This window comes from Acidaminococcus sp., from assembly GCA_022482815.1.
Taxonomy (GTDB): Bacteria; Bacillota; Negativicutes; order Acidaminococcales; family Acidaminococcaceae; genus Acidaminococcus.
Genome location: JAKVOM010000001.1, coordinates 1787816 through 1903158 on the forward strand (window position 1 = coordinate 1787816; position 115343 = coordinate 1903158).

A 115343-nucleotide genomic window follows, 5' to 3' on the forward strand; every position below is an offset into this window, starting at 1 on the left:
AAAAGCTACGATTTTTGTACAGTCCCTGGTGCCGGCACTTTTTGAATTGACGGCTTATTATATGGATCTTGTCACGGTAGCCCGCGTGCAGCGCAACCCGACCGTCAAGGCCGAAATCAAACAGAAGAACTTTGATACCAGCGTACCTCTGGGCTTCTTCTGCTATCCTGTCAGCCAGGCTGCCGATATTACGGCTTTCCATGCGACGAGCGTGCCGGTTGGCGAAGACCAGGAACCGATGCTGGAACAGTGCCGCGAAATCGTGCATAAATTCAACTCCGTCTATGGCGAAACGCTGACAGAACCGAACATTTATCTGCCTCCTAACAAGGCCTGCTACCGTCTGCCCGGCCTCGACGGCAAGGCGAAGATGAGCAAGTCTCTGGGCAACTGCATTTATCTGTCCGATGATGCGGAAACGGTTCGGAAAAAGGTCATGTCCATGTATACGGACCCGACCCACATTCAGGTCTCCGATCCGGGTCATATCGAAGGCAACACCGTATTTACCTATCTGGATGCCTTCTGCAAGCCGGAACACTTTGCGCAGTTCCTTCCTGACTACGCTAACCTCGATGAATTGAAAGATCATTATCGCCGCGGCGGTCTGGGCGACGTAAAGATCAAAAAGTTCCTTTATAATGTCATGGAAACGTTCCTGGATCCGATCCGTACCCGCCGTGCGCAGTGGGAAGCTCGTAAGGATGATGTTTATGACATTCTGCAGGAAGGAACGAAGCGTGCTGCCGCCAAAGCAGACGAAACGCTGCAGGAAGTTCGCCGCGCTATGCGCATCAACTATTTCGAAGACAGAAATTTATTGAAGTAAGTTGTTAAGTTTGAATTTCAAAGCAGGGGGAAGAGAAGGCTCTTCGGGGGCTTCCCTAAAACCCTGCTTTCTTTTATGTAATAAGAACGCAGATCGCTTATTGCTACGGAAACAAAAATAGAAGCACCAGCCCTCTTGTTCGCGCTGCTGCGCGAATAAGAGGGGAGGACCGCTTGCGGTGGGTATTCAGTCAGACAACAGGGATTGGTCCAATGGCAACGCTGTAAAATCCAAACCAACACCCCAATTGGAGCGGTGAGTGATGACCCTTTCTGCCGAAGGCTATTCTAACTGCCCATTCTTATTTACATCAAAAATCCGCCAATGAATCTGCCCGTACTGCGGTACTATCCACTATCCACTCACCCCTAACCACTTTGTTTAAGGCAGGGCTAAATGCTAAAGATGCTTTTAGCCAACTGCAGCTATCTGCCATCTGCTATCTGCCAACTGCTATTTTTTAAAGGAGGAAACGAATCGTGAGTCAGACACGGACCATGGATATGACTTCCGGGAATATCTGGAAGATCCTTTTCTGGTTTTCGATTCCTTTGCTGCTCGGCAATTTATTTCAACAATTATATAGTACAGTAGACAGCCTTGTTGTCGGCAACTTTGTCGGGGCGGATGCCCTCGGTGCCGTGACCAGTATGATGCCCTGCATCAATACCCTGATTGGTTTCTTCATCGGCCTTAGTACCGGTGCCAGCGTCATTATTTCTCAGTATTTCGGCGCTCACGACACGAAGATGCTGCGCAGGGCCGTACACACGTCGCTTGTCGCTACGCTGCTGCTCAGCTTTGTTTTCATGGCGGTCGGGTATTTCGGGGCCCCTTATATGGTAAGCTTCATGCGGACGGCTCCTTCGATTTACCCGCTTGCGGTCACGTACCTCAGAATCCTTTTCGGCGGTGTGACGAGTACCATGATGTACAACATGGGTTCCGCCATCCTGCGGGCTGTCGGGGATTCAAAGCGGCCGCTCTATTTCCTGATTTTTACTTCTGCCCTTAACGTCATTCTTGACCTGCTCTTTGTCGTCGGTTTCCATATGAGTGTGGCCGGAGCCGCCTGGGCCACGGTGATTTCCCAGTTTATTTCGGCATTCCTGATCCTTTTTGTGCTTTACAAAAGTAAGGATGTATATTCGATTACCCTTTCGGAGATGCACATTGATTTCAAAGTGCTCAAAAAGATTGTCGGTGTCGGTATGCCGGCAGGACTGCAGATGGCCGTGACTGCTTTTTCAAATGTTTTTGTCCAGGCCTATATTAATTATTTTGGGGCCGCAAGTACGACAGGGTGGGGCGTCTATTTCCGCATCGACTCGTTCATCCTCATGCCGATGATGACGGTGGCTCTCGCCATTACGACCTTTACGGGACAAAACGCCGGAGCGCACAATGTCAAGCGCGTGAAAGAAGGTCTCCGTGTGGCCATGAGAATAGCGGAAATGGGAACTTTGATGCTGGCCATTCCTTCTCTTATTTTTGCGCCGCAGTTGATTCGCTGGTTCAATACGGATCCCGATGTTGTAGCTTACGGAACGCTCTTTATCCGTACGAACTGCTGGTTTGCCGTCTTTGCTTGCCTGAACCAGGTGTATGCCGGGGCGCTGCGCGGTATTGGCGATGCCAGGGCACCGATGTACATTATGCTGTTCTCTTTTGTGGTGTTCCGCCAGATTTACCTCTTCATCATGTCCCAGGTGTATAACGTCCCGCGCACTATTTCCTTCGGATATCCGCTGGGGTGGATGATGTGCAGTCTTCTTGAATTTACTTACTTTCACTTCAGTCATTGGGAGAGAAAGTTATAGGAAAGGCACCCGCAGCCGCCAGGTGCTCGGCTGGCCTCGCACGCTGTCGACTGTGGAGCTTTTTCTAAGGAAACTTTTTCTGCCCGGCGCAGAAATATGAACCCATCTGCTGTGTCAGACGGGTGCGTGACCCATCGAGGTACTATCTGTGTACATCTTCTGGGCCCCGCACCCGTCTTCCTTGCATCTGGGCCCATCTTCTGTGCCGTTCATAAAAAGAAAATAAAAAAGAGGTTTGAAATCAGGGCTTACGTTTCGAGAGAGATGTATGCCCTGATTTTTAAAAAGTAAAAGAAAATTAGCTGCACCAGCCCTCTTGTTCGCGCTGCTGCGCGAATAAGAGGAGGGGACCGCTTGCGGTGGGTATTCAGTATGATAACAGGAATTGGTCCAATAGAAACGCTGTAAAATCCACACCTAAAACCCAATTGCGTCGGTAGAGACCCTCTTCGACGTCGCTCCGCGACATTGAAGAGGGGCGGACCGCAGGGAGGGCCTGACGTCGTCAGGTCCTCCCGTCTGCGGTGGGTGATGACCCTTAATATTTATTTTTCAAACCTTTTGTATCATTTACCTATAACAAAAATGTAGTATTGCTATGGTTAATCTTTGTAGCTCTTTTATTATTATCCAGGCAATGCGAAGCATTGGCTACGGAGAACCGCTTGCGGTGGAGGGATAACTTCTTTTCCTTCGACGTCCCTTTCTGCCGAAGGCCAACTGACTGCCCATTTTTTTTCTACATCAAAAATCAGCCAAAGTAGCAGCCCGCACTGCGGTGCTACCCACTAACCACTTTGCCGCTGACTCAGCCAAATGCCAAATGCGCTTTTCTGCTAACGGCCTGTCAAAATCCGCCAATGAATCTGCCCGCACTGCGGTACTAGCCACTAACCACCATCCACTAGCCACTTTTTTCACCACTACTTCGAACAATTATGTAACATATATTATAAAAGTTCGAATTGCGATTGACATCGTTTCGGCGTATTGATAGAATGGTATGAGCAAGCGTTGTCTATTGTTTTAGTTGGCTCGAGAGAAAGGACATGACAGATTTTCATGAAAGACTCTTGAGCTTTTTTATTTGGAGGTGCAACGATGAAAGTAGCAATGATTATGGGAAGCAATTCGGACTGGCCGAAACTGGAAAGTGCTGAAAAAGTACTGAAGGATTTTGGTGTGGAACTGGAAGTTACGGTAGCAAGTGCCCACAGAACGCCTGAACTCGTGAAGGAATTTGCAGAAGGCGCCAGAGACCGCGGAGTGGATGTCATCATTTCCGCAGCCGGTGCGGCAGCTCACCTGGGCGGCTTTGTAGCAGCCTATACGACGCTTCCTGTCATCGGTGTACCTATCAACGCCACGGCGCTGAACGGCATGGATTCCCTGCTGTCCACGGTACAAATGCCGTCCGGCATTCCTGTCGCTACGATGGCTATCGACGGTGCCAAGAACGCTGCTATTTTCGCAGTGGAAATCATGGCCCTGAAGTATCCGGAACTGGTTCAGAAACTGGCTGATTACAGACAAAATATGAAGGCGGAAGTCCGTGCCAAGGGTGAAGCCCTGGCCGCTGTCCGCGAAACTTCTGAAAAATTCGACGCTACCAGCAAGAAGATCGGTGACGCCGTTCGGAATTTCATGAAATAAAGAGGAACAAAAGGAGGGATTATGCACGTGATGGAGTTTCAGGAAGATAAGCTGCACGAGGAGTGCGGTGTCTTCGGCATGTTTTCCCACAAGGATGATGTAGCGCTCAATACATACTGGGGGCTTTTTGCGCTGCAGCACCGCGGCCAGGAAAGTGCCGGCATTGCGGTGACCGACGGGAAAAATATGCACATCAAAAAAGGCATGGGCCTTGCCACGAGTGTATTCCATGACGGCCTCGCCGGCCTTGACGGATATATCGGAATCGGCCATGTCCGCTATTCTACGACGGGTTCCAGCATGTCGTACAATGTGCAGCCGATGAAGGTCTTTTATGACGGCGGCAACCTTGCCATGGCCCACAACGGCAATCTGACGAATGCTGCCGCTCTGCGCAAAGAGCTGCAGAAGGAAGGCTATCTGTTTTCGTCTACGGTCGACAGTGAAGTCGTCCTGAACCTCATTGCCAAGTCCCGTAAGAAGACGCTGCCGGAACGCGTGGCGGAAGCAGCCAATGCCATCAAAGGGGCGTTTGCCATCCTCATCATGGATGACCATCAGCTGATTGCTTTCCGCGATCCTTACGGCTTCCGTCCGCTGTGCCTCGGCAAAGTGGATGACGGCTGGGTTGTGGCCAGTGAAACCTGCGCACTCGATCTGGTCGGTGCCCATTTCGTCCGCGATATCAAACCGGGCGAACTCATTGTCATCGACGCGGAAGAAAAAGAGCCGCGCAGCATCATGTACTGCGAGCATATGCCGGCTCACTGTGCACACTGCATTTTCGAATATGTATACTTTGCCCGTCCGGACAGCATCATGGACGGTGAAAGCATCTATAAAGCCCGCGTCAACATGGGCCGCATCCTTGCCCGTGAAACGAAGGACATCAAGGCGGATATCGTCATTTCCGTTCCTGACTCCGGGACGCCGGCTGCTATCGGCTACGGCCTCGAAAAGGGCATTCCTTTCCTGGAAGGCCTGACGAAGAATAAGTACGTAGGCCGTACGTTCATCCAGCCGACGCAGAAACAGCGCCTCAACGCGGTGCGTCTGAAACTCAATGCCAACCGCAGCCTGGTAGAAGGCAAGTCCGTCGTGATGGTGGATGACTCCATTGTCCGCGGCACGACGAGCGGCATGATTGTGCAGCTCCTGCGCGATGCCGGTGCGACGGCGGTCCATGTCTGCATCAGCTCGCCTCCTGTCATGAATTCCTGCTATTACGGAATCGACACGTCCGAGCGCAAGGAACTGATTGCTGCCAGCAAGACGGAAAAAGAAATCTGTGAATACATCAAGGCTGACAGTCTGCATTATATTACGATGGAAGGCCTCCGGGCTTCGCTGTCCGTCCTTGACCCGGACGACATGTGCTATGCCTGCTTCAACGCCCTTTATCCCGACGGTGCGGATAAGGAGATGAAGAAGGGGTCCAAGTATCAATTTGAAATGGGTTGCTGATGAGGAGGAAACAGCGTGACTGAGAAAAAGAGCATTACATACGCAGATGCAGGTGTAAATATCGATGCCGGCAATAAAGCCGTAGAACTGATGAAGGACAGCGTCCGCGCGACCTATCGTCCGGAAGTCATCGGTGATCTGGGCGGCTTTGGCGGCCTCTTTGCCCTGTCTCCCAAATATAAGGAACCGGTCCTGGTATCCGGTACGGACGGCGTCGGCACGAAGCTGAAGATTGCTTTCATGATGGACCGTCATGACACCATCGGCCAGGATGCTGTCGCTATGTGCGTCAACGACGTACTGGTGCAGGGCGCGGAACCTCTGTTTTTCCTGGATTATATCGCAACCGCCAAGGTAGAATCCCAGAAGATTGCCGATATTGTAGCCGGCGTGGCCCGGGCCTGCAAGGAATCCGGCTGTGCCCTCATCGGCGGCGAAACGGCTGAAATGGCGGGCTTTTATGCCAAGGATGAATACGATATTGCCGGCTTTACCGTCGGCGTTGTCGAAAAGAGCAAGATGATTACCGGCGACAAGGTGAAGGCCGGCGACGTGCTGCTGGGCTTGCCTTCCACGGGTATCCATTCCAACGGCTATACCCTGGTGCGCAAGATTTGCTTTGACGTCATGGGCTATACTGTCGATAAGTACATTCCTGACTTCGGCAAGACCCTGGGCGAGGAACTCCTGACCCCGACCCGCCTCTATCCGAAGACCTGCCTGCCGCTGATTCAGAAATTTGATCTCCACGGCATGGTACATATCACGGGCGGCGGCTTCTACGACAATATTCCGCGCGTGCTTCCGAAGGACTGCGATGCCGAAGTGCACGCCGATGCCTGGGAAGTCCCTGTTGTCTTCAAGAAGCTGCAGGAATGGGGCAACGTGCCCTGGAAGGAAATGTACCGTACGTTCAACATGGGCGTCGGTATGGTACTCGTTGTCGGCGCGGACGAAGCCGATGCCGTACGGGCTCACCTCAAGGCGAACAACGAAAAATTCTATGAACTGGGTCATGTCGTACCCGGCACGAAGAAGACTGTCATGAAGGGCGGCGTTTTCGGTGAATAAACGTAAGATTGGTGTACTCGTAAGCGGCCGCGGGAGCAACCTCCAGGCAATCATGGATAAGATTTTCCTGGAGAAACTGCCGATTGAGGTCGCGATCGTAATCAGCGACAGTGCGGAAGCCTATGCGCTGGAACGTGCCGAAAAGGCGGGAGTCCCGCATGTGGCTATTGTCCGCCATGATTTCAAGGACAAAGCTTCCTTTGAAAAAGCGATTGACGATAAACTGCGCGAGGCCGGCGTGGAACTGGTCGTACTGGCTGGTTTTATGCGGATCCTGAGCGGCGATTTCGTCAGCAAGTGGCCTCAGGCTATCATCAACATTCATCCGGCCCTGCTGCCGGCTTTCAAAGGCCTCGACGCACAGGGACAGGCACTGAAATACGGTGTCAAAGTAGCCGGCTGCACGGTTCACTTTGTCGATGCAGGCATGGATTCCGGTCCTATCATCATGCAGCGCGCCGTACCGGTGTATGACGAAGATACGCATGATACGCTGGCAGCACGCATTCTGGTCCAGGAACATACGATTCTTCCCGAGGCCGTACAACTGTGGTGTGAGGGCCGTCTGGAAGTCAAGGGCCGCAGAGTCAAGATCAGAAAGGAGTAATTGCAATGGCGATTAAAAGAGCATTGGTAAGCGTTTCCGATAAGACGGGTGTCGTGGAACTGGCTGCTTTTCTGCACAAGAAGGGCATCGAAATCATTTCCACCGGCGGCACGATGAAAGCTATCAAGGAAGCCGGCATTCCTGTAACCTATGTCAGCGATGTTACGGGTACTCCTGAAATGATGGACGGCCGCGTCAAGACGCTGAATCCGAAGATTCACGGCGGCATTCTTGCTATCCGCAGCAACCCGAAGCATGTGGAAGACATGAAGAAGAACGGAATCAAACCGATCGATCTCGTTGTCTGCAACCTCTATCCGTTTGAAAAGACCATTGCCAAACCGAACGTGACGGAAGCGGAAGCTATCGAAAATATCGACATCGGCGGCCCGGCCATGGTGCGCGCTGCTGCCAAGAACTTCCATGATGTCGTTGTGATTACGAACCCCAATCGCTATGGCATGCTGATGAAGATGCTCGACGAGAAAGGCGATATCGACCTTGAAACGAGAAAAATGCTGGCTCAGGAAGCTTTTGCCCACACGGCAGCTTATGATACGGCAATCAGCCAATATCTGGCTAAACAACTCAAGAAATAAGGCAGGAGGTTCGTATAAAGATGCAGGTACTTGTCATTGGCGGCGGCGGGCGTGAGCATACGATTGTCTGGAAGCTGGCGCAAAGCCCGAAAGTAGAAAAACTGTACTGCATTCCCGGCGGCCCCGGTATGAAGGGCCTGGCCGAATGCGTCGATATGGATACGACTGACCTCGAAGGACTGGCTAAGTGGGCAGAAGCTCACAAGATTGACCTCACCGTAGTGGGGCCGGAAGCTCCGCTCGTAGCCGGAATCGTAGATGTCTTTAAGGCTCACAATCTTACGATTTTCGGGCCGACCGCAAAGGCAGCCGAAATCGAAGGCTCCAAGATTTTCTCCAAGGAACTCATGGAGAAGTATCACATTCCGACGGCTTTCTTCAAAGTCTGCGATACGGAAGATGAAGCCAAGGCCTATGTCCGTGAAAAAGGCGCCCCCATTGTCATCAAAGCCGACGGCCTCGCTGCCGGCAAAGGCGTTGTTGTTGCCATGACGGAACAGGAAGCACTCGATGCCATTGACGATATGATGGGCCATCATAAATTCGGTGCTGCGGGCAGTAAGCTCGTCATCGAAGAATTCATGGACGGCGAAGAATGCTCCCTCCTGTGCTTTACGGACGGCAAGACCATTGTGCCGATGCTGCCTGCCCAGGACCATAAGCGCGTAAACGATGGCGACAAGGGCCCGAATACGGGCGGTATGGGTGCCTATGCCCCGGCTCCTGTCATGACCGATGCTCTGAAGGAAAAGACGATGGAGACCATTGTCCGTCCTGTCGTAGCGGCGCTTGCCAAAGAAGGCCGTCCTTATTCCGGCTGCCTCTATGCAGGCCTCATGATTAAGGGCGATTCCATTAAAGTTGTTGAATTCAATGCTCGTTTCGGTGATCCGGAAACGCAGGCCGTGCTGCCGCTCCTTGATGGGGACCTGGCAGAAATCATGTATGCCTGCGCTACGGGTACGCTCCGGGAAGACATGGTCAAGTGGAGCCCCAAGGCGGCCGTCTGCGTCGTCATGGCTTCCGGCGGATATCCTGTTTCCTATCCGAAAGGCATTCCTATCACGGGTCTCGAAGAAGCTTCCAAGCTGCCGGATGTGGTGGTTTTCCACGCCGGTACGAAGGAAAAAGATGGCCAGATCGTCACAAATGGCGGGCGTGTGCTCGGCGTTACGGCCATTGACAAGGATATTGCCCATGCCAAGGAAAGAGCATATGCAGCTGTAGACCGCATCCATTTTGAAGGGGCTCACTTCCGCAAGGATATTGCGTGGAGAGCTCTGAAGCGTTTAGGAAAATAATGTCAGTAGCCGCTGGCCAGAAAAGACCGGCGGCTACTAAATTATAAAAAAGTGTTGCATTTGTGACATCCCGGTGATAGAATAGGGAAAATAATTTCAAGGGGGAACGAGAATGGCTTTTATTTATGATGAACCTGCCCATACCTTTAGTGAGTATCTGTTAGTTCCAGGCTACTCTTCGAGCGAATGCATTCCTGCAAACGTCAGCTTGAAGACGCCGCTTGTAAAATTTAAAAAGGGCGAAAAGCCCGCAATGACCCTTAACATCCCCTTGGTTTCCGCAATCATGCAGTCTGTGTCCGACGACAAGATGGCCATTGCCCTGTCCCGCGAAGGCGGCCTGTCCTTCATCTACGGCTCTCAGAGCGTAGAAAGTGAAGCAGCTATGGTTGCCCGCGTAAAGAGCTACAAAGCCGGCTTTGTTGTCAGTGACTCCAACCTGCGTCCTGACTGCACCCTGGCGGATGTTCTGGAACTCAAGAAGAAAACCGGTCACTCCACGATGGCTGTAACGAGCGATGGCTCCGTCCATGGTCATCTGGAAGGCATTGTAACGAGCCGTGACTATCGTGTCAGCCGCATGCAGATGACGGACCGCGTCAGCACCTTTATGACGCCGGTTTCCGAAATGGTTGTCGGCACGGATGACATCACGCTGAAACAAGCTAACGACATTATCTGGGATCATAAATTGAATACGCTGCCGATCATTGATAAGAACGGCAACCTGATGTATATGGTCTTCCGTAAGGACTATTCCACGCATAAGCAGTATCCGCTGGAACTCCTGGACAGCCAGAAGCGTCACGTCGTAGGCGCCGGCATCAATACCCGCGACTACGAAGAACGTGTACCTGCCCTCGTCAAGGCCGGTGCAGACGTACTCTGCATTGACTCTTCCGAAGGGTTCAGTGAATGGCAGTCCCGCACGCTGAAATGGATCCGTGACAAATACGGTGATTCCGTAAAGGTCGGTGCCGGCAACGTAGTTGACGCTGATGGCTTCCGCTTCCTTGCCGAAGCAGGCGCTGACTTTGTCAAGATCGGTATCGGCGGCGGTTCCATCTGCATTACCCGTGAACAAAAGGGTATCGGCCGCGGCCAGGCAACGGCTGTTATCGAAGTTGCCAAGGCTCGTGACGAATACTATAAGGAAACGGGTATCTATGTACCTATCTGCTCCGACGGTGGTATCGTCTATGATTACCATATGACGCTGGCACTTGCCATGGGCGCTGATTTCCTGATGCTGGGCCGTTATTTCGCCCGCTTCGACGAATCTCCGACCCGCAGAGTCAACATCAATGGTACCTACATGAAAGAGTACTGGGGCGAAGGTTCTTCCCGTGCCCGCAACTGGCAGCGCTACGATCAGGGCGGCGAAAAGAAACTGGCCTTCGAAGAAGGCGTTGACTCCTACGTACCGTATGCAGGTTCACTGAAGGAAAACGTCAACCTGACGTGCTCCAAGATCATTGCTACCATGTGCAACTGCGGCGCTCTGACGATTCCGGAACTGCAGAAGAAAGCCAAACTGACGCTTGTCTCTGCAACCTCCCTCGTCGAAGGCGGTGCCCACGACGTCGTCCTCAAGGACAGCGTCAGCAACGACTATCCGAAATGATTGAATGACTAAAAAAACTGTGAAGGCATTTGCCTTCACAGTTTTTTTGTTAAATTCATACCCAACCGCAGTGTAGCACACCCGGACCTCCTTTCAAGCCGCTCTGCGGCTTCGAAAGGAGACTAACTATCATATGTCAAGTGCAAAATCCTGTGAATCGGAGCCAGTATTTATCTGCCTTTGAAGCATTAATTGAGCAGGTGTTTTGTATGGGATTCCTCTCGTTTGAAGTGCATAGATTAGACGTACTAACTTTTTAACTACGTGAGAGATTGCTATATAGAAATGTTTTCCTTCGCTTAATTTCTTTGCCAAATATTCTTTGTAAGCTGGTTCATTTTGGCAGACGAATCTTGCCGCATTGAAGAGAGCATGACGTAGATATCGTGATCCTCTTTTCTCCATATGGGCACTCGGTCCTATTCCACTCCGCCGGCCTGACTGGTTCTTAGAGGGCGCAAATCCGGCATAGGCCAGTATCTTGTCGGGGGAGGAAAATCTGGAGAAATCCCCAATTTCTCCTAAAATTGCGGACCCTGTAGCAATACTAATCCCAGGGATTGTAAGTAACGGTTCTTTACGTTCCTCTAACAGTTTTTTAATTCTGGACTCAACTTTTTGAATTTGTTCGTTTTTTACCTCAATATCGTGTATTGTTTCCACTACATTAATTTCAGTAGATATATCGCTTTTGCCCAGACCTACGGAATGCCTTGCAGCGTTACGAATCTGCTCAGCCAGATCCATACTTAACCTGCCTTTGGATGTTTTGTAGATAATTTCTTTCATGTGTTTCAAATTTGCGTTCGCCATTTTCTCGGGAGTGGGATACTCCTTAAGGAGAGCGTGAGCGGTAGCAGAATCCAGGTTTATGTACTGTGGAAGTTCAGAAAAGCTAGTATCAATTATACGGGTAAGGGTTTGCTTTTTTAGAGACCGTTCATGAACCCATCCAAAGCGAGTCCTGGTTAGTGACTTCAAGACTTTATTGTGGTATTCTTGGGGTACGTAGGGCTTGAGGTCTAAATCGGACATAAGTATGCAAGCAATGAAGTGTGCGTCAATGCGATCGGTTTTAGTTTTGCGAAGGCTATGACTCTTTCTGTATTGATCCGTCAGCAGAGGATTGAGAACGCAGGTTGCTAGGCCATTGTTCAACAGGAATCTGGTGATGTTCACACTATACTCTCCGGTGGCCTCCAGCCCTGCTTTTATATTTTTTACCGATTGATTGTAGGAAAAAATTCGCTTTAGCAGGTGGTCATAACCATTCCGGGTATTGGGGATCGTGAATTCCTCGTAGTCGTCCTTATGCTCAGAATCAAGGATGCAGCAGTCGTGTTTGCTCTTAGATACATCAATTCCAACGTAGATCATAAAAAGACCTCCTCAAAGATAAAGATATGATGCTGAGTCCACAAACTCTTTGCCATGTATCCTTGTTCTATATAAACCGTCTGGCGGTATCTAACTTATTAACATCGCTGCAAAGAGCTGTGGTCGGAATCTCCATAAAACCGTTTATCGGTAGGAGGACATTAACCAATCCACAGCATCTTTTACAGTGTAGCACTTTATCCCCAAAAGGAGGTAAAGTCCTTATTCATATGATACAAGGAGAACCGCAGTCAGCGCTGACGGTAGGAAGCGCTGACGAATGCGGTGGAGGATAGCTTCTTTCCCGTCCTTTAGGAACGAGGGTGGACCACGAAGTGGGGGAGGAAAGTAAGTTAAGGGGGGACCGCTTGCGGTGGGTATTCAGTCAGACAACAGGAATTGGTCCTATAGAAACGCTGTAAAATCCAAACTAACACCCCAATTGCGGCAGTAGAGACCCTCTCTGCCGAAGGCTAATACCCTCTGTCTGCTCGAACAACTAAAATTAGCAGTACCAGTCCTCAGCCCTCTTATTCGCGTGTTTTTCGCGAATAAGAGACCGCTTGCGGTGGGTATTCAGTCAGACAACAGAATTGGTCCTATAGAAACGCTGTAAAATTCAAACTAACACCCCAATTGGGGCAGTAGTGACCCTCTTCGACGTCGCTGCGCGACATTGAAGAGGGGGAACCGCAGGAAGGCCCGATATAATCGGGACTTCCGGAAAGCGGTGGGTGATGTGCGCCAGTTCGGCGTGAATAGTATAGTTCGGTGAAAGTCCGAATCCAGTAAAGTCTAGCAAGCAGCTGGTACCGAGTCTTGCATGCAGAGCCGTGAGGTGAGCATGAAGCGTAGACAGGGAGTGTGAGAGCCGTAATGCCAAATGCGATGAGCAAGGCGTAAAGCAGAATCAGCCTCGTTAACCGTAATATGGAAGCCGATACCTTATCACCGGTCGCAGGCAGAAGCGTACAGTTCGTTAGCAGGAAACTGCGGCGAGAACTGCACAGAGTTCCATCGGGGTCCAAGTGCACGGCGAGTACACAAACACTATTCATGTACCTGGGAGAACTGACTCAGTCCAAGGGACAGTGGTATGCTGACTTAAATACTTAACTGTACGGAGGTTGGCAAAAGCTGAGTCAGTAGTCGGATTGCCTCATAGTAGTGATGAAACCTATGAAAGTAGGCGGAGCGAAGGGGGCAAAGAATAATCGATTTCTGTCTCAAAACAGAAGGTAACACAAAGAGGTTACCATAATGGAAATTGCGACACAGAAATTAAGGCACCGAGTGCAAGAGTGCAGATATGGTGCTGAAAGATTATTCTAAGAGCCGTATGCGGGAAAACCGCACGTACGGTTCTGTGAGGGGCGGGCGAGGCAACTCGACCCGTCTACTCGACGTCCCTTAATATTCTTCAAACCTTCTCTATCTTTTTGCAAAAACAAAAATACAAAACATCTGCAGTAAATATCATCTGCTCTTTTAATATTTTTCAGGCAATGCGAAGCATTGGCTACGAACAACCTCCTTCCAAGCCGCTTTGCGGCTTCGGAAGGAGGAGAATCGCTTGCGATGGAGGGATAGCTTCTTTTGGTTTTATAGCTTCTTTTCTTCACAGCTTTCCCTTTGCGCGTAAGCGCCACAGCTTTCCTCCTCAAAAATCCCTTTCTTTCCTCAGATATAAGCAAAACCTTATAACATAACCAAATTATTTCATATTTTTCTATCCTCCTTTGTCCGCATAAACAGAAGGATTTCTCTCAAAAAATCTTGATTTAGTGGGCAAAAGCGTACGTTTTTGCCAAAAAGAGGAACGCCATGGAAAAATGTGTAAAATTGTGAGAATATTTACAATTCTTTTGATATATAAGCATGTTTTGACTTGCATACCCCCAAAATCGGTGTTACAATAAAACGGTATGGATTGTATATTATAGTTTTAGGAGGTCGCTTTGTAATGAACATCATTGTATGTGTTAAACAGGTTCCGGATACAGCCGAAATGAGAATCGATCCGGTAACCAACAACCTCGTCAGAGACGGTGTCACGAATATTATGAACCCGTATGACCAGTATGCTCTGGAAACCGCTCTGGAACTGAAAGATTCCCTGGGCGCTCATGTAACTGTTCTGACCATGGGACCACCTCAGGCAGAAGTTGTTTCCAAGGACTGCCTGGCTGTCGGCGCTGATGAAGCAAAACTGATCACCGACAGAGCTTTCGGCGGTGCTGATACCCTGGCTACGAGTGCTGCTCTGGCTAACTCCATTAAAGCCCTGGGCATTCCTGACCTGATCCTCTGCGGCCGTCAGGCAATTGATGGTGATACGGCTCAGGTTGGTCCTGAAATCGCTGAACACCTTGACCTTCCGCAGGTTACCGGTGCTCTGAAAGTTCAGGTTAAAGGCGACGAAGTCATTGTTGACAGAGATAACGAAAATACTTCTCAAACCCTGTCCATGAAGATGCCTTGCGTAGTAACCGTTATGCGTAGCCCTGACCTTCGTTTTGCCAGCATCAGAGGCAAACTGAAGGCTAGAAAGACCGAAGTTCCTCATCTGTCCGCTGATGATCTCCATATCGATCATGATATCATCGGTAAGGCAGGATCCCCGACTCAGGTAATGCGCAGCTTTACTCCGAAAGTCGTTCAAGTTCATGGTGAAATCTTCACCGATGAAGATCCTCAGGTTGCAGTTGACAAGCTCGTTGCTAAACTGATTGAGGATAAGATTATTACGAAGTGAGGTAGGGATACAAATGGCTAATACGAAGGGTCTGAAGACCGGTAACGAAAAAGATTTGTGGGTTTATGTTGAACATTATCAAGGTAAACCTGTTCATGTAGTATATGAACTGCTTGGCGAATGCAGAAAGCTGGCTGACAAGAGCCATCAGCGTCTGTGCGCCGTTCTGATTACGGATGACAGAAGAGACGTTCCTGCTGACCTGTTCCATCATGGCGCAGACGTCGTTTATGTTTGCGAAGATCCTAAGTTCGCTAACTATTCCACCGACCTGTACACCAACGCTTTCGTGGAAATGATCCATGAATTCCAGCCTTCCGCTGTATTCGTTGGCGCTACCAACGATGGTCGTGACTTTGGTCCGCGTGTTGCTGCAAGAGTTAACACTGGTCTGTGCGCAGACTGCACCATCCTGGACATTGAAGAAAACGGCCTGATGCATTGGACTCGTCCTGCTGCAGGTGGTAACATCATGGCTACCATTCTCTGCAAGGAACATCGTCCTCAGATGGGTACCTGCCGTCCTAAGACTTTCAAGGCTCTGCCTCCTGATATGTCTCGTACCGGCGAAATCATTGAATACAAAGTTAAAAATCAGGTTGAAGACCGCGTTAAGGTTCTTAGAAGAGATCCTGTTGTTACTGAAGGTGAAATGGCTATTGATGATGCTCCGTACGTCTGCTCTGGCGGCCGCGGCATGAAAGCCAAGGAAAACTTCAAGCTCCTGCAAGACCTGGCTCACGTAATCGGCGGTGCTGTAGGCGGCAGCCGTGCAGCAGTCGATGAAGGCTTCATTGGCCACCCGCGTCAAGTTGGTCAGTCCGGTAAGACCGTTACCCCGAAGATTTACTTCGCTTGCGGTATTTCCGGTTCTGTACAGCACAAGGCTGGCATGAGCAAGTCCGATACCATTGTTTGCATCAACAAGGATCCGGACGCTCCGATGTTCGAAATTTCCCGTTATGGTATTGTCGGCGATGCACTGAAGATTCTGCCGCTGCTGACTGCCAAGATCAAGGAATTTAAAGAATCCTGATTAAAACTATAATTTCACATTAAAACTAAAGCCCGGGCATTTCCAGCCTGGGCTTTTTGTAAAAGAGGGGTGAAGTCTTATGAAAAAGACTAAAATCATTTGTACGCTGGGCCCTGCTACAGATAAAAAAGAAATCCTTGTAGATTTGATCAACAAGGGCATGGACCTGGCACGTTTCAACTTTTCCCATGGTACTCACGAAGAATGTGCCAAACGGATTAGTCTCTTGAGAGAAGCTGCTAAGGAAACGGGCCGCATCATCGGTCTTATTGGTGATACCAAAGGGCCGGAAATGCGTCTTGGCGTTTTTAAAGACGATAAGGTTACGCTCGTACCGGGACAGAAATTTACGCTGACAACGGAAGAAATTGAAGGCACTGCCGAAAAATCCTATGTCAACTACAAAGAGCTGCCAAAGGATATCCATGAGGGAGATATGATTCTCCTCAATGACGGCAAGCAGACGCTCCACGTCGATAAACTGACGGATACGGAAATCTATACGACCGTTGTAAGCGGCGGTGAAATTTCTTCCCGCAAGCGCGTTGCCGTGCCGGGTGCTATCCTGAAGCTGCCGTTTATGTCCGAAGCGGATATCAGCGACATTACCTTTGCTGCAGAGCAGGGTATGGATTACATTGCTGCTTCCTTTGTACGCAATGCAGACGATGTCATGCAGATCAAACGCCTGCTGGAAGATCTGCATTCTTCCATCGGCATCATTGCCAAGATTGAAAACCAGGAAGGCGTGGACAACATCGATTCCATCATCAATGTAGCTGACGGCATCATGATCGCCCGCGGTGACCTCGGCGTGGAAATCCCGATGGAAGACGTTCCTGTTGTACAGAAGGAAATCATTGCAAAATGCAATGCTGCCGGCAAACCGGTCGTCACGGCTACGCAGATGCTTGAAAGCATGATTACCAACTATCGTGCTACGCGCGCTGAAGCTAACGACGTCGCCAACTCCATTTACGATGGTACCGATGTCATTATGCTGAGCGGCGAGACAGCTTCCGGTGCTTATCCGCGCGAAGCTGTAGAGACTATGGCACGCATTGCCGTAAGAACCGAACAGGCACTGGATTACATCAACCTGTTCGAGCATAAAGGCCTCACGGAACGCATCCAGACGACGGATGCCATCAGCCATGCTACGGTACAGATTGCTACCGAACTGGACGCCGACGTCATTCTTTCCCTTACGGAATCCGGCTATACCGCCCGTATGGTTGCCAAGTACCGTCCGCATGCCAAAGTTGTCGCCGTTTCGTCTATTCCCGAAACGCTGCGCCGTGTGACCCTTTATTGGGGCGTAACCCCGCTTTACGGGCCTGCTAAATCTACCTCGGACAAGACGATTGAAGCCTCTCTGGAGGCGGCTGAGTCTGCCGGACTTGTTAAGAAAGGCGATTCTGTAGTTGTTACCGCCGGCAAGAATGTCGGCAAGGTAGGCAGTACGAATTTGATTCAGGTGATTAATGTGGCACAAAAAGTTGTTTCCGGTCTTGGTATCGGTAAAAAGTCCATCAGTGGTCCTGTCTGCAAGATTCGGACCAAAGAAGACCTCAAGAAGCTGAAACCCGGCATGATCATTGTCGTGAGCGCTCTTGAAAATGAAATGGGTGCCGTAGCCTCCCAGGCTTCCGGCATCATCGCTGAAGAAGGCGGATTCACTTCCGCCGCCGCCATCGTAGGCATCAACTGCGGCATCCCTGTCGTCGTCGGTGCTGCCGGCGCCATGGATAAACTCAATGAGGGGGATGTAGTGACGCTGGATGTAGAAGCCGGCTGCGTTTACGCTGGTAAAATAAACATTAAGTGATTTTAGAGGCACCTGCCTCTCCCTGGTGCTCGGCTGGCCTCGCACGCATTTCGAGGCAGAGCTTTTTTAAGGAAGTTTCCGCTGTCCTCTGCAGAATCCAGCGGCATGGACTTTGTCGAACCGGGCTGCGACCATTCGACGTACGTTTTTGTGTACGACTTCATGGCCTCAGCCCGGTTCTTCGCGTCCCTGCGGCTGTCTTGCAGCAGAGTCCATCAGAAACAACGAAGGCCGCTTTCAGCGGCCATGCGAAAGAAATACTTTTGGTGCAGCGTGTTTTTGATTATTTCTTTTCCTGAATGGATTGGTTTTTTAACACCGGATAGCGAAGATGCTGTCAAGGCGGACGCTCCGCGCCCCCGCTCAGCGGTCTTGGCCTTGACAGGGCTGAGCTATCCGGTATGCTTTTTTATATCCATTCATTGCAAAAGGAAATGATGTGCGCCTTCTTGAATTTTTCTTTTTAATCCTTTAGATGGTTTTACTTTCGGATAGCAATAAGATTCTGCAGAATCACCACGTACCAGTACGCCTCCTGGGTGCGTCACCTTTTTCCTTGTTCTTGACACTGTCTTGCAGCACTTTACTCACTAAACAATTAAAGCTGACGTGACCTGCAGATACATCTGTTTCTAAGACATTTTGGTGCAGCGTATTTTTGATTATTTCTTTTCCATGAATGGATTGGTTTTCAAACACCGGATAGCGAAGGTGCTGTCAAGGCGGGCGCTTTGCGCCCCCGCACAGCGGTCTTGGCCTTGACAGGGCTGAGCCATCCGGTATGCTTTTTTATATCCATTCATTGCAAAAGGAAATTATATGCGCCTTCTTGAATTTTTCATTTCCATCCTGTAGATGATTTTAATTTTGAATAGCAAAAAGTACCTGTCAGAACCACCGTCACGCGGGGGGACGCCTGGCGGCAGTTCTGACAGGTATAGGTGAAGAGTAGGGAAGTTTAGGTAATTGTCGTTTTATAATAATAAGGTGTTTTGCTGTTTTCACAGCTTTTTCAGCACGTCTTCAAAATGCAGCGTTTCCGTGCCGTCTTCCATTTTGATGTAGGGCATCATGATGTCACCGGTCCTGCGGTATGCCTCGAATACAGGGCTCGTTTCACGCACGTGGATATATTCCCGCAGAGCAGGGAAGCTGGCGGCGATGTCCTGAAAGTCGATGGTGACGTTATGCTCTTTCAGTTTGATCAGGGCATACAGGGTATTTTGGCACAGGTGGCTGCCAATCATTGTAACTTTCATGGGTGATTCCTCCTTTCCTTTACCTTAACGGATTTTCTGCTTCCAGACAAGAACGCAAAAATTTATAAGTTACTATGGTTTTACATACCTTTGTCCGTTTTGATATACTTGGAATATACGGAAACAAGCGGTATAGCGGGGGAGTGTGAAGGCAAGATGGAAGAGGTCAATTACTCACAAAAAATCGGGGAACAGATCCGGAAGTACAGAAAACAAAGAGGCCTGTCACTGCAGAACCTTTCGCAGAGGATTCATAAGGGGCATGCGACGCTTTCCAAATACGAGAGCGGGCAGATCATCATGGATGTGAACACCCTTTATGATATTGCCCATGCGCTGCATGTCAGAGTGGAGCAGCTCATCTACGCTGAACCCGTTGCCGGTTCGCTTGACAACAATATGGGAATTCCTAAGTTTTTTCAGGGCGTCCGGCAGTTTTATATGTACTATTATGATGGCAGGATCAACGCTATTAACCGCAGTGTGGTCGATATTCTTGAACGGTCAGGGGACAATACGTTCCGCATCATGATGTATATGAACATTTCCGACTATGCTTCCTATCTTGATTGTGAGCATACCTTTTCCGGTGTCATGCAGCATTTTGATTCCCTGACAAATATGCATCTTGTGAACCGCGACACGCCGATGGATGAACTCAATCTGTGCATTTTGGCGACGTACCTGGATGAACCGAAAAAATGGGGCATGGTAAGCGGGGTTTCTTCCCGTCCTTTGATGCCAACCGCGGCTCGCGTGCTCGTCACCAAAGTAAAATGCAAAGAGAATAAAGAGCTCATCGATTCCCTTAAGATTTCCAAGGATGATATCAAAAAGTTAAAACTATATAATATGCTCGTCGTGACCTGAGCATGGCCTCGTGAGAGCTACAATCCCTGTCATTCCAATCGGATGGCAGGGATTGTTCTTTTAAATCAAAAATTTATTCAAAACTTTCAGTTTATTTTGCCCCCTGAAAAACAGGAGCCGCTTTTGGCGAAAAATGTTCCTTAAAAGAAATATAATTCGAAAAAATGTTCCTGACACGAACATTTGGTGCTTTTGATTTTTCTCCGGTCCGCTTTTATACTGAAACCAAGATCAAGGAAACGATGTAGAAGGCAGCACTCAGCGAGCTGCCAATCATAACTTGCCATCGCTTTCCAGGGCATTTTAACTTCTGCGCAGAGATGAATTGCCTGATTTTTCTGTAACGCCAAGCAAGGTTACATGAAATGAAAAGGAGAATTCTTATGGCTGAGAAAGATGAAAAAAAGCTGGGACTGTGGAATGTTGTCGGTCTCGGCGTCGGTGGAACGATTGGCTCCGGGATTTTCGTCATCCTGGGCCTTGCGACCGCAAAAACCGGTCGGTCCATTCTTTTGGTAACCACTATCTGCGTATTCTATATGCTTTTTGCTTACTGGTATAATCTGGCCATGTCCGGAATCTTTGTTATCAAGGGCGGCGACTACAGTATGAAGGGCATGGTGCTTCCCGCCCTGCTTACCGGCTACGGAGCCTGGTCCAACTTCATCTGGGCTTTTGCCTGCACGGGTCATACGCTGGCTATCGTCAGTTACCTGGAGGAGCTATGGCCGCAGATACAAAACTTTGAAGTGACCGCGGGCGTCATTGTCCTGACAGTCTTTACCCTCATGACGGCGCGCGGCTCCCGGTTTGTTGTACTTTTCCAGAACTACGTAACCATTGTCCTGATTGCGGCGCTGGCACTTTTCATTATTTTCGGTGTGCCTCACGTCGATGCAGCTCACTTCTTTGATCCTTCCTACGACGGCGGTTTCTTCCGTAACGGTATTGCCGGTGTCATCAGCGCCATCGCCCTCATGGGCTGGGCTTGTCAGGGAGCTACCATGGGCCCTGTCAGTGTCGTCGCAGTCACCAAGAATCCTAAAAAGCTCATTCCGCAAAGTATCCTCGTCACGAGCGCTATCGTAGCTGTTATCTATGGTCTGATGTCCTATGTAGCTGCCGGCGTACTGCCTTACGACCAGATTGCCGGTCAGAACCTTGGCGTTACGGCAAAAGTCATTTTCCCGGCCGGCCTCTTCGCCTTCTTCATTCTGGGCGGCGGCTTCTGTGCCATCCTTTCTTCTCTCCTCAATACGCTCATCATGATTCGGTATCCGCTCATTCATTCTGCGGAAGACGGCTGGTTCCCATCCATCTTCAAGAAGCAGACCAAGGAAGGGTTCCCGTACGTAAGTTATCTGCTCGTTTACATCATGGCCCTGATTCCTATCCTCACGAAGATGAGCGTAGGCGATGCCATTTCCATGCTGATGATTCCGACGATGCTCATCAATACGTTCCTCAATGTGTACTGCCTGGTACTTCCGAAAAAATATCCGGAACAATTTGCCAAACGTTCCATCAAGTGCCCGACCTGGCTGTACAACGTGTGCTGCGTCCTGGGCGGCGTGAGTGCACTCGCCGTTTCGATTACGCTCTTTATGGATTTGACGCCGGCTAATGCTGCACTTGCCGTGCTTCTGGTTGTCCTTCCGATTCTCTTCTCGTGGATTGCGCTCAAGAAGAAAATGGTGGACAAAAATGTGCTGCAGCAGCGCCGCGACGAGATTATCCAGGATGCGCTGAATGAGTAATTGCTGAATTTGTGAATGGAGGGTTATTCTCATGAAGAAATATAATTTTGACGAAATTATCGATCGTAACCATACGGATGCCATGAACGTGGAAGGGTTCCGCACCTATATTTTCAACGATCCGGAAAAGAAAAAGGTCTTTGCCTACAAAGATGATGAATTTATCCGGATGTGGGTGGCAGATATGGAATTTGCCGTGGCCGATGAAATCATCGATGGCATCAAGGAACGCCTGAAACAGAGAATCTTTGGATATACGCAGCTGTCCCGCGATTCCTATTTCAAAGCATTTGATCAATGGACGGAGAGCCGCTACGGCTGGAAATTCGACAAGCATGACATCTTTACGAGCGGCGGCGTGGTACCTGCCATTTTCGAACTGGTGGACTATATTACGAACCCTTATGAAAAGGTGCTCATCATGACACCGTCCTTCGGGCAGTTCGCCAATGCGGCCAAGTTCCATAACCGGGAGCTCGTCTGCACGGACCTTGTCGAAAAGGATATGTATTATACGGTGGATTTCGAGGACTTCGAAAGAAAGGCCTCCGACCCGAACACGACGCTCTTCATCTTCTGCAATCCGCAGAACCCGACCGGACGCGTCTGGACGGAAGAAGAGCTTCGGAAAATCGGGGAAATCTGCAGAAAGTACGACCTTTATGTGATTTCCGATGAAATTCACTGCGATTTGATTCGTAAAGGGCAGAAGCATATTCCGCTTGTGAAAGTGATGCCGGATTACAATAAGATTATCACCTGCATGGCTCCCAGCAAGACCTTCAACGTGGCCGGGTTCATGTTCTCCAATATCATCATTCCGAACAAAAAGATCCGTGCCATCTGGCAGGCAAAGCACTACGCCTACGATAACCCGCTGAGCATTGCCGCGGCAGAAGCTGCTTACGCACATGGTGCCAACTGGCTGGATCAGCTGCAGGATTACCTGGACGGCAACTTCCGGTATCTGAAGGAATTCCTCGCAGAAAAACTTCCGAAAGCAAAATTCCGCATCCCGGAAGCAACCTACCTTGCCTGGGTTGATATCGGCGCGTATCTGCCGAAAGACACGAACCTTTCCGAGTTCTTTGCCAACAAGGCCGGCGTACTGCTGGAAGGCGGAAACGCTTCCTTCGTACATAATGCCGACTCCCTGATTCGCCTGAATCTTGCCATGCCTAGGTCCGAACTGAAAAAAGGCATGGAAAGAATCGCTGATGCTCTGCAAAAGGTGGAACGGTAAAACTCAGCAGGCATTCATCTAAACTGGTTAGCAAAATGTTATTAGAAAAGGGACTGTGAAAATACGATCAATCGTCGTTTCACAGTCTTTTTTTGCATTATTTCCCAGCCATATCAGCAGGGCGAGTCTGAGTAAAGTAACACTTTGCTGTACAGGATGTCAGCATTTTAATGCATCTCGCAAGACAAGAACGCTGCTACTCTGCCTGAGTATGGTGCTTATATCTTTAAAACGAATAAACCGTCTTACATCCGGTGCGGGTCGGGCTATAAGGAATCAACAGGGAAGGTTTTCTTGAGCATCTCCTGAAAGGCCCCAATAAAGGAACGTACGGCAGTAGGGAGGTTTCCTTTCCTTTGCCAGATGAGGGCACTGGTTTCTACTGGGTTCATGGGAATTTGGATGGGCTGAATTATAAATTTATCAGGAGCAAGAAAGGCTTTGGAAAATTCAGGAACAATAGCTATCCCGAGTCCACAATCAGCCCATGTCAGGAGTGGGATAATTTCATCACTCGTGAGGCGCACATAAGGAGAAAGGCCTTTTTCTTGAAAGTAGGAAAGAAAGGCTGAGGCATATCTGCGGTGCAGTAAGACAGGGGATTGTACTAAATCTTCGAGCCTGGAGGGCAGGGAGTCATTCCCAATCCATTTTTTGGATGCAATGACGATTTGCCGCTCTGGAGGCAGGACAAGGCAGTGATAGCGCTCACTGTCCACAGGATAACGAATAAAGCCCAGATGAACGATTTCATGATCAATCCAATCAAGAATCTGATGGGTATTACCCTGCCGTAAATCAAATTGAATTCTTGGATATTGCTCCTTAAAGCTTTTTACCAACATGGGAAAGAGGCTGCGGCCTGAAGAGTTGATACTGCCGATGGTAATGCGCTGCCCCATACCGTTTCCAACGTCCCTTACATCATAAACTGCTTGATCAGATAGCTCCACGATGAGCTTCGCCTTATGGCGAAGAACTTTACCCGCTTCTGTCAGTATCATCTTCTTTTTCGTCCTCTTGAAAAGGGGAACGCCTATTTCTTTTTCGAGGGTAATCATTTGCTGACTCAGTGGAGACTGGGTCATATGAAGTCGTTCTGCAGCTGTGGTGATGAGTCCTTCTTCGGCAACTGCTAAAAAGTATTTCATTTGTCTGATATCCATGTTAGCCTCCGATTCAGTTGAAAATCAACTATAAATCAGATAATATAAATATTTTTTATCTGATTCTATCTATGATATCATACTCTTTGTTCTCTGAAAAGCTATCTATAGTTAGAACAAGGAGGTTGGTTTTATATGGATAATATGTTTCTCTTATCCGGTGTTGGTTTCCTCATTGGTGTACTGATTATCTCTCTTGGCGGCGGTGGCGGAGGAATCTATGTGGGAATCTTGACTGCATTTTTCCAGGTTCCGCCTGCTGTGGCCGCATCTACTTCGCTTGCGACCATCATTCCGACCACGGCTATTGGTTCCATCAGTCATTATCGCAATGGAAATGTCCACGTTCGCTACGGCCTTATTATGATGGCAAGTGCTGTTGTGGGCGCTATCGTTGGTTCTTATTGTTCCGATTTGCTTCCGCAAAGCTATTATCTCAAGATTACTGGTATCCTGCTGCTTGTATTGGCGGTTCAGATGATTATGGGATATGTAAAGAAAAGAAAGAATCATTTTGCTGCCCCCGAGAATCAGAAGGGCAGCACAGTCAGCCGGCCACTTTCGGCGCGTGCGATTGTGACGGCTTCTATTTACGGTCTTCTGGGCGGCCTCATGTCAGGCCTTGTCGGCGTTAGCGGTTCCCTTCCTATTGTGTCAGGATTGACCGTCCTGGGGTGCTCTGCACTTCAGGTTGTCGGTACGTCGGTCTTTGTCCTGGTCGGTATTTCTATTTCCGGGTTTGCCATGCATCTGGGCCTTGGCAACGTGAACTGGACACTGGTGTGCTACTTGTCAGCCGGTACGATTGTAGGTGCTTTTGTAGGGCCTATGATTTTGAAGCGTATTGATGCCAAAAAATTAGAAGTGGCTCTGCCTCCCATTCTTATTGTTTTGACTGTCGTTATGGGTGTCATTATCCTCATGAAATAATAAGGATGAAACAACAATAAACTAGATGAAAAGGCTGGGTAACTATGGAACTTACTTACTATGGACATTCTTTTTTTACATTGAAGTCGGATGAAGGGATAACGATTGCAATGGATCCTTTTGATGACTCTGTCGGATATCCGCTGCCTCAAGTTAAGGCGCAGCTTGTCCTCACATCACATGATCATTTTGACCACAACAATAGTAGTTTGATTGAAGATAAACGGCTGGTCATATGCGGTCCGGGAGAGTTTTCCTATGGTCCGGTGCGTGTTATGGGAATCCCTGCTTACCATGACGCCGAGCAGGGAAAACTTCGAGGGAAAAACACGATTTACAGGATTGAAGTCGATGGCGTTGCGTTCTGCCATTGCGGGGATCTGGGACATCTTCTTGATCATCAGACGCGGGAGACTTTAGGAAAAATCGACGTTCTTCTGGTTCCTGTCGGCGGGATCTCTACTATTGATGCACATGAAGCAGCAATTCTCTGTCATCAGATCAAACCGAAGCTCGTCATTCCCATGCACTATAAGACGCCTTGCCTTACCTTCGAATTAGGGGAGCTGGAGCCGTTTCTGGAAGAAATGCATGCTCCGGCTAAGAACCAAAAACATACATTTTTCATCTCGAAGTATGCGCTGCCGGATAATCTTCGAATCGTTATTCCAAGTTTTATGGAGCCTTAATATCGTATTGAAAAACTGCTGTTTATTTGACAGCAGTTTTTGTTTGCCGTCGGCCTCAAGATTCTGTCAACGATTTGCCCCATTATGATACTCACGACTTGTCCATCTCTTAATTCCTCTTATTCTCTATCAAAGAAATCTCCATACTGCAAAGCGATTTCCGGCCCTTTTCTTCTGATACAATAAAAGCAATAAATGAAAAGGGGGCGAGGGCATGGAACATTTCCTGCAGATGCTGAATATTCAGATGATGCTTTTTGTCTACATGCTTGTGGGATATGGCTGCCGTAAATTTGGCATCCTGAAGGAAGAAGCGCGGGACGGCTTTACGGAGTTCGTTATTTATATTACCCTGCCGTGCATGATTTACCAGTCTTTCCAGATTGCCCTCACCATGGATACGCTGCAAAAAGGCGCCCTCAGTCTTTTTGTGGCGACGGCGGTAGAAGTCTTGTCACTGCTCATTAGCAAAGTTGCTTTTCGGTTCTGCAGGCCCGATGAAATTCCGATTATGCGCTATGGAACACTCGTTAGTAATTCCGGGTTTGCCGGACTGCCGGTCATTGAAAATAGCTACGGTACGCAGGGCCTTTTCTATGCCAGCATTTATATCATCCCGACGCGCATCCTGATGTGGAGTGCCGGCATCAGTCTTTTTACGACGGCACCGCGCTGGGAACGCTTTAAAATGGTCATGCTGAATCCGGGCATTATCGCTGTAGAGCTTGGCTTTTTGCGGATGGGCCTCCATCTTGAACTGCCTCCGGTGCTGGACCGTTCCGTGCAGGCACTGGCAGAATGTACGACGCCGCTTGCCATGACCATCGTAGGAATGATTCTCGCGGACATCCCGCTTAAGTCGATTTTGTCCGGCAAGGCACTTCTATTGTCGGCTATCCGCCAGCTTGTGATGCCGCTTATGCTCCTTTTCGCACTGAACCGGGCCGGCGTCGACCATCTGCTCACCAGTGTAGCCGTCATATTGACCGGTATGCCCATCGGTTCGACGACCGCCATCCTCGCAGCCAAGTATGGAGCGAATGCCGAATTTGCTTCGAAGTGTGTGTTTTTGTCGACGGTGACTAGTTTGATCACCGTACCTGTGTTGGCTTTGTTTTTATAAAAAGGCACCCGCAGTCGCCAGGTGCTCGGCTTGCCTCGCACGCTGTCAACTGCGGAGCTTTTTCTAAGGAAGTTTCTGTCGTCCTCTGCAGAATTAGGGAACCAGTGATTCATTCGCAGCTTCATCTACATGTGTCTGCGCCAGTTACGCTGTGTCGACAATTCCTCGAGTTACACCCGGTAACCCTCCGGATTGTCTTCTTGCGCAGCTGGCACATCCGCACGTATCTGAAGCCGTTCATTGAATCATTGGCTCCCTGCCGCATCTACTTTGTCAAACCGGATTGTGACCACTCGTGCGGCCTTCGGCCGAATAGGAAACTCACGCAGCTCCTTTTCGTCGCTGCTTCTGAGAAACTTCGCGTCAACAACTCCCACAGCGCTTCGCTCGTGGATCGTTGGCGCTCAGTTCCGCCTTCGTGGCCCCAATCCGGTCTTCCTCGTATCTGCGGCTGTCTTGCAGCAGAGTCCATCAGAAACAAATAGAAAAGAGGTGTGTTATCGGGGCATACGTTCCTAGATAGGAGCGTATGTCTCAAATTTTACTTTAGTGATAAAAGAAAATCGAAATATAAATATCATCTGCAGTATATTTTTACAAAGACCCTCTTCGACGTCGCTGCGCGACATTGAAGAGGGGAGGACCGCAGGAAGGGCCGATGACATCGGGCCTTCCGGAAAGCGGTGGGTGATGCCCCTTATAATTCCTAAACTCTCTGTAACTATTCGATAAGACAAAAATGTAGAAAAGTGTGGTAAATTTTGTAGTTCTTTCATGAGTACTGGCAATGTGCAGCATTGCCTACTCATGAAACTTTCTTCGATGCTGCTTTGCGGCCTTGAAGGAATAAAAAAAGCAGGACCGAACAGGCCCTGCTTTTTTACTGATTATCTTTCTTTTGTCTGTTCACGGCAAGATAGGATATCTTGAAGGGTGTAGCCGGTAAACTTCATGATTTGATCATCTGATAATCCGGACTCAAACATCTTTTTAACGACATTCAACTTTTCAATTTCCCGGCCTTTATTTCTTCCTTTTTTCAGACCTTCTTGAAGTCCTTCTTCTTTTCCCTTTCTCTTATACATTTTAAGTTCATCGGAAAGCAGCATATACTCCCTCCTCACTTGATCAACCATCTTTACCTTGGTGACTTCATCATCAAGTTCCTTTGTGAAACTATCCATGCTGTCAATGTGCTTGCCATCCACGTACCTGAGAAAGGCCGCCAGTGATGGATCTTCAGCAGCATCGGCACCTTTGGTATTTAAGAAAATATCCGTTTGCCCTTTATCCAATTGTAAACTAGAACGTTCTCTACAGCAAGGTTCAAATGTGTATTTTGGCAATCCTTCATGGAAAGGATCGAATGTACAAATAAAAATGATGTATGTATCATTCAGCTCTTCATAGGATTGTCCCTTTTCTAAATGTTCGCCATCGATGAGAGATTCGTAGTAACGAATACGTTTTGCCAGTAACTTATCTTTCTCATGAGTACACTGCATCTCGATGTCATAGATTCGGCCCGTATCATCTTCCACATATACGTCTAGCCGAATACCTTTTGATAAAATTCTGGTGTGGATTGTTTTCTCCGAGACCGGATAGTGTATGTCTTTTACTTTGATTTGCAGGATTTTTTCGATTAAGTTTTTACAAAGCCGTTTGTTTCGCATGACGCGTTCAAATAAGAAATTGTCTTGGATCGTTAGTTCATTAAATGCTCTGGTGGTTTTCAAGAAAATTGCCTCCTCTGGTTATGAAATTCATATTTTATGCAATTTCATCCTACCAGATGTAAGAAAAATAGGAAGGACCCCTGGTTGTGAATGAACCTTTTATGGTAGTGAAAGAAAAAATTATAATTTTTTCGAAAGTTAAGAATATGAAATATGCGGTTTTGGATACTGTCTCATAATTAAAAAAGCTGTGAAGAAACACGCTAAGTATCTTCTTCACAGCTCCTGTTTTTTATTTTTTCATGTCGCAGGCGAGGCTAAAAGCCAAATGCTATATGCTAAAAGCGCTTTTGCCTCTTCGCTATCTGCTATCTGCTCCTCCTCACGGCAGCAGCCCTTTCGCTTTTCCCTTCTTAATAAAGTAATGCAGAATCTCCGCCGCGATATACGACACGACGACCAGCATGACGTAGTACACGGGCATCGGGAATTGATTGAACGGGCAGATGTGCCGCGTAATGAACACATAAATCTGATCCAGGAAAAACGGGTGAATCAGATAAATCAGGAAGGAACGGTCGGAAATGCGTTCCAGGACGGGCAGGTCGCCTTTTTTGTATTTTTCCAGAACCGCGCTGAAAAACAGCACCGAAGCGATGGTATAAACGAGTCCCGGCGTGCTCAGCTGCTGCAGGGCATTGGTCGTATCTTCAAGGGGCATATGGTGAATGAGCACCCAGCGGTAGAAGATTGTCGTGTTCGCTGCGGCAGAGGCCAGGAAAAACGCTGTCAGCGCCTTCTTATGCTCCCGGATGAGCGCCAGGAAGCCTTCATAATGACGGGCAATAACGCCTCCCAGCATGAAAATAAAAAGATAGAAGAACACGAAGTAATTCAGTCGGTACTGCAGGAGGTCATAGATCCAGTGATGCTCGACGACCCATTCCGGATAGGCCCAGAAGTGGGCGCTGCCTTTATAGAGGAGGAGCTGCAGGACAAAGAGCACCGTAAGCGACAGCTTCAGCCCCACGCGCTCCATGAGGCCCATCAGTTTCCTCCAGAGCGGGAAGAGCAGGTAGAACCACATCAGGATAACCAGAAAATAAATGTGGTAATTGGCAAGCCCGAAAAACAGCGTAAAGAGGACGTGTTTCGGATACCACCAGCCCGGCGTGTAGGAAATCAGGCTGTAATAGTATAAGTAAAACATCGACATGACAAAGTAGGGGATGCCGATGCTTTTGATCCGCTTTTTGACAAAGGGCAGGTAGGGGAGCGGTTCCGTGAGCCCGTAACGGTAAAACAGTCCGTAGCCGGAAATAAAGAAGAAGGTCGGTACGCTGTACCTGCTCAGCACTTCGCAGAGGAGGTACAGAAAATTATATGGCGTCCCGGACTCCATAATGAGGTCGCCCACGTGGATAGCGATCACGCCCAGCATGGAGATACCGCGCAGATTATCAAAAATAATGTTGCGTTCTTTCATAAAAGACTCCTTAATATGACTGGAATATGATAAAATACAACCTACATATTATATTATTTCAGAAGCAGAAAGAAAAGCCTGATTTAGGGGGAAAAGTCGGGGAGATACTCCTCTTTCCCTGCCAAATCGATGAAAGGAGCGCTCGCATCGTGTCTCAATCTCTTACCCGCGCCGCGCTGCTGCTTGCTGTCGGCATCCTGGCTCAGCAGATGCGCCTTATTGTACCACTGCCGCCCATGGTGATGACGCTCATTATCGGTACCATTGTCAATACGGTGCTCATGCTGGCAGCGGACAGCACGGAAAAGAAATACTGCCTTGTCATGACGCTTGCCCTGCCGCTCGTAGCTTACATGCAGGGCCATATTACGGCTTTTATGATTCCCGTGGTCTTTGCCGGCAACACGGTCTATGTCTATTGTTACCGCAAAGATGCCTCTTTCTGGCGGCTCCTCATCGAAGCTCCGGCTGTTAAGGCAATCCTCATGGGAATCCTCATGGTTCTCTTGGGCCGGCTTATTGCGGATATGCCGTTCTGGCTGCTTAAGAAGACGGCCCCGATTCTTGTGGGCATGCAGTGGATCACGGGCATGACCGGCGTCATGGCATCCCAATATTTCCTGCACCACGTAAATCACAAAAGTTTGTAAAATTCGTGACAAAAATATGATGAATTTGCTACGAAAGTAGTATAATATTAAGCAAGTGAATTTTTGGCGGAAAACGCTGATTTTTAGGAGAGTTGTTTTCGATGCAAATTATTGTTGTTGGCTGTGGCAAAGTAGGACGGAATATCGTCACACAGCTCATCAAAGAAGATAATAATGTGACGGTAATCGACACCAACGCCGATCTTGTCAGGACGCTGTCCACGAACTATGACGTCATGGGAATCGTCGGCAATGGCTCGAGCTTTAACATCCTGAGCCAGGCTGATCTGAAGCATACGGACATGCTCATTGCCGTTACGGAAAGTGACGAAGTCAACTTGCTGACGTGCGTCATTGCCAAACTGAACAATAGTCGTGTCCATACGATTGCCCGCGTCAGAAGCCCTCACTATTCTGCAGAAAGTCACTTCCTGCAGAAGGGGCTGAACCTGTCGATGACCATCAATCCGGAGCTCGAATCCGCGAAGGAAATGGCCCGGATCCTGAATTTCCCGCAGGCTATCGATATCTTCAGCTTTGCCAAGGACCGTATTGATATGCTGCGCTTCCGCGTTCCGAAGAATTCTGTACTTATCGGCAGATCCCTTAAGGAAATTGCACAGCTGACGACCAACAATCTGCTCGTCTGCATCATCGAACGCAGCAGCGGCATCATCGTCCCTAACGGCGATACCGTCATTGCTTCGGGAGATATCCTGACGATTATTGCCATGCCGAGCGATGTCGAAGTTTTCTTTAAGAAAATTGGCGTAAAAACGAATAAAGCTGAAAATGTAACCATCGTCGGCGGCGGGGATACGTCTTATTACCTGGCGAAACTGCTCACGGAACGGGGCACCCGCGTGACGATTATCGAAAAGGATATGAAGCGCTGCGAAGAACTCGTAGAACTTCTGCCGGGCGTCATCGTGGACTGCGGCGACGGTACGGACCGCGATTTCCTGGAGGAAGAGCACCTGGAGAATACGGACGGCTTCGTAGCCTGCACGGGCATTGACGAAGTCAACGTCATTCTCTCCCTTTTCGTAATGAAGAAAGTCAGAAAAAAGGTCGTCACGAAGCTGAACCATGTGGATTTCGGAGAAATTCTCGATTCGCTTCAGCTCGACAGTGTCATCAATCCGAAGGAATTGACGGCGCAGAAAATCGTTCAGTATGTCCGCGCGGCCGGAAACAGTATGGAGTCCAACGTGGAAACGCTGTATCGTCTCCTGAACGGGCGCGTCGAAGCCATGGAATTCAATATCGAAAGGGATTCTTTGATTGTTCATCAGAAACTGAGTGAGATGAAGATCAAGAAGAACGTCATTATTGCCGGTATCCTGCGCAACGGGAAACTCATTATCCCGGGCGGCCAGGATGAATTCATGGCGGGGGATACGGTTATTGTCGTGACGACGCATATCGGCTTCCACGATATTTATAATATCTTGCAGTAACGAGGGGAATTTTGTATGAACTATGCTGTCATTGTGCGGATTCTGTCCTGGGTACTCCGGACAGAAGGTCTGCTGATGCTGCTGCCCTGCATCATTTCCTTGATCTACGGGGAACATGAAGGAATGGTCTTCCTGGTACTGGGTGTGGCAGCAATGGCTGTAGGATATATTTTGTCCAAACGGAAGATTGCCAATGAATCAATCTATCAGCGGGAAGGGTTCGTATCCGTGGGCCTTTCCTGGATTGTGCTGTCTCTTTACGGGGCGCTGCCCTTTGTCCTTACAGGTGAGATTCCAAACTACCTGGACGCCTTATTTGAAATCGTATCAGGCTTTACTACCACGGGATCTTCCATCCTTTCCAATGTAGAGGCCCTGTCGCATACCACACTTTTCTGGCGCAGTTTCTCGCACTGGATCGGCGGTATGGGCGTACTGGTCTTTATCCTGATGCTGGTTCCGGCAGGGAGCGGCGGTACGCAGATGAACCTGATGCGGGCAGAAAGCCCGGGACCCGATGTCTCGAAATTCGTGCCGCGCGTGCGGAATACGGCCATTGTGCTGTACCGTATCTACCTGGGCATGACGCTTCTGCAGATCCTCTGTCTTGCCATTTCCGGCATGAACTGGTTCCATAACCTCTGCATCACCTTTGGAACCGCCGGTACGGGCGGATTCGGCATTTTAAACGCCAGCTGCGCGCCTTATACACCGGTGCAGCAGTGGATTATTACAATCTTTATGATTGCCTTTGGCGTCAACTTTTCGTTTTACTATCTGTCCCTGACAAGAAATTTCTCCGATGCCATTCATATGGAAGAAGTCAGGGCCTACATTGCGATTATTATTTTTGCAGGACTCGCCATTGCCTGGCAGCTCCGTCCGCGCTTCTTTACGCTTGAAGAGACACTGCGGGCCGCCTTTTTCCAGGTGGGCAGCATTATGACGACGACGGGATTTTCCACAACAGACTTTGATCTTTGGCCAAGCTTTTCCAAGTCCGTGCTGGTAGCGCTGATGGTTTGCGGAGCCTGCGCCGGCAGTACGGGCGGCGGTATGAAAGTAAGCCGCGTGGTGCTGATTATGAAAGCCATTCGGTATGAACTGATTCATTTGCTGCATCCGCATGGCGTTCAGAAGATCCGTATGGACGGCAAGATTGTAGCCGGAAAAATCCTCGATTCCATGTTTATCTATATTGCTGCTTATTTTTTGATTTTCTCTCTTTCCGTCGTGATTGTCAGCCTGGATAACTTTGGATTTACGACCAACTTTACGGCTGTAGCGGCCACCCTCAATAACATCGGACCGGGCCTTGCGGCCGTAGGACCGACGCGGAATTTTGCCGGCTATGGCGTCCTTTCCAAGATCGTCCTGATCTTTGATATGCTGGCCGGACGTCTGGAACTGCTCCCGATACTGATTCTCTTCTATCCGGGCACCTGGAGCAATCGAGTGTAAGAAGCTGCTGGTTGCGGGTCGCGGGTCGCTGGCCGCCACTGAAGGAAGCAAACTGAAGAACAGTTTGCAGTGAACTAAAAAACTAACTGCCCGCAGTAATCTACCTTAAAAATCCGCCAAAGTAGCTGCTCGCACTTCAGTACTATCCACTAGCCACTTACCACTACCCACTTTGCTGCAGCCAGAAGCCATATGCTAAATGCCAAAAGCGCTTTTCCCCAAGGAGACTATCATGTCAGAAGACGAAAAAGATTACTGGACCGACGTCCTCATCAAAGAACTGGAAAAACTGGGATTTCCCAAAGAATTTGGCATGGTACTCGCCGCCAATCTTGAAACGGAATACGGCATTCGCCGTCTGGCCGTCTACGTGTCAAAGAACCAGCCGACTTCAGCAGAAGAAATCGCCGACGAAATGCTTGCCATCTGTGACGACCGCGACATCTGGCGCCGCAAAAAAGAAAGCGAGTATTACAACAGCAAAGTCAATGACTGGCTGAACCGCGAACGTGATCCGGAAGAAGAAAAATAAAACAAAGCTGTGAAGAACTTCCACTACGGATTTTCTTCACAGCTTTTTTATATTCTTTTATTATATTTTGCTAAAGCGGAGCTTTAGCGACTATATCCGTGCCTTCTTCGAGCGTGAGCGAGGAAGAAGGGGAACCGTAGTGGGCGTCGATTGCCTTGGCAATCGCGCACACGACCGCGGTGGATATTCAGTTAGATAACAAGTAAGGGGGATTAGAAAGAATAAAAATAGCAGCACTCCTGAAAGTGGTCAAATCAAAGATTTGACTCGATTCAATTAGGACGATTCGTAATCTTACCTATAGTACTTTTATAACCAGAGAAAGACTAAAAATTTAGTGAAAAAATAATAAGATGGTCATCATCCCCCGCAAGCGGGCCCCCTTCCTCAATGTCGCGTAGCGACGTCGAGGAAGGTCCCTAAAGAATATACTGCAGCGATTTTTTATATTTTTAAGTCAAACCGACGTCAGGAGGTTTGGCTACGTGGTACCTTCTTCTTTCACGACGCGTAGCGGCGTCGAAAGGAGAAGCGCTTGTGGTGGAGGGATAGCTTCTTTTATGCTTTTAAAAAGTAAAACTCTGGTAGTGGTTTTGTTCGTTCAAGATAAAATTGCCTCGGCAATTTTATTTCCTGTGGCGGACGGCGGGGTGCGGACGACGGAATGCGAAAAAGAGGCTGTGAAACAACGAGCAATCGTTATCTCACAGCCTCTTTAATTTATCTTACTTCGCCGGAACAATCGTCCCTTTGAATTTTTCTTCAATAAACTTCTTTACCGCATCGGAATGGAACAGTTCGGCAATCTTCTTATAGTCCGCGTTGTCCTTGTCTTTTTCACGAGCGGCAAGAACCATGACGGCCAGCGGTTCGTCATCCTTTTCCCAGAAGAGACCCTGCTTCTTGACGTCCATACCGGAACTCATGACGTAGTTCATGGTAATGACGGCAAGGTCAACATCGGAAAGGCTGCGCGGCAGCTGAGCGGCTTCTAGTTCTTTGAAGACCAGGTGCTTCGGATTTTCGGCCACATCAGCCGTGGTGGCCTTGAAGCCTACGCCATCCTTCAGTTTGATGATGCCTGCTTTTTCAAGGAGCACCAGACCACGTCCGCCGTTCGTCGGATCATTCGGGATGGCGACGGTAGCACCATCAGGAATATCTTTCAGGTCGTGGATCTTATCACTGTAAATACCCATTCGCATCAAAATTGTATTGCCAATCGGGACGAGTTTGGCATTATTTTGTTTGCAGAAGTTGGCCAGGAAGGGAGCATGCTGATAGCTGTTCAAATCGATATCACCATCAGCCAATGCCTTATCCGGAGTGATGTAATCGGAGAATTCAACGACTTCGACGTTGAGCCCTTGTTTCTTGGCTTCGTCGGCTACGGCATGGACTACATCGGCATGCGGACCGGCCGTAGCTCCAATCTTAATCGTTTTTGCGGCAGGTTTGGCGTTGTCTGCCTTTTTTTCGCCGCCGCACCCGGCAGCAAGCAGGGATAATCCCAATAAACCAGCCAGAATCAATGCAATGCGTTTTTGTTTCATAAAACTCGTCCCCTTTACTTTATTAAATCATACTGAAACAGTATGCATCATATGTTAATAAACTAAAGACATTTTGTCAAGAAAAAAGACATTATTTTTTCAAAAAGAAGAAAACAAGAAAAATTTTGTAACAATTGAATCCATTATCGCGGTCGCACATGGAGGCAAAATTGCAGAGACCCTCTTCGACGTCGCTTCGCGACATTGAAGAGGGGGAACCGCAGGAAGGCCCGATGACATCGGACCTTCCGGAAAGCGGTGGGTGACGACCCACTCTGCCGAAGGCGGATTTATTTGGTTCAGGTGGACTGTGCTGATGACAGATAAAACATTCTTTTTAAAAACTCTGGCCCAACAGATGTCCGAGACATGTCGGTGACTCTATTGGGCCAGGTGCTTTTCTTATCGTAATTCTATTTTTTACAAGCCATATCTTCCGCCGGCAAAATCCTATCCGCCATATGCTGATTTCCCCACTCGCACATCGCATTCAGAACCGGCTCCAGGGACGCCCCGTATTCAGTCAGGGAATACTCTGTTTTGGGCGGCACGACAGGGTAGACCTTGCGATGGATCAGTCCGTCCGCTTCCAGTTCCCGTAATTGCTGGGTCAGCATTTTCTGCGTCGCCTGCGGAATCATTCGCTGCAATTCGGAAAAACGCAGTTTCCTGCCTATCAGATGATAGAGAATTACCGGTTTATACTTGCCAACAATCAGACTTAACGTTGCTTCTACCGGGCAATGATACATTGTCTCTTTCATCGCTTTTCACACCTCGGATATCAGGGTCGTGGTCAGGCCTTGAAATCTCTCCCGTAGTTCCAGCATTTGGCAGCGACTTTTCCCGTGGACAAATACTGTGAGTTCTGGAACTCAAACAGAATCGGAGAGATTTTTTCGTAATCAATTTTTCCGCGTTCATTCACGAATTCTTCCTGGACGTACGTGTGAACCGGTTCAAGAATGTAGTTGTGGAAATTGCCGACTTCCACCATCTGCATCACGCGGCAGGTCATGCAGACCGGTGCCTGTTCTACGACAGGAGCCTTCTCCAGGTCATCCATGTGCCAGGCAAAGACATCGGATTTAGAAGTATTTTGTGCCTTGACGATACCGCAGTAGTCCGCTGCCTTCAGCATCGGCATGTTGACGAGGCTGACAGAAACAACTCCGTTTTTCTGGACGGCCGCGTCATCGAGCTTGTGACTCTTATCCATGCTGATTAGAAGATGATGATGTTCTACGACACCTACATGGGCAATCGGAAGAAAATTTACCTGCCCGTTTTCCAATACCGTGCCGACAATCGTTACCGGCATCGGGTATAATCCCATCACAGATCCTATATCTTTTTGCATTTGTATTGCCTCCTTAGCGCAATCTTTTGTGAATGTTGCTTTTCAGCACGGTTTTAGTTTACAGGGTTCAGGATTTTTATGGAAGTACGCACTATTTTGTGCAATAGTTACAAAAAAGTAAGGATGAAAGCGTCGAGCCGAGCAGTTAAACGAAACTTCCAATCAGGGTACTAGCCCCGTCGAGACCTCCTTTCAAGCCGCCATGCGGCTTCGAAAGGAGGAGAACCGCAGTCAGCACTGACGGTAGGAAGCGCTGACAAATGCGGTGGAGGATAGCTTCTTTTCCGTTCTTTAGAAAGGAGGGCGGGCCACGAAGTGGGGGAGGAAAGTAAGTTTAGGAGAACCGCTTGCGGTGGGTGTTCAGTCAGATAACAGGAATTGGTTCGACGAAGACGCTGTAAAATCCAAAGCAACACCCCAATCGGTGCAATAGAGACCCTCTTCGACGTCGCTGCGCGACATTGAAGAGGGGGAACCGCAGGAAGGCCCGATGGTATCGGGCCTTCCGGAAAGCGGTGGGTGATGACCCTTAATATTCTTTTAACCCTTACCTGGCATTTTGCACAAAACGGAATATAGAATTGCCTTACTAAATTTCCACACCTCTTTTTTATTTTCTTTTTATGGACGGCACAAAAGATGGGTGCAGGTGTCAGGAAACCGATAACTAACTCAACGTACCATCTTCATGCATCTGCGCTGTCCTCTCGTTGTTGGCAAAGGCTTGACTTACGCCCGGTAAATCATCGCCTTGCCGCCTAGAGAGATACAGCACATCTGCATAAATCTGGCACATTTCATTTAGTCATCGGCTTCCTAGAAGGCTGACTTAGGGACCCGAGATAATACAAAAATAGTATATCGAGTGGTTCCTAAGTCAGCCTGACACAGTAGATGCGCCCAAGGGAACCATTGATTCAATGAACGGCTTCAGATACATGCGGATGTGTCAGCTACGCAAGAAGACAATCCGGAGGGTTACCGGGTGTAACTCGAGGAGTTGTCGACACAGCGTAACTGGCACAGACACATGCAGATGAAGTTGCGAATGAATCAGTGGTTCCCTGTTGTGCGCCGGACAGAAAAAGTTTCCTTAGAAAAAGCTCTCAGATAAGATGCGTGTGAGGCCAGCCGAACACCAGATTATCTGAGGTGCTTTACCCCTTCGCAACCATTTTAAGTCCATTCACACCCGAAATCCCCACTTTTCCTTTATTTTGTTGCACAATAGGAACGGGGACAAAATGCTGACCATAAAATCAGGAAAAGAAAGGAGGAATCATTACGCAGGAATTTCGGTATAAAGCAGGCAAACGCGGCAGTCCTCCCGAAAGCGGCATCCTCATGGCCGAGGACCGCAAGGAAGCGGGCGTCGCGCTGCTGAAGGACTATGACAGGATTTACCAGCTGCAGCGTGTCCATACGGTGCCTTTTACGCAGAGCCGTAAATTCACGGACCTGGACCGGGAGACCTTCTTTCGCCAGATGGGACTTCTCCTTAAAAGCCAGATCCCGATTCTGAAAGTGCTGCACATTATGGGCGGCCGCCATAATGCAAAAATGGCAGCACTTTGCCGGGTGATGGCCGGGGAATTGTCTCGGGGCATGGATCTTTCCCAAAGCCTGGAGCGCCATCAGGAAGCCGTGGGCAACCTGGCCTACCGGCTTATGGCAGCTGGTGAAAAAAGCGGCCAGATGGTACCCATTCTCGAATCGCTCGCCGCGTCTTACCATCACAAGCGTGAAGCCCGGAAGTTCCTCATGGGAGCTTGTCTTTATCCGGTACTCGTACTTTTTATCGGGTCGGGGATTGTGGTGTACTTCGTGCATAACATTCTTCCCGTCTTTTATGACCTTTACGGGAATCTCCATCTGCCCGTTCCCTTGCCGCTCCAGTGGCTGATGAAAGGAGTTGCGCTGTTTCAGGCAAGCCCTTTGGTATGCTGTAGTTTTTTGCTCATAGTAGCAGCAGCCGCTGCGGCAGGCATCAGGCAGCGAGGATGGAAATGTATCTGCATCGGCCCGTTGAAACGGCTCTATCATACGTACTGGGAAATTCGTTTCACGTCCCTTCTTGCCATGCTGCTTTCCAGCGGGCTGCCCGTTCATGACGCTCTTGCGGAAGTCGAGCAGATCATGCCCACGAAAAGCCTTCAGGCAGCGGGCAAACGGATGACTCAGGCCGTGATGCGGGGAGATACGCTCGCCCGTGCCGCGCGTCAGAATCCGACTTTGTGCAGTGATCTGACGGCTGAATTTATAGCGATGGGCGAGGAGAGCGGCACCCTGCCGGTACTCCTCAAGGAGGTCTCAGAGCTCATCCGGGAGGACTTCGAGAGCCGCCTGAAATCACTCAAAACGATGCTTGAACCCGCACTGCTTCTGGGACTTGCCGGAATTTGTCTTCTCATGGTCTACATGGTCTTAAGTCCCATGCTTCACTTGATGGATGCCGCCCCCGGAACAATGTAATAATGAAAAGGAGAAAAACATGAACTACAATCAAACTACCAAAAAGACACCGACTGCACCCCAAAATAAAGCAAAAAGATACCGCAAAAACCGAGGCTTTACCCTGCTTGAAATTCTAATTGTCCTCGCCATCATCGGCGTCATGGCGGCTGCACTCATTCCCAAAATCGAGTCGGCCATGAATAAATCCCATGATTCCCAGCTCGTCATGGACCTTACAACCCTCGACAGCGGCGCCCGTCTTTATGAAATCGAGCGTGGTGAATCCCCTGCGTCGTACCAGGTTTTGATCGATGGCAAGTATGTACCTGCTAAGAATTACGGCAAAATTGAAAATGGCAAGGTGATAAATGGCCACCAGACCTATGTAGGTGAATTAAGCGATGGTACAAAAGTGACAAGTGATTCCCTGGGTAATGGCGGCAGCAAAACAGAAACAAAGACGAATGGATGAGCGGGCAACTTATCGCAGAAAAGGCGGGTTTATCCTCGCGGAAGTCTTGCTCTGGATGCTGCTTTTGGAAACACTGTTTGCCTTCGGGATTTCTTTTTATCCGGTGCTCCGGCAGCGGCTTGCCGAAATGCGCCGGAACCTTGCCTGTCTTGGCGCGTCGGATGTAGTGCTTACAGCGCAGGAGCAGGCCATGCTTGAGTGCGCGGCCATTTACAGCGTCGAATTTACCGGACGTACGGTGGAGACGCACGAAGTAGAGAAACCGGTGCGGTGCTTTGATTTTTCCGAATGTGGTCTGGGTGATTTCACCGCTAACGGGCGCGTCATTCGCTTTACCCATACGGGCAACGTAAAGCAGGACACGCGCTTCAGCATAGAGAGTATGAAAGAAAATCTGCCGACCCGCGTCTATTACCTGGAACCGGTGAGGGGGCGTCTCGTCTATGAAGAATGACCGGTACTCTCGTTCTTCCGGCTTCTTGCTGCTCGATGCCCTTTTTACAAGTCTTGTTGTGGCGGCTTCATTTCTGGGGATGGCTTTTGGGGAAAAAGAAGCGTTTATTCTGCTGCAAAGTCAGGACGAGTCGCGGAAGGCAGCAAAGTTTCTGCAGGAAGCCGCATGGGGCCAGCCTTTATCCGAAGGGCACCTGCGGGCCGAAGTCACGGAAACGGCCGTGCCCGGCCTGGATCATCTGGTCTGCCGGGAAATCAGGGCCTACGATGAAGCGGGAAAATATGTCGGGAATCTGGTTCTTTATGAAAAAAGATAAAGGTTTTATCCTGCTTGAAGGATTTCTGGGCATCTTTCTGCTTTTTATCGTCGGTGGCGCCGCTTTACAGGGTTTCTGCCAGGGTACTGCTGTCTGGAATGCGGTCATGCGGGAAATGGAAATGCGGCAGGTCTCCCGTGACCTGAAGTCGCGCCTTGGCTCCTATTTTTATTTTCGGTGCCATAAAATCCGTGTTGAAAAGAAAGGCAGGGATAGTCTCATCACAGGCTCTTCCGCCTATTCGTCAAAGCGCACGGCCTTTTACCTTGGGCAGCTGCAGGACAGGGATTATCCGACCCTTTATGTCAGTGTAAAGCAGGAAGGCGGGGACCCGGGCGTCAATCCGCTTTTGCCGCCGCAGATCGGTGCTAACAATCTCATCGTCACAACACTGCCGCAGGAGCGCGTGCAGTGGGAAATGGATCTGATTCATATAAAATCGGGGAAGACGTACCATTTCCGGGAGGTGTTTCCCTATGCGGTCTGGTAAGGGAAAGTCCCGCGGTACCATTACTTTTCTTATGCTGATGATGCTCGTCCTGGGCTGTCAGCTGCTTTTTGCCGGGCAGCGTGTGCTCTTAAGTTTTGTCAAAAACGAGCAGCTCGTTTTTCGCTCGCAGCAGCGGATGGCGCTCCTGCGCAGCTTTTGCCGGGCGAGGGAAGAAGCACCGCTGCTTAAGAAAAGTCAGGTGCTGACGCTGCCGGAAGTCACGTTCCATACGGATAAGGCACCGGTTTTTCTTCAGGTGACCGCAGAATATCATCCCAAAGGACTCTACCGGTTCGAACGGGTTACACTTTGGGAAGGCGGTCTGCGGACCCCAAAATTTGCTGTTCGTTACGAAATCGATCCTCCGGGCGGCCGTCATGCTGCGTGCTATGAAGGCTGCACGGAAAATGTGCCGCTGCCGGATGAATTTTTCCGCCTTTTTTCCGACCTGAAGGAAGGCACTATTACGCTGCCTCAGATTGACTGGCCCGACTCTCCGCTCAGGGGCCATCTGTATCAGGGAGAAGATAAACTCGTCTCCCTGTCACCGCACTATCCCTGGGAGGGCCGTGCCGTCCTCTTTTGTCCGGAAGGGCTTACCATCGGCAGGGGATTTACGGCGAAAGGTCTTTTTTGGATCTTTTGCCGCGGCGACGTGACCATCGAACCGGAGGTCAATCTGGACCACGTGCTGATTCTTGCTTCAGGACGCATAAATGTCGGGAAAAAGTCACAAATCCATGGTATAATAGCCGCCGGGAGCAAAATTTCCTGGGATTCCGATGCCGCGTTTGTAAAAGACGCGTCGGTGCTTTCTCCCTTTCGCACTCCCTATACCTACAAGTAGGAGGTTATCAGGCGATGATGAAAAAATGGATGATGGGGCTTACCCTGGCAGCGTTAATCGGTGTGGCAGGACAGGCCTTTGCTTTTGGACATACGACCATTCTGCAGGAGAATTTTAAGAGCGGCAAAGCCACAGGTGTGATTCCTTATGCTGACGGGCTCAAGGAAGCGTACCTGCAGACAAACGTCAATTCCCTTTTAAAAGACAGGGCAGAGGCACTTGCCAAAAAGGCAGGCGGATCCCCGACCGTTTCTTACGAAATTACCGTGAACCGTCCGACGCTTTTCAGTGTGCTTCTTAAGGCTGCCGGAAACCAGACCCTCTACGACGGCGTCAATGTAGATGTAGCTGCCGGCGCGGAACTCAAACCGGAAGACCTGCTCTACGTCAAGTCGGATGAATATCTGCACTATGTTGGTACCAAGAAATTTATCTTCGCGGAAAACGGTATTCGTATCCAAAATACGGCAGACGGCCCTTTTGACACCGTAGTGCCTTATAACCAGATTGCGCCCATGATCAACGTCGCAGAAGGCGCACGTCTCCTGACAAGCTATAAACTGACGAAAGAATCTAAGGATAAAACCCTGGAACTCAAAGCAGGGGAACTTGTGGCCCTGTTCCTCGATTCCAACCCGGCAACCGGCCTTGACTGGGTTCTGACCGACCGCAGCGCGGCCCCCGGGTTCAAGAACCTCGGTCATTCCTTCTATCTGCCTATGGAGAACAAGACGAGCCGCGGCGGCACGCCGGGACAGACAATCATGTTCTTCGCCTTTGATAAACCCGGCACCTATACCGTAGAAGCCGTGTACAAGCGGAAGATGGAAAAGAGCCCCTACGACGAACTGAACTTCCATTTTAATGTGAAGTAAAAGCGCCCGTAAAACGGGCAGAGGTTAGGGGCTGGTGGCCAGTGGGTAGTACACCCGTGCAGGCAGCATGTCGGGTAAAGCTTAAGGCAGTTAGCAGATAGCTGCAGCAGATAGCTTCGCCTGCGGCAGCACGGTACGGCCTCCCGGCCGGAATGAAACAATAAAAAAACAGGAACTGTGAAGATACAGGATAGTATTTCCCACAGTTCCTGTTTTGTTTTTCTTTATTTATGGAGGAAAAGCTTCTTTATATTCTTTTTTTATATTTTGCTAAAGCGGAGCTTTAGCGACTATATCCGTGCCTTCTTCGAGCGCAGCGAGGAAGAAGGGGAACCGGAACTGAGCGCCAACGATCCGCAAGCGCAGCGCCGCGGGAGTGAGGGGAGCCACTGACCCATTCAACATCCCATCTTCGCACATCTATGCCGTTCTCTCGTTGTCGACAAGGACTGGGCTTACGCCCGGTAAACCGGCGCCTTGTCTCCTAGAGAGAACGGACATATCTGCGTGAATCTGGAGATATTTCATTGAGTCAGTGGCTCCCCACGCCGCGAAGTTTCTCAGAAGCAGCGACGAGAAGGAGCTGCGTGAGCTTCCTATTCGGCCGAAGGCCGCGTTTTTTTATTATTGACGTCGATTGACTTGGCAATCGCGCACACGACCGCGGTGGATATTCAGTTAGATAACAAGTAAGGGTAAATTAAAAAGACTTAAAACAGCAGCACTCCTGAAGGTGGTCAAATCAAAGATTTGACTCAATTAAATGAGGAAGATCCGTGATCTTACCAATTCCTGCGTTCTGACTGAATACCCACCACGGACGGAATGATTGATTGCATCAATCATTCCTGTGGTTCCTCCCTCTTAGTCGCGAAAAGCACGCGACCAAGAGGGCAATGTAGCTGCTGGAATATCCATTAGTACTTTTATAACCAGAGAAAGACTAAAAATTTAGTAAAAAAATAATAAGATGGTCATCATCCCCCGCAAGCGGGCCCCCTTCCTCAATGTCGCGCAGCGACGTCGAGGAAGACTAACTATCATATGTCAAGTGCAAATTTCTGTGAATCGGAGCTAGTGTTTATCTGCTTTTGAAGCATTAATTGAGCAGATGTTTTGTATGTATTTCCTGTTGTCTGAAGTGCATAAATTAACCGTACCAATTTTTTAACTGCATGAGAGATTGCTATGTAGTAATGCTTGCCTTCGTTTAGTTTCTTAGCTAAATATTCCTTGTAGGCTGGTTCGTACCGGCAGACGAATATCGCTGCGTTAAAGAGCGCAAATCGTAGATAACGTGACCCTCTTTTCTCCATGTGGGCGCTTCGACCTATCCCACTTCGACGTCCTGACTGGTTCCTGGACGGTGCAAGCCCGGCATAGGCTAGAACTTTGTCGGGAGAAGAGAACCTGGAAAAATCCCCGACTTCCGCTAAAATTGCAGCTCCTGTGACGGCACCAATCCCAGGAATTGTAAGCAAAGGTTCCGGATGCTCGCTCAGCAGCTCCTTTTCCTCAGCCTCGATTTTGCGAATTTCTTCATCATAGTCCTCAAGAATCCGGATGTTCGCCCGCAATTCATGTTCATTGCCCAGATTGTTGTGTTTACCGATAGATTTTTTTGCTTCGTCACGAATTTGTTCAGCCAAATCCTCATTTAAGCTGCCTCTGGATGCCTTGTGAATAATGTTTTTCAAGTGTTTCAAGTTGGCGTTTGCCAGCTCCTCGGGAGTAGGATATTCCATGAATATAGCGTGAGCAGTAGCAGAATTCAGGTTCATATATTTTCCTAGTTCAGGGAAGTTGAGAACCACAAGCCGATCCACGTCTTGTTTAATCTTTGTTCTTGCCTGAACCATTCTGAACCGAGATCTGGTAAGTGACATGAGACGTTCATTGTGGTATTCTTTAGGAACGTAGGGTTTGAGATCCAAATCGGACATGAACATACAGGCTATGAAATGAGCATCAATGCGATCGGTTTTAGTTTTGCGAAGGCTATGACTCTTTTTGTATTGATCTGTCAACATGGGATTGAAGACATAAGTTGGTAGCCCGTTATTCAGCAGGAATCTGGTGATATTCTCGCTGTAAGGTCCGGTGGCTTCAAGCCCTACTTTTATGTTTTCTGCCGGTTGTTTGTAAGAGCATATCTGCTTCAGCAGAAAGTCAAAGCCCTCCCAATCATTGGTAATAGTAAATTGCTTGTACCTGGACTTATGCTCTGGGTCAAGGATGCAGCAGTCATGTTTGTCTTTGGACACATCAATTCCAACGTAGATCATAATATAAAACCTCCTAAAAAATATGATGCTGAAACCACAGACTCTCTGCCATGTATCCTTGTTCTATATAAACCGTCTGGCGGTATCTAACTTATTAACATCGCTGCAAAGAGCTGTGGTTGGAGTCTTCTTCAAACCGTTAATCGGTAGGTCCCAAAACCAATCCACAGCATCTTTTACAGTGTAGCACTTTCCCCCAGAAGAGGGGTAAAGTCCCAATACATATGATACAAGGTCCCTAAAGAATATACCGCAGCAATCTTTTTATATTTTTAAGGCAAACCGACGTCAGGAGGTTTGGCTACGGAGGACCTCCTTTCAAGCCGCTCCGCGGCTTCGAAAGGAGAACCGCTTGCGGTGGAGGGATAGCTTTTCTTCATAAAATCAAAATTTACGTTCCACTAAAAACTTATACTATCGATTTCACACCTCTTTTTTAATTGTTTCTGATGGACTCTGAAGCAAGACAGGTGCAGGGACGCGAAGAACTGGGCTGAGGCCAGGAAGTCGGAACTGAGCGCCAACGATCCGCAAGCGCAGCGCCGCGGGAGTTAGGGGAGCCACTGACCCATTCAACATCCCATCTTCGCACATCTATGCCGTTCTCTCGTTGTCGACAAGGACTGGGCTTACGCCCGGTAAACCGGCGCCTTGTCTCCTGGAGAGAACGGACATATCTGCGTGAATCTGGAGATATTTCATTGAGTCAGTGGCTCCCCACGTCGCGAAGTTTCTCAGAAGCAGCGACGAAAAGGAGCTGCGTGAGCTTCCTATTCGGCCGAAGGCCGCGGTTTTGTTTATTTTTGCGATGGAGGGATAGCTTCTTTTCCCCGCCGATGAAGTCGGCCACAACGGTACAGCTTTCTTTTTGCGCGAAGCGCCACAGCGTTATACCCCTCTTAGCACTCCCATACCCAAAGCGATGCTAATCTTATCCCCTTATCTGTGCTATAATGATTTTATCCAATTATTGTATTTTTGTGAAAAATTAAGACATACGATTCATGAGGGGTGAGATTTTGAAATTTTCACTGCATCGTAAATTAAAATTCATTACGGTACTGGCGGCGCTGGGTACCGCCCTCCTGCCGTCCTTTGCTTCGGCAGAGCGCTTCGTCTTTATCCCGCTCGACAACCGGCCTGTCACCCGGGACTATATCATAGATACGTTCCGTGACGCAGGCTGCGAGATTGTGACGCCGGACGAGTCCCTGCTTGCTTCTAAAGCATCACGGGGTGATGCCCCGGCGCTCCAGACGTTCCTCGAAAAGAACGCATCGGGCATGGACGGCGCCGTGGTCTCTCTGGATTCCCTGATTTATGGAGGCCTCACGACGTCCCGTACTCATGAATTTTCCGAAGCGGAGCTGCAGAAGCGTCTTGATTCGGTGCTGACTTTCCGGCAGCGCCATCCCGGCGTACCGCTCTATGGGTTTGTGACTATCATGCGTTCTCCCAAATACAGCAGAGCGCCGGAAGAGCCTGCTTACTTTGCGCAGTGGAGCCCGAAGCTCTTTGAGTGGGGTGCCCTGCGGGACCGCAGTGAATTAGGCCTTTTGTCTAAAAAGGAAAAGAAGCAGCTTGCGGCTCTTGAAGCAGAGATTCCCCAGGACGTGCAGCAGGATTTGCTTGCCCGCCGCGATAAGAACCGCCGCATCATTCTTGCTTGTGTGGATGCCGTGAAATCCGGCAAAATGGACTATCTCCTGATTGGCCGCGACGATTCCGCACCTTACTCGGAAGCGCACCGCGATGCCCGCGCCATTACGGAACGCATCGGCGATATGGGCTACAAGATCCGGTCTTTCCCCGGCGCCGATGAACTCGGCATGACACTGCTCAACCGGGCCCTCAATAAGAGCCGCGGCACGACTCCGATTGTCTATCCGTTCTATACGGAAGGTGTGGGGAGTGACACCGTAAGCTCTCTTGAAGATATTTCCGTCGGACAGAATGTGCGGGAACACGTGCTCGCTGCCGGCGGCTATCCAGCACTGCTTAAAAAGCGTGCCGATGTGGTGCTTGCTGTGCATACGCCGGTGGACGGCGTCACGCGCGGAGCCGATACGGCGTTTAATACGTCGGTCTTGAAGCCGGAAGAAACGCGTTTCCTTGACCGGATTGAAGACGACGTCAAAGCGGGCCGCAATGTCAGCGTAGCCGATGTTGCCTTTACAAACGGCAGCAGCGACGCCCTCGTGAAGGGCCTCTTTGACCGCAAACTGCCGGATGGTACGACCCTTGCATACGACCTCGGTGCTTACGCCGGCTGGAACACCTGCGGCAATACGCTGGGCTACGCCATCGGGCAGGGCATGACCGCGCCTTTGATGTCTCCGGAAGCTCACCGCGAGATGCTCGATACGCGGTACCTTGATGATTGGGCCTACCAGGCACATGCCCGTCAGGATGTGCGTTACAACCTGACCTTCCAGAAAGGCTGGGAAAATGCGGGGGCCATGACGACAGAAAACACGAAGTCGGCAGAAACCTATGTGACGAAAAGCCTGAAAGAGACGGCAGCTCCTTTACTCGGCAAGACGACCGTCGATAAATACCAGTATACTTTCCCGTGGCGCCGCACATTTGAAGTAAAGGTTGCCCGGACTACAAATACCAATCAAAAATAACAAGGGGGTATTTTTGATGACGCTGCTTGATGAAGCTTTATCTATGAAAGATGAAATGATTGCAAGGAGAAGAGATCTGCATGCCCATCCGGAACTTGCCTGGACGGAATTCCGCACCGCCTCTATTGTGGCGACGGAACTCAAGAAACTTGGGTATGAAGTGCTCATTGGCAGAGAATGCATGAAACCGGAAGCCCGCATGGGCGTTCCTTCCGAAGAGGAGATTGAAAAATGTAAAGAGCGCGCCCTCTCTGAAGGCGCCGATCCGGCACTTGTCGCCAAAATGGAAGGCGGTTTTACCGGTGTTGTCGGAATCATGCATTTTAAGAAACCGGGCAAAACAGTCGGCCTGCGTTTCGATATGGACTGCCTGCTCGTCGATGAAAATCCGACGGACGCCCATCGTCCTACAAAAGAGGGATTTGCTTCGCAGCATGAGGGCCTGATGCATGCCTGCGGCCACGACGGCCATACGACCATCGGTCTGGGCGTGGCCCGTCTGATTGCCGCCCACAAAGATGAAATGGCCGGTACGGTGAAGCTCTGCTTCCAGCCCGGCGAAGAAGGCGTCATGGGTGCCAGATGCATGGCAGAAAGCGGCGTTGTCGACGACGTCGATTATTTTCTGAGCGGCCACATCGGTCTCGGCTCCGGCACGAACAGCACATTCGTCTGCATGACCCAGGGCTTTCTCGCTACGACGAAAATCGATGCGAAATTTACGGGTCTGCCGGCCCATGCCGGTGCCAACCCGGAAAAAGGCAGAAACGCGCTGCTCGCAGCTGCACAGGCTTCCATTGCGATGCATACGATTTCCCGTCACAGCGGCGGCCCTTCCCGCATCAACGTCGGCGTCCTTCACGCCGGTACGGGCCGCAACGTCATTCCGGACAATGCCTTGATTAAATTTGAAACGCGCGGCGCGACGACGGCTATCAACGAATATATGTCTACGGAGGCCAAGCGCATGGTGAGAGCTGCTGCTGACATGTACGGCGTCGAAGTGGAAATGAAGGAAATGGGCAGTGCCGCTTCCGGCAACTCTTCTCCTGATATGGGCGAAGAAATCTACAATTTTGTATCGAAACTCGGTTATTACGATCACGTACAAAAGAGCCAGAGTGTGGGCGGCAGTGAAGACTGCTCCTACTTTATGTCCCGCGTACAGGATCACGGCGGCAAAGCCGTATATATGCTCTATGGAACGGAGGAAGCTTCCGGCCACCATACGAGCGAATTCGACTTCAACGAAGACGTCCTTCCCGTTTCCGCTGCAACCGTAACGGAACTCGTGAAGTACTTCGGAAATAAGCAGTAAAGAAAAGGCTGTGAAACGATGAGCGATCATTGTTTCACAGCCTTTTTGTCGCCTTCCGAATTCCGCCGCCCACCCGTGGAAGCAAACAAAATAACTGCATCAGCTCGCTTGCGGTGGAGGGATAGCGTCTTTATATTTTTTATATTTTTTATATTTTGCTAAAGCGGAGCTTTAGCGACTATATCCGTGCCTTCTTCGAGCGCAGCGAGGAAGAAGGGGAACCGGAACTGAGCGCCAACAATCCGCAAGCGCAGCGCCGCGGGAGTGAGGGGAGCCACTGACCCATTCAACATCCCATCTTCGCACATCTATGCCGTTCTCTCGTAGTCGACAAGGACTGGGCTTACGCCCGGTAAACCGGCGCCTTGTCTCCTAGAGAGAACGGACATATCTGCGTGAATCTGGAGATATTTCATTGAGTCAGTGGCTCCCCACGCCGCGAAGTTTCTCAGAAGCAGCGACGAGAAGGAGCTGCGTGAGCTTCCTATTCGGCCGAAGGCCGCGTTTTTTTATTATTGGCGTCGATTGACTTGGCAATCGCGCACACGACCGCGGTGGATATTCAGTTAGATAACAAGTAAGGGTAAATACGAAGTGTAAAAAAGCAGCACTTCTGAAAGTAGTCAAATTAGGACGATTCGTAATCGTACCTATAATACTTTTATAACCAGAGAAAGACTAAAAATTTAGTAAAAAAATAATAAGATGGTCATCATCCCCCGCAAGCGGGCCCCCTTCCTCAATGTCGCGCAGCGACGTCGAGGAAGGTCCCTAAAGAATATACTGCAGTGATTTTTTATTTTTAAGGCAAACCGACGTCAGGAGGTTTGGCTACGGGGTCTTCTTTCACGCTGCATTGCAGCGTCGAAAGGAGAACCGCTTGCGGTGGGTGACGTGCGCCAGTTCGGCGTGAATAGTATAGTTCGGTGAAAGTCCGAATCCAGTAAAGTCTAGCAAGCAGCTGGTACCGAGTCTTGCATGCAGAGCCGTGAGGTGAGCATGAAGCGTAGACAGGGAGTGTGAGAGCCGTAATGCCAAATGCGATGAGCAAGGCGTAAAGCAGAATCAGCCTCGTTAACCGTAATATGGAAGCCGATACCTTATCACCGGTCGCAGGCAGAAGCGTACAGTTCGTTAGCAGGAAACTGCGGCGAGAACTGCACAGAGTTCCATCGGGGTCCAAGTGCACGGCGAGTACACAAACACTATTCATGTACCTGGGAGAACTGACTCAGTCCAAGGGACAGTGGTATGCTGACTTAAATACTTAACTGTACGGAGGTTGGCAAAAGCTGAGTCAGTAGTCGGATTGCCTCATAGTAGTGATGAAACCTATGAAAGTAGGCGGAGCGAAGGGGGCAAAGAATAATCGATTTCTGTCTCAAAACAGAAGGTAACACAAAGAGGTTACCATAATGGAAATTGCGACACAGAAATTAAGGCACCGAGTGCAAGAGTGCAGATATGGTGCTGAAAGATTATTCTAAGAGCCGTATGCGGGAAAACCGCACGTACGGTTCTGTGAGGGGCGGGCGAGGCAACTCGACCCGTCTACTCGACGTGCGCCAGTTCGGCGTGAATAGTATAGTTCGGTGAAAGTCCGAATCCAGTAAAGCCTAGCAAGCAGCTGGTACCGAGTCTTGCATGCAGAGCCGTGAGGTGAGCATGAAGCGTAGACAGGGAGTGTGAGAGCCGTAATGCCAAATGCGATGAGCAAGGCGTAAAGCAGAATCAGCCTCGTTAACCGTAATATGGAAGCCGATACCCTATCATCGGTCGCAGGCAGAAGCGTACAGTTCGTTAGCAGAAAACTGCGGCGAGAACTGTACAGAGTTCCATCGGGGTCCAAGTGCACGGCGAGTACACAAACACTATTCATGTACCTGGGAGAACTGACTCAGTCCAAGGGACAGTGGTATGCTGACTTAAATACTTAACTGTACGGAGGTTGGCAAAAGCTGGGTCAGTAGTCGGATTGCCTCATAGTAGTGATGAAGCCTATGAAAGTAGGCGGAGCGAAGGGGGCAAAGAATAATCGATTTCTGTCTCAAAACAGAAGGTAACACAAAGAGGTTACCATAATGGAAATTGCGACACAGAAATTAAGGCACCGAGTGCAAGAGTGCAGATATGGTGCTGAAAGATTATTCTAAGAGCCGTATGCGGGAAAACCGCACGTACGGTTCTGTGAGGGGCGGGCGAGGCAACTCGACCCGTCTACTCGACGACCCTTAATATTTATTTTTTCAAACCTTTTGTATCATAATGCTATGACCAAAATATTTCATCACTATAGTTATTCTTTACACCTCTTTTTTACTTGTTTCTGATGGACTCTGAAGCAAGACAGGTGCAGGGACGCGAAGAACTGGGCTGAGGCCAGGAAGTCGTACAAAAAGAGGTACGTCGAGTGGTCGCAGACCAGTTCGACAAAGTCCATGCGCCTGGATTCTTCAGAGAACAGCTGAAACGTCCCTATAAAGAGCTCTGCCTCGAAATGCGTGCGAGGCCAGCCGAGCACCAGGGAGAGGCAGGTGCCTTTCCACAGCGCCACAGCTTTCCCCACTCTTTTTGCTCCAAAACTAACACTCCACATACACCACACCCGCTCCTTACCCCAATAAATTGACGAAGCTTATCTTAACCGATAGAATATTCTGAAATAACTTTTTTAGGAAGGAAGCTGTTTTTCAGGGATTTCTGCCCGGATCCTTGTTTCCTTTGCGCTTGGGGGTGTCGTTGTGGATTTTTTCGCTTACCTGTCTTTTTGTTTTGCCATGTCTTTTACACCGGGTCCCAATAACCTGATGTCCATGGCCTTAAGCCGCAAACTGGGCTTTAGAAATACTGTGCCGTTTCTGGCAGGGCTTCATCTGAGCCTTTTTACCGTCTGCACGCTGACCTTTTTGTTTATCCGGTCTCTCATGGCGATTATGCCCCATATTGAGGTACCGCTTAAAGCAATCGGCTCCGCGTACATGCTCTTTCTGACGTATAAATTATTCAAGACGAAGCATAAAGCGACCCAGCTGACGCCGGATGCGAAGGGGAGACTCTTTTTCTCCGGCATGCTGCTCAATCTGACCAATGTCAAAGTGGCCCTGATCTTCTTCATTGGCTACACTTCCTTTATTTTGGAAGCAGGGTATGGCCCGCTTGCGAGCTGGCTTATCGGCCTCTGCATGTACCTCTTCTGTTCGGCAGCCAACTTTACCTGGGCCTTTGGCGGCTCTTTCCTTGACCGCTTTTTTGCCAACCATGAAAAAGCCATTTCCTGCGTCCTTGCCGCCATGCTCGTCTACTGCGCCGTAAGAATCTGGCTGTAAAAACAAAAAATAGTGCAGTTCGCATCCGTTTTTCCTTTATATTGAATCAAACTCACCGCCGTTGTCGGAGGCAGTCTCATCCTGCCGCCCACGGCGGCGTATTTATTTCCGATAGATTCTGAAGCACGATATCCCAATAAACCCAGGCACGCAAAAAGTAACTTTTACCACACTTCACCCCAATTCCACACCTGTTTTTTAATTGTTCCCAATGGACCCTGAAGCACGATATCCCGATATCCCCAGGTACGTGAAAAGTAATTATTATCACACTTCGCCCCAATTCCACACCTCTTTTTTATTTTCTTTTTATGGACGGCACAGAAGATGGGCGCATATACAAGGAAGGTTGGCTTAGGAACCCGAGATAATACAAAAATAGTATATCGAGTGGTTCCTAAGCCAACCTGACACAGTAGATGCGCTCATATTTCTGCGCCGGACGGAAAAAGTTTCCTTAGAAAAAGCTCTCAGATAAGATGCGTGCGAGGCCAGCCGAGCACCAGATTATCTGAGGTGCCTTTCTCCTTCACGTTGACTTTTATACTAGCCAGTGATAGAATGAAAACAAATTCAATAGGGGACCTTTAATCTAGTCCTGTGAGACTAAGAAAGGGACTTTTGCGGGAATCGTACATTCCCTTCATGAACGACTTGAAAGCCTTCTTGTCTTAGGACGAGAAGGCTTATTTTTATAGGTCACCTGGCAGATTCAGATAGGAGGTTTTGCTATGGCAAAGGCGGCAGTGAGTCTTTCCGGACGCGACATACTCGATTTGAGTTCTCTGTCCGTCGAGGAATACGAACTCATCATGCACACGGCGAAGGAAATGAAAAAGATTCTGAAGAGGGACATCAAAAAAGTACCCTCACTGCGCGGGAAATGCATCATCAACCTGTTTTATGAAAACAGTACGCGTACCAGAACCTCTTTCGAATTGGCAGGCAAATATCTGGGTGCGGATGTGATCAACATCAACACCGGAAGTTCCAGCGTGAAGAAAGGCGAGTGCCTGAAGGACACCATCCTGACGGTACAGTCCATGGCTTGTGACGCGATTGTCATGCGGCACCCCGTGGAAGGCGCGGCTAAATATGCGGCAGACATTGCCAGACCGGTCGTCATCAATGCCGGCGACGGCTGCCATGCCCATCCGACGCAAGGCCTGCTCGATATGTACACTATCTTGGAACACAAAAAATCTTTCAAGGGCCTCAAGATGGCCATTATCGGCGACATCCTCTTCAGCCGCGTGGCACGCAGCAACATCGCAGCCTGGACGAAGCTCGGTGCCGATGTCCATGTGGCCGGCCCGATGACCCTGATGCCTTACGAAATCGAAAAACTGGGCGTCACCGTCCATAAGCGCGTGGAAGACGCCATCGAAGGCGCCGATGTGGTCGATATCCTCCGCATCCAGCTCGAACGGCAGCAGAAGGGCCTCTTCCCGACGCCGCGCGAATATGCCCGCATCTTCGGAGTGAACGAAGAGCGTATGAAACTGGCCAAGCCGGACTGCCTTGTGATGCATCCGGGCCCGATGAACCGCGGCCTTGAAATTTCCTGGGGCCTCGGCTACAGTGACCAGGCCGTCATCCGCGAACAGGTCACGAACGGCGTGGCCGTCCGTATGGCGCTGTTATTCTTGACGCTGACAGGAGGGAAGCAAGTTGAAAACGCTGATTAAGAATGGACACCTTGTAGATCCCAGCCAGCATCTGGACGCCGTCAAGGACCTGCTGGTTGAAAACGGCAGAATCGCCAAGATTGCCGACCATATCGAAGAACCGTGCGACGAAGTGTACGATGCTTCGGGCCTTGTTGTGGCGCCCGGATTCATCGACCTGCACACCCACATGAGAGAACCGGGCCTGGAAGCCAAGGAAGACCTCGTTACCGGCACGATGGCTGCAGCCGCAGGCGGCATTACCCGCGTGGCCTGCATGCCGAACACGAAACCGGTCATCGATTCTTCCATCGTTGTCAGCGGCATCAAAAAGCGCGCTGCCGAAGAAGGTTATGTACACGTGGAAGTCATCGGTGCCATTACCAAAGGCGAAAAGGGCCAGGAAATCACCGAAATGGGGGATATGGCCCTGCGCGGAGCCATGGCATTCTCCGATGATGGTCACTTCGTGGAAAGACCGACCATCATGCTGCTGGCAGCCCGTTATGCCGGTAACTTCGACAAGGCCCTGATCTGCCACGATATTGAAGAAGAAATGAACCATGAAGGATACATGCACGAAGGCGCCGTTTCCGCACGGCTCGGCGTGCCCGGCATTCCTTCCATTGCCGAAGATATGTGTGTAGCCCGTGATGCCATTATCGCGCAGTACACGGGAACGCATATCCATATTGCCCACGTAGCCAGCAAAGGCGCCGTGGACATCATCCGCGAAGCCAAGAAGAAGAGCATTCCCATTACGTGTGAAGCGACGGTTCATCACCTGACCCTCACCGATGAGATGTGCGCCTCTTATAATACAGCCACCCGCGTTTCGCCTCCGCTCCGTTCCTGGGAGCACGTGGAAGCCCTGCGCGAAGGCTTAAAGGACGGCACCATCGATGCCATCGTCACGGACCATGCACCGCACGCACCGGAAGAAAAAGATGTGGAATTCCGGTACGCGCCGAACGGGTTCTGCGGCCTTGAGACGTCGGTCGGCGTCATCCTCACTGAACTCTACCATACGAAGCTTTTTACCATCAATGAAATCGTCGAAAAAATGAGCACCCGCCCGGCACAGCTCTTCAATCTCGATGCCGGCACTCTGCAGGAAGGTCATAACGCGGACATCACGATTCTTGACCTCAACAAAGAATGGACCGTGGACAGCAGCAAGTTCTATACGCGCGGCCGCCTCACCCCGTTTGACGGAAAGCACTGCAAAGGGAAAGCTGTGGCCACCATGGTCGATGGTCAATTTGTTATGAAAGACGGTGTAGTATGCAAAAAGTAAAAGGGAAGTTAGTACTTAAAGATGGTGGTGTCTACGAAGGCATCCTGTACGGCGATCACAAGGCAGTCGGCGAAGTCGTCTTTACGACGGGCATGACAGGCTACCAGGAAACCCTGACGGATCCTTCTTTCTGCGGACAGATTGTAATCTTTACTTATCCGCTCATCGGCAACTACGGCTGCAACGATATCTTCAATCAGTCCGACGGCTGCTGCTATGAAGGCCTGATTGTCAGCGAACTCTGCGATGAACCGAGCAGCTGGCGCGATGAAGGCACAGTCATGGAATTCCTCGAAAAGAATCATATTCCTGTGCTGACCGGTGTGGATACGCGCGCCATTACCCGCCGCATCCGTTCCTATGGTACGCTGCAGGGCGTCATTGTGCCGGATGATACGCCGGAAGACGAAATCCAGAAACTCCTTGCTACGCCGGAACGTCACGACCAGGTGGCGCAGGTTACGACGAAGCAGGTTTACCACATGGGTGATAAGGATAAAGCAAACTACAGCGTGGCCGTTATGGACTACGGCGTGAAGCGCAATATCCTGAAATCCCTCGTGGCTAAAGGCTGCTATCTCACCGTGTATCCGGCTGAAACGGCGGCAGAAGAAGTGCTTGCCGCCAATCCGGACGGTATCTTCCTGTCCAACGGACCCGGGGATCCGGCGGACCTTAAGGTAGAAATCGAAAACATCAAGAAAATGGTCGGCAAGAAACCGATTTTCGGCATCTGCATGGGTCACCAGGTCATGGCCCTTGCCTGCGGCGCCAAGACGAAGAAAATGCTCTTCGGTCACCGCGGCATCAACCAGCCTGTCCGCGACTATGTGGACCATAAGATTATGATTACTTCCCAGAACCACGGCTTCATGGTCGACGAAGATTCCCTGAAGGGTCTTCCCATTGAAGTCATCAACCGCTCCCTGAACGACGGGACGATTGAAGGGCTGAAATATCTGAACCATCCGACCTTCACGGTGCAGTTCCATCCGGAAGCTTCTCCCGGACCGAGCGGCAATGGTTATTTGTTTGATCGGTTTATCAAGATGATGGGAGGGCACTGATTATGCCAAAAAAAGAGAATGTAAAGAAAGTCATGGTCATCGGGTCCGGCCCGATTATTATCGGCCAGGCTGCCGAATTTGACTATGCCGGCACGCAGGCTTGCCGGGCCCTCAAGGAAGAAGGTCTGGAAGTTGTCCTCGTCAACTCCAACCCGGCAACCATCATGACGGATGTGCATATTGCCGACCGTGTATATGTGGAACCGCTGAACGTGGAATTCCTCGAAGGCATCATCGCCAAGGAACGCCCGGATTCCCTCCTGGCTACCCTGGGCGGTCAGGTCGGCCTGAACCTTGCTATGGAACTTGACAAGCAGGGCATCCTGAAAAAATATAACGTACAGCTCCTGGGCACGCAGATCCCGAGCATCATGAAGGCAGAAGACCGCGAACTCTTCAAGGAAACCATGCAGAAACTGCATCAGCCGATTCCTCAGAGCACCATCGTGGAATCCGTGGCTGCCGCTACGGAATTTGCCCACAAGATCGGGTATCCGCTCATTGTCCGTCCGGCTTACACCCTGGGCGGTACGGGCGGCGGTATTGCCCATAACGATGAAGAACTGGACGATATCTGCACGAAAGGCCTGCAGTACAGCCTCATCAGCCAGGTACTGATTGAACGCAGTGTAGCAGGCTGGAAGGAAATCGAATTCGAAGTCGTCCGCGACAGTGCCGATAACTGCATCACCGTCTGCAACATGGAAAACCTTGACCCTGTCGGTATCCATACGGGCGACAGTATCGTTGTGGCTCCGTGCCAGACCCTGACGGACCGCGAAGTACAGATGCTTCGTACGGCTGCTATCGACATCGTCCGCGAACTCGGCGTCGAAGGCGCCTGCAACGTGCAGTACGCCCTGAACCCGGATTCCGAGGAATACATCGTCATCGAAGTTAACCCTCGTGTATCCCGTTCTTCCGCCCTTGCTTCCAAAGCTACAGGTTATCCGATTGCCAAGGTGGCTTCCAAGATTGCTGCCGGCTATACGCTCGACGAAATCGAAAACGCCGTTACGAAGAAGACGACAGCCTGCTTCGAACCGACCCTGGACTATGTGGTCCTCAAGATTCCTCGCTGGCCTTTTGATAAATTCGTCAATGCCGACCATACGCTGGGTACCCAGATGAAGGCTACGGGCGAAGTCATGGCCATTGAACGCAACATGGAAGCAGCTCTCCTCAAAGCTTTCCGCTGCCTTGAAATCGGTGTCATCCATCTGGATAAGCCCGAATTCCATGATTTGTCCGATGAAGAAGTGTTTGCCAAGGTTCATCTGGTCAACGACGAACGCTTCTTTGCCATTGCCGAAGCTTTCCGCCGCGGTATGACCGTAGACGAAGCGCATGACATTACGAAGATTGACGAATTCTTCCTGCGCAAGATCATGAACATCGTCAGACTCGAAAAGAGACTGAAGAGTGAGCCGCTGACGCCGGAACTGATGCGCGAAGTCAAGAAGAGAGGCTTCTGCGATGAAGAAATCGGCCGCCTCGTCGGCAAGACCGGTCTCGAAATCCGCGCCCTCCGCAAGGAAATGGGCATCACGCCGGTTTACAAGATGGTTGATACCTGCGCTGCCGAATTCGATGCCGAAACGCCTTACTACTATTCCACGTACGGTGTGGAAGACGAAGTCCGCGACAGCGACAAGAAGAAAGTCGTCGTACTGGGTTCCGGCCCAATCCGTATCGGCCAGGGTGTCGAGTTCGACTACTGCTCCGTACACTCCGTATGGGCGCTGAAGGACCTCGGCTACGAAACCATCATCATCAACAACAACCCGGAAACCGTATCCACCGACTTCGATACGGCTGACCGTCTGTATTTCGAACCGCTGACCCTCGAAGACGTACTGAACGTCATCGACCGTGAAAAACCGGAAGGCGTTATCGTACAATTCGGCGGCCAGACGGCTATCAACCTGGCCGGTCCGCTATATAACTGCGGCGTGAAGATCCTCGGCACGAGCGTCGACAACATCGACCGCGCCGAAGACCGTGAACGCTTCGATGAACTGCTGACCCAGGTCGGCATTCCTCGTCCGAAAGGACACACCGTATTCAATACGGAAGGCGCTATCAAGGCTGCTAATGATGTCAGCTATCCTGTCATGGTAAGACCGTCCTACGTACTCGGCGGCCGCGCCATGGAAATCGTCTATAACGACGAAGAACTGAAGTATTACATGAAGAGCGCCGTAAAGGCATCTCACGAACACCCTGTACTCGTTGACCATTACCTCATGGGTACGGAAGTCGAAGTCGATGCCATCTGCGACGGCAAGGAAGTGCTCATTCCGGGCATCATGGAACACATCGAACGTGCCGGCGTGCACTCCGGTGACTCCATCGCCGTCTATCCGCCGCGTACGCTCAGCGAATACATCATTGAGCAGATCATTAAATTCACGAACGAACTGGCACTGGGCCTTGATGTACACGGCCTGCTGAATATCCAGTACATCGTCCGCGATGAAAAGCTCTATATCATCGAAGTGAACCCGCGCTCCAGCCGTACGGTACCGTTCCTGTCCAAGGTAACGGGCATCTCCATGGTGGACGTGGCCACGAAGTGCGCTATGGGCGTCAGCCTGAAAGAACAAGGATACGAAGGCGGCCTGAAACTCTTCCCGGACTATTACGCCTGCAAGGCACCGGTCTTCTCCTTCAACAAGATGAGCGATGTCGATATCAGCCTTGGGCCGGAAATGAAATCCACGGGCGAAGTCATGTGCGTAGACTCCCAGTTCCCGCGCGCTCTCTACAAGGCCTGCATCGCAGCCGGTACGGATGTGCCTGAACGCGGCAACATCCTCATTACCGTCGCTGACCAGGATAAGGAAGAAGTCCTCGATATCGCCGAAGGGTTCGAAGATATGGGCTATAACATCGTCGCTACGGAAGGTACGGCGAAGTTCCTGAGAAGCAAAGGCATGGACGTCGAAACGGCCGTCAAAGTCGGTGCCGGTAAGCATGACATCCTTGAAGACATCAAGGAAGGCCGCATCTGCATGGTCATCAATACCACGACCCATGGACAGGATGCCAGACGCGACGGCTTCAAGATTCGCCGCAGCACGGTAGAACACGCTATTCCGTGCCTGACGAGCCTTGATACGGCACGTGCCCTGCAGCATGCTCTGGGGGCAATGCGCCGCCGTCGTACGGTCAGTGTCTATGCACTGCAGGACCTGAAGACGGAGTAAGGTATGAAAAAATATTTGGTTGACGGAGAGGTTCTGGGGCAGCAGCCGCTGTCCCAGGACATCTGTGTACTTACGGTCAAAGCACCGGAAATCGCGCAAAACGCTGAGCCGGGGCAGTTTGTCACAGTGCGTTCCAATCACCTGACCGTGCCGCTTCTGCGGCGTCCTTTCGGTGTGGCCGGTGTGGACCGCGATAAAGGGACGTTTCTTATCATGTACCGCATTGTCGGGGAAGCGACGAAACTTCTCGCCGAACTCAAAGCAGGTGATACAATCAGCGTCATGGGCCCCTTGGGCCACGGCTTTGCCCTGACGGGAAAGCATCCGCTTCTTGTAGGCGGCGGTGTGGGCCTTGCTCCGCTGCATTTCCTTGCGGCGAACCTGACCGTGCCCTGTGACGTCGTTGTCGGCGGGCGCACAGCCGATGAACTGTTCTGGACGAATCTTTTTCGCGATAAGACGGAGCACCAGTTTGAAACGACAAACGATGGTTCCCGCGGCACCAAAGGCTTTGTCACGGCCGTACTGCCGGAGCTTCTCGCTTCGAAGGTCTATGACCTCGTGTACGTCTGCGGCCCTTCGCCGATGATGCACGCCGTGTCGGAAATGGTCATGAAAGCCGGCATTCCCTGTCAAATCTCCCTTGAAAAATACATGGGCTGCGGCCTCGGCGCCTGCTTGTCCTGCACCTGCAGCGGCATCGGCAAGCGGGTCAAGGTCTGCAAGGATGGCCCCGTATTCTGGGCTCAGGAGGTGACGGAATGGTGAAAAACGCGGAAATGAGACTCGCCGTCGATATCGGCGGTCTTCACATGAAAAATCCGGTCACCACAGCTTCCGGAACCTTCGGCTTCGGCGTTGAATTCGAAGATTTTGTGGACCTCAATAAGCTCGGCGCCATTACCGTCAAAGGCACGACCCTCAAACCGCGCGCCGGCAATAAAGGGCAGCGCGTCGTGGAAACGCCGTCAGGCATCCTCAACTGCGTAGGCCTGGAAAATCCCGGCGTGGAAGTGTTCCTCAATGAAACGCTGCCGAAGCTCAAAAAGTATGACACGTCCATCATCGTCAATATCGACGGTGACTCGGCGGAGGAATACGGGGAGCTCGCAGAGATGCTCGATGTGGACGGCGTCGCCGCTATTGAGCTCAATATTTCCTGCCCGAACGTCAAGTGCGGGGGACTCGCCTTTGGTACGGATCCGAAACAGGCGGCAGAAGTCGTGAAGGCCGCCAGGGCGCGTACCCACAAGACAATTATTACGAAACTTTCACCGAACGTGACGGATATTACGGAGATTGCCCGTGCCGCAGAAGACGCGGGTTCCGATGCCGTATCGCTCATCAATACGCTCCTCGGCATGAAAATCGATATCGAGCGGCAGTGCCCGGTACTCGGCAACGTGACGGGCGGCCTCTCCGGTCCTGCCGTGCGCCCTGTAGCAGTGCGCATGGTGTACCAGGTAGCGCAGGCCGTCAAGATTCCGATTATCGGCATGGGCGGCATTACGTGCTGGCAGGATGCCATGGAATTCTTCCTGGCCGGTGCTTCAGCCGTAGCCGTGGGAACGGCCAATTTCCAGAACCCTGCTCTGACGGGTCAGCTCTGTGACGGCATCCTGGGGTATCTCGATGCCCATCACATCGATAAACTGTCCGATATCGTGGGGAAAGCTCTTCCGGGAGGGAAGTTATGAAAGCAGATGACAGACTGATTACAGCCCTCGATTTTCCGACGGCGGACGAAGCCAAAGCAGTCGTTGAGGAATTGGGAGACGCTGTCAGCTTCTATAAAGTGGGCATGGAACTTTTTTACAGTGCCGGCCCTGAAATGGTAACGTACTTAAAAGAGCACGGCAAAAAAGTATTTCTTGATCTCAAACTGCAGGACATTCCCAATACGGTGGCTCATAGCCTTGCTGTATTGACGAAACTCGGTGCCGATATCATGAACGTGCACGCCGTCGGCGGGCCGAAGATGATGGCAGAAGGGGTAAAAGCTGTCCGCGAAACAGCGGAAAAGCTGGGACGCCCGGCACCGAAACTCATTGCCGTAACCATCCTGACGAGCATGGATGAAGCGCAGTGGAAACCGCTTCATTACGCCAATACCATCGGGGAAGAAGTCCTCGATCTGGCAGCACTCGCCAAGGAAAGCGGTCTTGACGGAGTCGTTGCTTCCCCGCGGGAAGCAGAAGGCATCCGGAAACGCTGCGGCAAAGATTTCTTAATCGTAACGCCTGGTGTACGGCCTGCCTGGGCGGCAGCCAACGACCAGAGTCGTATAGCAACGCCTGCAATGGCGCTCAAAAACGGGGCTACCCATCTTGTTATCGGCCGCCCGATCACGAAGGCAGCCGACAAACAGGAAGCGGTCAGAAAGATTCTTGAAGAAATGGAAGGAGTACAAGCATGAACGAACACACAGTCCTTAGAATGCTGGAAGAAACAGGTGCTGTCCTGCGCGGTCACTTTTTGCTGACGAGCGGACTGCACAGCCCGACGTATGTCGAAAAATTCAACGTCCTGCAGCGTCCGGAATACACGGAACAACTCTGCAAGGAAATTGCTTCCCGCTTCATCAATGACAACGTGGAACTCGTAGTCGGCCCTATGACCGGCGGTATCCTCCTGGCCTATGAAGTCGCAAAGAACCTTGGCACGCGCTTCTTCTTCACCGAACGCGTGAACGGGAAAATGACCTTCAAGAGAGGCTTCCATATTGAACCGGGCACCCGTGTCCTCATCGTGGAAGACATTGTGACCACGGGCGGCAGCGTCCGTGAAGTCCTCGACGTCGTCAAAGGGGAAGGCGGCGTACCGGTCGGTGTCGGTCTGTTGGTAGACCGCAGCGGCGGCAAAGTCGACTTCGGCGTTCGTACCGAACCCCTGCTGAGACTCGATGTCGAAGCCTACAAACCCGAAGACTGCCCGCTTTGCAAGAAGGGCGTACCTCTGACGCAGCGTGGACGTACCGGTAAATAAAGAGAAAACTAACGGAAAAGCACCCGGCGGCGGCTCAGCGATTCGGCTGGCCTCATCGGCTTCCCCGCCGGAGTTTTTTCAAAAGAGTTTTGATAAGAAGACCGCAGAACCCATCAACGTACGTATTGTACATTGATGAATCTGCGGCCTTTTTGTCTTAAAAACTCAGGCGCATGTCGCTGGTCGCGGGTCGCCGGTCGCACTGTAGGAAGCAAACCGACGAGCGGTTTGCCAAAAAATGTTTCTTGCATTTTGTCACTGGAATTAAAATTATCGCACCCGCCCTCTTGTTCGCGTTAATTAAGCCAAACCGTAAGGTTTGGAATTCCTCTTGGACCTCCTTTCAAGCCGCTTCGCGGCTTCGAAAGGAGAACCGCAGTCAGCGCTGACGACAGGAAGCGCTGACGATAGCGGTGGAGGATAGCTTTTTTTTGTCCTTTAGGAAGGAGGGCGGACCGCTCTGCGGCTTCGAAAGGAGGGCAGACCGCTTGCGGTGGAGGGATAGCTTCTTTTCCTTCTACTTCAATCTATATACCTGAAGACCGCAGAATCCATCAATATACCATCTAGCATATTGATGGATCTGCGGCCTTTGTATTTTATGTTCCATAATAAATAGTTAAATTTTTGTTTTGTCAATGAATAGAACAATCGAGAGAAAAAAATCACTCTAAGTTTAACAAATTTCACAGATTATATTTTATTATAATTAAATTCATGTATAATGGACTTGTGAGATTATTGATTTTAAGTTTTATTCTTAATCTTAATTGAAACAAGGTGGGCTTAATGCATTTTTCTGATTTATCCGCACATTTAGAAATAATAGAAGGCAGTGTGAGCAAGCAATCGTTATCCAATCACTTGCTGCACACAGCTCAACGTGCTGAAGAGCTTGGTACGCCCTTAAAATTGGGGAATATGTGTACGCTCATAGGGCTGCTGCATGATTTCGGAAAAGCAAGTCCGGACTTTCAGGAATATCTGCTCGGCCAGACCCAATCAGGGGGTGACCATTCTTCTATGGGCGGGTATTGTGTCAATAAAATCAAAGAAGAATGGAAAACCAGTCCCCAATACACCAATGACGATAAGAACCTTAATGGTTATTGCGAGATGCTTACTTATCCCATCCTTGCTCATCATGGTATTTACGATGTACTGTCAGCTGATTATGAATTACGGACGAAGATTCGTCTTGATCTTGCTGAAAATAGAATGATTACCAAAAATGAGTCAGTAAATTTTCTCCCTTATTTAAATGAACTTGACCAATTTTCCTACTGGAAATTTCATAAAAATTTATTGACCTTATTTGATTTGGGATTTCATGAATATTTGGATTGGAACAAAAAAATTCAAACTGTGAGTGCAGAAGTATCTCCCAAACACAAAAGGCAGACCGCTGCTTTCTTCCAGGGCGCCACAGTTAGACTTCTGCTTTCCATCTTGAAGGAAGCGGATATTTATGATTCCTCTAATTGGAATCGTGAAGATAAAGATAAAGTCCTTACAGCAAGCGAAATGAAAGCCATATGGAATGATATGGAGAACAAAATTGAAGGTCTGTATCAGTCGTTCGCTAAGAATAAGGGAAAAAGTATAATCAATGATGTGCGTTCAGAACTTGCTGATGAGACATTTAGCGCCGCCAATAATACTGCGGACGGCTGCTTTACATTAGATATGCCAGTGGGATCAGGAAAGACACTCGCAGGGATGAGATACGCAATTCGTCATGCTCTTTTACATGATGATCATCGTATTTTTTATGTGACGGCCTACCTCTCAGTGTTGGAACAAAACGCAAAGGACATCAAGAATATCATCGGCCAGGATTATGTGCTGGAACACCACTCCAATGTTATTGAAGAAGAAAATGGTGATGATAATGAAGAAGAGTACTCTCTTCGCAGCTACTTGAAAGATAGTTGGGAATCACCTGTAGTACTAACGACAATGGTTCAGCTGACGAACACGCTATTTAAAGGTAAATCATCAAATATTCGACGCTTTTGCAAACTGGCGCACAGTGTCATCATTATGGATGAAGTGCAGTCACTGCCATTAAAAACGGTCTATTTGATGAATTTAATGACTGATTTTCTCACACATTTTATGGGAACAGTGGTGATTCACTGTACAGCTACGCTCCCAGCCTTGGATAAGAGAGACGTACTTACTTATCCGTGCCTCTATGGAACGGCACAGCAGCCGCCTTCTTTAGTGACATCCAAATGGAGTCATCATTCCGTTTTCTCAAGGGTTCGGTTTTACTCTCTGTTGGGCAGTCATTTTTCGGATCAGATGGAGACTGCAGATGTACTTGCCCAAATTCGTGAAAATTTAAAAGACAGTAAAAGCATTTTGCTTATTCTCAATACGAAGAGCGCTGTCAACACGATGTGCCAGGCTGCAAAGGAAGAATTTGGGGATTCAGTAGATGTTGTTTACTTGACGACCAATCTTTGCGCGGCGCATCGTTTGGAAAGGATTGCGGGGTTAAAAGAACAGTTAAGAGCTATTCGTGAAGGCAAGAGAAAAAAGCCGTTACTTTGCGTTTCTACGAATCTGATTTCTGCCGGTGTCAATGTCGATTTTGACGTCGTGCTGGACTCGATGACAAGCATTGATGGAGTCCTGCAGGCGTCCGGACGGTGTAACCGTGAAGGCAAGCTTGCTGAAAAAGGCAAAGTATATTTGTTGGCATATAGGCAGGAGAGTTTTAGTCATTTACCCGAAATGCGAAAGGCACGGGAAGCGGCAGCAAAGACCCTCAGAAAAATATTTCCCGATGGGCTGGAAAAAAATAGAGAGTTAGATTTATCTGGTAATCTCGAGGCTTATTATAAGAATCTTTATAGAGACGACGTTGTGCAGAGCACTTTATCCTATCCAGTTAAAAATGGAAATGAAACCATACTATCTTACCTGGGCAGAAATAATACTGTCGTAGAAGGGTATAACGAAGTGCATCATCCAGAGAAAATTTTTTTAAAACGTCCATTTTCTACCAGCTTTATGCTAAGGCAAAGTTTTAAAACAGCGGCTGATCAGTTTGAACTCATAGACGAGGGAGGAATTACTGCTATCGTTCACTATAAAAACGAAGATTTGCTCAACGACCTTTATGAAGCTATTGACAGTGAAGATTATGGAAAACTTAAAGGTTTACTGAAAAAACTGCAGCGTTACACGGTGACAATCAGAAATCCAGAAAAATATGCTGATTATTTGGAAGCAGAAGATATGCTCAAAAAATATGGCATTTATATCTTAAATGAAAGCTGCTATGACGCAGACGTAGGTTTGAATAAATCTCAAATGCAGGATGAAATCTTTTAAGGGAGGGACAAAATTGTTTGCTTCAAATCCTTTTTATATGAAAATTGAGGGACCTTATGCGTTATTTACGGATCCGCTCAGCAAGGGGATTGGTGAAAAGGTAAGTTACCTGGTGCCAACCATGCAGGCCCTGAAAGGTATCGTGGAAGCGGTCTATTGGAAACCAACTTTGTATTATCTTATCGATGAAGTTAAAGTGTTGAAGCCGATTCAGACGGAAACGAAGAGTGTTCTTTTGCCAATGAATAATGGAAAAAAAGATTTAAGTCATTTTACGTACCTCCGTGATGTATCCTACGCCATCAAATTCCATTTTGAGTGGGCCGAGGGAAGACCTCAACTTGAACAGGACCGCAATGAAAAAAAGCACGAGCAGATTTTACTGCGCTCTATGAAGCGGGGCGGCCGTCGGGATATATTTCTGGGAACCCGGGAGTGCATCGGAGCAGTAACCCGTTTAAGAGAAAAAGAATATGATGCACTCACTCCGCCTTTTACAGGAAAGCTTTCTCTTGGCATTATGTTCCATTCTTTTTCTTATCAGGAAACCAACAAGAATAAGAAGGGTGAAGGAGAATTATATTCTCAGTTTGATTCCATCGTGATGGAAAATGGCGTCATTCGTTTTAAGCGCCCGGAGGATTGTCCAATCCATCATATGCTGACCAACTATAAAATTCATAGTTTTTCTAAAGATTCTGTACGTACGGTGGATGAAGAATGGGAAGCCTATAATCAGGAAGGAGGAATGGCGCATGAATCTGTTTCAGGCTCTGCTCAGCACGTATGAATATGCTGAATCCCAGCAGATGGTCGATGATTTCCATGCTCCGAATGTCCCTACACTTCTGCCTTTATATCATTCCAATAGGAGAAGTTCGGGAAAGATGGATATTGCAGAACTGACTATCTCTGAAAAGGGTGAATTCCTGGAAGGCCGCTTCCTGGATGAAGGGGAGTACGTTGTTTTTCCCGTATCCGAGACTTCTGTCGTCCGTACTGCGAACCCCTGTCCACATCCTTTATTTGATGATTTTGCTTACGTAGCGGGGTCGTTTGATGATCCTGATTCTCTCAAGCACAAAATGTATTTGGAAGGGCTTGAGCCTCTTTCTGATTTTGAAAAAAAGCATCCTAACCGGACTTTCAGGGCGATTTATGATTACGTGACACGGCATGATGTAAAGCAGGATGTGCTGACTGTTATAAAACAGACAACGGCCGGGACGGGTTATTTTCAAGGTAAAGAGAAGTCTCCTGCTGAAGGCGAGAAAAAAGGAAACTTAGACCAAATCAATTGGTATATAGACAAAAATGGAAAAACGGAATTGCATCATTTGCTGCTGCCCAAGATTTTTATTGTTTTTAAAGTGGAATTGAATGATGAGACTTCTGACAACAATCAAATGAAACTGCTTCATCAGTTCTATATTGATTATGTAAATGCTCAGATTAAGACCGATCATTCTAAAGATGATTACTGCGACGTTTCAGGGGAAAAACAGTATTGCATTTTTACGCATCGTGGAATCATGGGTACCGCAAAATTAATCGGAATTAGTAATCATCCGGAAACCTGGCGAGGACGTTTTAAAACCGGAGAGGAAGTCGTTCATGTCGGATATGTAACTTCTCAGAAAGTACATAACATGCTTAAATTTCTCATGGATTCTGATGCTTATAAACGTTACCTAGGAGGCAGCAGTTACGTAATTTCCTGGATGTCTCATGACCTGCTCCTGGGAGGTATGCCGATTACATCTGGCGTGATGGCAAGTGAAGAAGACGAAGATGATGAGAAAGAAGAGGAAACCGTCCCTAGTGAAACCTATGTGTTAGGCAGTAATCGCAGCCGTTCTATCACTGATTTTGTTGCAGGTATTAAAGATATTAAGAATACAGATATCGACAATTATTTCTGCGTGCTTATGATGGAGCAGATTAATAATGGACGTATAGCTGTAAAGTATTTCAGAACCTTTAGCAATTCTGACCTGAAAAAGAGGGTTACAGCCTGGTTCCATGGTTTGGATTGGCCCATCTATTCTAAACAGAAACAAAAACGAATCGCAATGGCTCCATCATTGTTTTCAATTACCAATGTGCTTGTAGGAGATGACTCTGATAAAGCAATTACTGTGTCTGCCAAAAAAGAAAAAGTCAGAGTCAACTTCCTGGAAAGATTGATGGAGTGCATGCTGGAAGGAAAACCATTGCCCAGGGATATTATGGAATTGGGATTTCAGCGAATTATAAATCCGGCTACCTTCAGATATCATTTAGGAAATGCCCATTTGGTTGTGGGGAGTCTGATTAAAAAATATGAGATGGATCATGGGACTCAAGTAGTTGATCAGGAAGGAGAACTTATCAGTATGAGTGACAGAAGCTTTATCTACGGCAGAATTCTGGCAGTGTATGATCAGATGGAAAGTTACGCGATGAAATTAAGGAGCGAAGAGAGCAGCAGTGAAAAAGCAGGGAGACCGACAAATGCCAGCAGGCTTTGGACAGCTATGATTCAGCGCCCACAGCAGACAACCATGGAATTACAGAAACGTACACAGTACTGCAGAACTTATTTGCTTAAATCCCATAAGGGTTACGTGGTCACTCTTGATAAGATTTTGGGTGATTTGTATACAGAGATTCTTACACTGAATAAGAGTGACGCCGTAAATAATCGCCCCGTCAATGAAAATTTTATTCTGGGATTCTATTATCAAAAACAACAATTCTTTACGAAGCATGCTGACCATAAATCTGAAAATAAAACTCAGGCTGAAGAAGCTTAATTTAGTGAGAAAGGGAGAATAAATATGTCTACATTAAGTAAAAAAATTGATTTCGTTCTGTTCTTTTCTGTAAAAGACGCTAATCCTAACGGTGACCCGCTCCTTGAAAATATGCCTCGTACGGACTATGAGGGTCACGGAGAAGTATCCGATGTCTGCCTTAAAAGAAAAATTAGAAATCGCCTCCAGGACGCAGGTTATGAAATTTTTGTCCAAGCTAATGACCGTATTGAAGACGGCATGAAATCCTTGGAAGAAAGATTCGGAAAGGAATTTACTTCTAAGCAGGATGATTCAGAAGTAAGGGAAAAGGCTTGTGAAAAATGGATGGATGTGCGGAGTTTTGGGCAGGTTATCACCTTCCAAAAGCGTTCCATCGGGATCCGCGGACCTGTTTCTATCAGTTTGGCTAAGAGCCTTGATCCGGTAAGTACTATTTCCATGCAGATTACGAGAAGTACAAATGGTATGAAAGCTGCCAAAGAAGGCGGCCGTTCCAGTGATACCATGGGGACCAAAAACTTCGTCGAATTTGGCATCTATAAAGCCTGCGGCAGCATTAACTGTTATTTTGCCGAAAAAACCGGTTTCAGTGATGAAGATGCAGAGGCAATCAAAAAAGCTTTACTGACTTTGTTTGAAAATGATATGTCAAGTGCCCGCCCTGAAGGCAGCATGGCTGTTGAAAGATTATACTGGTTCACGCATCCCAATAAGTTGGGAATTGCCTCTTCCGCTAAGATCCATAGACTGGTTACTGCAGAGAAAAAATGTGAAGGCGAGCCCAAATCTTTTGCTGATTATGAGGTATCGGTTGATGAAGAACGTCTTGCCTCCTATCAAAACCAGGGATTACAGATGGAAGTCCTGGATGGCGAATGAACACAGATTTAAAAATTTGCAATGAAACGGAGTACCTCCAGATTGCAGGCATACAGCACTTTGTCTTTTGTCGCCGCCAGTGGGGACTGATTCATCTTGAGCAGCGGTGGGAAGAAAATTTTTTCACTGCTGATGGAAGAATTAAACATGACAGGGTGGATCATGGACCAACTAGTGAAAAAATAGGCAGCAAGAGGGTACTTCGTTCCATGCACGTTGTTTCCCATAAACTGCAGATCCAGGGAAAATGTGATGCTGTTGAGCTTGTGGAAGATCCCGATGGCAGCTATTTCAGCAAGTATCATACGAAATATAATGTCTATCCTATAGAATATAAAAGAGGTAAAGAAAAGGATAACGACAGCGATACCCTGCAGCTGGTGGCCCAAGCAATTTGCCTGGAAGAAATGATGGGTGTCCATATCTCTACGGGCTTTATCTATTATTTTGAGACGCGTCGGCGAAAAGAGATTGCAATCTCTGACGAATTGCGTGACAAAGTAAAAGAAATCCTTGCTGAGATGAATAAATACTATAAACAGGCCTATGTACCCAGGGTCAAAAAGACTCGAAAGTGCAGAGCTTGTTCTCTGCAAAATATTTGCATGCCGGAACTTGGAAACGTGAAGTCGGCCAAAGCCTACATTCAGGAAGTGACAGAAGAATGAAGCAGTTGTTAAATACGCTGTATATCACCCTGCCTGACGTGTATGTGGGAAAACAAGGAGAAACACTGGTCGTCAAAGATGACAAAAAAGTGTTGGGCCGTGTCCCCTTGCATAATCTCGATAATGTTGTCCTTTTCAACTATGTAGGGATGAGCCCTGCACTTTTGGAAGAATGTCATGATCATGGCGTTTCAGTAGCATACCTGACTACGAACGGCCGGTTTATCGGGCGCTTTCAAGGGGCCAGTACAGGTAATATTTTGCTGCGCCGAATTCAGTACCGCGTGTCGGATGACGCTCAGCAATCACTGGCAATTGCCAGAAACATCATCCTCGCCAAGATATACAATGAAAAATGGATTTTGGAACGTTATATCCGTCAATATGGCAGCCGGATTGATACGGTGCATTTGCAAAGCGAATCTGTGCGGCTCAGCGAGAGCATCAATAATGCGAAAAGCTGCCTTACCATGGACGACTTGCGGGGAATTGAGGGTGCAGCCCAGGAAGCGTATTTCTCCTGTTTTGATGAAATGATCCTGAATCAAAAAGAAGATTTTACCTTTGATGTGCGGTCTCGCAGACCTCCGTTAAATCGCGTCAATGCGCTGCTCTCTTTCTTTTATAGTGTTATGGGAAATGATATTGCCAGTGCACTGGAAACGGTAGGACTTGACGCTTACGCCGGATTTATGCACGTAGATAGACCCGGAAGAATTTCTCTTGCTCTCGACTTATTGGAAGAATTTCGCGGCTGTATTGTGGACCGATTCTTACTCTCTCTTATTAATAAAAAGGAGATTGCCGCAAAGCATTTTACGGTGGAATCCAGCGGTGCTGTACTTTTAAATGATGAGGGACGCCGTGAAGCATTGACGAAGTGGCGGGAAAGAAAGCTTGAAACAATTACTCATCCTTATCTTGATGAAAAAATGCCATGGGGACTGGTACCTTTTGTTCAAGCCAATCTTTTAGCTCGCTATCTGCGAGGGGATATAGATGCCTATCCACCATTTTTCTGGAAATGAGGTGGGAAAAACATGTATGTACTGGTTACGTATGATATTTCCACAGAATCAAATGCCGGAAAAAGGAGACTGCGTAAGGTCGCTAAGGCATGCATGAATCGTGGACAGCGTGTTCAAAACTCAGTTTTTGAATGCAAACTGGATGAAGCTCAATTTGTTGTATTAAAGAATGTACTTAAAAATATCATTGACCCTGATCATGACAGTTTGCGTTTTTATCGATTAAGTAAAAATTATAAAAGTCAAATCGAAACAATGGGAGTTAATCTCGCCTATGACATCGATGGAACGCTGATTTTGTAAAAGTGAGCAACGTGCGAAAGTGGAGTGATTGAAAAATTGTCGGGCCATTCGCACCGGTTTTGGCAGACTTTATAAGTTAAAAATGATGTCAAAGTCTGTGTTATAAGGAAGAAGTTAAGTGAAAGCTAGGTATAGAGGATAAAACCACTATATGTAGCGGTCGCCCCACGCGAGTGGGGCGTGGATTGAAGGATGATTTGGGTGATGAACTTGTAGGACAGGCTGGGTCGCCCCACGCGAGTGGGGCGTGGATTGAAGGTTTAATGACGGGGAAAAGATTAAGATCTGCAAGGGTCGCCCCACGCGAGTGGGGCGTGGATTGAAGGAGCTTGTCCTGGGCATCCAGGTAGATGTGATAGCTCGTCGCCCCACGCGAGTGGGGCGTGGATTGAAGGGTCCATGGCCCTCTGTGCGTCCTTGAGCTGTCCGAGTCGCCCCACGCGAGTGGGGCGTGGATTGAAGGGTGGTAGTTGTTAATGTGTGCGTATGGTTTCCGTTTGGTCGCCCCACGCGAGTGGGGCGTGGATTGAAGGGTTTTGAGCAGTTGCCTGTGCAGTATCGCAACCTGGTCGCCCCACGCGAGTGGGGCGTGGATTGAAGGTTGGGATGCCCAGGGCGTCAGTAACGCCCTGCTGACGTCGCCCCACGCGAGTGGGGCGTGGATTGAAGGCTCATTCTTACACCGTCTTTCTGGCCAGGTCGATGCGTCGCCCCACGCGAGTGGGGCGTGGATTGAAGGAGAATGTTGTTCTGAATACTCCAAGACAATCCCAAGTCGCCCCACGCGAGTGGGGCGTGGATTGAAGGAAGCAATAGCAACATCGTTTTTCAGTGTACCGATGTCGCCCCACGCGAGTGGGGCGTGGATTGAAGGCGTAAGCAGAAGCGAAGCAAACAGGAACATTGATGTCGCCCCACGCGAGTGGGGCGTGGATTGAAGGACCTCGGTTATTTTGATGACCACCCTTGCCAACTCCGTCGCCCCACGCGAGTGGGGCGTGGATTGAAGGGCGATCGGCGGCAACCCTGCCCCCGGCAAGGCGGCGTCGCCCCACGCGAGTGGGGCGTGGATTGAAGGGTTTACGTGGGGGGTGCCCAACCAGGTTAAAGCAGTCGCCCCACGCGAGTGGGGCGTGGATTGAAGGGTCGATAATGTTTTGTTTAGATTCGGCCATTGAGGTCGCCCCACGCGAGTGGGGCGTGGATTGAAGGTCGAAAACCCTGGTTAACTCTCCTCCATCATCAGGTCGCCCCACGCGAGTGGGGCGTGGATTGAAGGTTGCCGAACAGCAGCCAAGTAAAGGCATCCATCAGTCGCCCCACGCGAGTGGGGCGTGGATTGAAGGCAGTTCGATTCTCTCCATGATCAATCTCTCCTTTTGTCGCCCCACGCGAGTGGGGCGTGGATTGAAGGAATCTGGCGGACCCGACGGACGAACAGATAGAGAGGTCGCCCCACGCGAGTGGGGCGTGGATTGAAGGTGCTGTAAGCAGAACGGACTATGCGGCATTGTATGTCGCCCCACGCGAGTGGGGCGTGGATTGAAGGTGCCATGCGCTGGGCGTTGTCCATCGCAATGAAGTCGCCCCACGCGAGTGGGGCGTGGATTGAAGGTGGTTAACGACAACGGACGCGTTGGCGCCTGCATCGTCGCCCCACGCGAGTGGGGCGTGGATTGAAGGTCGTTGAAGTAGAGCGGGTCCGTCAGCAGCTTGAAGTCGCCCCACGCGAGTGGGGCGTGGATTGAAGGGGAAATAATCTTCAATTTCCGTGATCGGAACCGCAGTCGCCCCACGCGAGTGGGGCGTGGATTGAAGGTGGTTAACGACAACGGACGCGTTGGCGCCTGCATGTCGCCCCACGCGAGTGGGGCGTGGATTGAAGGTACTAAAGCCGTAAATTTATCGCTAGGGCTCATTGTCGCCCCACGCGAGTGGGGCGTGGATTGAAGGAGGTCGGTGAATCTAGCCACGGCGCGCACGATGGTGTCGCCCCACGCGAGTGGGGCGTGGATTGAAGGATGTATAAATCTTGCGCGCTCATTTCAGCCAGCAGTCGCCCCACGCGAGTGGGGCGTGGATTGAAGGTTTTTATCGGGCGGAAAAATGCCAAATCCATTCTGGTCGCCCCACGCGAGTGGGGCGTGGATTGAAGGCGTACTGGTTGTCCATGATTTTGAAATTCGGCAGGTCGCCCCACGCGAGTGGGGCGTGGATTGAAGGGTACTGCTTCAGTTGGGTTTTGACGGTAAACTCGGTCGCCCCACGCGAGTGGGGCGTGGATTGAAGGAATCTTTGTAGAGGCATCCTGGATTTCCCTTACCCTGTCGCCCCACGCGAGTGGGGCGTGGATTGAAGGCTCCAAGCAGAACGGCAATGTACCAGTAGTCTGGTCGCCCCACGCGAGTGGGGCGTGGATTGAAGGTTTATAATCGCAATTATAAAGCTCCGCACTTTGGTCGCCCCACGCGAGTGGGGCGTGGATTGAAGGTCATATCAGGATAATTGTCACGCAGTTCACTGTAAGTCGCCCCACGCGAGTGGGGCGTGGATTGAAGGTAAGGAAGAAGTCGTGGATCCGTCCAACTGGATCAGTCGCCCCACGCGAGTGGGGCGTGGATTGAAGGAAAAAATCTCCACCCCATCCCCACACGGCCATGTGTCGCCCCACGCGAGTGGGGCGTGGATTGAAGGATCTTTCAGCCGTGCCAGCTGGGCTTTGGCAGCGGTCGCCCCACGCGAGTGGGGCGTGGATTGAAGGTATATCCCATGCTGACGATGCGCTTGCCAATCTCGTCGCCCCACGCGAGTGGGGCGTGGATTGAAGGACGTGCGGTGCATATTTTTTAGATGCCAGGATGGTGTCGCCCCACGCGAGTGGGGCGTGGATTGAAGGGACAAGCCGGAACACGTTAAGATTACGCAGTGCGAGTCGCCCCACGCGAGTGGGGCGTGGATTGAAGGTTTGCAAGTTCTAGCTGGTATCTTCGTAATGCAGTCGCCCCACGCGAGTGGGGCGTGGATTGAAGGCATTTTTAACCCTCCGTGATATAATGGAGGTGGAGTCGCCCCACGCGAGTGGGGCGTGGATTGAAGGTTTGGCGATATCCGGATCCGGTTCATACAGTAATGAGTCGCCCCACGCGAGTGGGGCGTGGATTGAAGGGTACTCAACGGAATTTCCGGTCGTCAGGGCGTCGCCGTCGCCCCACGCGAGTGGGGCGTGGATTGAAGGAGAACTGGTTAATTTTTAACGCAGAAGTTTACCGTCGCCCCACGCGAGTGGGGCGTGGATTGAAGGTATGAACGCTCAGCAGGTAATGTCCGGCACCGAAGGTCGCCCCACGCGAGTGGGGCGTGGATTGAAGGCGTCAGCTTGTGGCTAGCTTCCCCGCCCATATCCGTCGCCCCACGCGAGTGGGGCGTGGATTGAAGGGGGCTTTTATGCTGAAAGAAATCGAACAGGAAAAGTCGCCCCACGCGAGTGGGGCGTGGATTGAAGGCTGTGGTCGGGACGGTGACGCTGACATGAGTGATCAGTCGCCCCACGCGAGTGGGGCGTGGATTGAAGGAGTAAACGTCGGGAGGCTCTGGCTTGCAGTCTCTGGTCGCCCCACGCGAGTGGGGCGTGGATTGAAGGACCATACTCTTATACAGGCCAAGGGCACGCTTGCCGTCGCCCCACGCGAGTGGGGCGTGGATTGAAGGAGAGTCAAACTGAAATACACATCGCCGCTGCCGTGTCGCCCCACGCGAGTGGGGCGTGGATTGAAGGGTGATGTCAAAGTTGTTTTTCGGTTCAGGTCCTTGTCGCCCCACGCGAGTGGGGCGTGGATTGAAGGTTCCCTGCCCAGGATTACAATTTCCTGCAAACCGGTCGCCCCACGCGAGTGGGGCGTGGATTGAAGGGGCTATTTTTATGCAGATGAAGGGAAAGAAGACGTCGCCCCACGCGAGTGGGGCGTGGATTGAAGGCCATGCTCATACAATCACTATCGCATCAACAGGCGGCGTCGCCCCACGCGAGTGGGGCGTGGATTGAAGGTTTAAGGAACGGGCTGTAATAGCTCCCGACTTTGGTCGCCCCACGCGAGTGGGGCGTGGATTGAAGGAAACTGAAAGACCAGGCCGGAGACCTGAGCATCCGGTCGCCCCACGCGAGTGGGGCGTGGATTGAAGGTTATGAGTGGTCCGGGGACCTGGAACAGGCAGGCGTCGCCCCACGCGAGTGGGGCGTGGATTGAAGGCTGCTTCGTGACGTACGTGCTGATGACTTGCTCGTAGGTCGCCCCACGCGAGTGGGGCGTGGATTGAAGGTCCTGGAAACGGTGGTACATGTCGTTGAGTGCTGTCGCCCCACGCGAGTGGGGCGTGGATTGAAGGATCTTCATCCACCAGGCTCTTCCCGATGAAGCCTGTCGCCCCACGCGAGTGGGGCGTGGATTGAAGGAACCTGGATGATCTCTCAGGAATGTATTTCTTCGGGTCGCCCCACGCGAGTGGGGCGTGGATTGAAGGTTCTCAGCTGGCGTTAGCATCTTGTTGAAGGCCGTCGCCCCACGCGAGTGGGGCGTGGATTGAAGGCATTTTTAACCCTCCGTGATATAATGGAGGTGGAAGTCGCCCCACGCGAGTGGGGCGTGGATTGAAGGCATTTCGTAGGATCTGGAATCTCTGGACTGCATGAGTCGCCCCACGCGAGTGGGGCGTGGATTGAAGGTTTTTATCGGTCGAAAGAACGCAAAATCAATCCTGGTCGCCCCACGCGAGTGGGGCGTGGATTGAAGGGTACTACAGCTGGCACTGTGCCCATGCGCCGGCATGTCGCCCCACGCGAGTGGGGCGTGGATTGAAGGCTGTCGATGGTTGCCCGGCCAGCCTGGCTCTTATGTCGCCCCACGCGAGTGGGGCGTGGATTGAAGGAGAATCAATCCGGATGGCACCCGAACCCCGTACATGTCGCCCCACGCGAGTGGGGCGTGGATTGAAGGATGCTGCATCCTCCTTATATCCTGGACGTCTTGAGTCGCCCCACGCGAGTGGGGCGTGGATTGAAGGTATGACGCTCCCGATCATGCCTGAAACGGTGGAAGTCGCCCCACGCGAGTGGGGCGTGGATTGAAGGACTTCTGGCGGCCAGCCAGGCAGCATGATCTTTGGTCGCCCCACGCGAGTGGGGCGTGGATTGAAGGAATGGCGTCAAGCATGGAAATCGTGGACTTGATGAAGTCGCCCCACGCGAGTGGGGCGTGGATTGAAGGTTGTATAACCTGGCCACGAAGGCTGTGGCAAACAAGTCGCCCCACGCGAGTGGGGCGTGGATTGAAGGTTGCCGTTATCGCCGAAACAGCCATGGTAGTGGGCTGTCGCCCCACGCGAGTGGGGCGTGGATTGAAGGAATGTGTTCCCCTTCTTCTTCAAGCGCTTTCATGTCGCCCCACGCGAGTGGGGCGTGGATTGAAGGATATAATGGGAGGGGCCTTGCGGCCCCTGCTTTTAGTCGCCCCACGCGAGTGGGGCGTGGATTGAAGGGATCTCTTTATAACCTGCGTTGTTGAAAACCGGCGTCGCCCCACGCGAGTGGGGCGTGGATTGAAGGCTGTTCCCGGTCTTTATCCCCCCCGTCGTTATCCGTCGCCCCACGCGAGTGGGGCGTGGATTGAAGGTTCCAGGCATTTAATGGCCTTGTGAATATCCTTGCGTCGCCCCACGCGAGTGGGGCGTGGATTGAAGGGTCCACAATAATCAGCACGGGCGGCGCCAGGCTGCGGTCGCCCCACGCGAGTGGGGCGTGGATTGAAGGCTACAAAATTCCACCATTTTGCACCCCCTTACGGGTCGCCCCACGCGAGTGGGGCGTGGATTGAAGGCTTTCAGCTTTTTCAGGGCCGGGACCTCAAATTTCGTCGCCCCACGCGAGTGGGGCGTGGATTGAAGGATCGTCGGCGATCCAGTCACCACATCGCAAGGCAAGTCGCCCCACGCGAGTGGGGCGTGGATTGAAGGGATCTCTTTATAACCTGCGTTGTTGAAAACCGGCAGTCGCCCCACGCGAGTGGGGCGTGGATTGAAGGATCCTCCTTTTAACGTTTAAACCGTATAGTAATTAGTCGCCCCACGCGAGTGGGGCGTGGATTGAAGGGGTAATGCGGTATAACAATCGGTCATAGCCGTTGAAGTCGCCCCACGCGAGTGGGGCGTGGATTGAAGGTTGATGTATTCCGGCCCCAACGTGCCGTAATGCTGTCGCCCCACGCGAGTGGGGCGTGGATTGAAGGTTTTTCTGTCTGCGTAAAATTCGGCAACCTTACCATGTCGCCCCACGCGAGTGGGGCGTGGATTGAAGGCGGTTTCCAGTGCTCCCGATTTTCAGTCGGTACGGGTCGCCCCACGCGAGTGGGGCGTGGATTGAAGGTGCGACAAATCATAAGTACAGGCTTTTTTTTCGTCGCCCCACGCGAGTGGGGCGTGGATTGAAGGTCACAAGGCTGATAGATGCCGTCATTGGAGATGACAGTCGCCCCACGCGAGTGGGGCGTGGATTGAAGGTGAAAAAGGTTGATTAGGGAGGAAATAAATCGTTGCAACGTCGCCCCACGCGAGTGGGGCGTGGATTGAAGGCAGAAGGGGTGTGATTAACGTGAAAGGAGGCGAAAGTCGCCCCACGCGAGTGGGGCGTGGATTGAAGGATCTGAGAAATATGTTCCAACAGGGGGAAATTTTTGTCGCCCCACGCGAGTGGGGCGTGGATTGAAGGTTCTCCAGGCTCAGCCATTTTTTATGGTTCGTTCCGGTCGCCCCACGCGAGTGGGGCGTGGATTGAAGGCGGATTGGTAAAAAATATCTGGCCACAAGGGAACGTCGCCCCACGCGAGTGGGGCGTGGATTGAAGGGTGAAAGGTATCCCACAAAATTCGTATGTTTCAGTCGCCCCACGCGAGTGGGGCGTGGATTGAAGGCTGTCGCACTTGAAAGCCATACACTCGGTGATTCCGTCGCCCCACGCGAGTGGGGCGTGGATTGAAGGCTGGATTTCGGAATAGAGTTCCGGGTCAATGGGTTGTCGCCCCACGCGAGTGGGGCGTGGATTGAAGGCTTCGAAGTGCTCTTTCAGGAACTCGACATACTGTCGCCCCACGCGAGTGGGGCGTGGATTGAAGGTTGATGACTGAGGTGGCGCACTATGGTTGAGGTCGTCGCCCCACGCGAGTGGGGCGTGGATTGAAGGATGATCAAGATTATGAAAGCTATCCCCAGCGCTTACAGTCGCCCCACGCGAGTGGGGCGTGGATTGAAGGCAGAGTAGCGGGCATCATTTGCGGTACTCCGATGACGTCGCCCCACGCGAGTGGGGCGTGGATTGAAGGCTTTATGGATTTTGCGGGTCTCACCGACACCGCCGGTCGCCCCACGCGAGTGGGGCGTGGATTGAAGGTGCTGTATCGCGTTCACCAGGGCATCGCCGGTCGGTCGCCCCACGCGAGTGGGGCGTGGATTGAAGGTCTCCACGGTGGCCAGCAAGGCAGGCCTGACCCTGTCGCCCCACGCGAGTGGGGCGTGGATTGAAGGTGGTCGTGTCAGACTCTCACACCATTGAAAACAGTCGCCCCACGCGAGTGGGGCGTGGATTGAAGGGAGAAAATTGACCTGGAAAACATCCTGGTAATCATGTCGCCCCACGCGAGTGGGGCGTGGATTGAAGGATTGTCAGGCAGACCCCGCCGGACGTAATTGTTTAGTCGCCCCACGCGAGTGGGGCGTGGATTGAAGGGCCAATAATGAGTTCTGCCCCGCTTGCTTCAATCGTCGCCCCACGCGAGTGGGGCGTGGATTGAAGGCAGGTAGTCGGCAACGTCGCCTTTCACCGGACACTCCGGTCGCCCCACGCGAGTGGGGCGTGGATTGAAGGTGAGCTATGAGGAAATCCTGGGGAAACTGAACAACGTGTCGCCCCACGCGAGTGGGGCGTGGATTGAAGGCCGCATGTTCCCGTACTCGTCCATCACAGCGCCGTCAGTCGCCCCACGCGAGTGGGGCGTGGATTGAAGGAGTGTAGCCGGAAAACGGCTGCCGTTCCAGAGCAGTCGCCCCACGCGAGTGGGGCGTGGATTGAAGGCAACTTGGGACGTCGTAGTCCGGGTCCAGCTCTTGTCGCCCCACGCGAGTGGGGCGTGGATTGAAGGACTCAGCTTCGTCAGGTCACTAAGGTCAAAATGCAGTCGCCCCACGCGAGTGGGGCGTGGATTGAAGGCATGAAAGCAACCGGGACCGGGAAGCCGGAAACGGTCGCCCCACGCGAGTGGGGCGTGGATTGAAGGACAATGAAACCGATGAGATTAGACAGCACATTGAGTCGCCCCACGCGAGTGGGGCGTGGATTGAAGGCCTTTCCGGATGTGACAACAACCTTGGTAACGATGGTCGCCCCACGCGAGTGGGGCGTGGATTGAAGGTGACAAAGCACTGTAATATCATGGCCTCCGGGACGTCGCCCCACGCGAGTGGGGCGTGGATTGAAGGATATAATGGGAGGGGCCTTGCGGCCCCTGCTTTTAGGTCGCCCCACGCGAGTGGGGCGTGGATTGAAGGTTTCAGGTCTTCGAACCGCGTTTCCCGTGTGTGCGTCGCCCCACGCGAGTGGGGCGTGGATTGAAGGCAGGAGCTGATGAAAACCGGGACGACCGATAAACAGTCGCCCCACGCGAGTGGGGCGTGGATTGAAGGAAATCCGGCGTCCTGCAATGCGCTGGCCGCCTGAGTCGCCCCACGCGAGTGGGGCGTGGATTGAAGGTGTCCTAAAAGACACAACAAGGAGGTGATACGAAAATGTCGCCCCACGCGAGTGGGGCGTGGATTGAAGGGGTGATACGATACAGCAGGCGGTCGTAGCCGTTGGTCGCCCCACGCGAGTGGGGCGTGGATTGAAGGCGGTTACAATCACAACATACGACGCCTTAACGCCGCGTCGCCCCACGCGAGTGGGGCGTGGATTGAAGGATCGAGGTTGCTTTCAATGCTGTCAGTTCTTTCGTCGTCGCCCCACGCGAGTGGGGCGTGGATTGAAGGACCGTCGTAGATCACTACATGATCATTGTCACCATGTCGCCCCACGCGAGTGGGGCGTGGATTGAAGGCTGCTTGTCCTTTAGATGTAGTTTTTTTAACTCATGTCGCCCCACGCGAGTGGGGCGTGGATTGAAGGTAAAATCTTCTATTGCTTTTTTCTGTGCTTCTCTGTCGCCCCACGCGAGTGGGGCGTGGATTGAAGGATATAGTCGTTATAATAAAAATCTTCCAACGGCCAGGTCGCCCCACGCGAGTGGGGCGTGGATTGAAGGTTGACAGGTAAATGCCCGCCCGGGAACACCTTAATGTCGCCCCACGCGAGTGGGGCGTGGATTGAAGGGTGTCCCACGCTATCCGTGAATTTGGGCCAACAAGCGTCGCCCCACGCGAGTGGGGCGTGGATTGAAGGATGTTCCCGTACTCGTCCATCACAGCGCCGTCAAGGTCGCCCCACGCGAGTGGGGCGTGGATTGAAGGCCTGTGTGGTGTATCACGATCATGTCGGTAGTGTCGTGTCGCCCCACGCGAGTGGGGCGTGGATTGAAGGTCATCAGGCGCAGGGATGGTCCGGAATCGGCTACGTCGCCCCACGCGAGTGGGGCGTGGATTGAAGGATTTGCCCGTACTCGTCCATCACAGCCCCGTCAAGTCGCCCCACGCGAGTGGGGCGTGGATTGAAGGGGATCATTAACACCTAGGACCGTGACGGACATGAGTCGCCCCACGCGAGTGGGGCGTGGATTGAAGGCTCACTGCTATATCGGTAAGCATTTCCTTTCGTTCGTCGCCCCACGCGAGTGGGGCGTGGATTGAAGGCCACACCGGAAGAGAGCGGATTATCCGATGATGATGTCGCCCCACGCGAGTGGGGCGTGGATTGAAGGATCTTCTGTATCACTATCCGCCGGTACAATAATGTCGCCCCACGCGAGTGGGGCGTGGATTGAAGGAAAAATTTTTACCGTTTCTTTGGTTGCGTTTCCGTCGCCCCACGCGAGTGGGGCGTGGATTGAAGGCCTGTGCAGCGCCGGCAATGGTCTCACGGTCTGGTCGCCCCACGCGAGTGGGGCGTGGATTGAAGGAAACTGGCCGATGTACGGCAGCTCATAATCCCTGTCGCCCCACGCGAGTGGGGCGTGGATTGAAGGTGTTTTGCGTCCCGACAAGTTAGAAATTTGCAAGAGTCGCCCCACGCGAGTGGGGCGTGGATTGAAGGATCGACGGCTGCGGCGATGTAGTAACTCCAGGGGAGGTCGCCCCACGCGAGTGGGGCGTGGATTGAAGGCGTTCGGCAACCGAAAGGATCTTTTTCCCCATTTGTCGCCCCACGCGAGTGGGGCGTGGATTGAAGGATCTAAGACTGCGCCGTCAAGATAGATGCCGCGGAGGTCGCCCCACGCGAGTGGGGCGTGGATTGAAGGGGTTGCCGAACGAAAAGAAATGCTTACCGATATAGGTCGCCCCACGCGAGTGGGGCGTGGATTGAAGGATCGACGGCTGCGGCGATGTAGTAACTCCAGGGGAGGTCGCCCCACGCGAGTGGGGCGTGGATTGAAGGCAAAACGCACCCTGCAGGACTGGGAAGGAGGGCGGTCGCCCCACGCGAGTGGGGCGTGGATTGAAGGTTAGGCAAGTATGGCAAGTATGGTAGTGATTACGTCGCCCCACGCGAGTGGGGCGTGGATTGAAGGATTTCCTTACTGTCTCCGGCATCTTCAGGACCGCCGTCGCCCCACGCGAGTGGGGCGTGGATTGAAGGCGGTGTAGCCGTCAATGCGCTGTAAGAGCGTGAGGTCGCCCCACGCGAGTGGGGCGTGGATTGAAGGCCATACGCCTAAGCCTTCGCCGCGTCCCTGATATTGTCGCCCCACGCGAGTGGGGCGTGGATTGAAGGACAATTAAGATTGGCGGAAGACGTCGTCATTGTTGTCGCCCCACGCGAGTGGGGCGTGGATTGAAGGGTCGTATACTCCTCTTAACAATGGAGAGAGGTAAAGTCGCCCCACGCGAGTGGGGCGTGGATTGAAGGCGGTACGTCTTGCCTGCAAATTCAAATTTCATGATGTCGCCCCACGCGAGTGGGGCGTGGATTGAAGGGGAAAGGTTTGTATTAGTCCGCTGTACTTCTACTGTCGCCCCACGCGAGTGGGGCGTGGATTGAAGGTTTAACGTGCCTAATGTAGTGTTAAAGCAAGTAGATGTCGCCCCACGCGAGTGGGGCGTGGATTGAAGGCTTACTTATGCTGTCCATAACACCGGGCCTCCTCGTCGCCCCACGCGAGTGGGGCGTGGATTGAAGGAGATTAAGTGAGGCGAGACATCATGACAGAAGAAAGTCGCCCCACGCGAGTGGGGCGTGGATTGAAGGAAGTCCCTGAGTGCCGGAAGCAAAAGTGCGTACTTGTCGCCCCACGCGAGTGGGGCGTGGATTGAAGGAGATTCGCCATTGTGGATGCAGTCATCGTATACAGTCGCCCCACGCGAGTGGGGCGTGGATTGAAGGGTTGTCTTTATTGTATCACGAATTTTTTAAAAAGGTCGCCCCACGCGAGTGGGGCGTGGATTGAAGGTGATGAGTCTTTTCCTCGTCGCTAGCCATTTTCGTCGCCCCACGCGAGTGGGGCGTGGATTGAAGGCAATTAGGCGTGCTCTGGATGTAGAAGTCGTTCCGGGTCGCCCCACGCGAGTGGGGCGTGGATTGAAGGCAATTAGGCGTGCTCTGGATGTAGAAGTCGTTCCGGTCGCCCCACGCGAGTGGGGCGTGGATTGAAGGCATCATGATTCCGGTCCAAAATGCTGTTGTGGTCGTCGCCCCACGCGAGTGGGGCGTGGATTGAAGGATCTTTATCAGGCCATTTAGGGATAAGCGTTACTGTCGCCCCACGCGAGTGGGGCGTGGATTGAAGGTTAAAAAGTAAACTTTGTGTCGTATCCACCGGTCGTCGCCCCACGCGAGTGGGGCGTGGATTGAAGGTCATCGGTTAGCGTTACTAAATCGCCGACTTCCGTCGCCCCACGCGAGTGGGGCGTGGATTGAAGGTGACCTAGCAAATTTGACGTATGGGACGAGTTTAAGTCGCCCCACGCGAGTGGGGCGTGGATTGAAGGCGGTTTGAAGTGGAAGTCGGCTCTGGCAAGCCTCGTCGCCCCACGCGAGTGGGGCGTGGATTGAAGGCGGTTTGAAGTGGAAGTCGGCTCTGGCAAGCCTCGTCGCCCCACGCGAGTGGGGCGTGGATTGAAGGCTAATTGGAAATTCAAGATTAAGGTCCTGCGCCGGTCGCCCCACGCGAGTGGGGCGTGGATTGAAGGCTGTTTGAGGCTGAAAAGCTAAAGGCCAGAAACGGTCGCCCCACGCGAGTGGGGCGTGGATTGAAGGCACTCTTAAATGGCTTAGGACATTGAAGGAATTTCGTCGCCCCACGCGAGTGGGGCGTGGATTGAAGGTTCATTGTCACCTGCATAATCATCAATCAATGAGGTCGCCCCACGCGAGTGGGGCGTGGATTGAAGGCCGTTGGCAAGGACTAGCGGACGTCGGGTACAGCGGTCGCCCCACGCGAGTGGGGCGTGGATTGAAGGTTGCGCTGCCGCTCCACCTCCGCACTGATTCCGCGTCGCCCCACGCGAGTGGGGCGTGGATTGAAGGCCGGATGAATTTGTAGAAGCGCTGGCGCATTACCGTCGCCCCACGCGAGTGGGGCGTGGATTGAAGGAGAGAAGCGATTGACGCACTGAAAAGCGTGTTCCCGTCGCCCCACGCGAGTGGGGCGTGGATTGAAGGGGAAAACTCGGCGGCTATGAAACAAACGAGTATGGTCGCCCCACGCGAGTGGGGCGTGGATTGAAGGGATTTTGAATACGGCCTTAATCCGGCCCTGACCCAGTCGCCCCACGCGAGTGGGGCGTGGATTGAAGGTTGTGATAGCAGGATGCATCCCTGTTTTTGGGTCGTCGCCCCACGCGAGTGGGGCGCGGATTGAAGGCAGCAAAAGACGCTGGCATGTACTTCCGTGTTCGTGGTCGCCCTACGCGAGTGGGGCGTGGATTGAAGGGTATAAACCGCAATCGTCGTATCTGTTGCTCTAACGTCGCCCCACACATGTGGGGCGTGGATTGAAAATGCACGGACTGCAACATCATCATGCAGCACGTGAGGGGCGTGGATTGAAGGATGGATAATATTATCTATGCAAAGAACCGTCTCGTCGCCCCATGCGAGTGGGGCGTGGATTGAAGAATTTCGCCCAAGGAATTAATATTGATACTGCTATTGTCGCCCAACGTGAGTAGGCGTGGCTTGAAGGATCAACAGTTAAGATACTCTTTTAAAACCATAATAGTCGCCCCACGCGAGTGGGGCGTGGATTGAAGGAGCACCGCGGGTCCGACGGGCGGTTACGAGTACTGTTGCCCCACGCATGTGGGGCGTGGATTGAAGGTCAAGTCCCTTCTTAAGTTGTCCTCTAATTAGTTAGTCGACCCACGCGAGTGGGGCGTGGATTGAAGGCATTATAAATAAGGCTCGCCTCTTGCGTGACTGCGTCGCCCCACGCGAGTGGGGCGTGGATTGAAGGCGACTTTGTCGGCGCTTTGCGCCCTTGGCGGTGTGTCTCCCCACACATGTGAAGTGTGGATTGAAGGATTGATACCCTTAAATATATTGTCAATTCCGGATGTCGCCCCACGCATGTGGGGCGTGGATTGAAGGACGGGTCTCAATATCAATATGGAAATCGGAGACCGTCGCCCCACGTGAGTGGGGTGTGGATTGAAGGCAGATTTTCATAGCCATTGGCATATCAACGTATAGTAGCCTCACGCTAGTGGGGCGTGGATTGAAGGCGGTACGGATCTGGCAGATGTCGCCGGAGGCGAAAGTCACTCCACTTGAGAGGGGCGTGGATTGAAGGATATCCAAAACATTTTGTTTTATGGCCGCTTGCATGTCGCCCCACGCATGTGGCGTAGATGAAATTTAATAACAAGACAAATGTGATATAATAAACTTGTCGTTACACTCAAGTGGAACGTGGATTGAAGAATATTTTCTGTTATGAACTGACCCCTTGTCGAGGAATGCCGCCCCATACTCGTGAGGCGGCATTTTTGACTCAAAGTTAGTTGGATATAGAGACAAAAGAATCCAAAACTGTCACGGCGACACTTATAAAATCAGTATCTTACTTCCGAGCTAAAGATGATTTATTCATTCCGGCCGTTAGGCCGTACCACTCTGCCGAAGGCGGTGGCCAAAAGCTATATGCTAAAAGCGCCTTTTATCCAGCTAACTGCAGCCAACTGCTAACTGCCATCTGCCATCAGCTATCTGCCTCATGCTTTACCCAACAATCTGCCCGCACTACGGTACTAACCACTATCGTCTAACCCCTAACCACTTCGCCGCTGGCCGGGGCCAAATGCGCCTTTTCAGCAAACTGCAGCTAAATGCTAACTGCCATCAGCTATCTGCCTCATGTTTTACCCAACTATCTGCCCGCACTACGGTACTAACCACTATCGTCTAACCCCTAACCACTTCGCCGCTGGCCGGGGCCAAATGCGCTTTTCAGCAAACGGCAGCTATCTGCTAACGGCTAACTGCTATCTGCCTCATGTTTTACCCAACTATCTGCTCGCACTACAGTACTAACCCCTAGCCACCATCCACTAGCCACTATTAGTCGACTAATATACCTTGAATTTTATGAATTATCACTTTACAATGAAAGTGTATGAATAAGTTTCATCATTTGCGTGAAGGAGGAGAAAAAGTATGAAAAGTAAATTTGTCGCGTTTTGTCTGGCAGCATCCATCCTGGGAGCAGGTACCGCGCTCGCAAAGCCGGCCCCGGCTCAGCTGGTACCGGAAAAGCACGGTCAGTGCTATACGGCTGAGGAGCTCTTTGTAAAGGATGTCAATGGTGCCGGCGGCGGTATGGGAACGCTGCACGGGGATTTTGCGTTCCGCCGCGAACAGGCGCTGTCCAGTGATGCTATCAAGGAAATTGGCTGGATGACGCTGAAGACGGGTACATTTATCGGCAATCACGCACATAAGGATAATGAAGATGCGTACCTGATTATTTCCGGTAAAGGCATTTTCACCGACGGCAATGGCAATGCCTGGGTCGTAGGACCCGGCGATATGACGATTGCCCGCCCGGGTCAGGCTCACGGTCTGGCTAATCTCGGCAAGGAAGACCTGAAGTTCCTCGATATCATCGCAAAGAACGATAACGCTGATCTCGAAAAGATTACGAAAGAAGAAACGACGCAGTGCTTCCCTGTGTCCGCTCAGTTTGAAAAAGACGTCGAAAAGGCAGGCGCCGGCAAGGGCGTTGGCACGCTGTACGGCCGTTTCGCCTTCCGCCGCGAAGCTGCTACGGATGACCAGGCTATCAAGGAAATCGGCTGGATGACGCTGAAACCGGGCGATTCCATCGGTATGCATAAACACATCGACAATGATGATACCTACATCATCATTTCCGGTAAGGGTGTATTCACAGACTCCAATGGTAAGGAAACGGAAGTAGGTCCGCAGTCCGTTACCATCGCAGGCCCGGGCGAAAGCCATGCCCTGCGCAACAATGGTACTGAAGATTTGGTCTTCATTGACTTGATTGCAAAGAATGTGCCTAAAAAATAAAATTTAACTTCTAAATAGTGACTGTGCAGATTGAGCAATCATCCTGCACAGTCATTTTTATGAAATCGTTCGATATATAACGAACATTAATTACTAACGAAAAATAAAAAATGGGCAGCTGAAATTTGACCGCACTATTAAAACTATCGGCTGCTATCTACCGTCTGCTAACTGCTATCTGCTTTTTTATTAAAAAATCAACGGTAAAATCAGACCTATAGAAACAAAGTTTTCCTCATTTTAAGATTACTCAACATAAAAATTCATAAATAACATAAAAATAGTTACAATTTAACGGTCGACAATACCCTTAAATGTGAACAATATGTGTCTTACTTTTCATGAATAAAAATATGAGTATAATAAAAATTGTTCGGAGATACCGAACGCAAAGGAGGGATTAAAATGAGAACGGACAGTAAAATGAGCAAGGCGGTAGTGAAGAAGAGAGAAGAGTGGGAAGATACATTTCTCCGACTGTTCGCTCCCAGTTTAATCGGTGTGGTCCCCAAAATGGATGCGTGGGACCCGATGAGCTTTTTTGATTTTGAGTAAAGTAGAAGGGGAGGATGAATCATGATTATCAATGGCGCAGCTGCGAAGGAATTCTGCAAAACAATCGATGATCTGGAAAAGCTTCTGACGCTTGGCCTTATGACGAAGTCCGAGGCTAAAACTCGTGCCACCCTGCACGAAGTCGAAATCCCCGGATTTGTAAGACGTGAATTTCACGTGTAACTGAATAAAAGCATCTGCCCCGATAGAGTCCTCAACTTGCCTCAGACGTCTATCGGGGCAGCGCTTTTTTAGGCGTTTCAACAAATCCATCAGAAACAATTAAAAAGTATTTGTGTCAATTGAGCATACGTTCCTAGACGGGGTGTATGCCTTTTTCGCAGCTTGGTTATTGCAGAGCGGCTAACTTCAGCAATCTGCTAACTGCTGTTATCTGCTTTAGGCTTTGCCCAATAATCTGCCCGCACTGTAGTACTAACCACTGTTACTTTCTGACCTGGCTAAAAGCCAATTGCCACAAGCTGAAGGCGCTTTTTGATTTTATTTTTTCCATGCTGCCGCAGGCCCGTCGCCAAAGGCGACCAAAGCTTTAATTCTGTCAAACCGAAGGGTTGGCTATCTTCTACAATCTCCTTCCACGCAGTCAGAAGGAGATTGTAGAAGTGGTGGAGGATAGTTTTCTTCTTTTCGCGCGTCAGCGCCAAGGCTTTCCCTTGTCTTTACACCGCCTTCTCACTATCTTTCCCATTTTATTTTCTTCATGCTATAATGTACTTAAGAATAAGGATAATTATTTTATTTAATATCTGAATTTTATGAATATTTAATGTTCCTATCGCAGCCAGTTCCCGGATTGTTGTGATAAGAAAACGAAAGATATTCGGGGAAAAATCTGGGAATAAGGGGAGGTTACTATGCAAAATTTCACATCATCAGCTCAGAATAGACTTGCGCGGCTCGTTCTTTTGGCACTTTGTACGCCTATCCTGACGTATTCATGGATGGGCAGTACCATTCGGTCGGCCAGTGCGGCTTCTTATGACGAAACTAAAAACTTGGACGGTAGTGCAGTTTCGCAGGCTGCGGTTAGCAACTCTGGCGAGTTTAGCAGCAGCCCCTATGACTCTGTGAATCTTAAGGTGACGACAATCAGGCCCAGTGGTGGAACACTTATAGCCCAGAAATATTATGGGATTCGAAGCAATCGCGATAGTGGTCAGACAATTGCTTCTGCCGGAACGAACGGCGTTTCGATTACGATGCGGGGAAATCCGAAGTTTGGAAGTTCTACCAGTTCTAAGAATAGAGTGGTTCTGTTATCCGCTGAAAATGACAATAGCAAGATTGACCTTTCATCGTCTTCAGGTGACGTAACGCTGGCCATTCAGGATGCCAGTGATGGCAGTGGCAGTACTTCTGGATACAATAGGGGCACAATTATGGTTGCCAATGCCACTGGCGGAGCACAAATCTCGATTACCGGACAAAACACGAAAGCTGAAATCATGGCGGAACCGCTGAATCATTCAGTGACTTTTACACAGGCATTGGGGTACAGTGCAGAGTCGGGCGGCCAAATTGCGGTTTCGTCCACAGCCGGCAATAACGAAGTCACCATCTCCAAGATTGCCGAAAATCCCAGTCAAAATCCCGCAAATTATGGCATCAAGGCAACAGGAGCAAACAGTTCTGTATCGCTGACGGCAGATAACGGCGGAAACTTTGTGACTCTTTCAGGCACCGGAACAGGTACGGCTGAGACGACACTAATCGGGCTCAGTACATATGATTCAAATTTGCAGCCAAATTCGCAGCCAAACTCCGACGTCAGCATTACGCTGTCAGGGCAGGAGAACCGGTTAACCGCAAACTATACCGGTGATAATTCTACAGGTTCCGTTACCGGTATTGAAGCGGGCCGCAAGAGCAATATTTTACTCCATGCTACGTCCAGAGATAATGTAATCCAGGTAAGTACAACGAGCAGCTCTGCTGCGTACGGCATTTCAGCAAGAGGCAGAGGCACGCAGTATACGAACATAGAAAGTACTGTTACACTGACTGCTGACGAGGGAAATAACTGCATCGAAGCAGAAAGCGGATATGAGACAGTTACTTATGGCATTAACGCCTCCTTTGGGGCTAATGTGGAGCTGCAGGCACCTAACGGTGAAAACACGGTGTATGCGAAAAATGGTTATGCCGGTATTTACTGCGGTAGCAACAGGGGAGATGTTGCGAACGTCACCCTGGAAGGCCTGAATAACGATATCAAGGCAGACGGAACTCTGAACGGTGGCACAGGAATCTGGGCCCTGGACAAGGGGAAGGTTACTGTCCATGCGACGAATCAAAACACCATCTACGGATCCCAAGACGGTATTCGTTCTTTCGCTAACAGAAGCGAAAACGCGGACAAAACGGACGTTACCGTAACGTCCGATACCGGAACTAATGAGATTTCCGGCGAGGTGAACGGCATTTATGCCTGGAAGGGAACGGTTGAAGTCGGCAGTAATTCCGGCAGTAACGAAATTTCCGGCGGGTCGGATGGCATTTATGCCTGGAAGGGAACGGTTGAAGTCAGCAGTAATTCCGGCAATAATCAAATTTCCGGCGGGTCGGATGGCATTTATGTCTGGCAGGGAACGGTTGAAGTCAGCAGTAATTCCGGCAATAATCAGATTTCCGGCGGTTCGAACGGCATTTATGCCTGGGAGGGAACAGTTGAAGTCAGCGGTGATTCCGGCAATAATCAGATTTCCGGCGATACGAATGGCATTTATACCGAGCAGGGGACGGTCGAAGTTAGCACTGACTCCGGCAACAGCCAGATTTCCGGCGGTTCGAACGGCATTTATGCTCAGCAGGGAACGGTTGAAGTCAGCACTGCTTCCGGCAGCAATGTGATTTCTGGCGGTGAAAGAGCCATTCTGGCCGTATCAAAACCTTATTATTATGGTGATTATTTTACGGCTGACACAGACACTTCTGTAACAATCAACGGGCAGTCCGATTTGTCTTCCTCCGGGGATGCCGTGATTGAAAGTTCTTCCGTAGATGACCCCGTGGCGACTACCGTGACTGTGAACTACGCCGGTACGAGCAAGATTACAGGCAACATCCTGGCTCATGGCGGCGGAAGCGTCAAGATTGCGCCGCAGACAGATTCAGGCACGGTGACCATGAATGGTAATCTGTTCTCCTACGATGTGTCTGGGGAATATGCCGATAACCAGAACAACTACCATGGCGGTACCATCGATACGGCGCTGACAAGCGGCAGTGTCATGACCGGGATGGCGGATACAGGCGTCATCGGCAGTACGAATGGAATCGGCGTCATAAACCTTGATATGACGGGAACGGCCCTTTGGATGATGACAACTTCCAGTGCTGTGACAAATCTTACGGGCAGCGGCGGTACAGTCCATTTCGTCAATGGCGGTGACAGCCTGCAGATTACGGGCGCTGTTTCGGGAAGCCATACGTTTGATATGGATCTTTCCTATGCGGATAAAACGCATAGTGATATGCTCTACGCCACGACGGGCACGAGCGACCATCAGACGCTGAATGTCAAGAACCTGCAGCAGCTTAACAGCGAAATGGATGACGGCGATGCTGTCCGTTATGCAACGGTGCAGTCGGATGCCGGCGGAGGCTTTCTGGGCAATGATTACGTCATTGTCAATGGTCTCTACAATGACACGCTGACGACGGAATACCGCACGGTATCTTCCGATCCCAACCGCTCGGATACCTATGATGCGGCCCTTGATGCGGCTTATGGTCTGGATGATTCGACGAACATCTACCTCGTCAAGCAGGAAACATTGAATGACGGTGCTTTGACGCCGGAAAAGAACCGCGACCTTAACTGGCGCTACATGACGACACTGGATACCTTCACGAAGCGTGATGGTCAGTCCCAATATTTCACGGATGACGGTAAGCGCGGCGGCTGGGTACGCCTGGGCTACCGCAACCTGGGCGTCGACGGCATCGGCGAACTGGACGGAAATACGTACGAACTGGGCTGGACGACGATTTCCCGTCAGAATGACGAACGGAAACATCGCTTCAGCGCGTCGGTAGCTTACGGCAAACCGAAAGGCCACTTCGAGGGTTACGGCGGCGACTTGACGGTGCTTGACTTCTCTGTCAACCTCTACGATACGCATGAATATTATCCGTCCGCTGAGGAACTTGCCAATAAGCCGGAGTGGAAGAAAGCATCCCACGCTTACTGGGATAACTATCTGAAGTACCATCATGTAAAGACCGAGTATGACGCCTATGATCACTCCGTCGGTACAAAGTACTCCGGAGATTATGACCAGGATGTCTGGAACCTCTCTACCGAGTATGGTCATAAGCTTATGATGAATGAAGACTGGTTCTGGGTACCGCAGGCACAGCTGCAGCTCTCTTATTTGGGCAGCTATGATTATGTCGACTCCCAGGGCCTCCACGTTGACGGCGACCACGACTGGAGCCTTATCGGGCGTCTGGGCTTTGACATTGTCCGTGATATCCACGACAGCCGTGACAGCAAGATTTACTTCAAAGCATCGCTGCTCCATGAATTCCTCGACGGTAATGATGTCACCGTTCGCTACGGCAGCGACCGTTACCTCAGCGAAGGCGACCAGAGCGGCACCTGGGGTGTCGTAGGCCTGGGCTACAGCAGCAAGATTGGTAAGGAACAGTACTTCTATATTGACGCAGAAAGGTACTTTGGCAACGATTTTGACAGAACTTACGATATTCGTGCGGGAATTAACTGGAAGTTTTAGTTAAAGGCACCTGGCCCAATAGAGTCCTCGACATGTCTCGGGCGTCTATTGGGCCAGAGCTTTTTCTAAGGAAACTTTTTTTGCCCGGCGCAGAAATATGGGCGCACCTGCTGTGTCAGGCGGTCGCGTGACCCATCGAGGTACTATTTGTGTACATCTTCTGGGCCCCGCGACCGCCTTTTAGGGAACTGATGACTAAATGAGATGTGCCAGATTCATGTAGATGCACTGTATCTCTCTAGGCGACAAAACGATGATTTACCGGGTGTAAGTCAAGTTTTGTCAACAACGAGAGATCAGCGCAGATGCATGAAGATGGTGCGTTGAATTAGTCATCGGTTCCCTGACATCTGCACCCATCTTCTGTGCCGTTCACAAAAAGAAAATAAAAAGAGGTGTGTTATCATGGCATACGTTTCTTAATGGAGTGTATGCCTTTTTCTTTTTGAACTAAACGAAAATAAAAGCACCAGCCCTCAGCCCTCTTGTTTTTTGTAAAAAAATAAGAGGGAGGGACCGCTTGCGGTGGGTATTCAGTCGGACAACAGGAATTGGCCCGATAGCAACGCTGTAAAATTCAAACCAACACCCCAATTGAGGCAGTAGAGACCCTCTTCGACGTCGCTTAAGTTAAGCCAAACCGTAAGGTTTGGAATTCCTCTGGGACCTCCTTTCAAGCCGCCATGCGGCTTCGAAAGGAGGAGGGGCCACGAAGTGGCGGAGGATAGCTTCTTTTCCGTCCGTTCGGAAGGAGGAAGGACCACGAAGTGGGGGAGGAAAGTAAGTTAAGGAAAACCGCTTGCGGTGGAGGGATAGCTTCTTTTTTTCCCGTCGCCGAAGGCGGCCACAGCTTCCCAGCTTTCTTTCCGCGCGAAGCGCCAAGGCTTCCCGGCCTCGGCCGGGCCAAACTTCACAAAATCTTCACATCCTCTTTCATTGACAGGGAGTTACTACCGGATGCTACACTGCAGGTAAAGGTGAACGAAAGGCTTGATTTTATCAGTCTCAAGGGGGTTGTTATTTATGAGTGAAGTATGGTTTATTACAGGCGCGGGCCGGGGATTCGGCCGTGCTTTTGCAGAGGAAGCAGTCAAAAGGGGCCATCTTGTTATTGCCGGACTGCGCCACATTCCGGAAGATGATGCATTCTTCAAAAATAAAGACGTGCTGCCGGTTCGGATGGATGTCACAAAGCCGGAAGAAGTAAAGGCTGCGGTGCAGGAAGGCATCAAATTTTTCGGCCGGATTGATGTGCTTGTCAATAATGCCGGCTTCGGCATGACGGGTGCGTTTGAGGAAACGAGTGATGAAGATCTGCGAAAACTTTTTGAAACGGACTATTTCGGCGTTGTCAATGTGACCCGGGAAGTACTGCCAATCATGAGAAAACAGCAGTCCGGCAAAATCTTTAACGTATCTTCCCAGGGCGGCGTCATGGGATTTGCCGGCAGCAGTGCCTATTGTGCCGCTAAATTTGCTGTTGTCGGCCTCTCCGAGGTGCTCCGTCAGGAACTGGCCCCATTCCACATTGATGTGGCGGCGGTTTGCCCCGGCTCTTTCCGGACGGATTTCCGCAAAGCAAATTCTATGCACGATGTATCCCTCAAAATTGATGCGTATAACGATACGGCCGTGCGAAAGGCAGGAGACTTCCTGCATGTCAACCGGAGCAATCAGAGCGGAGATCCGAAGAAAGCGGCTGTCTTCCTCTGTGACATGGCGGCAAAGGATACACTTCCTTCCCGGATCTATATCGGTGAAAGATGCTGCCGCGAAGTAAAGGACATGCTTTATGGACAGATTAAGGACATCGAATCTTATGAAGAAGCTTCTTCAAAGACCGATTTTTAAGGCTGCCTTGAGGCTTTTGATGTTAAGTACATTTATGCTTAGCCTCACTGCCTGCGCCCAGCAGCCTGCGGGTTTCGGAAATTCACAGGAGGGAAAGAAGGACACGACGATGAATTCAGCAAATCATCCTTATATGGCAGAGACCAAAATCCAGAATGTCGCGTCCGATCCCGTATTTCAGGGAAAGGGCAGACTGATTTTCCCGCTCTACAGGACGATTCCTTCCGGTGCAGCGCTTTCTGATATGGGAGATTACCTGCCCTGGTATTCCAATATCCGTACGGATGTGACCACAGCGGTGCTGAACCGGCTCAAAGAGGATGCTGCCGCAGGCAAGCAGGTCATTTATCCTTTGTATGATGAGGCGGAAATGCAGCAGGATCCGGAAAAACGCAATACAGGTCTCGTCTTTTTCAGGGGCAAAAAAGGAGCTAAGACGGCGATTGTAAATGCCGGCGGCGGATTCATGTATGTCGGAGCAATCCATGACAGCTTTCCTCATGCGTTAGCGCTTTCCGAGCTGGGCTACAACGCGTTCTGCCCGATTTACCGGCCCGATGCGCAGCTGGCTTGTGAGGATTTGTCCCGCGCCATTGTGTTCCTTTTTGCTCATCAAAAAGAGCTTGGCATCGATATGAACCATTATTCCCTGTGGGGCGGTTCGGCCGGTGCCCGCATGGCCGACTGGGTCGGCATGTACGGCACGGCTGCCTTCGGAGAGCAGGATAAGCCCCGGCCGGCTGCCATTGTCATGGCGTACACGGGGCTGTCGGAAGTGACGGGCAAGGAACCGCCGACGTACAGCGTCGTCGGAACAAGTGACGGCATCGCAAGCTATCGGGGCATGCAGTACAGGACGCAGCAGCTCAGTAAGGCCGGCATTGATGCGGAAATTGAAGTCTTTCCGGGCCTTTCCCATGGCTTCGGCACCGGTAAAGGTACCGTAGCCGACGGTTGGATCAACCGCGCCGTAAAATTCTGGGAAAAGCATAGTTAAAAGCCGCCGGTCGCGGGTCGTGGGTCGCTACAGGAGAAAGCAAACTGACAAGCAGTTTACAGCGACTTAAAAAAGCTAACTGCATCTTACATTCTGCCTCAGGAATCCGCCAAAGCAGCTGCCCGCACTAGCGTAATAACCACTCTGCCATAAACTGGCTAAAAACCAAATGCCAAAAGCGCCTTTATTTTTTTCCCGCCGCCTTTGGCGGCCACGGCGTCACAGCTTTCTTTTCGCGCGTCAGCGCCACAGCTTATAATTTACAGGAGGTATTACCATGAAATATTTATTTATCAACGGAAGTCCAAATAGAAATGGAAATACGACTGAACTTGCCAATACACTCTTTGGCAGTAAAGATTATGAGACTCTCATGCTCGTTGATTACCGCATCAATGATTACGGTCAGGAGCTGCCGGGTGATCAATTTGATGAAGTGCTGAGTAAAATCAAAGAAGCCGATATTGTTGTCATCGGTTCTCCCGTGTACTGGCACAACATCTGCGGCGGAGTCAGGACCCTGCTCGACCGCTTCTATGGACCGGTGCCTTCCGGCAGCATGAGAGGCAAAAAGCTTTACTTCCTCTTCCAGGGCGCAGCACCCCAGAAATGGATGCTCGAAGCCGGGGAATACACCATGAAACGGTTTGCCAGCATGTATGGGTTTAGGTGGGGTGGTATGGCTAATTCCACCGCAGAAGCGGAAAAGTTGGGTAAAGAACTTTAAGTGTCGCTGAAAGGCACCTGCCCCAATAGAGTCCTCGACATGTCTCGGGCGTCTATTGGGGCAGAGCTTTTTCTAAGGAAGTTTCAGCTGTCCTCTGCAGAATTAGGGAACCATTGATTCATTCGCAGCTTCATCTACATGTGTCTGCGCCAGTTACGCTGTGTCGACAATTCCTCGAGTTACACCCGGTAACCCTCCGGATTGTCTTCTTGCGTAGCTGACGTATCCGCATGTATCTGAAGCCGTTCATTGAATCAATGGCTCCCTACTGCATCTGCTTTGTCAGGGCGCTGCGTGACCCATCGAGGTACTATTTGTGTACATCTTCTGGGCCCCGCGGCGCCCTTTCGCGCATCTGCGGCTGTCTTGCAGCAGAGTCCATCAGAAACAAATAAAAAATCATATGTGATATCGGGGCATGCGTTCCTAAATGGGTCTTCAGTAGGATAACAGGAATTAGTCCGACAGAGCGTTGTTAAATTCTAACTATTCCCCAATTGCTGCAGCAGCCCTCTTGTTTTTTGTCAAAAAAATAAGAGGGGGAACCGCTTGCGGTGGGTATTCAGTTGGATAACAGGGATTGGTCCGATAGAAACGCTGTTAAATCTACACCAAAACCCCAATCGGGGCACTAGAGACCTTGTATCATATGTATTGGGACTTTAACCCTCTTTTTGGGGGAAAGTGCTACACTGTAAAAGATGCTGTGGATTGGTTTTAGGACCTACCGATTAACGGTTTGAAGAAGACTCCAACCACAGCTCTTTGCAGCGATGTTAATTAGTTAGATACCGCCAGACGGTTTATATAGAACAAGGATACATAGCAGAGAGTCTGTGGTTTCAGCATCATATTTTTTAGGAGGTTTTATATTATGATCTACGTTGGAATTGATGTGTCCAAAGACAAACATGACTGCTGCATTCTTGACCCAGAGCATAAGTCCAGGTACAAGCAATTTACTATTACCAATGATTGGGAAGGCTTTGACTTTCTGCTGAAGCAGATATGCTCTTACAAACAACCGGCAGAAAACATAAAAGTAGGGCTTGAAGCCACCGGACCTTACAGCGAGAATATCACCAGATTCCTGCTGAATAACGGGCTACCAACTTATGTCTTCAATCCCATGATGACAGATCAATACAAAAAGAGTCATAGCCTTCGCAAAACTAAAACCGATCGCATTGATGCTCATTTCATAGCCTGTATGTTCATGTCCGATTTGGATCTCAAACCCTACGTTCCTAAAGAATACCACAATGAACGTCTCATGTCACTTACCAGATCTCGGTTCAGAATGGTTCAGGCAAGAACAAAGATTAAACAAGACGTGGATCGGCTTGTGGTTCTCAACTTCCCTGAACTAGGAAAATATATGAACCTGAATTCTGCTACTGCTCACGCTATATTCATGGAATATCCTACTCCCGAGGAGCTGGCAAACGCCAACTTGAAACACTTGAAAAACATTATTCACAAGGCATCCAGAGGCAGCTTAAATGAGGATTTGGCTGAACAAATTCGTGACGAGGCAAAAAAATCTATCGGTAAACACAACAATCTGGGCAATGAACATGAATTGCGGGCGAACATCCGGATTCTTGAGGACTATGATGAAGAAATTCGCAAAATCGAGGCTGAGGAAAAGGAGCTGCTGAGCGAGCATCCGGAACCTTTACTTACAATTCCTGGGATTGGTGCCGTCACAGGAGCCGCAATTTTAGCGGAAGTCGGGGATTTTTCCAAGTTCTCTTCTCCTGACAAAGTTCTAGCTTATGCCGGGCTTGCACCGTCCAGGAACCAATCAGGACGCCGAAGTGGGATAGGTCGAAGCGCCCACATGGAGAAAAGAGGGTCACGTTATCTACGATTTGCGCTCTTTAACGCAGCGATATTCGTCTGCCGGTACGAACCAGCCTACAGGGAATATTTAGCTAAGAAACTAAACGAAGGCAAGCATTACTACATAGCAATCTCTCATGCAGCCAAAAAGTTGGTACGGTTAATTTATGCACTTCAGACAACAGGAAATACATACAAAACATCTGCTCAATTAATGCTTCAAAAGCAGATAAATACTAGCTCCGATTCACAGGACATTGTACTTGACATATGATAGTTAGTCTTCTTTCACGCCGCTATGCGGCGTCGAAAGAAGGGGAACCGCTTGCGGTGGATGATGTGCGCCAGTTCGGCGTGAATAGTGTAGTTCGGTGAAAGTCCGAATCCAGTAAAGCCCAGCAAGCAGCTGGTACCGAGTCTTGCATGCAGAGCCGTGAGGTGAGCATGAAGCGTAGGCAGGGAGTGTGAGAGCCGTAATGCCAAATGCGATGAGCAAGGCGTGAAGCAGAATCAGCCTCGTTAACCGTAACATGGAAGCCGATACCCTATCATCGGTCGCAGGCAGCAGCGTGCAGTTCGTTAGCAGGAAACTGCGGCGAGAACTGCACAGAGTTCCATCGGGGTCTAAGTGCACGGCGAGTACACAAACACTATTCATGTACCTGGGAGAACTGACTCAGTCCAAGGGACAGTGGTATGCTGACTTAAATACTTAACTGTACGGAGGTTGGCAAAAGCTGGGTCAGTAGTCGGATTGCCTCATAGTAGTGATGAAACCTATGAAAGTAAGCGGAGCGAAGGGGGCAAAGAATAATCGATTTCTGTCTCAAAACAGAAGGTAACACAAGGAGGTTATCATAATGGAAATTGCGACACAGAGATTAAGGCACCAAGTGCAAGTATTCGGAAGAGTACAGGGAGTCATGCACTACGTAAATGCGGATGCCCTGCATGAAGCCTACAGAAGGCAGAAGAAGGGTAAAGCAGTGGGTGTAGATGGTGTCAGCAAGGAAAGCTATGGCGCTAACCTTGATGAAAACATCAGCAATCTGCTGGCGCGGATGAAGAGATTCCAATACAAGCCAAAACCTGTAAGAAGGGTATACATCAAGAAGGACAATGGAAAGCTGCGTCCTCTTGGGATACCCAGCTTTGAGGACAGGCTTGTACAGGGCGCAATGGCTGAACTGCTGAATGCAATCTATGAACCCAAGTTTCTGGACTGTTCATATGGGTTCAGGCCGGGACGCAGTGCACATGATGCAATACGGGCAATCCAAGGCACGATGTACCGTGGGAAATGCCGTTGGGTACTGGAAGCGGACATTAAAGGCTTCTTTGACCATGTCAATCATGAGTACCTGATGGAATTCCTGAAACAGGACATCGATGACAGTGATTTCCTGCGTTACATCAAACGCTTCCTGAGGTCGGGGGTCATGGACAAAGAACAGGTGTATTACACGGAGGAAGGCACGCCGCAGGGCGGTCTTATCTCTCCTGTTCTTGCGAACGTGTACCTGCATTATGTACTGGATGTCTGGATGGAGAAAGTGGTACGGCCCTGCATGCGCGGCTCAATACGCTATGTGAGGTATGCCGATGATTTCCTCATCCTGTTCGAGTACAAGGCAGATGCCGAAAAAGTCATGTCGGTGCTCGGAAAGCGCCTGGGCCGTTTCGGTCTGGAAGTAGCAGTGGAGAAGACGAGAATAATCCCGTTTGACAAGAACAAGGGAACCAAAGATACCTTTGATTTCCTTGGGTTTACCTTCTACATCACGAAGGACAGGAAGGGAAGAAACCGTCCTGCTGTGAAAACCAGCAAGAAGAAACTGAAGAGCAAACGGCGTAAGATGAGCGAATGGCTGAAAAGCCGAATGGCCAAACCGATAAAAGAGACGATGCTCATGCTTAGAAGAAAATTGGCAGGGCATGAAGGATACTATGCGGTGAACGGTAATCTTGAGGCCGTAAAAGGGTTCTGGTACTACACACAGAACAGGTTTTTCGAGGTGATGAATCGCCGCGGCACAAAACACAAACTGACGTGGGAGAAGGTCATGAGAAAATGGAAATACTTCATTCCTGACCCACGCATCAGGGTGCAGATATGGTGCTGAAAGATTATTCTAAGAGCCGTATGCGGGAAAACCGCACGTACGGTTCTGTGAGGGGCGGGCGAGGCAACTCGACCCGTCTACTCGACAGCTTCTTTTACCCTAATTTCATCGCTTTTGAAATTTGGGAAGCATCAAAAAATCTACAAAAAACAGGAGCCGTGACGAGATACCATTTCGTATCTTCATCACAGCTCCTGTTTTCTTTTCTATTACGCAGGTCGCGGGTCGCTGGTCGCAGGCCGCCACTGAAGGAAGCAAACTGACAAGCAGTTTGCAGTGAATTAAAAACCTTCCTGCTGCTTTCTTAAGCTATATTAAGAATCCAAAGCAGCTGCCCGCACTGCGGTACTAGCCACTATCGTCTAACCACTTACCACTTCACCTATTCAAACAACGCCGCCAGGGCATCTTCCACCGATCTGACTTCAACGACATCAGCAGGGCGTTTTTTGCCGTCCGTAAAGCTGCCTTTTGGTACGACGAACTTATGAAAGCCCAGCTGACGGGCTTCTTTGATGCGGCGTTCTACAAGTCCTACGCGGCGCAGCTCACCCGTCAGTCCGACTTCTCCGATGCAGAGCACGCCCATGGGAACAGGGCGGTCGCGGTAGCTCGAGACGAGGGCTGCCACGATGGCGAGGTCAGCCGCCGGTTCATTGACCCGGACGCCGCCTACGGCGCAGACGTACGCGTCCTGGTCCCCGAAGTTCATATTCATGCGCTTTTCGAGGATCGCAATGAGCATATTGACACGGTTATAATCAAGGCCTACAGCCGTCCTTCTCGGCATCCCGAAAGGAGTGTGGGCGACGAGCGCCTGGATCTCCGTTAGAATCGGCCGGTTGCCTTCCATGGTTGCCGTGATAGCGGACCCGGAAACGGCATTTTCACGCGGTTCCAGGAACAGCCCTGAGGGATTATCTACTTCCTGCAGGCCTTCGGCTTCCATGGAGAAAATACCGCACTCGCTCGTGGAGCCGAAACGGTTCTTGAGGGCCCGCAGCACGCGGTACGTAAAGGAACGGTCGCCTTCAAACTGCAGCACCACGTCAACCATGTGTTCCAAAAGACGCGGCCCTGCAATATTGCCTTCTTTGGTGACGTGACCGATGATGATGACGGCAATATTGGTTTCCTTGGCAAAATTCAGCAGCTTGGCCGTACATTCCCGAACCTGTCCGACACTGCCTGCCGCCGTTTCCAGTTCACTGTTGTACATGGTCTGGATGGAGTCGATGACGAGCAGTTTTGGTTTCAGCTGCCGGGCCTGCACGAGGATGGCACCGAGTTCGGTAGCTGTCATGACTTTCAGTTTGTCCGATGCTTTGCCGAGACGTTCGGCACGCATGGCGGTCTGGGCTTCCGATTCTTCGCCCGATACATAGAGCACGGGAATGCCCCGGTTGGCCGCCTTCATGGAGACGTCGAGAGTAATCGTCGATTTGCCGATGCCCGGCGCGCCGCCGAGGAGAATCAGGGAGCCCGGCACAATACCGCCGCCGAGGACGCGGTCAAATTCATGGATGCCCGTCGTCATGCGGACGATACGGACAGTATTGACTTCGCTCAGCGTCTTAGGCACGGCGTTTTCTTTTGTGTTGAGATAGGAAGGACGATGCTTGTCCACGGGGGCCTGGACTTCTTCTACGAGGGAGTCCCAGGTGCCGCATTCCGGGCAGCGTCCCAGCCACTTCACAGAGGAGTAGCCGCAATTCTGACATACATACTTCGTCTGGGATTTTGGCACGTCAGTTGCCTCCGTTCAGCGCCTTGAAAGCCTGGGCAATCATGGCCTGCTTATCCTTTTCCGTGACGTGATCCCCAAGGAAATTGAGAAAGAAAGTCAGCAGCCTGCTCTCACGGGCCGTGATCATACGCTGATCCGCCAGTGCTTTGACCATTTCTTCGGCCGAATGAATGCTGCTCTTTGCAGGCAGTTCATTCTGGCCCTGGCCCTGCGGATGAGGCAGTCGGATAATCCGGATAAAACCTCCGTTGCCCCGCTTGGATTCAACTTCAAAACCTCTTTCCGGTGTAAAACGCGTCGTCAAGGTATATGTAATCTGCGAAGGGGCGCAATCTAATTTTTCTGCCAGCTGACTTCTCTTCACATTGATCGAGTCTTCTTCGTTGGCAAAGAGTTCACTGATGATAAACTGTTCAATCACATCAGCTATATTTCGCATATTGATCCCTCCTGTGGTTTATCGTATTTCATGCATGGGCTGCCGAAAATCAAAAAGACAAGCAGAAATGAGCCGCGCCGATTAGGCTTCCTGGTCGCTCATTCCTCAGTTTTTTCCCATTCAGCGGTCCGGCTGATTGGGCGTACATGATTTTTCAACCACATACTATTATATTTGACTTTTTGACATTTATCAAGTGCCACTGAAATGACACCGGAATGAGACTGCGGAAAAGTGATCAATTTTGCACAATTTCAGGGTAGGTACAAAAATTATCGCACCCGCCCTCTTATTCGCGCTGCCGCGCGAATAAGAGGGGAGGACCGCTTGCGGTGGGTATTCAGTCAGATAACAAGAATTGGTACGATAGAAACGCTGTTAAATCCACACTAAAACCCCAATCGGGGCAGTAGTGACCCTCTTCGACGTCGCTGCGCGACATTGAAGAGGGGGAACCGCAGGAAGGCACGATATAATCGGGACTTCCGGAAAGCGGTGGGTGATGACCCTCTCTGCCGAAGGCTAACTAATTCGCCGCCTCCGGCGGCCACAGCGTCACAGCGTTCTTTTTGCGCGACAGCGCCACAGCTTTCCTCCCTATTTTGCCTCTTTTTTATCATTTAAACACATTCTCCAATATAATTTGTAATTCCTATTGACATACATATACTGTAAGTGCTAAAATTATAAATTTTTGACATTTTCAAATATTTGTGTTAAAATCTAGCTATATTAGATATAGAACACGTACTCGGGAAAAGGAGGGAGCATGGATGTTCGAGGTTGGAGACAAGGTACTATACCCAATGCACGGAGCAGCAGTAATTAAAGACGTTGAACAGCGGCAAATTGACGGCCGTCCGGTCAACTATTTCGTATTTGACATGCTCCTGAGCAACATGAAGGTCATGATTCCGGAGAGCAATGTCGACAAGGTCGGAATTCGCCCGATTGTAGACAAGTCAACCATCGTCAAAGTGGAGGATGTGCTGAAATCCCGTCCGGAGAACAAAATGAAACGGATCACTTGGAACCGCCGTTATAATCTTTATATCGATAAGATGAAAACAGGCAATATCTTCCAGGTCGCCGATGTGGTTCGCACCCTGGCTGTCCAGGAAACGGACAAGAAGCTTTCCACGGGCGAACGGCGCCTGCTCACGACGGCTAAACAGATTTTACTCAGCGAAGTCATGCTCGTGGAATCCTGCGACGAAGAAAAGAGTGAGGAATGGCTCCACCAATTTGTTTAACGTTTTTTTAACATTGTGGCATCTTTTCATTTCTTTTGTGAAATCGAAGTGAAAAGGTGCTATTTTCGTCTCTGTATAGTGTAGAATGAAAAAGTATTCAATAGCCGTCAATAGGGATGCATACAGCGCGATTTTCGGCCGGGCGCATTTTTTTCTCACGGCTTTTTTACCGCATGGCTTTGTGCCATTTTTATCATTGTCATTCCTAAAGTAAATTTTCTCTTTTTAGAGAGATTTTATGCTTTTCATTAGGTATGTAATATAGTAAAATGAAGGGATAAATCGAAAGGAGGTGAGCATATGTTAGAGAAAATCACAAAAATTCTGATTATCCTTGTTTTTGCCGTTTCCGGTCTTCTCCTTATGGAAATGGCGGCTCCAACGCTGGCAGAATTTGTCAGTGTCGATTTTCTGACTTCCGGTGTACTTGGCATTACGCCGCTGCGGTTCGTACTGGGCTTTGCAGGGTTTGTCATTTTCGGCTATCTTGGTAAAGTCCTGGCACCCATTATCATGTCCTACACGCTGCGTTTTTCCGAATGGGTGGCTGCCTCCCTGGGCAATCTCCCGACAGGTGAAATCTTCGTGCTGGCTGTCGGTGTCATTATGGGCCTGATTGTAGCCGCACTGCTGGGGACTTCCTTCTCCCGGCTGCCGATCATCGGACCGTACATTTCTCTTGTACTGAGTATTATTGGAGCTCTTGTAGGTGCCAAAGTAGCCCTCGACAAACGGACTGATATCATTTCATTCTTTAATCGGTTCTGGTTTTCTGCGCGCAACAAGGAGGGTGCAAAGAAAACGAACCGGTCTGGTTCCCGCAATTATAAATTTCTCGATACCAGTGTGCTGATTGACGGGCGGATTGTGGACGTGATCCATCTTGGATTTTTGGAAGGCACTATCGTGATTCCTCAGTTTGTACTGGAAGAACTCCAGAAGATTGCCGATTCGGCCGATACTCTGAAGCGCAACCGCGGCCGCCGCGGCCTCGATATGGTGAAGAAAATCCAGGAGGAACACAGTGCCGATATCCAGATCTGGGATACGGATTACGATGATATTACCGAAGTGGATGCCAAATTGGTGCGTCTTGCCATGGCAAAGCACGGCGAGCTGGCTACGAACGATTACAACCTGAGCAAGGTGGCAGAAATCAAGGGCATCAAAGTCCTGAACCTCAATGAACTGGCCAATGCCCTGAAGCAGGCCGTACTGCCGGGAGAATCCCTGCAGGTCTTCCTGACGCGTGAAGGCAAGGAACCGGGTCAGGCCATCGGCTATCTTGAGGACGGCACCATGGTCGTTGTGGAAAACGCCAAGCGTTCCGTCAACACCTCTGTGACCGTACTGGTAACGTCAGTACTTCAGACTTCCGCCGGCCGCATGATTTTTGCCAAGATGAACAAAGGATAAGGAATGGATTCACTATTTTGTATTGTTGCTGCCGCCGGCATGGGAAAAAGAGCCCGTTTGGGGTATAATAAAAACTATGCCGCTGTCGGTGGTGTGCCGATCCTTGTGCGGAACCTTCACCAGCTGTCCTGCGTGGCAGGCATGAAGAAGGTGATTGTGGTCGTCGCACCGCACGAAGTCTCGGAGGCAGAAACACTCCTGAAGCAGTACGAAGCGGAGTTTTTCCCCGCGCTTTCCTACGTCGTGACGGCGGGGGGCAAAGAGCGCCAGGATTCCGTGGCCCGCGGCCTTGATTTGATTGAGGATGAAACGGGCTGGGTAGCGGTGCATGACGGTGCCCGTCCCTTTGCCGGACCGGAAATCTTTGAACGGGTCTGGAACAAGGCGCGTGAAACGGGTGCGGCCGTTGCTGCTGTTCCCAGCAAGGATACTGTCAAGGTAGCGGATGCGGAGGGCCGCGTTAAGTGTACGCCCGATCGGAGCAAATTATGGGCCGTGCAGACGCCGCAGATATTTGCCCTGCCGCTCCTGCGGGAGAGCTTTGCCTATGTCCGGGCTCATCAGCTTGCCGTCACGGATGACGCAAGCATGGTGGAAGCGCTCGGCAAGCCGGTTTCCCTTGTCATGGGGGATTACCGCAATTTCAAAATTACCACGCCGGATGATCTGCGTCATGCAGAGTCTCTGGTCAAAGAGGAGAGAGATTCCATGCTTGATTTGCATGTCGGCAGCGGGTATGATGTACATTGTCTGGTGCCGGGGCGGCCGCTCATTTTGTGCGGCGTTACCGTTCCCTATGAAAAGGGACTTGACGGGCATTCTGACGCCGATGTGGCGCTTCATGCCCTGATGGATGCCATTCTGGGCGCTGCCGGTATGGGCGATATCGGACGTCTTTTTCCGGATAATGATGACGCCTATCTCGGAGCGGACAGCCGTAAACTGCTGACCCGCGTCCTTACACTTGTCGGAGAAAAAGGCTGGCGCGTCCATAACGCGGACGTGACCATCATTGCCCAGAGACCGAAACTCGCGCCCTTTGAACCGCAGATGCTGGAGAACCTCAAAGCCGATCTGCAGCTTTCCGCTGACGCCGTCAACGTCAAAGCGACGACGACGGAAAAGCTCGGCTTTACGGGCCGGGGAGAAGGCATTGCGGCAGAAGCCGTCGTCACGCTGGAAAAAGCGTAAAAGCTTACGTTTATTGTTTTTTTGCAGTATGCCTGCACGCTGCGTCAGCATACTGTTTTACCGGTGCACCGGGCACGTACCGCCGGTCACCAGCTGTTTTTCATATGTTCCATATACCATGGGGAGGCTTGTATAGATGGATAAAGAAATGAGAGTACGTTTTGCACCGAGCCCGACGGGCCCGTTCCACATCGGCGGGGCTCGTTCTGCTCTGTTCAACTGGCTGCTTGCCAAGAAGATGGGGGGCAAGTTTGTCCTGCGTATTGAAGATACGGACCGGAAACGTTCCACGCCGGAATCCGAAGAAAACATCAAGGCAGCGCTCAAATGGCTGGGCATTACCTGGGATGAAGGCGTTGATGTAGGCGGCCCTTACGGCCCTTACCATCAGATGGAACGCCTGGATATCTATAAGAAATATACGGATAAGCTCCTTGCGGAAGGCAAGGCTTATTACTGTTACTGCACGCCGGAAGAACTGGAAGCGGAACGCCAGGCTGACCTCAAAGCCGGCAAGATGCCGAAATACAGCGGCAAGTGCCGCAATCTGACACCGGAACAGCGCGCCAAGTACGAAGCCGAAGGCCGCAAACCTTCCATTCGTCTCAAGGTGCCTGCCGACCAGAAAATCGTGGTGCACGACATGGTCCGCGGCGACGTGGAATTTGATTCCAACGGCATCGGCGATTTCGTTATCGTAAAGAGCGACGGCATCCCGACCTACAACTATGCTGTCGTCATCGATGACTATCTGATGCATATTACCCACGTCATCCGCGCGGAAGAGCATCTTTCCAATACGCCGCGCCAGCTCGTCGTCTATGATGCCCTGGGCTTTGAAAAACCGGTCTTCGGTCATATTTCCCTGATCCTCGGCACGGACCATACGAAGATGAGTAAGCGCCATGGTGCAACCTCCGTGGATGCCTATCGTCAGAAGGGTTATATCCCCGAAGGCATCGACAACTTTCTGGCTCTCCTCGGCTGGGCTCCGGAAGGTGAAAAAGAAATCTTCACCATGGAAGAAGCTGCCAGGGAATTTTCCATGGAACGCGTAGCCAAGAACCCGGCTGTATTTGATATCAAGAAACTGAACTGGATCAACGGACAGCATATCCACAAGATGGCTCCGGAAGCCTTCTTTGAACTGGCTGAACCGTTCATGGTGCAGGCTGGCTATATGACGGGCAATGAAACCGGTGAGAAACTGGATTGGCTGAAACGCGTCGTAGCTACGGCCCAGACCCAGGTGGAATATGGTGCCCAGGTACCGGAAAAGGTTGCCATGTACTTCTCCGATGACTTTGACTTCGAAAATGACGAAGCCAAGGCCGTACTCAGCGAACCGACGGCTCCTATGGTTTTGAAGGCTCTCCTTGCTGAATTCAAGGCTTTGACCGAAGTCAATCACGACAGCGTCAAAGGCTGTTTCAAGAAAGTGCAGAAGGGCAATAAACTGAAAGGCCAGCAGGTCTACATGCCGTTCCGTGTGGCCCTTACGGGCAACCAGCACGGTCCGGAACTCGCTGAAATGATTCCGCTCATGGGCGTTGAAAGAGTCGAGAAACGTGTGCTCTCCAGCCTTGCCAAAGCCGGAATCACCCTCTAAGGAAAGGAGAAAGTTATGAGTACGATTCGCGTCTTTAATACGATGACCCGCAAAAAAGAAGAGTTTGTTCCGCTTCATCCCGGCAAAGTCAATATCTACGTCTGCGGCGTTACTCCTTATAACCATCCCCATATCGGCAACGCTCGTCCGTTTGTCGTCTGGGATACGATCCATCGTTTCCTTGAACACGAAGGCTACGATGTGACCCATGTACAGAACTTTACCGACGTGGACGACAAGATTATCCGCGCCGCTAACCAGGAAGGCGTGACCTGGGATGTCATCGCCAACCGTTATATCAAGGCTTATTTCGACGTGATGGATAAGCTCCATGTTCGCCGCTGCCACGTATATCCGCGCGTGTCCGAACATATTCCCGACATCATCCACACCGTGCAGCAGCTCATTGATAACGGCTACGGCTATGTCGTGGACGGCGATGTTTACTATCGCGTGGAAAAGTTCAAGCACTACGGCGAATTGTCCGGCCGTACCCTCGATGATATGATGGCAGGCGCCCGTGTCGAAGTCGATGAACGCAAGGAAAATCCGATGGACTTCGCACTGTGGAAGGCTGCCAAGCCGGGCGAACCCTATTGGGAAAGCCCGTGGGGCAAAGGCCGTCCGGGCTGGCACATCGAATGCTCGACCATGAGCACGAAGTACCTTGGCCCCTCCTTTGATATGCACGGCGGCGGATCCGACCTGATCTTCCCGCATCATGAAAACGAAATTGCCCAGTCTGAAGGCGCAACGGGCGTACGTCCCTTTGTCCGCTACTGGATTCATAACGGATTCATTACGATCAACGAAGAAAAGATGTCCAAATCCCTGGGCAATTTCTTCACGGTCGCTGAAATCCTCGATAAATACGAACCGGAAGTGCTCCGCCTCTTCATCCTGAACACGCATTACCGCAGCCCGTTGGACTTCAGCGATGCGCGTCTTGAAGAAGCAAAGCGCAGTCTGGAACGTCTCCGCACGGCTCAGCAGAACCTGCTGGAAATCATGAAAGTGATTTCCGTCGGTCCTGACGACGAAAGCATGGCACTGCGCAAGAAGGTTGCTGACATGCGTGAAGCCTTCATGGAAGCGATGCGCGATGACTTCAATACGTCCCTTGCCATCAGCTATCTCTTTGCCCTGGCCAAGGAAATCAACGTATATCATCAGGCCATCATGAGCGGCAGCAAGAAGCCCGACGGCAAACTGATGGACCAGATCATCAAGACCTGGAAAGAAATGAAATCCATTATCGGTATCCTGGAAGACGAACCGGCAGGCACGAAGGAACCTGCCGAAGGCGCTTCCGACGATGCCGAAATCGAAGCGAAGATTGCCGAACGTCAGGCTGCCCGCAAGGCAAAGGATTATGCCAAGGCAGACGCTATTCGTGACGAACTGGCAAAGAAGGGAATCATCCTGGAAGATACGCCTCAGGGTGTACGGTGGAAGAGACAGTGAGATTCGAAGAATACTGCCGAATCAGGGATTTCGCGCTGCGTGCCTGCGGGGAAGAGCTTGAGGCCAAAGAACCCAAACTTCTTCATCCGATTATCCTCGCTTACGTCGGGGATGCGGTTTTTTCCCTCTACGTGCGGATGCGCCTTGTTCCCGTTTCCACGCATGTGCAGGTCCTGCATAACATGGCGGCCCGTATGGTGTCGGCCGTAATGCAGGCCAGGGCGATGGAAGCCCTCGAACCGGAACTTACGGAAGAAGAAGCGGCCATGGAGCGCCGGGGACGCAATACGAAGTCCACAGTGCCTAAAAGCGCCAGCGTCCGGGAGTACCGCATGAGTACGGCTTTTGAAACCCTCATGGGATACCTGTATCTCAGTCACCAGGACGAACGGCTTGAAGAACTGCTGCGAAAGTCGTTTGAAATTGTACGCAAGGCGGCAGAAGCAGAAAGGGGAGGTCGTAAAAGATGATGCAAGTCAAATTGATTCGTTATACACCGGATCCGGACAAGACGGTCGCCATGAGCGCCCATCTGTGCTATTCTCCGATCGGTGCCGCTGAAATTGAAGAAAACCTGACCGATGATAAAGTGGCCGGCCTTGTAAAAATGCTTGGCCGCATGGGACATACTTCTACGTTTGAACACGTATACTTTACCTTCGCTATCGAAGGCGTGTCCCGCGTGCTGACTCACCAGCTGGTGCGTCATCGTATTGCTTCCTATTCCCAGCAGTCCCAGCGCTATGTGAAGGAACACAATTTTGAACGCATTGTGCCGCCTACGATTGCCGCTAATCCGGAAATGAAAGCTAAATTTGAAGGCCTCTGCGATGAAATCCAGAAGCTTTACAACGAAATGACGGACGCCGGCATTCCGGCCGAAGATGCCCGTTACATCCTGCCGAATGCCACGGAAACGAAGATTGTTGTGACCATGAACGCCCGCAGCCTGCTGCACTTCTTTGAACTGCGCTGCTGCAACCGCGCTCAGTGGGAAATCCGTGAACTGGCTAATAAGATGCTTGAGGAAGTCCGCAAAGTCGCTCCTGTTATTTTTGCTAAAGCAGGCCCGACCTGCGTGACCCAGCGCGTCTGCCACGAAGGCAAGATGAGCTGCGGCAGACTGCAGAAACTGCTCGCCGAAGACGCCGCCAAAAAAGCAAATAAATAACTAATTAGCAGCCAAGGCTGCCGCCACGGCGGCAGCCTTTTGTTGAATATCGCAGGTCGCATGTCGCTTGTTGAAACTAAGATGAAAGCACCAGCCCTCTTGTTTTTTGTAAAAAAATAAGAGGGGGGACCGCTTGCGGTGGGTATTCAGTACGACAACAGGAATTGGTACGACGAAGACGCCGTAAAATCCAAACCCAAACCCCAATCGAGGCAGTAGTGACCCTCTTCGACGTCGCTGCGCGACATTGAAGAGGGGGGACCGCAGGAAGGCCTGGTGATACCAGGCCTTCCGGAAAGCGGTGGGTGATGACCCTTAGTATTTATTCTTAAACCATTTGTAACATTACGCTATAGCAAAAATGCAGAATCGCTGCGGTTAATTTCCGAAGCTCTTTTTTAATTAATTTGGCAATGCGAAGCATTGCTTCTCTGGGATCTTCTTTCAAGCCGCCTCGCGGCTTCGAAAGAAGGGGGGCCCGCTTTTCGGGGGAAGATAGCTTTTTTCCTTCGCCGCCCCCGGCGGCCCCAGCTTTCTTCTTGCGCGTCAGCGCCACAGCTTTACACTGCAATATATACAATTTACAACAAGGAGTACAACCATGTCTTATCCTCCTATCGAAACCATCCAGCAGGAAGTGCAGGATTGGGATCTCATTCGTGATCTGCCCGATAAAATGGGCGCCTTCACGAAAAAAATTACAAACCATATCGAAGGACAGGTTCTTTATATCTGCCGCTACGAATGCGAGCCCCTTCGTGCCAGCATTGATATCACATACACGGCAGAGACCTTTGACTATATTCTCGTCCGTACCATGGGAATGAATTCCTATCGTGATATCCGTCTCATTTACAAGGAGCGGGATCTTTTCGCCGAAAAAGCGCGCCATTACATTCCCGAAATCTTAAAAAGCATGGAAGATCCGGCGAGCGTCAATCTCGGAGAAATGGTAGAAGCGAAAGGACTCAAAGATTGGGAGTACGGAAAGAACCTCCCCAAGAAAATTGGTCCATTTGAGCTCTATATTTCCCCTGACAAGGCGATTGAGCACATTAACGGGTCAATCATCATGATTGACTATACGGACTTCACACGCAAAGATCAGCTCATTATCATGTATAACAGACTGCGGAACGAATTCTTTGGAGAAATGAAAATCAATTCCGTATTCCATGCAAGTATGGACTTTGACAGCAAGACCCTGCAGGAACTGGAAAAGCGCCTCGACGAACATCTCGAAAGTACCCTGAAACAAATCACCGAAGCTGATCACGAAATTTAAAGGGCCGCTTGCGGTGGATATTCAGTAGGATAACAGGAATTGGTCCGACGAAGACGCCGTAAAATCCACACCAACACCCCAATCGGTGCATTAGAGACCCTCTCTGTCGAAGACGAGGCTAAAAGACCAAAGCGCATTTTTTCGGCTAACTGCAGCTATCTGCTGACTGCTATTTGCTATCTGCCTTTAGGCTTTTAGCCAACAACCTGCCCGCACTACGGTACTATCCACTAATCACTACCCACTTACCACTGTTTTTCATTAATTTCAGAAAAACCCTTGACAGAGAGGGGGGTCTGCCGTATAATGAGGAAGTCGGTTGCGAGAGCGACTGATGAACGGCCCAGTAGTTCAGTTGGTTTAGAATGCCGCCCTGTCACGGCGGAGATCGTCGGTTCAAGTCCGTCCTGGGTCGCCACTTTTTGCCTCGGTAGCTCAGTTGGTAGAGCAAGGGACTGAAAATCCCTGTGTCCGCAGTTCGATTCTGCGCTGAGGCACCAATTATGATGCGGAAGTAGCTCAGTGGTAGAGCATCACCTTGCCAAGGTGGGGGTCGCGAGTTCGAATCTCGTTTTCCGCTCCAATTGTTGGCGACATAGCCAAGCGGTAAGGCAGAGGTCTGCAAAACCTTTATCCCCAGTTCGATTCTGGGTGTCGCCTCCAATTTTTTTTTATCTGCTTAAACCTGCCGAGGTGGCGGAACTGGCAGACGCAAGGGACTTAAAATCCCTCGGAGAGCGATCTCCGTACCGGTTCGATTCCGGTCCCCGGCACCATTTTATTTTTGCCGAATTTAACATTGTAAGACGAATCTGGTTTCCAGGTTCGTCTTTTTTTGTATAATAGGGGAAAGAAATGAAAGAAGGTGGAATTCCTATGTTTCGTGCTATGAGAAGAATCAAGCAGCAGCTGTCAGAAGCTGAGTGTATCAAAGTGCTGAAGGAAGGCAAGAGAGGCACCCTGGCAGTCTGCGGTGATGATGGATACCCTTATGCCATTCCCATCGATTATCATTACGATGCAGAGCGCGGATCCGTCTTTTTCCACGGAGCCGGTGAAGGTCATAAAATTGATTCCATTCGCCGCTCGGATAAAGTCACATTCAACGTGTTGAGCGAAGGCTGGAAAGAGAATCCGGACAACTGGTGGCTGAAATTTAACAGCGTCACCCTGTTCGGAAGAATTCATATCGTAGAAGACGAAGCCCTGAAGAAGCAGGAGCTCTATGCCATCGGCCTGAAATACTATCCAACTAAAGAAGCCGTCGACGCCATCGTACAGCGGACAATCGACCACGTGTGCATCTTAGAATTAAAGATAGAGCATATGAGCGGGAAGCAAGTGAACGAAAAATAAAAGATTTGAAAAGCGTGTGTGAAGTCGGGAAATTACGTTTCTTACCCGGGCCATGCATTGTTTTTTATTAAAAGAAGCTATCATCCCCCGCACTCGTCAGCGCTGCACTGGCGTCAGCGCTGACTGCGGTCCCTCCTTCTTTCGAAGCCGCGATGGGCGGCTTGAAAGAAGGCAGCAGAGAAATCAAATTTCTTTAGGGACCCTCTTCGACGTCGCTGCGCGACATTGAAGAGGGGGGACCGCTTGCGGTGGGTGATGTCCCTTAAAATTCTTTTTTTGTATCGGTCAGCAGCTACAAAAATCTAGAAAACCACCGGTTAATTCTCACACTTCTTTTAAACTTCTTTCCCCAATCTCTTTTCCAATACTTTCTTTATTCTTTCTTCAACCCCATATAAATCATGCGCAATCTCAGAATTAGAAAACCTGATTACTTTATAGCCCCTGTTCTTAAGAAACGCGGTTTTTTTAGCATCATATTCCTCAATTTCTTTTTCTGTGTGTTGGATCCCATCAACCTCTACAATCAATTTAGCTTTAGCACAGTAAAAATCAACGATATAGTAAAAAATAATTTTTGCCTTAAAATTCGTACGGGGAGTTTTTTAAGTACCTGATACCATAAAATTTTTTCGACTACGGTCATGTTTTTACGCATCATTCTGGCATTTTTTCGTAGTTCATCATATTCTGCGAATGAAACTGCATTTTTTCCTCTGTCCTTGAGTACCTCCAAATTTTATTTTGTAGATACAACTACTATACATGAAAGTAAGGTAGAAATGTGCAGTTGAAGGTGTGAATGAACCAAAAGTGGAAGCGAAGGGGATAAAAAGAAATCTTCCGCCATAAATGGCCCTCCTTCTTTCTACTTCACTGCGTGAAGTAGAAAAAAGGTAATAAGGGTCATCATCCCCCGCAAAGCGGGCCCCCTTCTTCAATGCCGCAAAGCGGCGTCGAAGAAGGTCCCTGTGATGGATGATAAAATCTTAAATCTTCATCCCACACCTTATCTTTCTCTCGCACGCCTGGCTAAATACCGAAAGCGCTTTTTATTTTATTACCACGCAGCCGCAGGCCCGCCGCCTTCGGCGGCCACAGCGTCCCAGCTTTCTTTTTGCGCGAAGCGCCACAGCGTCTAATCAGCCGCCTTTGGCGGCTAATTATTTTTTATTTCCCTTCTTTCCCCAAAAGTTCTATAATAAAAGGGCACGTAAAATCTGAGGAAGCACTGGTAGGATAGATAGTTCAGATTTCACGATCAATTGAATATCGAATCATCAGAGCTTCCCGTACAGGGAGTTGTAAGATTCATGTCCATTCAATTTTTTATTGTCCTCATTTATGTGATTTTGTTGTTTGGCGTTTCTTTTTACATGAAACGTCGCGCTGACAAGAATCCGGCAGAGTATCTTTTTGCAGGAAGGCAGTTCGGACCTTGTCTGGTTGCGTTTGCCATCACCGGTATGGCGGTCGGTGCCGCTTCTACGGTCGGCGTAGCGGAAAGTGCCACGAAGCTCGGTCTTTCAGCCGGCTGGTACAACGGGGCTTGGGCCATCGGGGCCATTATCATGGGCCTTGTGGCGGCGGGGAAGTACCGCAGCCTCGAATGCACGACTGTCCCGGAACTTTTTGAGCGTTCCTATGATAAGAAAGCACGTATTATCAGCGTCATCGGGCTTTCAATCATCATGATCTGCATCACCTCGCTGCAGTATGTGGCCGGCGGTTCCATCCTGTCGTCCCTCATGCCTGACGTCTTTACCATGAGAAGCGGCATGATTGCGAGCGCTGTAGTGTTTATCGGCATTACGGCCATCGGCGGCCTCTGGTCGAGCGGCGTATCGAACCTTGTCAGTGTCACCATCATTTATATCGGTCTTATTTATTCTGTCGTCCGGGTCCTTACGCGGGACGGCGGGCTTGCCGGCATCGCTGCCAAGC

81 protein-coding genes, 5 tRNA genes, 1 pseudogene and 1 CRISPR repeat array (2 of these 88 running past the window's edge) are annotated in these 115343 nt (G+C 50.4%); of the genes and pseudogenes, 75 read left to right on the forward strand and 12 right to left on the reverse strand.

Annotation, left to right across the window (positions count from 1 at the left end):
- The 9 genes from trpS to LKE33_07845 all read left to right on the forward strand — a co-directional run.
- A protein-coding gene (gene trpS, locus LKE33_07805; protein ID MCH3950818.1) for a tryptophan--tRNA ligase crosses the window boundary here: on the forward strand, nt 1–829 show its 3' portion. 233 nt of this gene lie to the left of the window's left edge; 829 of the gene's 1062 nt are visible here — the last part of the coding sequence; its start codon lies beyond the left edge, outside the window; its stop codon occupies nt 827–829.
- 479 nt (nt 830–1308) lie between these two features.
- Nucleotides 1309–2649: an MATE family efflux transporter gene (locus tag LKE33_07810; protein ID MCH3950819.1), complete on the forward strand. Its 1341-nt coding sequence runs from the start codon at nt 1309–1311 to the stop codon at nt 2647–2649.
- A gap of 1101 nt (nt 2650–3750) precedes the next feature.
- Nucleotides 3751–4302 carry a 5-(carboxyamino)imidazole ribonucleotide mutase gene (gene purE, locus LKE33_07815; protein ID MCH3950820.1) on the forward strand — a complete coding sequence of 184 codons (552 nt, stop codon included), beginning with the start codon at nt 3751–3753 and terminating at the stop codon, nt 4300–4302.
- 30 nt (nt 4303–4332) lie between these two features.
- Nucleotides 4333–5766 carry an amidophosphoribosyltransferase gene (purF, locus tag LKE33_07820; GenBank protein MCH3950821.1) on the forward strand — a complete coding sequence of 478 codons (1434 nt, stop codon included), beginning with the start codon at nt 4333–4335 and terminating at the stop codon, nt 5764–5766.
- A 15-nt stretch (nt 5767–5781) separates the two neighbouring features.
- The gene (gene purM / locus LKE33_07825; protein ID MCH3950822.1) at nt 5782–6837 is read left to right on the forward strand and encodes a phosphoribosylformylglycinamidine cyclo-ligase; all 1056 of its coding nucleotides are present in this window, start codon (nt 5782–5784) and stop codon (nt 6835–6837) included.
- Nucleotides 6830–7444: a phosphoribosylglycinamide formyltransferase gene (gene purN, locus LKE33_07830; GenBank protein ID MCH3950823.1), complete on the forward strand. Its 615-nt coding sequence runs from the start codon at nt 6830–6832 to the stop codon at nt 7442–7444. The genes purM and purN overlap by 8 nt, the downstream gene beginning before the upstream one ends.
- Before the next feature lie 5 nt (nt 7445–7449).
- Nucleotides 7450–8043 (forward strand): IMP cyclohydrolase, encoded by a 594-nt coding sequence (locus LKE33_07835; GenBank protein MCH3950824.1) that lies wholly within the window; start codon nt 7450–7452, stop codon nt 8041–8043.
- Nucleotides 8044–8063: 20 nt separating this feature from the next.
- Nucleotides 8064–9344, forward strand: a complete 1281-nt coding sequence (gene purD / locus LKE33_07840) for a phosphoribosylamine--glycine ligase (protein MCH3950825.1) — start codon at nt 8064–8066, stop codon at nt 9342–9344.
- 112 nt (nt 9345–9456) lie between these two features.
- The gene (locus LKE33_07845) at nt 9457–10968 is read left to right on the forward strand and encodes an IMP dehydrogenase (protein ID MCH3950826.1); all 1512 of its coding nucleotides are present in this window, start codon (nt 9457–9459) and stop codon (nt 10966–10968) included.
- 129 nt (nt 10969–11097) lie between these two features.
- Here the strand turns inward: LKE33_07845 and LKE33_07850 are convergent, their stop codons facing one another.
- Entirely contained in the window at nt 11098–12345 is a 1248-nt protein-coding gene (locus tag LKE33_07850) for an IS110 family transposase (GenBank protein ID MCH3950827.1), read from the reverse strand.
- Between the two features lie 1963 nt (nt 12346–14308).
- Here LKE33_07850 and LKE33_07855 point away from each other — a divergent pair.
- From LKE33_07855 to pyk, 3 genes are all read left to right on the forward strand, one after another.
- Nucleotides 14309–15100, forward strand: coding sequence for an electron transfer flavoprotein subunit beta/FixA family protein (locus LKE33_07855; GenBank protein ID MCH3950828.1), 792 nt, complete (start codon nt 14309–14311; stop codon nt 15098–15100).
- Between the two features lie 13 nt (nt 15101–15113).
- Nucleotides 15114–16136, forward strand: coding sequence for an electron transfer flavoprotein subunit alpha/FixB family protein (locus tag LKE33_07860; GenBank protein MCH3950829.1), 1023 nt, complete (start codon nt 15114–15116; stop codon nt 16134–16136).
- A gap of 79 nt (nt 16137–16215) precedes the next feature.
- On the forward strand, nt 16216–17964 hold the full coding sequence (gene pyk / locus LKE33_07865; protein ID MCH3950830.1) for a pyruvate kinase: 1749 nt from the start codon (nt 16216–16218) through the stop codon (nt 17962–17964).
- A gap of 1001 nt (nt 17965–18965) precedes the next feature.
- Here the strand turns inward: pyk and LKE33_07870 are convergent.
- Entirely contained in the window at nt 18966–19223 is a 258-nt protein-coding gene (locus LKE33_07870) for a glutaredoxin (GenBank protein MCH3950831.1), read from the reverse strand.
- A 156-nt stretch (nt 19224–19379) separates the two neighbouring features.
- On the opposite strand from LKE33_07870, the gene LKE33_07875 reads away from it, so the two are divergent.
- The 3 genes from LKE33_07875 to LKE33_07885 all read left to right on the forward strand — a co-directional run bounded on the left by LKE33_07875 (nt 19380) and on the right by LKE33_07885 (nt 23093).
- Nucleotides 19380–20093 (forward strand): helix-turn-helix domain-containing protein, encoded by a 714-nt coding sequence (locus LKE33_07875; protein MCH3950832.1) that lies wholly within the window; start codon nt 19380–19382, stop codon nt 20091–20093.
- Between the two features lie 383 nt (nt 20094–20476).
- Nucleotides 20477–21850 carry an APC family permease gene (locus tag LKE33_07880; GenBank protein ID MCH3950833.1) on the forward strand — a complete coding sequence of 458 codons (1374 nt, stop codon included), beginning with the start codon at nt 20477–20479 and terminating at the stop codon, nt 21848–21850.
- A gap of 31 nt (nt 21851–21881) precedes the next feature.
- A complete protein-coding gene (locus tag LKE33_07885; GenBank protein MCH3950834.1) occupies nt 21882–23093 on the forward strand; it encodes a PatB family C-S lyase in 1212 nt (403 codons plus the stop codon).
- A gap of 266 nt (nt 23094–23359) precedes the next feature.
- Here the strand turns inward: LKE33_07885 and LKE33_07890 are convergent, their stop codons facing one another.
- Nucleotides 23360–24259, reverse strand: a complete 900-nt coding sequence (locus LKE33_07890; protein ID MCH3950835.1) for a LysR family transcriptional regulator — start codon at nt 24257–24259, stop codon at nt 23360–23362.
- 135 nt (nt 24260–24394) lie between these two features.
- On the opposite strand from LKE33_07890, the gene LKE33_07895 reads away from it, so the two are divergent.
- The 3 genes from LKE33_07895 to LKE33_07905 all read left to right on the forward strand — a co-directional run bounded on the left by LKE33_07895 (nt 24395) and on the right by LKE33_07905 (nt 27001).
- Entirely contained in the window at nt 24395–25189 is a 795-nt protein-coding gene (locus LKE33_07895; GenBank protein ID MCH3950836.1) for a sulfite exporter TauE/SafE family protein, read from the forward strand.
- Between the two features lie 44 nt (nt 25190–25233).
- Nucleotides 25234–25878 (forward strand): MBL fold metallo-hydrolase, encoded by a 645-nt coding sequence (locus LKE33_07900; protein MCH3950837.1) that lies wholly within the window; start codon nt 25234–25236, stop codon nt 25876–25878.
- A gap of 214 nt (nt 25879–26092) precedes the next feature.
- On the forward strand, nt 26093–27001 hold the full coding sequence (locus LKE33_07905; protein MCH3950838.1) for an AEC family transporter: 909 nt from the start codon (nt 26093–26095) through the stop codon (nt 26999–27001).
- 887 nt (nt 27002–27888) lie between these two features.
- On the opposite strand, the gene LKE33_07910 is transcribed toward LKE33_07905, so the two are convergent.
- Nucleotides 27889–28740, reverse strand: a complete 852-nt coding sequence (locus tag LKE33_07910) for an Rpn family recombination-promoting nuclease/putative transposase (GenBank protein ID MCH3950839.1) — start codon at nt 28738–28740, stop codon at nt 27889–27891.
- Between the two features lie 322 nt (nt 28741–29062).
- The gene (locus LKE33_07915; protein ID MCH3950840.1) at nt 29063–30166 is read right to left on the reverse strand and encodes an acyltransferase; all 1104 of its coding nucleotides are present in this window, start codon (nt 30164–30166) and stop codon (nt 29063–29065) included.
- Between the two features lie 149 nt (nt 30167–30315).
- Here LKE33_07915 and LKE33_07920 point away from each other — a divergent pair, with 149 nt between their 5' ends.
- The 5 genes from LKE33_07920 to LKE33_07940 all read left to right on the forward strand — a co-directional run bounded on the left by LKE33_07920 (nt 30316) and on the right by LKE33_07940 (nt 34988).
- Entirely contained in the window at nt 30316–30816 is a 501-nt protein-coding gene (locus LKE33_07920; protein MCH3950841.1) for a hypothetical protein, read from the forward strand.
- 101 nt (nt 30817–30917) lie between these two features.
- On the forward strand, nt 30918–32276 hold the full coding sequence (trkA, locus tag LKE33_07925; GenBank protein MCH3950842.1) for a Trk system potassium transporter TrkA: 1359 nt from the start codon (nt 30918–30920) through the stop codon (nt 32274–32276).
- A gap of 15 nt (nt 32277–32291) precedes the next feature.
- Complete coding sequence (locus tag LKE33_07930; GenBank protein ID MCH3950843.1) at nt 32292–33737, forward strand: TrkH family potassium uptake protein; 1446 nt, start codon at nt 32292–32294, stop codon at nt 33735–33737.
- 232 nt (nt 33738–33969) lie between these two features.
- Nucleotides 33970–34269 carry a hypothetical protein gene (locus tag LKE33_07935; GenBank protein MCH3950844.1) on the forward strand — a complete coding sequence of 100 codons (300 nt, stop codon included), beginning with the start codon at nt 33970–33972 and terminating at the stop codon, nt 34267–34269.
- A 485-nt stretch (nt 34270–34754) separates the two neighbouring features.
- Nucleotides 34755–34988: a hypothetical protein gene (locus LKE33_07940; GenBank protein MCH3950845.1), complete on the forward strand. Its 234-nt coding sequence runs from the start codon at nt 34755–34757 to the stop codon at nt 34986–34988.
- Between the two features lie 6 nt (nt 34989–34994).
- On the opposite strand, the gene LKE33_07945 is transcribed toward LKE33_07940, so the two are convergent.
- The 3 genes from LKE33_07945 to LKE33_07955 all read right to left on the reverse strand — a co-directional run bounded on the left by LKE33_07945 (nt 34995) and on the right by LKE33_07955 (nt 37182).
- Nucleotides 34995–35822 (reverse strand): MetQ/NlpA family ABC transporter substrate-binding protein, encoded by an 828-nt coding sequence (locus LKE33_07945; GenBank protein MCH3950846.1) that lies wholly within the window; start codon nt 35820–35822, stop codon nt 34995–34997.
- A 413-nt stretch (nt 35823–36235) separates the two neighbouring features.
- Complete coding sequence (locus tag LKE33_07950) at nt 36236–36586, reverse strand: helix-turn-helix transcriptional regulator (protein ID MCH3950847.1); 351 nt, start codon at nt 36584–36586, stop codon at nt 36236–36238.
- Nucleotides 36587–36618: 32 nt separating this feature from the next.
- Nucleotides 36619–37182 (reverse strand): flavin reductase family protein, encoded by a 564-nt coding sequence (locus LKE33_07955; protein ID MCH3950848.1) that lies wholly within the window; start codon nt 37180–37182, stop codon nt 36619–36621.
- Nucleotides 37183–38526: 1344 nt separating this feature from the next.
- Here LKE33_07955 and LKE33_07960 point away from each other — a divergent pair.
- Genes LKE33_07960 through LKE33_07990 form a run of 7 tightly spaced genes read left to right on the forward strand, consistent with a single transcriptional unit; the run spans nt 38527 to nt 43090 of the window.
- The gene (locus LKE33_07960) at nt 38527–39654 is read left to right on the forward strand and encodes a type II secretion system F family protein (GenBank protein ID MCH3950849.1); all 1128 of its coding nucleotides are present in this window, start codon (nt 38527–38529) and stop codon (nt 39652–39654) included.
- Between the two features lie 19 nt (nt 39655–39673).
- The gene (locus LKE33_07965) at nt 39674–40108 is read left to right on the forward strand and encodes a type II secretion system GspH family protein (protein ID MCH3950850.1); all 435 of its coding nucleotides are present in this window, start codon (nt 39674–39676) and stop codon (nt 40106–40108) included.
- Nucleotides 40101–40562 carry a hypothetical protein gene (locus LKE33_07970; GenBank protein ID MCH3950851.1) on the forward strand — a complete coding sequence of 154 codons (462 nt, stop codon included), beginning with the start codon at nt 40101–40103 and terminating at the stop codon, nt 40560–40562. The genes LKE33_07965 and LKE33_07970 overlap by 8 nt, the downstream gene beginning before the upstream one ends.
- Nucleotides 40552–40878, forward strand: a complete 327-nt coding sequence (locus LKE33_07975; protein ID MCH3950852.1) for a hypothetical protein — start codon at nt 40552–40554, stop codon at nt 40876–40878. The genes LKE33_07970 and LKE33_07975 overlap by 11 nt, the downstream gene beginning before the upstream one ends.
- On the forward strand, nt 40865–41368 hold the full coding sequence (locus tag LKE33_07980) for a hypothetical protein (GenBank protein ID MCH3950853.1): 504 nt from the start codon (nt 40865–40867) through the stop codon (nt 41366–41368). Before LKE33_07975 ends, LKE33_07980 begins: the two co-directional genes overlap by 14 nt.
- Nucleotides 41355–42215: a hypothetical protein gene (locus tag LKE33_07985; protein ID MCH3950854.1), complete on the forward strand. Its 861-nt coding sequence runs from the start codon at nt 41355–41357 to the stop codon at nt 42213–42215. Before LKE33_07980 ends, LKE33_07985 begins: the two co-directional genes overlap by 14 nt.
- Nucleotides 42216–42229: 14 nt before the next feature.
- Entirely contained in the window at nt 42230–43090 is an 861-nt protein-coding gene (locus LKE33_07990; protein ID MCH3950855.1) for a protease inhibitor I42 family protein, read from the forward strand.
- Nucleotides 43091–44130: 1040 nt separating this feature from the next.
- On the opposite strand, the gene LKE33_07995 is transcribed toward LKE33_07990, so the two are convergent.
- The gene (locus LKE33_07995; GenBank protein ID MCH3950856.1) at nt 44131–45375 is read right to left on the reverse strand and encodes an IS110 family transposase; all 1245 of its coding nucleotides are present in this window, start codon (nt 45373–45375) and stop codon (nt 44131–44133) included.
- 1019 nt (nt 45376–46394) lie between these two features.
- Here LKE33_07995 and LKE33_08000 point away from each other — a divergent pair.
- Together LKE33_08000 and LKE33_08005 are read left to right on the forward strand one after the other, a co-directional pair.
- Nucleotides 46395–48005 carry a DUF4127 family protein gene (locus LKE33_08000; protein MCH3950857.1) on the forward strand — a complete coding sequence of 537 codons (1611 nt, stop codon included), beginning with the start codon at nt 46395–46397 and terminating at the stop codon, nt 48003–48005.
- A 16-nt stretch (nt 48006–48021) separates the two neighbouring features.
- Nucleotides 48022–49323 carry an amidohydrolase gene (locus tag LKE33_08005; GenBank protein ID MCH3950858.1) on the forward strand — a complete coding sequence of 434 codons (1302 nt, stop codon included), beginning with the start codon at nt 48022–48024 and terminating at the stop codon, nt 49321–49323.
- A 2296-nt stretch (nt 49324–51619) separates the two neighbouring features.
- Here LKE33_08005 and LKE33_08010 read toward each other — a convergent pair.
- A complete protein-coding gene (locus tag LKE33_08010) occupies nt 51620–51919 on the reverse strand; it encodes a hypothetical protein (GenBank protein MCH3950859.1) in 300 nt (99 codons plus the stop codon).
- Nucleotides 51920–52064: 145 nt separating this feature from the next.
- On the opposite strand from LKE33_08010, the gene LKE33_08015 reads away from it, so the two are divergent.
- The 26 genes from LKE33_08015 to ltrA all read left to right on the forward strand — a co-directional run bounded on the left by LKE33_08015 (nt 52065) and on the right by ltrA (nt 100468).
- Nucleotides 52065–52649 (forward strand): LysE family transporter, encoded by a 585-nt coding sequence (locus tag LKE33_08015; GenBank protein MCH3950860.1) that lies wholly within the window; start codon nt 52065–52067, stop codon nt 52647–52649.
- Between the two features lie 731 nt (nt 52650–53380).
- The gene (locus tag LKE33_08020) at nt 53381–54337 is read left to right on the forward strand and encodes an aspartate carbamoyltransferase catalytic subunit (protein MCH3950861.1); all 957 of its coding nucleotides are present in this window, start codon (nt 53381–53383) and stop codon (nt 54335–54337) included.
- Nucleotides 54321–55613, forward strand: coding sequence for a dihydroorotase (locus LKE33_08025; protein ID MCH3950862.1), 1293 nt, complete (start codon nt 54321–54323; stop codon nt 55611–55613). Before LKE33_08020 ends, LKE33_08025 begins: the two co-directional genes overlap by 17 nt.
- On the forward strand, nt 55601–56680 hold the full coding sequence (carA, locus tag LKE33_08030; protein MCH3950863.1) for a glutamine-hydrolyzing carbamoyl-phosphate synthase small subunit: 1080 nt from the start codon (nt 55601–55603) through the stop codon (nt 56678–56680). Before LKE33_08025 ends, carA begins: the two co-directional genes overlap by 13 nt.
- 2 nt (nt 56681–56682) lie before the next feature.
- Nucleotides 56683–59889, forward strand: a complete 3207-nt coding sequence (gene carB, locus LKE33_08035; protein MCH3950864.1) for a carbamoyl-phosphate synthase large subunit — start codon at nt 56683–56685, stop codon at nt 59887–59889.
- Between the two features lie 3 nt (nt 59890–59892).
- On the forward strand, nt 59893–60657 hold the full coding sequence (locus tag LKE33_08040; protein MCH3950865.1) for a dihydroorotate dehydrogenase electron transfer subunit: 765 nt from the start codon (nt 59893–59895) through the stop codon (nt 60655–60657).
- Nucleotides 60651–61586, forward strand: coding sequence for a dihydroorotate dehydrogenase (locus tag LKE33_08045; GenBank protein MCH3950866.1), 936 nt, complete (start codon nt 60651–60653; stop codon nt 61584–61586). Before LKE33_08040 ends, LKE33_08045 begins: the two co-directional genes overlap by 7 nt.
- Nucleotides 61583–62305 carry an orotidine-5'-phosphate decarboxylase gene (pyrF, locus tag LKE33_08050; GenBank protein MCH3950867.1) on the forward strand — a complete coding sequence of 241 codons (723 nt, stop codon included), beginning with the start codon at nt 61583–61585 and terminating at the stop codon, nt 62303–62305. The genes LKE33_08045 and pyrF overlap by 4 nt, the downstream gene beginning before the upstream one ends.
- On the forward strand, nt 62302–62874 hold the full coding sequence (pyrE, locus tag LKE33_08055) for an orotate phosphoribosyltransferase (GenBank protein MCH3950868.1): 573 nt from the start codon (nt 62302–62304) through the stop codon (nt 62872–62874). Before pyrF ends, pyrE begins: the two co-directional genes overlap by 4 nt.
- A 789-nt stretch (nt 62875–63663) precedes the next feature.
- The gene (locus LKE33_08060; GenBank protein ID MCH3950869.1) at nt 63664–66219 is read left to right on the forward strand and encodes a CRISPR-associated endonuclease Cas3''; all 2556 of its coding nucleotides are present in this window, start codon (nt 63664–63666) and stop codon (nt 66217–66219) included.
- A 13-nt stretch (nt 66220–66232) separates the two neighbouring features.
- Nucleotides 66233–67009: a type I-C CRISPR-associated protein Cas5c gene (gene cas5c / locus LKE33_08065; GenBank protein MCH3950870.1), complete on the forward strand. Its 777-nt coding sequence runs from the start codon at nt 66233–66235 to the stop codon at nt 67007–67009.
- Nucleotides 66975–69014 (forward strand): type I-C CRISPR-associated protein Cas8c/Csd1, encoded by a 2040-nt coding sequence (cas8c, locus tag LKE33_08070; protein MCH3950871.1) that lies wholly within the window; start codon nt 66975–66977, stop codon nt 69012–69014. The genes cas5c and cas8c overlap by 35 nt, the downstream gene beginning before the upstream one ends.
- Before the next feature lie 24 nt (nt 69015–69038).
- Nucleotides 69039–69896: a type I-C CRISPR-associated protein Cas7/Csd2 gene (gene cas7c / locus LKE33_08075; GenBank protein ID MCH3950872.1), complete on the forward strand. Its 858-nt coding sequence runs from the start codon at nt 69039–69041 to the stop codon at nt 69894–69896.
- Nucleotides 69893–70564 carry a CRISPR-associated protein Cas4 gene (gene cas4 / locus LKE33_08080; protein ID MCH3950873.1) on the forward strand — a complete coding sequence of 224 codons (672 nt, stop codon included), beginning with the start codon at nt 69893–69895 and terminating at the stop codon, nt 70562–70564. The genes cas7c and cas4 overlap by 4 nt, the downstream gene beginning before the upstream one ends.
- On the forward strand, nt 70561–71592 hold the full coding sequence (gene cas1c / locus LKE33_08085) for a type I-C CRISPR-associated endonuclease Cas1c (GenBank protein MCH3950874.1): 1032 nt from the start codon (nt 70561–70563) through the stop codon (nt 71590–71592). The genes cas4 and cas1c overlap by 4 nt, the downstream gene beginning before the upstream one ends.
- A gap of 12 nt (nt 71593–71604) precedes the next feature.
- On the forward strand, nt 71605–71895 hold the full coding sequence (gene cas2 / locus LKE33_08090; GenBank protein ID MCH3950875.1) for a CRISPR-associated endonuclease Cas2: 291 nt from the start codon (nt 71605–71607) through the stop codon (nt 71893–71895).
- Between the two features lie 159 nt (nt 71896–72054).
- Nucleotides 72055–85081: direct repeats of the CRISPR family, unit length 33 nt; unit sequence GTCGCCCCACGCGAGTGGGGCGTGGATTGAAGG.
- A gap of 1653 nt (nt 85082–86734) precedes the next feature.
- A complete protein-coding gene (locus LKE33_08095; protein MCH3950876.1) occupies nt 86735–87610 on the forward strand; it encodes a cupin domain-containing protein in 876 nt (291 codons plus the stop codon).
- Between the two features lie 405 nt (nt 87611–88015).
- Nucleotides 88016–88165 (forward strand): hypothetical protein, encoded by a 150-nt coding sequence (locus tag LKE33_08100; protein ID MCH3950877.1) that lies wholly within the window; start codon nt 88016–88018, stop codon nt 88163–88165.
- Nucleotides 88166–88186: 21 nt separating this feature from the next.
- The gene (locus tag LKE33_08105) at nt 88187–88348 is read left to right on the forward strand and encodes a hypothetical protein (GenBank protein ID MCH3950878.1); all 162 of its coding nucleotides are present in this window, start codon (nt 88187–88189) and stop codon (nt 88346–88348) included.
- Nucleotides 88349–89040: 692 nt separating this feature from the next.
- Nucleotides 89041–92925: an autotransporter outer membrane beta-barrel domain-containing protein gene (locus LKE33_08110; protein MCH3950879.1), complete on the forward strand. Its 3885-nt coding sequence runs from the start codon at nt 89041–89043 to the stop codon at nt 92923–92925.
- Nucleotides 92926–93692: 767 nt separating this feature from the next.
- Complete coding sequence (locus LKE33_08115) at nt 93693–93956, forward strand: hypothetical protein (GenBank protein MCH3950880.1); 264 nt, start codon at nt 93693–93695, stop codon at nt 93954–93956.
- Nucleotides 93949–94776: an SDR family oxidoreductase gene (locus LKE33_08120; GenBank protein MCH3950881.1), complete on the forward strand. Its 828-nt coding sequence runs from the start codon at nt 93949–93951 to the stop codon at nt 94774–94776. The genes LKE33_08115 and LKE33_08120 overlap by 8 nt, the downstream gene beginning before the upstream one ends.
- A gap of 109 nt (nt 94777–94885) precedes the next feature.
- A complete protein-coding gene (locus tag LKE33_08125) occupies nt 94886–95773 on the forward strand; it encodes an alpha/beta hydrolase (protein MCH3950882.1) in 888 nt (295 codons plus the stop codon).
- A 277-nt stretch (nt 95774–96050) separates the two neighbouring features.
- Nucleotides 96051–96500: an NAD(P)H-dependent oxidoreductase gene (locus LKE33_08130; GenBank protein ID MCH3950883.1), complete on the forward strand. Its 450-nt coding sequence runs from the start codon at nt 96051–96053 to the stop codon at nt 96498–96500.
- A gap of 874 nt (nt 96501–97374) precedes the next feature.
- Nucleotides 97375–98619 carry an IS110 family transposase gene (locus LKE33_08135; protein MCH3950884.1) on the forward strand — a complete coding sequence of 415 codons (1245 nt, stop codon included), beginning with the start codon at nt 97375–97377 and terminating at the stop codon, nt 98617–98619.
- A 586-nt stretch (nt 98620–99205) separates the two neighbouring features.
- A complete protein-coding gene (gene ltrA, locus LKE33_08140) occupies nt 99206–100468 on the forward strand; it encodes a group II intron reverse transcriptase/maturase (protein ID MCH3950885.1) in 1263 nt (420 codons plus the stop codon).
- A gap of 382 nt (nt 100469–100850) precedes the next feature.
- Here ltrA and radA read toward each other — a convergent pair whose 3' ends face one another.
- Both radA and LKE33_08150 read right to left on the reverse strand, forming a co-directional pair.
- Nucleotides 100851–102215: a DNA repair protein RadA gene (radA, locus tag LKE33_08145; protein MCH3950886.1), complete on the reverse strand. Its 1365-nt coding sequence runs from the start codon at nt 102213–102215 to the stop codon at nt 100851–100853.
- A gap of 1 nt (nt 102216) precedes the next feature.
- Nucleotides 102217–102654: a CtsR family transcriptional regulator gene (locus LKE33_08150; protein MCH3950887.1), complete on the reverse strand. Its 438-nt coding sequence runs from the start codon at nt 102652–102654 to the stop codon at nt 102217–102219.
- 773 nt (nt 102655–103427) lie between these two features.
- Between LKE33_08150 and LKE33_08155 the strand changes: the two genes are divergently transcribed.
- From LKE33_08155 to LKE33_08235, 17 genes and pseudogenes are all read left to right on the forward strand, one after another.
- Nucleotides 103428–103907: a CarD family transcriptional regulator gene (locus tag LKE33_08155; protein ID MCH3950888.1), complete on the forward strand. Its 480-nt coding sequence runs from the start codon at nt 103428–103430 to the stop codon at nt 103905–103907.
- A 300-nt stretch (nt 103908–104207) separates the two neighbouring features.
- Nucleotides 104208–105323 (forward strand): PIN/TRAM domain-containing protein, encoded by a 1116-nt coding sequence (locus LKE33_08160; GenBank protein MCH3950889.1) that lies wholly within the window; start codon nt 104208–104210, stop codon nt 105321–105323.
- A gap of 39 nt (nt 105324–105362) precedes the next feature.
- Nucleotides 105363–105956: pseudogene (locus LKE33_08165) on the forward strand (2-C-methyl-D-erythritol 4-phosphate cytidylyltransferase).
- A gap of 75 nt (nt 105957–106031) precedes the next feature.
- Nucleotides 106032–106514, forward strand: coding sequence for a 2-C-methyl-D-erythritol 2,4-cyclodiphosphate synthase (gene ispF, locus LKE33_08170; GenBank protein MCH3950890.1), 483 nt, complete (start codon nt 106032–106034; stop codon nt 106512–106514).
- Nucleotides 106515–106650: 136 nt separating this feature from the next.
- Nucleotides 106651–108123 carry a glutamate--tRNA ligase gene (gltX, locus tag LKE33_08175; protein MCH3950891.1) on the forward strand — a complete coding sequence of 491 codons (1473 nt, stop codon included), beginning with the start codon at nt 106651–106653 and terminating at the stop codon, nt 108121–108123.
- A gap of 15 nt (nt 108124–108138) precedes the next feature.
- Complete coding sequence (gene cysS / locus LKE33_08180) at nt 108139–109587, forward strand: cysteine--tRNA ligase (protein MCH3950892.1); 1449 nt, start codon at nt 108139–108141, stop codon at nt 109585–109587.
- Nucleotides 109584–110057 (forward strand): ribonuclease III, encoded by a 474-nt coding sequence (locus LKE33_08185; protein ID MCH3950893.1) that lies wholly within the window; start codon nt 109584–109586, stop codon nt 110055–110057. The genes cysS and LKE33_08185 overlap by 4 nt, the downstream gene beginning before the upstream one ends.
- Entirely contained in the window at nt 110054–110758 is a 705-nt protein-coding gene (gene thyX, locus LKE33_08190) for an FAD-dependent thymidylate synthase (protein ID MCH3950894.1), read from the forward strand. The genes LKE33_08185 and thyX overlap by 4 nt, the downstream gene beginning before the upstream one ends.
- 601 nt (nt 110759–111359) lie before the next feature.
- Entirely contained in the window at nt 111360–112043 is a 684-nt protein-coding gene (locus tag LKE33_08195; GenBank protein MCH3950895.1) for a hypothetical protein, read from the forward strand.
- Nucleotides 112044–112383: 340 nt separating this feature from the next.
- Nucleotides 112384–112461, forward strand: a tRNA-Asp gene (locus LKE33_08200).
- Nucleotides 112462–112467: 6 nt separating this feature from the next.
- Nucleotides 112468–112543 (forward strand) — tRNA-Phe (locus LKE33_08205).
- 8 nt (nt 112544–112551) lie between these two features.
- Nucleotides 112552–112626 (forward strand) — tRNA-Gly (locus LKE33_08210).
- A 6-nt stretch (nt 112627–112632) separates the two neighbouring features.
- A tRNA-Cys gene (locus LKE33_08215) sits at nt 112633–112706 on the forward strand.
- A 24-nt stretch (nt 112707–112730) separates the two neighbouring features.
- A tRNA-Leu gene (locus tag LKE33_08220) sits at nt 112731–112819 on the forward strand.
- 79 nt (nt 112820–112898) lie between these two features.
- Complete coding sequence (locus LKE33_08225; protein ID MCH3950896.1) at nt 112899–113399, forward strand: pyridoxamine 5'-phosphate oxidase family protein; 501 nt, start codon at nt 112899–112901, stop codon at nt 113397–113399.
- 974 nt (nt 113400–114373) lie between these two features.
- The gene (locus LKE33_08230; GenBank protein MCH3950897.1) at nt 114374–114541 is read left to right on the forward strand and encodes a hypothetical protein; all 168 of its coding nucleotides are present in this window, start codon (nt 114374–114376) and stop codon (nt 114539–114541) included.
- A 171-nt stretch (nt 114542–114712) separates the two neighbouring features.
- On the forward strand, nt 114713–115343 hold the start of the coding sequence (locus LKE33_08235; GenBank protein MCH3950898.1) for a sodium:solute symporter family protein. 785 nt of this gene lie beyond the right edge of the window; the window shows 631 of its 1416 coding nt (coding positions 1–631); its start codon is at nt 114713–114715; its stop codon lies beyond the right edge, outside the window.

What these genes read in the sequence shown, in the direction of transcription:
- LKE33_08135 (MCH3950884.1), top strand. Translation starts at nt 97,375, where the DNA reads ATGATCTACGTTGGAATTGATGTGTCCAAAGACAAACATGACTGCTGC.
- LKE33_07965 (MCH3950850.1), top strand. Translation starts at nt 39,674, where the DNA reads ATGAACTACAATCAAACTACCAAAAAGACACCGACTGCACCCCAAAAT.
- cas2 (MCH3950875.1), top strand. Translation starts at nt 71,605, where the DNA reads ATGTATGTACTGGTTACGTATGATATTTCCACAGAATCAAATGCCGGA.
- LKE33_07835 (MCH3950824.1), top strand. Translation starts at nt 7,450, where the DNA reads ATGGCGATTAAAAGAGCATTGGTAAGCGTTTCCGATAAGACGGGTGTC.
- LKE33_07990 (MCH3950855.1), top strand. Translation starts at nt 42,230, where the DNA reads ATGATGAAAAAATGGATGATGGGGCTTACCCTGGCAGCGTTAATCGGT.
- LKE33_07915 (MCH3950840.1), bottom strand. Translation starts at nt 30,166, where the DNA reads ATGAAAGAACGCAACATTATTTTTGATAATCTGCGCGGTATCTCCATG.
- cas4 (MCH3950873.1), top strand. Translation starts at nt 69,893, where the DNA reads ATGAACACAGATTTAAAAATTTGCAATGAAACGGAGTACCTCCAGATT.
- LKE33_08155 (MCH3950888.1), top strand. Translation starts at nt 103,428, where the DNA reads ATGTTCGAGGTTGGAGACAAGGTACTATACCCAATGCACGGAGCAGCA.
- pyrE (MCH3950868.1), top strand. Translation starts at nt 62,302, where the DNA reads ATGAACGAACACACAGTCCTTAGAATGCTGGAAGAAACAGGTGCTGTC.
- LKE33_08130 (MCH3950883.1), top strand. Translation starts at nt 96,051, where the DNA reads ATGAAATATTTATTTATCAACGGAAGTCCAAATAGAAATGGAAATACG.
- cysS (MCH3950892.1), top strand. Translation starts at nt 108,139, where the DNA reads ATGAGTACGATTCGCGTCTTTAATACGATGACCCGCAAAAAAGAAGAG.
- LKE33_08230 (MCH3950897.1), top strand. Translation starts at nt 114,374, where the DNA reads ATGGATGATAAAATCTTAAATCTTCATCCCACACCTTATCTTTCTCTC.
- ispF (MCH3950890.1), top strand. Translation starts at nt 106,032, where the DNA reads ATGCTTGATTTGCATGTCGGCAGCGGGTATGATGTACATTGTCTGGTG.
- pyk (MCH3950830.1), top strand. Translation starts at nt 16,216, where the DNA reads ATGAAAAAGACTAAAATCATTTGTACGCTGGGCCCTGCTACAGATAAA.
- LKE33_08010 (MCH3950859.1), bottom strand. Translation starts at nt 51,919, where the DNA reads ATGTGGAGTGTTAGTTTTGGAGCAAAAAGAGTGGGGAAAGCTGTGGCG.
- LKE33_07885 (MCH3950834.1), top strand. Translation starts at nt 21,882, where the DNA reads ATGAAGAAATATAATTTTGACGAAATTATCGATCGTAACCATACGGAT.
- LKE33_08110 (MCH3950879.1), top strand. Translation starts at nt 89,041, where the DNA reads ATGCAAAATTTCACATCATCAGCTCAGAATAGACTTGCGCGGCTCGTT.
- ltrA (MCH3950885.1), top strand. Translation starts at nt 99,206, where the DNA reads ATGGAAATTGCGACACAGAGATTAAGGCACCAAGTGCAAGTATTCGGA.
- LKE33_08095 (MCH3950876.1), top strand. Translation starts at nt 86,735, where the DNA reads ATGAAAAGTAAATTTGTCGCGTTTTGTCTGGCAGCATCCATCCTGGGA.
- cas8c (MCH3950871.1), top strand. Translation starts at nt 66,975, where the DNA reads ATGAATCTGTTTCAGGCTCTGCTCAGCACGTATGAATATGCTGAATCC.
- purD (MCH3950825.1), top strand. Translation starts at nt 8,064, where the DNA reads ATGCAGGTACTTGTCATTGGCGGCGGCGGGCGTGAGCATACGATTGTC.
- LKE33_08125 (MCH3950882.1), top strand. Translation starts at nt 94,886, where the DNA reads ATGAATTCAGCAAATCATCCTTATATGGCAGAGACCAAAATCCAGAAT.
- carA (MCH3950863.1), top strand. Translation starts at nt 55,601, where the DNA reads ATGCAAAAAGTAAAAGGGAAGTTAGTACTTAAAGATGGTGGTGTCTAC.
- LKE33_07930 (MCH3950843.1), top strand. Translation starts at nt 32,292, where the DNA reads ATGAACTATGCTGTCATTGTGCGGATTCTGTCCTGGGTACTCCGGACA.
- LKE33_07945 (MCH3950846.1), bottom strand. Translation starts at nt 35,822, where the DNA reads ATGAAACAAAAACGCATTGCATTGATTCTGGCTGGTTTATTGGGATTA.
- LKE33_07855 (MCH3950828.1), top strand. Translation starts at nt 14,309, where the DNA reads ATGAACATCATTGTATGTGTTAAACAGGTTCCGGATACAGCCGAAATG.
- LKE33_08005 (MCH3950858.1), top strand. Translation starts at nt 48,022, where the DNA reads ATGACGCTGCTTGATGAAGCTTTATCTATGAAAGATGAAATGATTGCA.
- LKE33_07970 (MCH3950851.1), top strand. Translation starts at nt 40,101, where the DNA reads ATGGATGAGCGGGCAACTTATCGCAGAAAAGGCGGGTTTATCCTCGCG.
- purE (MCH3950820.1), top strand. Translation starts at nt 3,751, where the DNA reads ATGAAAGTAGCAATGATTATGGGAAGCAATTCGGACTGGCCGAAACTG.
- gltX (MCH3950891.1), top strand. Translation starts at nt 106,651, where the DNA reads ATGGATAAAGAAATGAGAGTACGTTTTGCACCGAGCCCGACGGGCCCG.
- LKE33_07890 (MCH3950835.1), bottom strand. Translation starts at nt 24,259, where the DNA reads ATGGATATCAGACAAATGAAATACTTTTTAGCAGTTGCCGAAGAAGGA.
- LKE33_08100 (MCH3950877.1), top strand. Translation starts at nt 88,016, where the DNA reads ATGAGAACGGACAGTAAAATGAGCAAGGCGGTAGTGAAGAAGAGAGAA.
- carB (MCH3950864.1), top strand. Translation starts at nt 56,683, where the DNA reads ATGCCAAAAAAAGAGAATGTAAAGAAAGTCATGGTCATCGGGTCCGGC.
- LKE33_07845 (MCH3950826.1), top strand. Translation starts at nt 9,457, where the DNA reads ATGGCTTTTATTTATGATGAACCTGCCCATACCTTTAGTGAGTATCTG.
- LKE33_08150 (MCH3950887.1), bottom strand. Translation starts at nt 102,654, where the DNA reads ATGCGAAATATAGCTGATGTGATTGAACAGTTTATCATCAGTGAACTC.
- LKE33_08045 (MCH3950866.1), top strand. Translation starts at nt 60,651, where the DNA reads ATGGTGAAAAACGCGGAAATGAGACTCGCCGTCGATATCGGCGGTCTT.
- LKE33_08020 (MCH3950861.1), top strand. Translation starts at nt 53,381, where the DNA reads ATGGCAAAGGCGGCAGTGAGTCTTTCCGGACGCGACATACTCGATTTG.
- cas1c (MCH3950874.1), top strand. Translation starts at nt 70,561, where the DNA reads ATGAAGCAGTTGTTAAATACGCTGTATATCACCCTGCCTGACGTGTAT.
- LKE33_08105 (MCH3950878.1), top strand. Translation starts at nt 88,187, where the DNA reads ATGATTATCAATGGCGCAGCTGCGAAGGAATTCTGCAAAACAATCGAT.
- trkA (MCH3950842.1), top strand. Translation starts at nt 30,918, where the DNA reads ATGCAAATTATTGTTGTTGGCTGTGGCAAAGTAGGACGGAATATCGTC.
- LKE33_07900 (MCH3950837.1), top strand. Translation starts at nt 25,234, where the DNA reads ATGGAACTTACTTACTATGGACATTCTTTTTTTACATTGAAGTCGGAT.
- LKE33_08225 (MCH3950896.1), top strand. Translation starts at nt 112,899, where the DNA reads ATGAAAGAAGGTGGAATTCCTATGTTTCGTGCTATGAGAAGAATCAAG.
- pyrF (MCH3950867.1), top strand. Translation starts at nt 61,583, where the DNA reads ATGAAAGCAGATGACAGACTGATTACAGCCCTCGATTTTCCGACGGCG.
- LKE33_08120 (MCH3950881.1), top strand. Translation starts at nt 93,949, where the DNA reads ATGAGTGAAGTATGGTTTATTACAGGCGCGGGCCGGGGATTCGGCCGT.
- LKE33_07995 (MCH3950856.1), bottom strand. Translation starts at nt 45,375, where the DNA reads ATGATCTACGTTGGAATTGATGTGTCCAAAGACAAACATGACTGCTGC.
- LKE33_07950 (MCH3950847.1), bottom strand. Translation starts at nt 36,586, where the DNA reads ATGAAAGAGACAATGTATCATTGCCCGGTAGAAGCAACGTTAAGTCTG.
- LKE33_08195 (MCH3950895.1), top strand. Translation starts at nt 111,360, where the DNA reads ATGTCTTATCCTCCTATCGAAACCATCCAGCAGGAAGTGCAGGATTGG.
- LKE33_07860 (MCH3950829.1), top strand. Translation starts at nt 15,114, where the DNA reads ATGGCTAATACGAAGGGTCTGAAGACCGGTAACGAAAAAGATTTGTGG.
- LKE33_07875 (MCH3950832.1), top strand. Translation starts at nt 19,380, where the DNA reads ATGGAAGAGGTCAATTACTCACAAAAAATCGGGGAACAGATCCGGAAG.
- LKE33_07960 (MCH3950849.1), top strand. Translation starts at nt 38,527, where the DNA reads ATGGCCGAGGACCGCAAGGAAGCGGGCGTCGCGCTGCTGAAGGACTAT.
- LKE33_08040 (MCH3950865.1), top strand. Translation starts at nt 59,893, where the DNA reads ATGAAAAAATATTTGGTTGACGGAGAGGTTCTGGGGCAGCAGCCGCTG.
- LKE33_08160 (MCH3950889.1), top strand. Translation starts at nt 104,208, where the DNA reads ATGTTAGAGAAAATCACAAAAATTCTGATTATCCTTGTTTTTGCCGTT.
- LKE33_07955 (MCH3950848.1), bottom strand. Translation starts at nt 37,182, where the DNA reads ATGCAAAAAGATATAGGATCTGTGATGGGATTATACCCGATGCCGGTA.
- LKE33_07905 (MCH3950838.1), top strand. Translation starts at nt 26,093, where the DNA reads ATGGAACATTTCCTGCAGATGCTGAATATTCAGATGATGCTTTTTGTC.
- purF (MCH3950821.1), top strand. Translation starts at nt 4,333, where the DNA reads ATGGAGTTTCAGGAAGATAAGCTGCACGAGGAGTGCGGTGTCTTCGGC.
- cas7c (MCH3950872.1), top strand. Translation starts at nt 69,039, where the DNA reads ATGTCTACATTAAGTAAAAAAATTGATTTCGTTCTGTTCTTTTCTGTA.
- LKE33_07880 (MCH3950833.1), top strand. Translation starts at nt 20,477, where the DNA reads ATGGCTGAGAAAGATGAAAAAAAGCTGGGACTGTGGAATGTTGTCGGT.
- LKE33_07975 (MCH3950852.1), top strand. Translation starts at nt 40,552, where the DNA reads ATGAAGAATGACCGGTACTCTCGTTCTTCCGGCTTCTTGCTGCTCGAT.
- LKE33_07985 (MCH3950854.1), top strand. Translation starts at nt 41,355, where the DNA reads ATGCGGTCTGGTAAGGGAAAGTCCCGCGGTACCATTACTTTTCTTATG.
- LKE33_07850 (MCH3950827.1), bottom strand. Translation starts at nt 12,345, where the DNA reads ATGATCTACGTTGGAATTGATGTATCTAAGAGCAAACACGACTGCTGC.
- LKE33_07870 (MCH3950831.1), bottom strand. Translation starts at nt 19,223, where the DNA reads ATGAAAGTTACAATGATTGGCAGCCACCTGTGCCAAAATACCCTGTAT.
- thyX (MCH3950894.1), top strand. Translation starts at nt 110,054, where the DNA reads ATGATGCAAGTCAAATTGATTCGTTATACACCGGATCCGGACAAGACG.
- LKE33_07935 (MCH3950844.1), top strand. Translation starts at nt 33,970, where the DNA reads ATGTCAGAAGACGAAAAAGATTACTGGACCGACGTCCTCATCAAAGAA.
- LKE33_07980 (MCH3950853.1), top strand. Translation starts at nt 40,865, where the DNA reads ATGAAAAAAGATAAAGGTTTTATCCTGCTTGAAGGATTTCTGGGCATC.
- LKE33_08060 (MCH3950869.1), top strand. Translation starts at nt 63,664, where the DNA reads ATGCATTTTTCTGATTTATCCGCACATTTAGAAATAATAGAAGGCAGT.
- LKE33_07895 (MCH3950836.1), top strand. Translation starts at nt 24,395, where the DNA reads ATGGATAATATGTTTCTCTTATCCGGTGTTGGTTTCCTCATTGGTGTA.